The 115,343-nt window shown below is 43.4% G+C and carries 115 protein-coding genes, 1 pseudogene and 2 riboswitches (1 of these 118 running past the window's edge); of the genes and pseudogenes, 86 read left to right on the forward strand and 30 right to left on the reverse strand.

Annotated elements, in window-relative coordinates:
• A partial coding sequence (locus ACH6CZ_RS12565; protein WP_374097814.1) for an SPFH domain-containing protein occupies positions 1-882 on the forward strand: 882 nt, incomplete at its 5' end.
• Between the two features lie 92 nt (positions 883-974).
• On the opposite strand, the gene ACH6CZ_RS12570 is transcribed toward ACH6CZ_RS12565, so the two are convergent.
• Complete coding sequence (locus tag ACH6CZ_RS12570) at positions 975-2,102, reverse strand: NADH-dependent flavin oxidoreductase (protein ID WP_374097815.1); 1,128 nt, start codon at positions 2,100-2,102, stop codon at positions 975-977.
• Positions 2,103-2,203: 101 nt separating this feature from the next.
• A complete protein-coding gene (locus tag ACH6CZ_RS12575; RefSeq protein ID WP_374097816.1) occupies positions 2,204-3,148 on the reverse strand; it encodes a M23 family metallopeptidase in 945 nt (314 codons plus the stop codon).
• 705 nt (positions 3,149-3,853) lie between these two features.
• On the opposite strand from ACH6CZ_RS12575, the gene desA reads away from it, so the two are divergent.
• From desA to ACH6CZ_RS12605, 6 genes are all read left to right on the forward strand, one after another.
• Positions 3,854-4,897 (forward strand): Delta(5) desaturase DesA, encoded by a 1,044-nt coding sequence (desA, locus tag ACH6CZ_RS12580; protein ID WP_374097817.1) that lies wholly within the window; start codon positions 3,854-3,856, stop codon positions 4,895-4,897.
• A gap of 106 nt (positions 4,898-5,003) precedes the next feature.
• Positions 5,004-6,137, forward strand: coding sequence for a sensor histidine kinase (locus ACH6CZ_RS12585; RefSeq protein WP_374097818.1), 1,134 nt, complete (start codon positions 5,004-5,006; stop codon positions 6,135-6,137).
• The gene (locus tag ACH6CZ_RS12590) at positions 6,134-6,733 is read left to right on the forward strand and encodes a response regulator (protein WP_374097819.1); all 600 of its coding nucleotides are present in this window, start codon (positions 6,134-6,136) and stop codon (positions 6,731-6,733) included. The genes ACH6CZ_RS12585 and ACH6CZ_RS12590 overlap by 4 nt, the downstream gene beginning before the upstream one ends.
• A 330-nt stretch (positions 6,734-7,063) precedes the next feature.
• Positions 7,064-8,785 carry a thiol reductant ABC exporter subunit CydD gene (gene cydD / locus ACH6CZ_RS12595; RefSeq protein ID WP_374097820.1) on the forward strand — a complete coding sequence of 574 codons (1,722 nt, stop codon included), beginning with the start codon at positions 7,064-7,066 and terminating at the stop codon, positions 8,783-8,785.
• A complete protein-coding gene (gene cydC / locus ACH6CZ_RS12600; RefSeq protein ID WP_374097821.1) occupies positions 8,778-10,490 on the forward strand; it encodes a thiol reductant ABC exporter subunit CydC in 1,713 nt (570 codons plus the stop codon). Before cydD ends, cydC begins: the two co-directional genes overlap by 8 nt.
• A 257-nt stretch (positions 10,491-10,747) precedes the next feature.
• Positions 10,748-12,901: an ATP-dependent helicase gene (locus ACH6CZ_RS12605; protein WP_374097822.1), complete on the forward strand. Its 2,154-nt coding sequence runs from the start codon at positions 10,748-10,750 to the stop codon at positions 12,899-12,901.
• A gap of 333 nt (positions 12,902-13,234) precedes the next feature.
• On the opposite strand, the gene ACH6CZ_RS12610 is transcribed toward ACH6CZ_RS12605, so the two are convergent.
• On the reverse strand, positions 13,235-14,659 hold the full coding sequence (locus ACH6CZ_RS12610) for an NAD-dependent succinate-semialdehyde dehydrogenase (protein WP_374097823.1): 1,425 nt from the start codon (positions 14,657-14,659) through the stop codon (positions 13,235-13,237).
• 120 nt (positions 14,660-14,779) lie between these two features.
• Here ACH6CZ_RS12610 and ACH6CZ_RS12615 point away from each other — a divergent pair, with 120 nt between their 5' ends.
• The 5 genes from ACH6CZ_RS12615 (at position 14,780) to ACH6CZ_RS12635 (ending at position 20,738) form a co-directional block, all read left to right on the forward strand.
• Positions 14,780-15,424: an MOSC domain-containing protein gene (locus ACH6CZ_RS12615; RefSeq protein ID WP_374097824.1), complete on the forward strand. Its 645-nt coding sequence runs from the start codon at positions 14,780-14,782 to the stop codon at positions 15,422-15,424.
• A 15-nt stretch (positions 15,425-15,439) separates the two neighbouring features.
• Positions 15,440-16,354, forward strand: coding sequence for a DMT family transporter (locus ACH6CZ_RS12620; protein ID WP_374097825.1), 915 nt, complete (start codon positions 15,440-15,442; stop codon positions 16,352-16,354).
• A 127-nt stretch (positions 16,355-16,481) separates the two neighbouring features.
• Positions 16,482-18,344 carry an LTA synthase family protein gene (locus ACH6CZ_RS12625; RefSeq protein WP_374097826.1) on the forward strand — a complete coding sequence of 621 codons (1,863 nt, stop codon included), beginning with the start codon at positions 16,482-16,484 and terminating at the stop codon, positions 18,342-18,344.
• 16 nt (positions 18,345-18,360) lie between these two features.
• Positions 18,361-19,203, forward strand: coding sequence for a DUF1206 domain-containing protein (locus tag ACH6CZ_RS12630; RefSeq protein WP_374097827.1), 843 nt, complete (start codon positions 18,361-18,363; stop codon positions 19,201-19,203).
• 155 nt (positions 19,204-19,358) lie between these two features.
• Positions 19,359-20,738: a Glu/Leu/Phe/Val family dehydrogenase gene (locus ACH6CZ_RS12635; protein ID WP_374097828.1), complete on the forward strand. Its 1,380-nt coding sequence runs from the start codon at positions 19,359-19,361 to the stop codon at positions 20,736-20,738.
• 256 nt (positions 20,739-20,994) lie between these two features.
• Here ACH6CZ_RS12635 and ACH6CZ_RS12640 read toward each other — a convergent pair whose 3' ends face one another.
• Complete coding sequence (locus ACH6CZ_RS12640) at positions 20,995-22,260, reverse strand: S8 family peptidase (protein ID WP_374097829.1); 1,266 nt, start codon at positions 22,258-22,260, stop codon at positions 20,995-20,997.
• Positions 22,261-22,644: 384 nt separating this feature from the next.
• Between ACH6CZ_RS12640 and ACH6CZ_RS12645 the strand changes: the two genes are divergently transcribed.
• Positions 22,645-23,145, forward strand: a complete 501-nt coding sequence (locus tag ACH6CZ_RS12645) for a DUF1648 domain-containing protein (protein WP_374097830.1) — start codon at positions 22,645-22,647, stop codon at positions 23,143-23,145.
• Positions 23,146-23,406: 261 nt separating this feature from the next.
• Here ACH6CZ_RS12645 and ACH6CZ_RS12650 read toward each other — a convergent pair whose 3' ends face one another.
• Positions 23,407-23,841, reverse strand: coding sequence for a peptidylprolyl isomerase (locus tag ACH6CZ_RS12650; protein WP_374097831.1), 435 nt, complete (start codon positions 23,839-23,841; stop codon positions 23,407-23,409).
• A 136-nt stretch (positions 23,842-23,977) separates the two neighbouring features.
• Here ACH6CZ_RS12650 and ACH6CZ_RS12655 point away from each other — a divergent pair, with 136 nt between their 5' ends.
• The 4 genes from ACH6CZ_RS12655 (at position 23,978) to ACH6CZ_RS12670 (ending at position 27,051) form a co-directional block, all read left to right on the forward strand.
• Positions 23,978-24,901, forward strand: coding sequence for a proline dehydrogenase family protein (locus tag ACH6CZ_RS12655; protein WP_374097832.1), 924 nt, complete (start codon positions 23,978-23,980; stop codon positions 24,899-24,901).
• 56 nt (positions 24,902-24,957) lie between these two features.
• Positions 24,958-25,506 (forward strand): superoxide dismutase family protein, encoded by a 549-nt coding sequence (locus ACH6CZ_RS12660; protein ID WP_374097833.1) that lies wholly within the window; start codon positions 24,958-24,960, stop codon positions 25,504-25,506.
• A gap of 102 nt (positions 25,507-25,608) precedes the next feature.
• Complete coding sequence (locus ACH6CZ_RS12665; RefSeq protein WP_374097834.1) at positions 25,609-26,055, forward strand: DUF4385 domain-containing protein; 447 nt, start codon at positions 25,609-25,611, stop codon at positions 26,053-26,055.
• Positions 26,056-26,178: 123 nt separating this feature from the next.
• A complete protein-coding gene (locus tag ACH6CZ_RS12670) occupies positions 26,179-27,051 on the forward strand; it encodes an EAL domain-containing protein (protein WP_374097835.1) in 873 nt (290 codons plus the stop codon).
• Positions 27,052-27,096: 45 nt separating this feature from the next.
• On the opposite strand, the gene ACH6CZ_RS12675 is transcribed toward ACH6CZ_RS12670, so the two are convergent.
• Entirely contained in the window at positions 27,097-27,441 is a 345-nt protein-coding gene (locus tag ACH6CZ_RS12675; RefSeq protein WP_374097836.1) for a DUF3307 domain-containing protein, read from the reverse strand.
• Positions 27,442-27,545: 104 nt separating this feature from the next.
• Here ACH6CZ_RS12675 and ACH6CZ_RS12680 point away from each other — a divergent pair, with 104 nt between their 5' ends.
• The 7 genes from ACH6CZ_RS12680 (at position 27,546) to ACH6CZ_RS12710 (ending at position 36,549) form a co-directional block, all read left to right on the forward strand.
• Positions 27,546-28,676 (forward strand): HD domain-containing phosphohydrolase, encoded by a 1,131-nt coding sequence (locus tag ACH6CZ_RS12680; RefSeq protein ID WP_374097837.1) that lies wholly within the window; start codon positions 27,546-27,548, stop codon positions 28,674-28,676.
• Positions 28,677-28,688: 12 nt separating this feature from the next.
• The gene (locus ACH6CZ_RS12685; protein ID WP_374097838.1) at positions 28,689-30,539 is read left to right on the forward strand and encodes an adenylate/guanylate cyclase domain-containing protein; all 1,851 of its coding nucleotides are present in this window, start codon (positions 28,689-28,691) and stop codon (positions 30,537-30,539) included.
• Positions 30,536-30,904 (forward strand): response regulator transcription factor, encoded by a 369-nt coding sequence (locus ACH6CZ_RS12690; RefSeq protein ID WP_374097839.1) that lies wholly within the window; start codon positions 30,536-30,538, stop codon positions 30,902-30,904. The genes ACH6CZ_RS12685 and ACH6CZ_RS12690 overlap by 4 nt, the downstream gene beginning before the upstream one ends.
• Positions 30,897-33,668 (forward strand): ATP-binding protein, encoded by a 2,772-nt coding sequence (locus ACH6CZ_RS12695; RefSeq protein ID WP_374097840.1) that lies wholly within the window; start codon positions 30,897-30,899, stop codon positions 33,666-33,668. The genes ACH6CZ_RS12690 and ACH6CZ_RS12695 overlap by 8 nt, the downstream gene beginning before the upstream one ends.
• A 134-nt stretch (positions 33,669-33,802) precedes the next feature.
• The gene (locus ACH6CZ_RS12700; protein ID WP_374097841.1) at positions 33,803-34,765 is read left to right on the forward strand and encodes an acetamidase/formamidase family protein; all 963 of its coding nucleotides are present in this window, start codon (positions 33,803-33,805) and stop codon (positions 34,763-34,765) included.
• A gap of 40 nt (positions 34,766-34,805) precedes the next feature.
• The gene (locus tag ACH6CZ_RS12705; protein ID WP_374097842.1) at positions 34,806-35,603 is read left to right on the forward strand and encodes a GNAT family N-acetyltransferase; all 798 of its coding nucleotides are present in this window, start codon (positions 34,806-34,808) and stop codon (positions 35,601-35,603) included.
• The gene (locus ACH6CZ_RS12710) at positions 35,596-36,549 is read left to right on the forward strand and encodes a Gfo/Idh/MocA family protein (protein WP_374097843.1); all 954 of its coding nucleotides are present in this window, start codon (positions 35,596-35,598) and stop codon (positions 36,547-36,549) included. Before ACH6CZ_RS12705 ends, ACH6CZ_RS12710 begins: the two co-directional genes overlap by 8 nt.
• A gap of 20 nt (positions 36,550-36,569) precedes the next feature.
• Here ACH6CZ_RS12710 and ACH6CZ_RS12715 read toward each other — a convergent pair whose 3' ends face one another.
• Both ACH6CZ_RS12715 and ACH6CZ_RS12720 read right to left on the reverse strand, forming a co-directional pair.
• A complete protein-coding gene (locus ACH6CZ_RS12715; RefSeq protein WP_374097844.1) occupies positions 36,570-37,439 on the reverse strand; it encodes an EamA family transporter in 870 nt (289 codons plus the stop codon).
• A gap of 131 nt (positions 37,440-37,570) precedes the next feature.
• On the reverse strand, positions 37,571-37,945 hold the full coding sequence (locus ACH6CZ_RS12720) for a hypothetical protein (RefSeq protein WP_374097845.1): 375 nt from the start codon (positions 37,943-37,945) through the stop codon (positions 37,571-37,573).
• Between the two features lie 130 nt (positions 37,946-38,075).
• Here ACH6CZ_RS12720 and ACH6CZ_RS12725 point away from each other — a divergent pair, with 130 nt between their 5' ends.
• Positions 38,076-38,447 carry a sulfurtransferase gene (locus ACH6CZ_RS12725; RefSeq protein ID WP_374097846.1) on the forward strand — a complete coding sequence of 124 codons (372 nt, stop codon included), beginning with the start codon at positions 38,076-38,078 and terminating at the stop codon, positions 38,445-38,447.
• 1 nt (position 38,448) lies between these two features.
• Positions 38,449-38,745, forward strand: a complete 297-nt coding sequence (locus ACH6CZ_RS12730; RefSeq protein ID WP_374097847.1) for a rhodanese-like domain-containing protein — start codon at positions 38,449-38,451, stop codon at positions 38,743-38,745.
• A 200-nt stretch (positions 38,746-38,945) separates the two neighbouring features.
• On the opposite strand, the gene ACH6CZ_RS12735 is transcribed toward ACH6CZ_RS12730, so the two are convergent.
• Positions 38,946-39,902, reverse strand: coding sequence for a D-2-hydroxyacid dehydrogenase (locus tag ACH6CZ_RS12735; protein ID WP_374097848.1), 957 nt, complete (start codon positions 39,900-39,902; stop codon positions 38,946-38,948).
• Between the two features lie 11 nt (positions 39,903-39,913).
• Entirely contained in the window at positions 39,914-40,411 is a 498-nt protein-coding gene (locus ACH6CZ_RS12740; protein ID WP_374097849.1) for a metallophosphoesterase family protein, read from the reverse strand.
• An 82-nt stretch (positions 40,412-40,493) separates the two neighbouring features.
• On the opposite strand from ACH6CZ_RS12740, the gene ACH6CZ_RS12745 reads away from it, so the two are divergent.
• Together ACH6CZ_RS12745 and ACH6CZ_RS12750 are read left to right on the forward strand one after the other, a co-directional pair.
• Positions 40,494-41,213: a GNAT family N-acetyltransferase gene (locus ACH6CZ_RS12745; protein WP_374097850.1), complete on the forward strand. Its 720-nt coding sequence runs from the start codon at positions 40,494-40,496 to the stop codon at positions 41,211-41,213.
• Positions 41,214-41,282: 69 nt separating this feature from the next.
• On the forward strand, positions 41,283-41,831 hold the full coding sequence (locus ACH6CZ_RS12750; RefSeq protein ID WP_374097851.1) for a YtxH domain-containing protein: 549 nt from the start codon (positions 41,283-41,285) through the stop codon (positions 41,829-41,831).
• 89 nt (positions 41,832-41,920) lie between these two features.
• Here the strand turns inward: ACH6CZ_RS12750 and chrA are convergent, their stop codons facing one another.
• From chrA to ACH6CZ_RS12765, 3 genes are all read right to left on the reverse strand, one after another.
• Positions 41,921-43,090 (reverse strand): chromate efflux transporter, encoded by a 1,170-nt coding sequence (gene chrA / locus ACH6CZ_RS12755; RefSeq protein ID WP_374097852.1) that lies wholly within the window; start codon positions 43,088-43,090, stop codon positions 41,921-41,923.
• 13 nt (positions 43,091-43,103) lie between these two features.
• A complete protein-coding gene (locus ACH6CZ_RS12760; RefSeq protein WP_374097853.1) occupies positions 43,104-43,412 on the reverse strand; it encodes a PadR family transcriptional regulator in 309 nt (102 codons plus the stop codon).
• A gap of 222 nt (positions 43,413-43,634) precedes the next feature.
• Positions 43,635-43,946: a DUF3243 domain-containing protein gene (locus ACH6CZ_RS12765; protein WP_374097854.1), complete on the reverse strand. Its 312-nt coding sequence runs from the start codon at positions 43,944-43,946 to the stop codon at positions 43,635-43,637.
• 186 nt (positions 43,947-44,132) lie between these two features.
• On the opposite strand from ACH6CZ_RS12765, the gene ACH6CZ_RS12770 reads away from it, so the two are divergent.
• Entirely contained in the window at positions 44,133-45,155 is a 1,023-nt protein-coding gene (locus ACH6CZ_RS12770) for a MoeB/ThiF family adenylyltransferase (RefSeq protein WP_374097855.1), read from the forward strand.
• A 218-nt stretch (positions 45,156-45,373) separates the two neighbouring features.
• Positions 45,374-46,501: an MFS transporter gene (locus ACH6CZ_RS12775; RefSeq protein ID WP_374097856.1), complete on the forward strand. Its 1,128-nt coding sequence runs from the start codon at positions 45,374-45,376 to the stop codon at positions 46,499-46,501.
• Here the strand turns inward: ACH6CZ_RS12775 and moaC are convergent.
• The gene (gene moaC / locus ACH6CZ_RS12780) at positions 46,498-46,998 is read right to left on the reverse strand and encodes a cyclic pyranopterin monophosphate synthase MoaC (RefSeq protein WP_374097857.1); all 501 of its coding nucleotides are present in this window, start codon (positions 46,996-46,998) and stop codon (positions 46,498-46,500) included. The two genes, ACH6CZ_RS12775 and moaC, sit on opposite strands and share 4 nt — an antisense overlap.
• A gap of 60 nt (positions 46,999-47,058) precedes the next feature.
• Here moaC and ACH6CZ_RS12785 point away from each other — a divergent pair, with 60 nt between their 5' ends.
• The 11 genes and pseudogenes from ACH6CZ_RS12785 (at position 47,059) to fdhD (ending at position 57,813) form a co-directional block, all read left to right on the forward strand.
• Complete coding sequence (locus tag ACH6CZ_RS12785) at positions 47,059-48,315, forward strand: molybdopterin molybdotransferase MoeA (RefSeq protein ID WP_374097858.1); 1,257 nt, start codon at positions 47,059-47,061, stop codon at positions 48,313-48,315.
• Positions 48,309-48,812, forward strand: coding sequence for a molybdopterin-guanine dinucleotide biosynthesis protein B (gene mobB / locus ACH6CZ_RS12790; RefSeq protein ID WP_374097859.1), 504 nt, complete (start codon positions 48,309-48,311; stop codon positions 48,810-48,812). Before ACH6CZ_RS12785 ends, mobB begins: the two co-directional genes overlap by 7 nt.
• 5 nt (positions 48,813-48,817) lie before the next feature.
• On the forward strand, positions 48,818-49,267 hold the full coding sequence (locus ACH6CZ_RS12795; protein ID WP_374097860.1) for a molybdenum cofactor biosynthesis protein MoaE: 450 nt from the start codon (positions 48,818-48,820) through the stop codon (positions 49,265-49,267).
• Complete coding sequence (locus ACH6CZ_RS12800) at positions 49,264-49,494, forward strand: MoaD/ThiS family protein (protein WP_374097861.1); 231 nt, start codon at positions 49,264-49,266, stop codon at positions 49,492-49,494. The genes ACH6CZ_RS12795 and ACH6CZ_RS12800 overlap by 4 nt, the downstream gene beginning before the upstream one ends.
• Positions 49,491-50,111: a molybdenum cofactor guanylyltransferase gene (mobA, locus tag ACH6CZ_RS12805; RefSeq protein ID WP_374097862.1), complete on the forward strand. Its 621-nt coding sequence runs from the start codon at positions 49,491-49,493 to the stop codon at positions 50,109-50,111. Before ACH6CZ_RS12800 ends, mobA begins: the two co-directional genes overlap by 4 nt.
• A complete protein-coding gene (gene moaA / locus ACH6CZ_RS12810; RefSeq protein ID WP_374097863.1) occupies positions 50,098-51,105 on the forward strand; it encodes a GTP 3',8-cyclase MoaA in 1,008 nt (335 codons plus the stop codon). The genes mobA and moaA overlap by 14 nt, the downstream gene beginning before the upstream one ends.
• Positions 51,106-51,114: 9 nt before the next feature.
• The gene (locus ACH6CZ_RS12815; RefSeq protein ID WP_374098003.1) at positions 51,115-51,627 is read left to right on the forward strand and encodes a MogA/MoaB family molybdenum cofactor biosynthesis protein; all 513 of its coding nucleotides are present in this window, start codon (positions 51,115-51,117) and stop codon (positions 51,625-51,627) included.
• A gap of 327 nt (positions 51,628-51,954) precedes the next feature.
• The gene (gene fdhF / locus ACH6CZ_RS12820; RefSeq protein WP_374097864.1) at positions 51,955-54,918 is read left to right on the forward strand and encodes a formate dehydrogenase subunit alpha; all 2,964 of its coding nucleotides are present in this window, start codon (positions 51,955-51,957) and stop codon (positions 54,916-54,918) included.
• Positions 54,911-55,447: pseudogene (locus ACH6CZ_RS12825) on the forward strand (helical membrane plugin domain-containing protein); the annotation flags it as partial. The gene fdhF and the pseudogene ACH6CZ_RS12825, both read left to right, overlap by 8 nt.
• Before the next feature lie 219 nt (positions 55,448-55,666).
• Positions 55,667-56,941 (forward strand): L-lactate MFS transporter, encoded by a 1,275-nt coding sequence (locus tag ACH6CZ_RS12830; protein ID WP_374097865.1) that lies wholly within the window; start codon positions 55,667-55,669, stop codon positions 56,939-56,941.
• A 59-nt stretch (positions 56,942-57,000) separates the two neighbouring features.
• Positions 57,001-57,813: a formate dehydrogenase accessory sulfurtransferase FdhD gene (gene fdhD, locus ACH6CZ_RS12835; protein WP_374097866.1), complete on the forward strand. Its 813-nt coding sequence runs from the start codon at positions 57,001-57,003 to the stop codon at positions 57,811-57,813.
• 118 nt (positions 57,814-57,931) lie between these two features.
• On the opposite strand, the gene ACH6CZ_RS12840 is transcribed toward fdhD, so the two are convergent.
• Together ACH6CZ_RS12840 and ACH6CZ_RS12845 are read right to left on the reverse strand one after the other, a co-directional pair.
• Positions 57,932-58,318, reverse strand: coding sequence for a sporulation protein (locus ACH6CZ_RS12840; RefSeq protein WP_374097867.1), 387 nt, complete (start codon positions 58,316-58,318; stop codon positions 57,932-57,934).
• Positions 58,319-58,365: 47 nt separating this feature from the next.
• Positions 58,366-59,583, reverse strand: a complete 1,218-nt coding sequence (locus ACH6CZ_RS12845) for an MFS transporter (protein ID WP_374097868.1) — start codon at positions 59,581-59,583, stop codon at positions 58,366-58,368.
• Positions 59,584-59,730: 147 nt separating this feature from the next.
• Here ACH6CZ_RS12845 and ACH6CZ_RS12850 point away from each other — a divergent pair, with 147 nt between their 5' ends.
• The 9 genes from ACH6CZ_RS12850 to ACH6CZ_RS12890 all read left to right on the forward strand — a co-directional run bounded on the left by ACH6CZ_RS12850 (position 59,731) and on the right by ACH6CZ_RS12890 (position 67,865).
• Positions 59,731-60,543, forward strand: coding sequence for an STAS domain-containing protein (locus tag ACH6CZ_RS12850; protein WP_374097869.1), 813 nt, complete (start codon positions 59,731-59,733; stop codon positions 60,541-60,543).
• Between the two features lie 180 nt (positions 60,544-60,723).
• Complete coding sequence (locus tag ACH6CZ_RS12855) at positions 60,724-60,987, forward strand: metal-sensitive transcriptional regulator (protein ID WP_374097870.1); 264 nt, start codon at positions 60,724-60,726, stop codon at positions 60,985-60,987.
• A gap of 57 nt (positions 60,988-61,044) precedes the next feature.
• Positions 61,045-61,521 carry a DsrE/DsrF/DrsH-like family protein gene (locus ACH6CZ_RS12860; RefSeq protein WP_374097871.1) on the forward strand — a complete coding sequence of 159 codons (477 nt, stop codon included), beginning with the start codon at positions 61,045-61,047 and terminating at the stop codon, positions 61,519-61,521.
• A gap of 30 nt (positions 61,522-61,551) precedes the next feature.
• Positions 61,552-62,331 (forward strand): sulfite exporter TauE/SafE family protein, encoded by a 780-nt coding sequence (locus ACH6CZ_RS12865; RefSeq protein ID WP_374097872.1) that lies wholly within the window; start codon positions 61,552-61,554, stop codon positions 62,329-62,331.
• A gap of 482 nt (positions 62,332-62,813) precedes the next feature.
• Positions 62,814-64,376 (forward strand): ribosomal protection-like ABC-F family protein, encoded by a 1,563-nt coding sequence (gene abc-f / locus ACH6CZ_RS12870; RefSeq protein ID WP_374097873.1) that lies wholly within the window; start codon positions 62,814-62,816, stop codon positions 64,374-64,376.
• A gap of 61 nt (positions 64,377-64,437) precedes the next feature.
• Positions 64,438-64,821: a DUF302 domain-containing protein gene (locus ACH6CZ_RS12875; protein WP_374097874.1), complete on the forward strand. Its 384-nt coding sequence runs from the start codon at positions 64,438-64,440 to the stop codon at positions 64,819-64,821.
• Between the two features lie 61 nt (positions 64,822-64,882).
• On the forward strand, positions 64,883-65,710 hold the full coding sequence (locus tag ACH6CZ_RS12880; protein WP_374097875.1) for a GNAT family N-acetyltransferase: 828 nt from the start codon (positions 64,883-64,885) through the stop codon (positions 65,708-65,710).
• Positions 65,711-65,813: 103 nt separating this feature from the next.
• Positions 65,814-67,649, forward strand: a complete 1,836-nt coding sequence (gene asnB / locus ACH6CZ_RS12885) for an asparagine synthase (glutamine-hydrolyzing) (RefSeq protein ID WP_374097876.1) — start codon at positions 65,814-65,816, stop codon at positions 67,647-67,649.
• A gap of 84 nt (positions 67,650-67,733) precedes the next feature.
• Entirely contained in the window at positions 67,734-67,865 is a 132-nt protein-coding gene (locus ACH6CZ_RS12890) for a hypothetical protein (RefSeq protein WP_374097877.1), read from the forward strand.
• A gap of 73 nt (positions 67,866-67,938) precedes the next feature.
• On the opposite strand, the gene ACH6CZ_RS12895 is transcribed toward ACH6CZ_RS12890, so the two are convergent.
• Positions 67,939-68,430 carry a GNAT family N-acetyltransferase gene (locus ACH6CZ_RS12895; protein ID WP_374097878.1) on the reverse strand — a complete coding sequence of 164 codons (492 nt, stop codon included), beginning with the start codon at positions 68,428-68,430 and terminating at the stop codon, positions 67,939-67,941.
• A gap of 124 nt (positions 68,431-68,554) precedes the next feature.
• Here ACH6CZ_RS12895 and ACH6CZ_RS12900 point away from each other — a divergent pair, with 124 nt between their 5' ends.
• The 3 genes from ACH6CZ_RS12900 (at position 68,555) to ACH6CZ_RS12910 (ending at position 71,286) form a co-directional block, all read left to right on the forward strand.
• On the forward strand, positions 68,555-68,920 hold the full coding sequence (locus tag ACH6CZ_RS12900; RefSeq protein WP_374097879.1) for a VOC family protein: 366 nt from the start codon (positions 68,555-68,557) through the stop codon (positions 68,918-68,920).
• 112 nt (positions 68,921-69,032) lie between these two features.
• Complete coding sequence (locus ACH6CZ_RS12905; protein ID WP_374097880.1) at positions 69,033-70,547, forward strand: UDP-N-acetylmuramoyl-L-alanyl-D-glutamate--2,6-diaminopimelate ligase; 1,515 nt, start codon at positions 69,033-69,035, stop codon at positions 70,545-70,547.
• 109 nt (positions 70,548-70,656) lie between these two features.
• Positions 70,657-71,286, forward strand: a complete 630-nt coding sequence (locus ACH6CZ_RS12910) for an HAD family hydrolase (protein WP_374097881.1) — start codon at positions 70,657-70,659, stop codon at positions 71,284-71,286.
• 210 nt (positions 71,287-71,496) lie between these two features.
• Here the strand turns inward: ACH6CZ_RS12910 and ACH6CZ_RS12915 are convergent, their stop codons facing one another.
• The 3 genes from ACH6CZ_RS12915 to ACH6CZ_RS12925 are packed head-to-tail and all read right to left on the reverse strand — an operon-like array spanning position 71,497 to position 73,376.
• Entirely contained in the window at positions 71,497-72,036 is a 540-nt protein-coding gene (locus ACH6CZ_RS12915; RefSeq protein WP_374097882.1) for a M15 family metallopeptidase, read from the reverse strand.
• Positions 72,033-72,866 (reverse strand): endonuclease VIII, encoded by an 834-nt coding sequence (gene nei, locus ACH6CZ_RS12920; RefSeq protein ID WP_374097883.1) that lies wholly within the window; start codon positions 72,864-72,866, stop codon positions 72,033-72,035. The genes ACH6CZ_RS12915 and nei overlap by 4 nt, the downstream gene beginning before the upstream one ends.
• 30 nt (positions 72,867-72,896) lie before the next feature.
• Positions 72,897-73,376 (reverse strand): RIP metalloprotease, encoded by a 480-nt coding sequence (locus ACH6CZ_RS12925; RefSeq protein ID WP_374097884.1) that lies wholly within the window; start codon positions 73,374-73,376, stop codon positions 72,897-72,899.
• A 149-nt stretch (positions 73,377-73,525) separates the two neighbouring features.
• On the opposite strand from ACH6CZ_RS12925, the gene ACH6CZ_RS12930 reads away from it, so the two are divergent.
• From ACH6CZ_RS12930 to ACH6CZ_RS12960, 7 genes are all read left to right on the forward strand, one after another.
• Positions 73,526-74,452, forward strand: coding sequence for an AEC family transporter (locus tag ACH6CZ_RS12930; protein WP_374097885.1), 927 nt, complete (start codon positions 73,526-73,528; stop codon positions 74,450-74,452).
• Positions 74,453-74,511: 59 nt separating this feature from the next.
• Positions 74,512-75,543, forward strand: a complete 1,032-nt coding sequence (locus ACH6CZ_RS12935) for a lactonase family protein (RefSeq protein WP_374097886.1) — start codon at positions 74,512-74,514, stop codon at positions 75,541-75,543.
• Between the two features lie 392 nt (positions 75,544-75,935).
• Positions 75,936-76,316, forward strand: a complete 381-nt coding sequence (locus tag ACH6CZ_RS12940) for a hypothetical protein (RefSeq protein WP_374097887.1) — start codon at positions 75,936-75,938, stop codon at positions 76,314-76,316.
• Between the two features lie 163 nt (positions 76,317-76,479).
• On the forward strand, positions 76,480-77,415 hold the full coding sequence (locus tag ACH6CZ_RS12945; protein WP_374097888.1) for a manganese-dependent inorganic pyrophosphatase: 936 nt from the start codon (positions 76,480-76,482) through the stop codon (positions 77,413-77,415).
• Positions 77,416-77,674: 259 nt separating this feature from the next.
• Positions 77,675-78,331 carry a uracil-DNA glycosylase gene (locus ACH6CZ_RS12950; RefSeq protein ID WP_374097889.1) on the forward strand — a complete coding sequence of 219 codons (657 nt, stop codon included), beginning with the start codon at positions 77,675-77,677 and terminating at the stop codon, positions 78,329-78,331.
• Positions 78,328-78,771 (forward strand): hypothetical protein, encoded by a 444-nt coding sequence (locus tag ACH6CZ_RS12955; RefSeq protein WP_374097890.1) that lies wholly within the window; start codon positions 78,328-78,330, stop codon positions 78,769-78,771. The genes ACH6CZ_RS12950 and ACH6CZ_RS12955 overlap by 4 nt, the downstream gene beginning before the upstream one ends.
• Before the next feature lie 226 nt (positions 78,772-78,997).
• Positions 78,998-79,996 carry a sodium:calcium antiporter gene (locus tag ACH6CZ_RS12960; RefSeq protein WP_374097891.1) on the forward strand — a complete coding sequence of 333 codons (999 nt, stop codon included), beginning with the start codon at positions 78,998-79,000 and terminating at the stop codon, positions 79,994-79,996.
• A gap of 40 nt (positions 79,997-80,036) precedes the next feature.
• Here ACH6CZ_RS12960 and ACH6CZ_RS12965 read toward each other — a convergent pair whose 3' ends face one another.
• The 3 genes from ACH6CZ_RS12965 to ACH6CZ_RS12975 all read right to left on the reverse strand — a co-directional run bounded on the left by ACH6CZ_RS12965 (position 80,037) and on the right by ACH6CZ_RS12975 (position 83,017).
• Complete coding sequence (locus ACH6CZ_RS12965; RefSeq protein WP_374097892.1) at positions 80,037-80,714, reverse strand: amino acid ABC transporter permease; 678 nt, start codon at positions 80,712-80,714, stop codon at positions 80,037-80,039.
• A gap of 25 nt (positions 80,715-80,739) precedes the next feature.
• Entirely contained in the window at positions 80,740-81,579 is an 840-nt protein-coding gene (locus tag ACH6CZ_RS12970; protein ID WP_374098004.1) for a transporter substrate-binding domain-containing protein, read from the reverse strand.
• A 454-nt stretch (positions 81,580-82,033) separates the two neighbouring features.
• Positions 82,034-83,017 carry a Gfo/Idh/MocA family protein gene (locus ACH6CZ_RS12975; protein WP_374097893.1) on the reverse strand — a complete coding sequence of 328 codons (984 nt, stop codon included), beginning with the start codon at positions 83,015-83,017 and terminating at the stop codon, positions 82,034-82,036.
• A gap of 194 nt (positions 83,018-83,211) precedes the next feature.
• Here ACH6CZ_RS12975 and ACH6CZ_RS12980 point away from each other — a divergent pair, with 194 nt between their 5' ends.
• The 14 genes from ACH6CZ_RS12980 to ACH6CZ_RS13045 all read left to right on the forward strand — a co-directional run bounded on the left by ACH6CZ_RS12980 (position 83,212) and on the right by ACH6CZ_RS13045 (position 97,310).
• Positions 83,212-83,844 (forward strand): FusB/FusC family EF-G-binding protein, encoded by a 633-nt coding sequence (locus tag ACH6CZ_RS12980; protein WP_374097894.1) that lies wholly within the window; start codon positions 83,212-83,214, stop codon positions 83,842-83,844.
• Between the two features lie 40 nt (positions 83,845-83,884).
• Positions 83,885-84,874, forward strand: a complete 990-nt coding sequence (locus ACH6CZ_RS12985; RefSeq protein ID WP_374097895.1) for a DUF4003 family protein — start codon at positions 83,885-83,887, stop codon at positions 84,872-84,874.
• Between the two features lie 31 nt (positions 84,875-84,905).
• Complete coding sequence (locus tag ACH6CZ_RS12990; RefSeq protein WP_374097896.1) at positions 84,906-85,610, forward strand: type 1 glutamine amidotransferase; 705 nt, start codon at positions 84,906-84,908, stop codon at positions 85,608-85,610.
• Positions 85,611-86,036: 426 nt separating this feature from the next.
• A riboswitch (SAM riboswitch) is annotated at positions 86,037-86,134 on the forward strand.
• 77 nt (positions 86,135-86,211) lie between these two features.
• Positions 86,212-87,327, forward strand: a complete 1,116-nt coding sequence (locus ACH6CZ_RS12995) for a methionine biosynthesis PLP-dependent protein (protein ID WP_374098005.1) — start codon at positions 86,212-86,214, stop codon at positions 87,325-87,327.
• A complete protein-coding gene (gene metC / locus ACH6CZ_RS13000; RefSeq protein WP_374097897.1) occupies positions 87,324-88,493 on the forward strand; it encodes a cystathionine beta-lyase in 1,170 nt (389 codons plus the stop codon). Before ACH6CZ_RS12995 ends, metC begins: the two co-directional genes overlap by 4 nt.
• 95 nt (positions 88,494-88,588) lie before the next feature.
• The gene (locus tag ACH6CZ_RS13005) at positions 88,589-89,386 is read left to right on the forward strand and encodes an SDR family NAD(P)-dependent oxidoreductase (protein ID WP_374097898.1); all 798 of its coding nucleotides are present in this window, start codon (positions 88,589-88,591) and stop codon (positions 89,384-89,386) included.
• 13 nt (positions 89,387-89,399) lie between these two features.
• Positions 89,400-90,587: a cation:proton antiporter gene (locus tag ACH6CZ_RS13010; RefSeq protein WP_374097899.1), complete on the forward strand. Its 1,188-nt coding sequence runs from the start codon at positions 89,400-89,402 to the stop codon at positions 90,585-90,587.
• A 299-nt stretch (positions 90,588-90,886) separates the two neighbouring features.
• Positions 90,887-91,273, forward strand: a complete 387-nt coding sequence (locus tag ACH6CZ_RS13015) for a GntR family transcriptional regulator (protein ID WP_322422325.1) — start codon at positions 90,887-90,889, stop codon at positions 91,271-91,273.
• Positions 91,270-92,175 carry an ATP-binding cassette domain-containing protein gene (locus ACH6CZ_RS13020; RefSeq protein ID WP_374097900.1) on the forward strand — a complete coding sequence of 302 codons (906 nt, stop codon included), beginning with the start codon at positions 91,270-91,272 and terminating at the stop codon, positions 92,173-92,175. The genes ACH6CZ_RS13015 and ACH6CZ_RS13020 overlap by 4 nt, the downstream gene beginning before the upstream one ends.
• Positions 92,147-92,887, forward strand: coding sequence for a hypothetical protein (locus ACH6CZ_RS13025; protein WP_374097901.1), 741 nt, complete (start codon positions 92,147-92,149; stop codon positions 92,885-92,887). The genes ACH6CZ_RS13020 and ACH6CZ_RS13025 overlap by 29 nt, the downstream gene beginning before the upstream one ends.
• The gene (locus ACH6CZ_RS13030; protein ID WP_374097902.1) at positions 92,884-93,603 is read left to right on the forward strand and encodes a hypothetical protein; all 720 of its coding nucleotides are present in this window, start codon (positions 92,884-92,886) and stop codon (positions 93,601-93,603) included. The genes ACH6CZ_RS13025 and ACH6CZ_RS13030 overlap by 4 nt, the downstream gene beginning before the upstream one ends.
• A gap of 92 nt (positions 93,604-93,695) precedes the next feature.
• A riboswitch (SAM riboswitch) is annotated at positions 93,696-93,813 on the forward strand.
• Between the two features lie 115 nt (positions 93,814-93,928).
• Positions 93,929-95,230, forward strand: a complete 1,302-nt coding sequence (locus ACH6CZ_RS13035) for an O-acetylhomoserine aminocarboxypropyltransferase/cysteine synthase family protein (RefSeq protein WP_374097903.1) — start codon at positions 93,929-93,931, stop codon at positions 95,228-95,230.
• A gap of 13 nt (positions 95,231-95,243) precedes the next feature.
• Entirely contained in the window at positions 95,244-96,308 is a 1,065-nt protein-coding gene (gene metX / locus ACH6CZ_RS13040) for a homoserine O-acetyltransferase MetX (protein WP_374097904.1), read from the forward strand.
• 144 nt (positions 96,309-96,452) lie between these two features.
• The gene (locus tag ACH6CZ_RS13045) at positions 96,453-97,310 is read left to right on the forward strand and encodes a dimethylarginine dimethylaminohydrolase family protein (RefSeq protein ID WP_374097905.1); all 858 of its coding nucleotides are present in this window, start codon (positions 96,453-96,455) and stop codon (positions 97,308-97,310) included.
• A gap of 209 nt (positions 97,311-97,519) precedes the next feature.
• Here the strand turns inward: ACH6CZ_RS13045 and ACH6CZ_RS13050 are convergent, their stop codons facing one another.
• Entirely contained in the window at positions 97,520-97,654 is a 135-nt protein-coding gene (locus ACH6CZ_RS13050) for a hypothetical protein (protein ID WP_374097906.1), read from the reverse strand.
• A 361-nt stretch (positions 97,655-98,015) separates the two neighbouring features.
• Here ACH6CZ_RS13050 and ACH6CZ_RS13055 point away from each other — a divergent pair, with 361 nt between their 5' ends.
• A complete protein-coding gene (locus ACH6CZ_RS13055; RefSeq protein ID WP_374097907.1) occupies positions 98,016-99,599 on the forward strand; it encodes a long-chain-fatty-acid--CoA ligase in 1,584 nt (527 codons plus the stop codon).
• Positions 99,600-99,716: 117 nt separating this feature from the next.
• Here the strand turns inward: ACH6CZ_RS13055 and ACH6CZ_RS13060 are convergent, their stop codons facing one another.
• Positions 99,717-100,256: a YceI family protein gene (locus ACH6CZ_RS13060; RefSeq protein ID WP_374097908.1), complete on the reverse strand. Its 540-nt coding sequence runs from the start codon at positions 100,254-100,256 to the stop codon at positions 99,717-99,719.
• Positions 100,257-100,500: 244 nt separating this feature from the next.
• Between ACH6CZ_RS13060 and ACH6CZ_RS13065 the strand changes: the two genes are divergently transcribed.
• Positions 100,501-101,607, forward strand: coding sequence for an FxLYD domain-containing protein (locus ACH6CZ_RS13065; RefSeq protein WP_374097909.1), 1,107 nt, complete (start codon positions 100,501-100,503; stop codon positions 101,605-101,607).
• Between the two features lie 9 nt (positions 101,608-101,616).
• On the forward strand, positions 101,617-102,765 hold the full coding sequence (locus ACH6CZ_RS13070) for a S1C family serine protease (protein ID WP_374097910.1): 1,149 nt from the start codon (positions 101,617-101,619) through the stop codon (positions 102,763-102,765).
• 316 nt (positions 102,766-103,081) lie between these two features.
• Here the strand turns inward: ACH6CZ_RS13070 and ACH6CZ_RS13075 are convergent, their stop codons facing one another.
• Both ACH6CZ_RS13075 and ACH6CZ_RS13080 read right to left on the reverse strand, forming a co-directional pair.
• Entirely contained in the window at positions 103,082-103,396 is a 315-nt protein-coding gene (locus ACH6CZ_RS13075; protein ID WP_374097911.1) for a winged helix-turn-helix transcriptional regulator, read from the reverse strand.
• 66 nt (positions 103,397-103,462) lie between these two features.
• Positions 103,463-104,377, reverse strand: a complete 915-nt coding sequence (locus ACH6CZ_RS13080) for a ketopantoate reductase family protein (RefSeq protein ID WP_374097912.1) — start codon at positions 104,375-104,377, stop codon at positions 103,463-103,465.
• Between the two features lie 166 nt (positions 104,378-104,543).
• Between ACH6CZ_RS13080 and ACH6CZ_RS13085 the strand changes: the two genes are divergently transcribed.
• The 7 genes from ACH6CZ_RS13085 (at position 104,544) to ACH6CZ_RS13115 (ending at position 113,155) form a co-directional block, all read left to right on the forward strand.
• Positions 104,544-106,043: a methyl-accepting chemotaxis protein gene (locus tag ACH6CZ_RS13085; protein ID WP_374097913.1), complete on the forward strand. Its 1,500-nt coding sequence runs from the start codon at positions 104,544-104,546 to the stop codon at positions 106,041-106,043.
• An 81-nt stretch (positions 106,044-106,124) separates the two neighbouring features.
• The gene (locus tag ACH6CZ_RS13090; RefSeq protein WP_374097914.1) at positions 106,125-107,060 is read left to right on the forward strand and encodes a DUF1002 domain-containing protein; all 936 of its coding nucleotides are present in this window, start codon (positions 106,125-106,127) and stop codon (positions 107,058-107,060) included.
• Between the two features lie 381 nt (positions 107,061-107,441).
• Positions 107,442-108,461, forward strand: coding sequence for an ABC transporter ATP-binding protein (locus tag ACH6CZ_RS13095; RefSeq protein ID WP_374097915.1), 1,020 nt, complete (start codon positions 107,442-107,444; stop codon positions 108,459-108,461).
• On the forward strand, positions 108,433-109,461 hold the full coding sequence (locus ACH6CZ_RS13100) for an ABC transporter ATP-binding protein (RefSeq protein ID WP_374097916.1): 1,029 nt from the start codon (positions 108,433-108,435) through the stop codon (positions 109,459-109,461). Before ACH6CZ_RS13095 ends, ACH6CZ_RS13100 begins: the two co-directional genes overlap by 29 nt.
• On the forward strand, positions 109,454-111,097 hold the full coding sequence (locus ACH6CZ_RS13105; protein ID WP_374097917.1) for an ABC transporter substrate-binding protein: 1,644 nt from the start codon (positions 109,454-109,456) through the stop codon (positions 111,095-111,097). Before ACH6CZ_RS13100 ends, ACH6CZ_RS13105 begins: the two co-directional genes overlap by 8 nt.
• A 125-nt stretch (positions 111,098-111,222) precedes the next feature.
• Positions 111,223-112,227, forward strand: coding sequence for an ABC transporter permease (locus ACH6CZ_RS13110; protein ID WP_374097918.1), 1,005 nt, complete (start codon positions 111,223-111,225; stop codon positions 112,225-112,227).
• A 31-nt stretch (positions 112,228-112,258) separates the two neighbouring features.
• Complete coding sequence (locus ACH6CZ_RS13115; protein WP_374097919.1) at positions 112,259-113,155, forward strand: ABC transporter permease; 897 nt, start codon at positions 112,259-112,261, stop codon at positions 113,153-113,155.
• A gap of 33 nt (positions 113,156-113,188) precedes the next feature.
• Here ACH6CZ_RS13115 and mscL read toward each other — a convergent pair whose 3' ends face one another.
• The 3 genes from mscL to ACH6CZ_RS13130 all read right to left on the reverse strand — a co-directional run bounded on the left by mscL (position 113,189) and on the right by ACH6CZ_RS13130 (position 114,867).
• The gene (gene mscL / locus ACH6CZ_RS13120) at positions 113,189-113,569 is read right to left on the reverse strand and encodes a large-conductance mechanosensitive channel protein MscL (protein WP_374098006.1); all 381 of its coding nucleotides are present in this window, start codon (positions 113,567-113,569) and stop codon (positions 113,189-113,191) included.
• A gap of 91 nt (positions 113,570-113,660) precedes the next feature.
• Positions 113,661-114,455 carry an alpha/beta fold hydrolase gene (locus ACH6CZ_RS13125; protein ID WP_374097920.1) on the reverse strand — a complete coding sequence of 265 codons (795 nt, stop codon included), beginning with the start codon at positions 114,453-114,455 and terminating at the stop codon, positions 113,661-113,663.
• Between the two features lie 67 nt (positions 114,456-114,522).
• Positions 114,523-114,867, reverse strand: coding sequence for a CHY zinc finger protein (locus ACH6CZ_RS13130; protein WP_374097921.1), 345 nt, complete (start codon positions 114,865-114,867; stop codon positions 114,523-114,525).
• Between the two features lie 72 nt (positions 114,868-114,939).
• On the opposite strand from ACH6CZ_RS13130, the gene ACH6CZ_RS13135 reads away from it, so the two are divergent.
• Entirely contained in the window at positions 114,940-115,107 is a 168-nt protein-coding gene (locus ACH6CZ_RS13135; RefSeq protein WP_374097922.1) for a hypothetical protein, read from the forward strand.
• Positions 115,108-115,232: 125 nt separating this feature from the next.
• Positions 115,233-115,343: the 5' portion of a LytS/YhcK type 5TM receptor domain-containing protein gene (locus ACH6CZ_RS13140; RefSeq protein ID WP_374097923.1), read on the forward strand. Its footprint extends 1,650 nt past the window's final position; only the first 111 of its 1,761 coding nucleotides appear in the window; the start codon lies at positions 115,233-115,235; its stop codon lies beyond the right edge, outside the window.

Here is a 115,343-nt window from a genome sequence, read left to right on the forward strand (position 1 = left end):
GAAAGTGCAGAAGTAATGGCGGATGCTTCAAACGATGTGAACACAGATGTAGTGGTAAACGAAGATGAAGTAGCAGCTAATGCAGACGCACAGACAGACGCATCACTTGGTCTAAAAGCTGAGGGTGAGGAAGAAAGTGCAGAAGTAATGGCGGAGGCTTCAAACGATGTGAACACAGACGTAGTCGTAAACGAAGATGAAGTAAAAGCTAATGCAGATGCACAAACAGACGCATCACTTGGTCTAAAAGCTGAGGGTGAGGAAGAAAGTGCAGAAGTAATGGCGGACGCTTCAAATGATCTGAATTCAGATTTCGTTGTGAATGAAGATGAAGTAAAAGCAAATGTCTCTAACGATACAACTGCAGGTTTTGGTGTGAAAGCTGAAGATGAAGAAAGCAGCTCTTTCCTTGGCGGAGAACTTTTCAACAACCTTGATGGTGCTTTTGAGTCAAATGACGATATGACATCAGGTTCATTAGATGCTGTAACTGGTGGTACGATTGGTTCAGGATTTGAAGATGAAGATTCAAAAACTGGACTAAATGGTATCCTGGTTAACGATCTGTCAGGTTCTTTTGTAAGTCAAGAGGATGAAGATTTCATGTCTTCTCTTTCAAATGACACAAACCTTGGTCTAAATCTTTCTAACGAAGATGAAGAAGATCGTTCTTCACTATTTGCTGACGTAACAAATGCATTTGATCTTGGTCTTTCTGAAGATGAGTTTGGCGTTGCTACTGATCTTGGTGTAGCATCAGGACTTTCATCTGAAGAAGATGACAATTCATTTGCATCAAATCTTGACCTGGGCCTTGGAATTAACCTGATGCTTGTTGATGAAGAGAACAAGCATAACGGTTCATTTCTGAGCCTTCAATAATTAGCAGATTACTGGACCGGGCTTTCTTTTTGGAAGTCCGGTTTTTTGATGTGCATACAAAAAACCCGGGCATTAGCGCCCGGGTATGTCCATTATGCGTTCTGGTGTTCCTTCACAGGGAACCAGCCCTTTGTATTCACAATCGCCTGCCATAGCGGTTCAGGTACTGTCAGTGTTTCACGGTCATCAACTGACAGCGACGTTCTGATCTCACTTTCACGACCTGCTTCAACCTTCTGAATCCACTCAGGTTCCACAATGATTTCGCGGCCAAGTGCCATCAATGGTACGCCGCCTTCCATTGCTTTTTCAACGTCATCAGGGGTGTGGAGTGAACCGACACCAATAATCGGCAGCTTATCGCCAATCTGATCCTGAATCAGCTGAACGCGTGATGCTGTATCAGCTTCATCGCGCATTGATCCCTGATGGAAGTCCATCACAGATACGTGCAGGTAATGAAGGTCTTCCTGAGCAAGTCGAGCTGTAAATGTCAGCGTGTCTTCCATTGTAATGCCAGGTTCTTCACGCTCTTCAGGTGACAGACGATAGCCAACGATAAATGACTCATCTCCGAATTCTTTTACCGTCTTATTTACCTCGTTAATCACTGCAAGTGGGAATGTCATGCGTTTTTCAACAGATCCGCCCCATTTATCTTCACGTCTGTTTGAGTGGGGAGAGAAGAACTGCTGGATCAGATACGTGTTCGCCCCATGAATTTCCACTCCATCAAACCCCGCTTCAATCGCACGGCGTGTTGCATCACCAAATGCCTTGATAATATTTTCAATTTCATCATTTGTCAGTTCACGCGGTGTCATTGCCCCTTCACGTACCGGTGCAACTGCACTCGCACTGACTGTCTGATTGTCAGGCAGCAGTTCAGGCGGAGCCATTCTGCCTGCGTGGAAGATTTGTAAAATCGCTTTTGCGCCTTCACCTTTAATTGTGTCAGCAAGCTTTTTCAGACTTGGTACCAGGTCGTCGCGGTGTGCGCCGATTTCCCCTTGGAACCCTTTGCCGTCATCGGTTACATTGGCTACTGCAGTAAGAACTGCCCCAACGCCGCCTGAGCGGACGCGGTAGTATGCAAGCTCCTCATCTGTTACTTCACCGTTATCTTTTGAAGAAAAGTTCGTCATTGGTGCCATCAGCACTCTATTTTTAAGTGTTACGCCATTTTTTAATGTAAATGACTCTAAGAATTTTTTAGTCATTATGATCTTCCTCCTTCAAAAATCAAAAATGTAATCTCACAGACATCATTATAATGGCTCTTTCGGGTAACTAAAAGAAACCTGCTCATTGAATGTGCAGGTCAGCTTGATTCCCATTTTCTTAATGAAGGATAAGGGTCATATGCCCATTGGTTTTTTCCGTTATCAATATACATGCCGTAGTGGAGGTGGGGAGGGAACTTTCCGCTTGTCCCTTCTTTACCATATCCGGAGCTTCCAACATATCCTATCAGATCACCGGCTTTAACAATATCACCCTGCTTCAGCCCCTTTTTAAAACTGGAAAGGTGTGCGTAATAATGATAAACGTTATGGATATCCCTGAGACCCACGCGCCATCCGCCATAATCATTCCAGCCGAGCGCTTCAATCTTTCCGTAAGTCGTAGCAAGCACAGGAGTCCCGTAACCAGCGAAAAGGTCAGTCCCTTCATGCATCCGCCGGCCACCCCAGCCCCGCTTACCGCCCCATGTACTGCGGTAACTGTATAAATAATCTTTTTGCAGCGGAAATACATGTGTGTATAGATCAAGCGTATTAAACTGCTGGTATAACTCAGCGATCGTCATGATCTGACTGACGGACTCTTTTCTATCGTAGTAGGCTTTTACCGCATCTTTAAAGGAATCGTAACTGTTAATATAGTCTGCCATTGAGCCGAAAATATCCTCCGGATCATTTGGATCAGCCTTGCCATCCCCATTCGCATCCTGTCCAATCCCGCCAAAAAACTCAATAAAATATGGAGAGAGGTTTGACTGATCCGGGTGAAGCGGACCAAACCAGCGCTCTTCAGAGATTGTCAGTGCAAGCGGCCCTTCTTTCTTTTCGATATCCTGGCGGAGCGGCTGAATATTCCGCTCGAACTGATCGATGGCTGCAAGGTAATACCATGGCACACCCTGATGGTGATAAGCAGTGTAATAAGTCAAACGTTCGTTTAAAAGCGTCTTACGGTCTTCAACAGCAGCTGCAGTTGAAAAAATGAGCAGAAAGCTGACAGTCGCAGCTAAGAAAGTTTTCATATTGTTCACCTCGGGAGTAGTATGTGTAAGTGAGATGATTTCAAGCGTTATTTTAGAGTTTTTGGATTTGGAGTGTTGCGGTGTGCGGAGCGCGGAGCGGATGTCGTTGTTTTGGGCAGAGTTGTAGCAATCTGGCCCGGAGTTGTAGTGATACGCCCGGGAAGATGTAGTGATTCGTGCCAGAGATGTAGCAATTTCTCACTTTTGATGTGTTATCCCACAGCAGCGTCGTAGCACATTCGCTCTTGATGCTTTTGAGAAACAAAAGACAGTTTCCGAAGTGCATGCAGGGCTGGGGTGGCGGATGTCGTTGTTTTGGGGGAAGTTGTAGTAATTCTGGGTGGAGTTGTAGCAATCTGGCCCAGAGTTTGTAGCGATACGCCCGGGAAGTTGTAGCAATTCCACCGCAGTTTGTAGCAATCAGCTGCATTGTCCGCGTCTTATGCCCGTCAGAGCTGACCAAGCACCTTCCGCTTTTCGAGGTGTCCAGCTCCAGCAGGCAGGCCCTCGAGTCATAAGCCACACTGAGAAAATGGGAAAGATCACCCATTTCTCTCAGTGCGTCTTATGCTTGTCGGACCTAAACGCCTGCTTCCGCTTTTCGGGATATGACAAGTGTCACATCTTTTTCCTTACACTCATGACTTATTTTATTTCGGGGAAAGCTTTATGATGAGGTCATAAGAGTTACAGAAGGAGGAAAACATGAGTAAACAAAAAACAGCAGAGTTGCGCAAAAGTGTCTCTCCTTATGAAAAAGCTGATATGAAAGCAAGTATCAGACAAATGATTAATACCATACCACCATTTTTTATTTTATGGTTTTTAGCGTATCAGAGTCTTGAGATTTCGTATTTATTAACACTGGGTCTTGGGGTCATTGCGGCAGGGTTTGTCGTACGGATCTTTATTATTTTCCATGATTGCTGTCACGGATCATTTTTCAAAAACAAAAAGCTGAATAACCTGGTTGGCACATTAACCGGAATTGTGACGATGTTCCCTTATGAAAAGTGGAAGCGTGAGCATTCGATTCACCATGCGACGAGTGGTAATCTTGATAAGCGCGGAACAGGCGATATCTGGATTATGACAGTGGAAGAGTATAAGAAGGCTTCATGGAAAGAAAGACTTTCTTACAGAATGTACCGCAATCCGCTTGTGATGTTTGGACTTGGACCGCTTTATCTGTTCCTTGTCACAAACCGTATGAATAGAAAAGACGCACGTAAAAAAGAGCGTAAAAACACGTATATCACGAATGCTTCAATCGTTGTTTTATACACAGGCATGATCTTATGGCTCGGTTGGGAAGCGTTCCTGCTTGTCCATGGACCGATTATGTTTATCTCAGGTTTCCTTGGGATCTGGCTGTTTTATGTGCAGCATCAGTTTGAGGATTCCTATTTCGAGGATGAATCTGAATGGGATTATGTAAAGGCTGCTGTAGATGGAAGTTCATTTTATAAGCTGCCAAGAGTGCTTCAGTGGGTAACAGGTAATATCGGTTATCATCATGTTCACCATTTAAGCCCTAGAGTGCCGAACTATCATCTTGAAAAAGCGCATGAATCCACTCCGCCGCTTCACAAGGCGACTACGATTACGATGCGTTCAAGTCTTGAATCAATCAAATTCCGATTGTACGACGAATCACGTAAAACATTTGTCAGCTTCAATGAAGTCAAGAGACAGATTAAAAAAGAAAAAATGTCAATTGAACTTCGTCGGATGCAGACGAGATCTTAATTTAAAGCGCCTGAAGGGTATAAAGACCTTTCGGGCGTTTTTTTGCGGACCTTCTGAACACTCTTTCATCCGTGCTATACTGATACATGAGAAAGGCGGAATGCTTGTGCAAAAATGGTATAACATTTTTCCGAAAAACACAGGATTGAATATATATATTTGGATTATCTTTTGTATGCTGCCTTTTTATTTTATTTTAAGATCATCCGGCTGGGTTGAAATTTCAACCGGGGTAGCGATGATTCTGGTATTTTTTGCAGCTTACCGGCTGACCTATCTGACAAAAGGCTGGGTGAACTATGTCTGGGTAGGCATTGCCATCGCGATTAGTATTGCCATGACGATTTTATTTGGATTCGTTTATTTTGCGATCTTTCTTTCATTTATGATTGCAAGTGTTCAGCATAAAGTAGGGTTTTTTACGCTATACGGAATCCTGGTTGGCTCTACAATCATCACAGTCAATATTGCATTTTTCACACAGGACCAGCTGTTTTTTACACAGTTCCCGTTCGTATTAGTCAGCGTGATTGGTGTGATTTTACTACCGCTTAATTCATACAACAGAATGAAGCGTGAAAAGCTTGAAGGACAGCTTGAATATGCACAAAAGCGTATTTCAGATCTGATGGTCATGGAAGAACGTCAGCGGATTGCACGGGACCTGCACGATACGCTTGGTCAAAAGCTTTCATTAATTGGTTTAAAAAGTGATCTTGCTGCAAAGCTGGTCACTGCAAACCCCGAAAATGCCAAAAGTGAATTGAATGATATAAACCAGACTGCACGCACAGCACTGAAAGAAGTGAGAGAGCTTGTATCAGATATGCGCGGGACAAAGCTTGATGAAGAAATCATGCATATCCGTGAGCTGCTTCACGTGGCACAGATTAGGCCTGAAGTAAAAGGAAATCCGATACTTGAGAATGTTCCGCTTTTAGTAGAAAATGTGGTCAGCATGTGCCTGAAAGAAGCTGTCACCAATGTTGTAAAACACAGCAGTGCCACGCATTGTAAGGTGGTAATTGAACAGCTTCCTAAAGAATTAAAAGTGACAGTTGAAGATAACGGGAAGGGATTCGCGATCGACCGTTCAATAGAAGGAAACGGGTTGAGAGGCATGAGAGAGCGCCTGGAGTTTGTAAATGGCACGCTTGATGTAGAAAGCGGACTCGGTACGAACATTACGATTTGTGTACCGACCGTACTGAAGCAGGTCTCTAAGGAGGAAGCGCAATGATAAAAATCGTGTTAGCTGAAGATCAGACAATGCTGCTCGGAGCGCTTGGCTCCCTGCTTGATCTTGAAGATGATATGGAAGTTATAGGCAAAGCAAAAAACGGGGAAGAAGCCGTTGAAATGGTGAAATCCCTTCAACCTGATATTTGTATTATGGACATTGAAATGCCGTTGAAAACTGGTCTTGATGCTGCAGAAGAATTAAAAGATGAACCGGCGAAAATCATTATCCTGACGACATTCGCAAGACCTGGGTACTTCGAAAGAGCCAGAAAGGCCGGAGTCAGCGGTTACTTATTAAAAGACAGCCCGAGTGAAGAACTTGCACGCTCAATCCGTACCATCATGGAAGGACGCAGAATCTATGCCCCTGAACTCGTCGATATGGCTCTGACAGAAGCAAACCCGCTGACAGAGCGTGAGCGTGAAGTGATGGAACTGATTGCAGAAGGTAAAACAACAAAAGAAATCGCCGGCACACTCTTCATCACAAACGGCACAGTCCGAAACTATATCTCAGTCATACTAGACAAACTCGAAGTCTCAAACCGAATAGAAGCCATCTCCCGCTTCAGAGAGAAGGGCTGGTTTAAATAAAGTTAGGTTGATTTGATCTTGTATTACCCTCATTTCATATTTGTGTTTCTGAGGTGAACGGAGCGTAAGGCGGCGACTCCAGCAGGAGAAGCCGGACAGGTAAAACCCCGCAGCGCGAAGCGCGAGGAGGCTCACCGCCGGCCCTGCGGAAAGCGTCCGCCTGAAGCGCAGAGAACCGGTTATTAAGTATTCTTCAATTCCTACATACAAATGTGCTCAAACAATCCTATCCCATGAAAAATCACGTATAATCATATATAATAACAATATACACACATGTGAATTTATTCACAATATCGTCAATAATTAACGATCGGAGAGATTTGATCTATGAATCAACTTTCGCAATATGCGAAGCAATATAAAGGCACGCGCTTATTAATGATTATAGTCGCTCTGTTAACAGGGGCAAGTATCATTGCGCAGGCCTATTTTATCGTCAAAATTGTAGACGAAGTATTTTTAAAAGGAGCAGCCCTCTCAGATGTTGTTCCGCTCTTCGGGTGGCTTGCGCTGGCACTGATTGCCCGTGCAGCATTGACCTATGCGAGCGGACGCACGGGAGCCTGGCTTTCTGCAAAAGTGAAGCAGACCATTCGTGAAAAGCTGCTTGAAAAATATGCAGGAAATCCTGTTCAGGCTTCACTGCAGGGACAGTCCGGACGCAAAGTTAGTGTGCTGATGGATGCGGTAGATGAGGTGGACAGTTATTTCAGTAAGTATATTCCCCAGCTCACTTTAACTGCATTTATCCCTCTGATGATCATTGTAACTGCGTTTTGGCAGGACTGGATTACGGGAACGGTTCTACTTGTTTCAGCTCCGTTTATCCCGCTGTTTTTTATCATCATCGGGATCAAAACGCAAAAGAAATCTGAAGAACAGTTAGAGCAGCTTTCTGCTTTTTCAGGAACATTTTTAGATACGCTTCAGGGGCTGACAACGCTGAAGTTATTCGGTCAGGCAAAAAAGCAGCGGGATACGATTGAAGACAGCAGCCTGAAGTTCAGGGATGCTACATTGGAAGTGCTCAAGATCGCTTTCATCTCTTCACTGGCACTTGAGTATATCTCGATGCTTGGTGTTGGACTTGTCGCACTTGAGCTTGGACTGAGACTGATTTATTTTGAGAGTGTCACATTCTTCACAGCATTTTTCATGCTGGTGTTGGCACCTGAATTTTACGTGGCGATCAGAGAGCTTGGAAACGCCTTTCATACAGGAAGAGGCAGTATCGGTGCTGCCAAGTTAATTGATGAAGAGCTTTCAAAAGAAGAAGATCGTGTGAACTGGGGAAGTGAACAGCTTTCATCAGACAAGCCGCCGCACATTCAGTTTGACCAGACTGTCTTTCAGTATGGGAAAGAGGGCTTTGGCCTTGGACCGTTAGAGGCGGATATTAAACCTTATGAAAATATTGCGTTGATTGGAAAAAGTGGATCAGGAAAGTCAACTGCATTAAATTTGCTTAGTGGACTGATTGCTCCTACATCAGGTGCAATTACAGTGAATGGTAAAAATCTATCCCATTACGAAGAAAAAAGCTGGTTTGATCAGCTCAGCTATATCTCTCAGCAGCCGTTTATTTTCTCTGGAACGCTCGCTGATAACATTGCAATCGGAAGTAAAAAGGAAGCAACGCGCAGCGAAATTGAATCAGCCGCTGACAAAGCAGGTTTAACACCGCTGATTGAAACGCTTCAAAAGGGACTTGATACGCCTGTTGGAGAAGGTGGGCGAGGCCTTTCAGGAGGCGAGAGGCAGCGTCTGGCACTTGCAAGGGCGTTCCTGAAAAAACCTTCTATCATTCTGTTCGATGAGCCGACAACAGGGCTTGATCTGAAAACAGAACAAATTCTGACGGCGTCAATGGAGGAGCTCTCAAAACGTGCAACAGTCATTACCGTTGCACACAGACTTTATACGATTAGAAATGCTGATCAGATTCTGATGCTTGAAGACGGATCATTGAAAACAAGGGGTAAGCATCAGGATTTATTAAAAGAGCCCGCCTATCAGGAAATGATACAGGGAGGTGGAGCAAGTGCGTGAGCTTAGTATTGTATTAAGGCAAATTGCAGCAGAGAAGAAAAACGTCTGGTACTCCGTTCTGTTCGGCTATATCGGCGGCGTCACGGCAGCAGGTCTGTTTGCAGCAAGCGGATATCTGATTTCAAAAGCCGCACTGCTGCCGCCTGTCTACACGCTTACACTGCTCATTGCTTTTATTAAAGTGTTCGGTCTGGTGAAAGCCGGGTCAAAATATGGGGAGCGGATGGTATCGCACCGTGCAACCTTCAATATTTTAGCGGGGATCCGCGTCCGTTTCTTTGAAAAGCTTGAGCCACTGGCACCGGGTATTTTTCAGAAATTCAGAAGCGGTGATCTGCTGGCGCGGATTACAGGGGACGTTGAAAGTCTGCAAAATTTCTTTTTACGCGTCTATTATCCGCCAATCGTGCTTGTATTTGTATTCTTAAGTGCGATGATTTTTACCACGTTCTATTCTTTCTGGTTCCCGCTGATTTTTGCATCAGGATTGCTATTAACCGGGCTCTTGATCCCGGCACTGTTTGCACTGCGCAGACAGAAGATTGAAGAAAAGGTCCGCGAGTCACGTGCTGACCTTTCAACAGATACAGCTGAAGTGCTTTATGGATTCCGTGATTTGAAAATCTATCAGCAGCTGGATGAAAAGGAAGCGTCACTTCACCAGTCATCAGCTGCTTATATCGCAAATCAGGAAAAGAGCAGCAGTCAGAGTATGTTCAACCAGTCTGTCAATCAGGCAGCAGGGCTGTTAGTCTCATGGCTGGTGTTGGCAGCTGGCGTATACCTTGTGCAGCAGGATCAGCTTGACGGCGTATTTCTCGCGATGCTTGTCATGCTGTCACTGAATATATTTGAAAATGCAGCGCCAATGGCTGTGCTGCCGCCACATTTAGAAGAGAGCAGAAAAGCTTCTTCACGCTTGAATGAAGTCACTGATATTGAATCCGTCACGGCGGTCGAACCTTACGAAACGCTGACGGACGAAGCACCGGCCATTGCGTTTCAATCGGTTTCCTATACCCATGAAGGAGAAGAAAGGTCGGCTGTTGATTACACTTCATTTTCAATCGATCCAGGCTCTAAAACGGCGATCGTCGGGGCGAGTGGCTCCGGTAAATCAACGATCTTTCAGCTGCTGCTTGGCGTGCTCAGAACAAGTGATGGTGAGATCACCCTTCAGGATAAACCGATCCGTCATATTCAATCTGAGGATATCTGGGAAAAAGCCAATGTTGTCATGCAGGAAAACCACTTTTTCTATGGCACGATCAGAGATAATCTTTGTATCGCAAGGGACGGTCTGACGGATGAAGAAATGCTGTGGATGCTTGAAAAAGTAAGACTTGCAAGGTTCACGCTGAATGATGCTGTTCTTGAAAAGGGAGAGAATCTGTCAGGCGGAGAGCGTCAGCGGCTTGCCATTGCGCGGGCACTGCTCAGGAAACGGAGCTTGTGGCTGCTGGATGAGCCGCTCAGCTCAATTGATAATGTGACGTCAGCTGAGATTATGCGCTACCTTGAAGAGCGTACAGAAGATGCAACAGTCTGCCTGATCAGCCACCAGCTGAATGGTCTTGAGAAAATGGATCAGATCATCGTCATGGATGGCGGCCGGATTGTGGAAAAAGGGTCATACGAAGAATTGATGGCTGCCCGCGGTATGTTTTATGAGATGAAGAAGATTGAGCAGGAGATATTAGTTTGAGGAAAACCGCTGATGAGGCGGTTTTTCTTTTTGGTGGGTAGATGGTGCGGTTGTCGTTGTTTCAGCTGAAGTTGTAGCAATCCGGCTTCAGGTTGTAGCGATCCACCCGGAAACTTGTCGTGGTCCGGGCCGGAGTTGTAGCGATCCACGCCGAACTTGTAGCAATCCAGCCTCCCGAATGACGGATCTCCCCCCTGCTCAAAAACCAAAATCAATGGTACGATAACCGTAGAATATTTTACAGGAGACGAACGGATATGGCAGATTATTTTACAAGAAAACAGCGCGAAATAGGCGTCAATCTGAATGAAGTGCAGAAGCAGGCTGTTCTCCATGGAGATGGTCCGCTTCTATTGCTTGCTTCACCTGGTTCAGGGAAGACGACGACCATTATGATGCGGATTGGACACCTGATTGAAGAGCGCGGCGTGGACCCGGCGCGTATTAAAGGGGTCACCTTCAGTAAAGCGGCGGCGGATGATATGAAGCAGCGCTATCAAAGAATGTTTCCGGTGCTGCCTGAAGTCGATTTTTCAACGATTCATAGCCTGGCCTTTGCAGTAGTCCGTGATTATCTGAGAAAAGAAAATAAAGCGTGGCAGCTGATTGAAGGACCTGTTGAGGATCCGTCTGACTATACGGCGAATAAAAAACTGCTGCTGCGGACACTGTTTCAGCGCTTTAACAAAGAAGCCATGACAGATGATCAGCTTGAGGAAATGTCCAACTATATCAGCCTTATTAAAAACAAGCTTCTCCCAAGAAAAAAGTGGAGTACGGTAAAGTGTGAAGTAACAAATGCTGAGCAGATCGCAGCTGAATATGAAGCGGTCAAACGGAAGGATCCTGAGAAGCTGTTGCTTGATTATGATGATATGCTGACGCTGGCACTCGAGGCTTTTGAAAATGATAAAAAGCTTTTAAAAAAGTTTCAGCAGCGCTATGATCACCTTCTGACAGATGAAAGTCAGGATACATCACTTGTTCAGCATGCCATTGTGGAAAAACTGGTCGAACCGCATCAAAATCTGTGTGTGGTAGCGGATGATGATCAGTCGATCTACACGTGGCGGGCTGCTGAACCGCAGTATCTGCTTGATTTTAAAAAGGTGTATCCGAAAGCAGATATCTTAATGATGGAGCAGAATTACCGCTCAACTCCACAAATTGTGAATGCAGCGAATGAATTTATTAAGCGTAATAAAAACCGCTATGAAAAGAATATGTTTACTGAAAATGAAGAAGGAGATCCTGTCAGCATCAAGGTGTTTCCAGATTATGAAGACCAGGCTGCCTACCTCGCACAAGAGCTTGCGAAACTTGATAATTACAGGAATGCTGCAGTGTTATACAGAACAAACAGCTCCTCAATTCTGATCATGAATGAGCTTGAACGCGCACGGATTCCGTTTTATATGAAAGATTCTGACGTGCGATTTTTCAGTCACTGGATTGTGGAGGATATTCTTAACTTTATGCGGCTCACTTTTAACAACAGCCGGACAGACCTTTTTGAAAAAATTTCAATGAAATGTCTTGGGTATGTGACGCGCCAGCAGCTGTTTGAGTTGAAAAAACAGCCGGAGGAAGGCAGCGTCTTTGACCGGCTGCTCAAGTTGAACTCACTCAAGGATTATCAGCGAAAACAGATCAATGGATTGAAGAGGGCTTTTGAAAGAATGGAAGGCGGTGAACCTTACCGCGTGATCCGTCTGATCAGAGAGCAGGCCGGCTATGACCGCGCGCTTGAAAAAATGAGTGAGAACCTGGGGTTTTCTATTGAATATTTACACGACGTGCTTTCAACGCTTGAACAGATTGCGCAGAAGGAAACAGGGATGGTCGCTTTTGCGAATCGCTTGAAGCAGCTTGAGTCGCTGCTGAAAACGTCGAAGTTCAATAAGCACGAAAATGCGGTCACACTGTCAACGCTTCACAGTTCTAAAGGACTTGAGTTCAAAAAAGTGTATATGCTTGATCTGATTGCAGACATCATCCCTTCAAAAAATGATGTGAAGGAGCAGGATAAAGGGAATAAGGATCCAATGGAAGAAGCGGCACGCCTGTTCTACGTTGGCATGACGCGTGCTGAACAGGAGCTTGAACTGCTTTCATACAGAAACAGGGCCGGCAGTAAAACGAATCCTTCGCCGTTTCTACTGAGAGTCAATAAGATTATCAACCCTCCTGAAGCACAGCAGGTGGATGAAAGCAGAGTTCCACAGAACCCGAATGCGATCAGAAGGGTATCTGACCTTGAAGTCGGGCGCAAAGTGAAGCACCGCGTATTCGGAACAGGACGTATCGAAGGCTTTTCTGAAGATGGACTTGAAATTAAATTCCCTAAAGGAACAAAGCGCCTGGCACTGGACCTGTGCCTGACAATGGGACTGCTGGAGCCGGTTGAATAGATATCTTTGAACCAAATAGCACTTTAAATAACAGCTGGAAAATTAATAAAGTTATCATAGTGAAGCGCAGCGAAACGATTTAGTTGACCAAAAACCACAGCAGCTTAATGAAAATAGAAGGGAAGAGGCGGGACTATGCGTGAAGTTGTCGGGAAATGCATTAGATGTGGAAAAACAGTCTATTGCGTAGATGGCTTCCTGGACGGTGTCTATCATGAAAAAGATTTATATTGTCACCCGTGCCGGGAAGAAATAAATGATGAAGACAGCTGAACATTCAGCAAAGGAGATCATAAAAAAGGTGAGACGACATTCGTCCCACCTTTATATCTTTTACTCATCCAGTCCAACTGAGATAAACTTCGTCTCAAGAAATTCCTCAATCCCCTGATGACCACCCTCGCGGCCAAGACCACTCTGCTTAAAGCCGCCAAATGGTGCCTCCGGAGCGGACGGCAGGCCATCGTTCAATCCTACAATTCCGTATTCAAGCTGTTCACAAATCCGAATGCCTTTTGAAATGTTTTCAGTAAATACATAGGCTGCGAGTCCGTAAATGGAATCATTTGCACGTTCAATCGCTTCATCCTCAGTCTTGAACGTAGTGATCGGTGCAACCGGTCCAAAGGTTTCTTCATTCATACACAGCATGTCATCCGTTACCCCGGAAAGAACCGTCTGTTTGAAGAATAGACCATCACGCAGCTCACCGCCGGTTTCAACTGTTGCACCTTTTTCTTTTGCATCCTCAATATGCTTCTGCACCTTTTCAATCGCATCTTCATCGATCAGTGGTCCAAGGTCAACGCCTTCTTCAAGTCCGTCTCCAAGTCTTAAGTCCTCAACTTTTTCAGTGAAGCGCTTTGTAAATGCTTCTGCGATCTCTTCATGCACATAAATCCGGTTCGCACAGACACATGTCTGACCGGCGTTTCTGAACTTCGTCGCAATCACACCGTCTACTGCTTTTTCCAGGTCCGCATCATCCATGACAATGGCAGGTGCATGTCCTCCGAGCTCCAGCGAAATTTTCTTCATCGTATCAGCTGCACCTTTCATCAGTGACTTGCCGACTTCAGTTGAGCCTGTAAATGTCAGCTTTCTGACGCGTGAATCGCCAAGCCATGCTTCACTGATATCTGATGATTTACCGGTTACCACGTTTAGCACGCCATCCGGAATCCCTGCTTCTTTTGCCAGCTGAACAAGGCGTAACGCTGTCAGCGGTGTAGCAGTAGCAGGTTTAATCACAGCCGTACAGCCCGTCGCAAGAGCTGGTGCGACTTTACGTGTGATCATCGCTGCCGGGAAGTTCCATGGTGTAATCACAGCTGTCACACCGACCGGCTGCTTATGAACGAAAAGACGTCTGTCACCTTTTGAAGATGGAATCGTCTCACCATACACGCGCTTTCCTTCTTCAGCAAACCATTTGATAAAACCGTTCGCATACGAGATTTCGCCGGCAGCTTCCTTTAGCGGTTTACCCTGTTCAATCGTCATTAAGCGGGCGAGTTCGTCTGTATGTTCATCAATCAAATCAGCCCACTTCATTAATAGAGCGCTGCGCTCATACGTATTTCTTTTCGACCAGTCTTTAAATGCGTGATGTGCTGCATCAACTGCTTTTACGGCTTCTTCTTTTCCGCCTTTAGGCACCGTTGCGATGGTTTCAGTTGTAGCGGGATTAATGACCTCAATTGTCTCAAGATCCTGACCTGTTTCTTCACCATTAATAATAAGGTTATATGTATCCAAATGTATCACTCCTGATTTTTGATTTACTCTATCTCTACCCTGTTCATTTTCAGTTCAATCTAAAAGTAGGGTATACTATAATTATTTACTGGGTTAGCGCATCAAAGTAAGGAGGACACAATGACAACATTTCGTGTGCGTGCGATACATACTGCAAGAGTAACAGAGCTGACATTTGGCAAAAAAACATTTCCGAGTGCGCTGTTAAAGCAGCCGATCCAAAAGGAAATGTATTTAACTTATACGGGTCTCGCTGAAGATGAACAGACGCCTGAACATCACGGCGGTACTGAAAAAGCGCTTTGTCTCTATCCTTATGATCATTATTCTTTCTGGGATGGCTGGATGGAGATGCATGATGGAGCGGCTCTTTTTGGTGAGAACATCACAACTGAAGGTCTCAATGAACGAAACACTCATATTGGGGACAGATTTGAGTTTGGTGAGGCGATCATTGAAGTGACTGAACCAAGGCAGCCGTGTTTTAAGATCGCTGCAAAATACAATAAACCTGAACTGATCGTCCGCATGAGGGAGTCAGGGTTTACAGGTTTTTATTTCCGGGTGGTAAAAGAAGGGACGGTCCGCCCAGGTGATGGGTTAACCTTACTTGAGCGTGATCCTGCAGGGGTAAGTGTACAGGAAGTAAACGAGCTTTTATTTTCTTCTACTCCGACAAGCGTTCAATATGACCACGTACTTAAAGCAAAGGCGCTTTCAAAAACATTAAGACCAACATTAATGGCAAAACGTAATCAATTGTAGAAATTAGGTGAAATTGTGACACAATCCAACGCTTATATATGGCTCGTGTCAATTATGGTGGCATGGGGACTGAATGTCGTTGCACTGAAGGTGTTAGTAGATGAATTCTCTCCGGTTGCCATGACATCGATGAGAATCTTAACTGCCGGTGCTGTCGTACTCTCAGTGCTGGCACTGCAAAAGAAGCAGATCATGCCCGGTGTCAGAAATATTAGTGTGATTTTACTGATCAACCTGTTTAATATCGTCGGTCATCACTACTTTTTATCGATCGGACTAAAAGGGACGACTGCAGTAAATACAGGACTCATTTTAGGACTTATTCCGATTCTGACAGCGATTGCTGCCGTCATATTTTTAAAGGCACGGCTGACACTTCTTAAATTTGTCGGTATTATCATCGGCTTTGCCGGTGTGTTTCTCGTCATGGCAGCGGGCGGCAGTGGGAATATACAGGTGGCAGCGGGAGACTGGTATATTTTAATGGCTGCAGTAACTCAGGCAATCAGTTTTGTTCTGATCAAAAAGATCTCCACGGATTTAAACGTGTTTGTGCTGACCGGCTGGATGATGATATTTGGAGCGGTGCTGCTTGGTGTAGTCAGTCTGCTGACAGAGCCCGGCGGTTATCAGACGCTGCTGTCTGGAGAAAGTTATCATTATGTCATCTTTTTCAGTTCGGCATTCATCGCAACCGGAGTAGGACATATGATTTACAATAATGCAATACGTTTAATTGGACCAAGTGAGTCAGCCGTTTTTACTAACTTGAACTTACTTTTCTCAATTACAGGAGCTGCCCTGCTTCTTGGTGAACCGGTCTTTCTCGGTCAGATTGCAGGTTTTGCATTAATTGTGGCAGGCGTACTTGGCGGGAGTGGTGCTGTAGATCACTGGATTCATAGAAGAAAGTCTGCTGTTAAAGCGTAATCGCAATTTTAAAAAAGTGATCAGTCTTTATAGGACTGGTCATTTTTTATATGATAAATTCCGTGTTTCATACAGGTTACAACGTGTTTTCACAGGGTAAAGGGTTAACACGGGAGGAGGTTTGCAATTGAAAAAGATATGGCTGATGTATGGAGACTATCTTGTTTTTGTACTTATCTTACTTATTAAATTAATCATCGTGGGTCCTGCAACGGATACTTATTTTGGCGTTAACTTGTTTTTTGTCAGTCTTGGCTCACTGATACTGATTTCTTTCTGGTCTTTGTGGATCAGTCCCCGCGTCAGGCGGTGGATCTTGTTTTACCTGAGTATCATACTGACTGTCTTGATCGCGTCTAATATCTGGTATTACCGTTATTTTGCAGACTTACTGTCCGTCGCTTTACTGATACAGATTCCTCAGATGGGAGCAGTTGGCGGAGGTTTGGAAGATCTGATTTATCCGGTGGACTTTTTATTATTTGCAGACACGTTTATATGGGCGGTGTTGTTATTAAAAGACCGGAAAAGAAGTTTTGCAGATTACCCGGCAAAGAGACGCTCAAAAGCTGCCTTCATCGCAGCCGGAACAGGTCTGGTTTTATTCATTACTCCACTGGCAGTAAATGCTGCTGACCGGGATGAATGGCTCGTACAGGATTCCTTAACGAATATGCGCAACTATTTCAAACTTGGCATGTTTGGACATCATATTCTGGATATCGGCAGAGAACTTGATGACCAGTTTATTGAGGACAAAAAGCTGACTTCTGCTCAGTTAAGTGAAATGCAGAGATTCTTTGACAGTAACAGGGCATCACCGGGTGATGAGACAGTTAAGGGAAAACCGAATGTGATTGTCATTCAGCTTGAGTCATTCCAGAACTCTGTACTTGATCAGGAAATTGATGGTCAGGAGATTACTCCTTTCTTAAATGAATATAAGAATGAGGTAATGTATTTCCCGAACTTTTATCATCAGACCCATCAGGGAAGAACATCTGATGCGGAATTTATGTTAAACACTTCTTTTTATCCGATGAAAGCGGGGTCGGTATACACCAGGTATCCTGATCATTCATATGATTCGCTTCCTGAAAAAATGGAGGCTGCAGGGTATGAAACAGCGGCATTTCATGCGTTTGAAAGAACGTTTTGGAACCGAGATGAAGTATACGATAACTTTGGTTTTGATAACTTTTACAGCATTAAAGACTTTCCTGAAGGAGATGTCATTGGTCTTACGTTAAATGATAAAGACTTTTTCTTATCATCAGTCGATCGAATGCTTGAAATGAATGATCCATTTTATGCGTTCATGGTGGCGTTAACAAGTCATACACCCTATGATTTTCCGGAAGAGAAGAAAGAACTGAACCTTGAAAGTCTGGAAGAAGAAATTATTCAGAATTACTATCACAATATTCATTTTGTTGATCAGGCTTTCGGTGCGCTGGTGCAGCGATTAAAGGAAGAAGGAATCTGGGATGATGCACTTGTCGTCGCTTATGGTGACCATGATAGCGGTTTACAGGAGCCAAACAGAGAGATGGCTGAAATGGCAGAAGTTGAAACATCAGTTGATTATCTTAAACTCGCCCGTGAAGTTCCACTATTTATGAAGCTTCCTGGAATGAAAGAGGGGAGTGTGATGGAACAGACAGGAGGACAGGTGGATATCGCACCAACGATCCTGTCGTTACTCGGTATTGATAAAGGATATATGATGGGGAAATCACTCTTGAGCGATGATCCAAGGTTGACTGTATTCAGAGATGGTTCATTTGTCTATGACGGCTATTATTATGAAGCTGATCTGACGAGTGAACGTGAAAATGGAAAGTGTTATGACGTTGAAAGTGAAGAAGAAACAGCCAAAGAAAACTGTGCACAGATGCTGTATGAAGCAGGCTCTCATTTAAGAATGTCTGACACAATTATTAAGAAAAACGGTGTTGGTCAGCTTCAGGGGCGGACCATAGAAAATTAGTAGGAGGGGAAGTACGGTGAGTCAATCAACAGCAAAATCCAACGACACTTCAGAAGAAGTAAAACCCTGGGTACGCCGGATGGGCCGCTTTGGTTATATGTCTAAAGGGGCTGTCTATGGCATAGTTGGTGTTCTGGCGTTACTGGCTGCTCTTGGTGTTGGCGGCGGAGAAACAACGGATACGTCTGGCGCACTGCAGCAGGTGGCGACACTTCCGTTTGGAGAAATTTTATTATGGATTGTCGGCATTGGGTTGTTTTTTTATGTCATATGGGAACTTATACGTGCAATCCTTGATCCTCAGCATAAAGGGACAGATGCAAAAGGGATCGCAACGAGGTTGGCATATGTAATAAGTGGTGTGATATACGGAGGACTCGCAATTTCAGCGATTCAGATTGCTATGAATGCTGGTAGCGGTGGCGGGAATTCTGAGCAGACTATTTCGGCTATGCTGCTTGGTCAGCCTTATGGCAGGTGGCTAATCGGTATTTTAGGTGCCGGGGTCATCATATACGGTCTCTATAATATTCTTCAGGGATATAAAGAAAAATTTATGAGGAAATTCATTATTAATGATATGAGCGAAAAAGAGAAAAGCCTGGCGAGAAAATCTGGTAAAATCGGATTGATTGCAAGAGGCATTGTTCTTTCAATGGTCGGCTTTTTCTTTATTCAGACTGCGATCACAGCCAATCCGGAACAATCCAAAGGCCTGGATGGCGCGCTTGGAGAAATCGCATCACAGCCGTATGGACAAGTTCTCCTCGGCTTAACAGCAGCAGGACTCGTCCTATACGCCATCTACGAAATCATCCGCGGAAGGTATGCAAGAATGAACTTTGGAAAAGATGAATAGAAAAGCCTAAGGCGCTTGATCAGCTCCGACATACAAAAGGCTGCGAGTACATTTCGGGAGGAGGGGGTAACCTTCCTCCCGAATTACTTTACAGGGATAGGTCTATTAGGGTACCGTCATAGTAAGGCTAATTACATTTCAAGGGGGAATGGACAATGCAATATCAGACAAGATCAATCGTACAGGAATCTTTAGATGCATTAATGGATGACGAGATGTTTCTGCCGGACCTGAAAGAAGCGCCAAGAAAGAAAGCGTTCTCATCTTTGGGTGCAGTTCTCTCAACACCGAATAAGATACATAAATCCTTTCTCAGAATCGTTCTTGAAAAAGGGGAGATCGTCAGAATACCGGCTTTCAGAGTACAGCATAATAATGCAATGGGACCTTATAAAGGTGGAATTCGTTTTCATGAATCTGTAAATGAAGATGAAGTCATTAACCTGGCTTTTCTAATGACACTAAAAAATTCATTACACGATGTTCCATTTGGGGGAGGAAAAGGCGGGGTAGTCGTAAATCCGCGTGAATTCACGCCGAAAGAACTGAACCTGATCTCTAAGAAATATGTTCAGTACTTTGCAGATATTATTGGTCCGGATAAAGATATTCCTGCCCCTGATATGGGAAGTGGAGAGCGTGAAATGGACTGGATGATGGGTGAGTATAAAAATATCAAACCCGGTCAGCCTTACCGTGGAAGTTTTACGGGTAAAAGCGTCATCAATGGTGGGTCGCTTGGCAGACGTGAAGCGACAGGGAAAGGTGTATACTTCACCTTCCGTTATCTGATGTCAGATTTTATAGACAAGCAGCAGTCATGGCTCGAAAAAACAGGCAGTCATTATGCAAAAACTGCATTAGATCTTTATAAAAAGCCACTAAAAGTTGCTGTTCAGGGCTTTGGTAATGTTGGTTCCGTTACAGCACTTGAAGCTCATCAATGCCAGCACCTTCAAAACAAAGTGATTGCAGTCAGTGACCGGAACTGTACGCTTTTTAATGAAGATGGCTTGGATATTCCTTCTCTTGTTTCCTACACGGCTTCTAACCAGGGAGACCTTCCGCATACAGAAGAGCAGCTTAAGGAAAGTGGAGTGAGAGCGGAGATTCTTCACCGGGATGATGTGCTGACAATGGATGTGGATGTGCTGATGCTTGCGGCGCTTGAAGAACAGATCCATAACGGAAATAAAGATAAAATTAAAGCAAAAGTCATTGTTGAAGGTGCGAACGCGCCTGTAACAGCTGAAGCAGATGAATATCTGAACGAAAAAGGTGTCATCATAATTCCTGATATCCTTGCCAATGCCGGCGGAGTAATTGTGTCTTATTTTGAATGGCTGCAGGGAAGAGAAACGCAGTTTTATTCTGAAGAACAGATCTTCAAAAAACTTTTTGATAAAATGCAGGGTACAATGGAGACGATCTTACCTAAATACTTTGGAGATCCGCATTCCCTTCGTCAAAACTGCTACATCCATTCAGTCATGAAACTTTCAACAATTCTTTATAAGCAAGGGAAATTATATTAAAAAACTATGCTGAGGTTCATTGTTGTTTTAGCACAGCTGGTGATTGTAGCGGAAAGCGTCCCCCTGGAGCGGAAATCAACAGCCAAGTTTATCAAAGCTATTAAAAAAAAGGCTGTCCGGAAGGAGCATCTATGCTCCCTTACAGACAGCCTTTAAAGTATGTGTAAAGGGGGTAAAATTAGATTGTTGCTATGCTGAATTTGGCAATTGCGAGGGGCAACCCGCTGCATGCCTCTTAGCCTTGAAAAATAATCAATTAGTTTACTTTTGCAAATCCGAATCCTGAAGCGTAATCATCACCGTATCCAGCGCCGTATCCGCCAAGAATGTCGTTAGCTTTTGCACGGTTTTGAAGAACTGTGCGAAGCTGAGTATGAGAATAACCAGGGTTAGCAGCCCATACTTTTGCAGCAAGACCAGCTACGTGTGGTGAAGCCATAGATGTACCGCTGATTGTGTTATAGCCGCCACCAGGCCATGTTGAGTAAATAGAAGCCCCTGGTGCTGAGATTTCAACATCACCCTGCTGGATGAAATAGTCTCCATCAGTTTGAGAATATCCGCGAGATGAGAAGTCTGCTACACGGTATGTACCGTTTTGCTGACGATTTTCAAGAGCAGCTACTGCGATTGCATTTGTCAGTGCACCAGGGTATCCAATAGAGCCCTGATATGGACCTTCGTTACCAGCAGCGGCAACAACTAATACACCTTTGCTGTATGCATAGTTTACTGCATTTGTGATGAGTGAATCCTGACCTGCAGAGCCTAGAGACATGTTAATTACAGTTTTTGTTCCAGTAGCCGTTGCCTGATCAGCTGCATGACGAATTGCTGCTGCGATGTCATCAGAGTACCCTGAACCGTTATCACCTAATACTTTATAAGCCCATAGGTCAGCATCTGGTGCGACGCCGTAGATACCTGCTTTATCACTGCCACCATCCGCAAGTGCAGAACCTGCGACATGTGTACCGTGACCATTTACATCGTTACAAGTGCCATTAACAAGCGGTGTAGACTGTGTAAAATCTTTACACTGTTCAACAGTATTTACAAGATCATAGTGGCTTGTGTATACACCAGTATCAAGTACGGCGATATTAACACCTGCACCACCTGAAGTACTTGTCTGATTAGGGTTGTTATAGATTGCCTTAATTCCCCAAGGTGTTTGCTGAGTCGGGTATTCCCCGGCCATTGTTTCATATTCACTTGCGCGAACGTCCGTTTCAAGATGAACTTCCTGAACCTTCGTTACTTTTATATTTTTATTCTTCTGAAGTGCGTTAAACTGCTTTTCGTTCATTTCTGTTGAAAAGCCGTTTTCACTTAATTCCCAGCGTGGTTCATACTGATCTTTCAGAGATTGTTTAGCGCTCTTTGCAGAAGCACCCATTGTTTCGACATAGACTCTGAATGTTTCCTGACCGCGTTCCTGATCAGGTGCAGCTCCTGCAACTGAAGGAATTGACAAGCTTGCTGCAAGTAATAGACTCATAAGCATACTTCTTTTTTTCATTTTCCCGACTCCTTTTTTCGAAATATTTTGTGAACAACTTCATCCTATCAGAGGATTCCGAGTTTGTTTATCGGGAAAATTTTCTCGCATTCTTACAAATTTTAATTCTTAGTCTGATATAGAGATTGAACATATTGCACTATTTTTATGTAATTTTAACCATATTTTAAAAAATCTAATGTCTTTACAGATCAGAATTTACAGTAAATATCCTTTATCTTTTGGGAAAATGTCGAAAAAAGAGTCCGAAGTGAACAATTTCTAGTTATAAAATAATCGGGTTTCGAAGGATTATAGCTGAAAAGAAATCTTTTTGAGCTTTTGGAAACGTTTATGCTTGGCAATCGTATAATAGATTAAAAGACTTCAAGGGGGAGGATTCACTTGTTCCATTCAGACAGACCGCTGATCAAAGTAGAAAAGCCGCTATGGGCAAAAGTCTTCAGTTGGATCTCACTGGTATTACTGATAGCCGCTTCGGTTTACCTGGCCTTATCCTGGGAAGACCTTTCAGGTGTGATTCCGATACATTTTAACGCTTCGGGTGAAGCAGATGGCTTTGGTGGTAAATGGAGTGCAATCATGCTGCCGGTGATCGGCTTCGTGATGTGGGGAGGCTTAACGGCGCTTGAAAAAGTACCGCATATTTATAACTACCTGGGGAAAATCACAGAAGAAAATGCTGAAAAACAGTACTTAAATGGTGTATTGATGATGAATGTCATTAAGAACCTTTGCGTTTTATTATTTGCTTATATTACATATGAAATTACATTGATCGGGGCAGGAGGGAGTACGAGCTTAACATCTGGTGTCATGCCTGTTTTTTTAATCTTGCTATTCGGTTCAATCGGATGGTTTATTTACCGGTCAATTAAGTTGTAAGGAGGGGGATCATTTGCTATTCAGTTTTTTTGGCGGAAGCTATGTGCCTGACGGGTTTTATATCGTAGCCGGTATCCTGATGATTCTCTTTATGATCCTGGTTTACTGGTGGACAGACACGGATGATTGAAGAAAGTAAAAAGGGTTATATCGATTTATAAAGGTTTTTTATAAAGCAATTTTTCATTTGAAATTTAAGTGAAGCGCAGCGAAACGAATAAAAAAGCTGAAACAATATACAAATTGTCCCAGCTTTTTTTATTATCCGTTCACACGGATTTCGTTGATGCCTGCGCCCTGTTCCATGCCTTGTGCATGCTCAAGACCTTCTGTTACTTTACCGAACACTGTGTGCACGCCGTCTAAGTGAGGCTGAGCTTCGTGTACGATGAAGAATTGGCTGCCGCCAGTATCTTTACCAGCATGCGCCATTGATAAAGATCCAGGCTGGTGACGGTGAGGATTGCCTTCTGTTTCACACTTAATTGTGTAACCAGGACCGCCTGTACCGTTTTTATTTGGGCATCCGCCTTGACTTACGAAACCAGGAATGACGCGGTGGAAGTTAAGACCATCGTAAAAGCCTTCGTTTGCAAGCTTTTCGAAGTTTTCAACTGTACCTGGCGCTTCTTCCGGATAAAGTTCAAAAGAAATTTTATGTCCGTTTGTTAAATCAATGTAACCTGTCTTTGCCATATTTAGCACTCCTTTAATGTTTAGTCCAATCCTTATTTTATCACGCGCTCCTTTTAAAAGAAAATTTCTGACCATTTGTTTTTTTAAATGGTATTGGGGGAATTAGTAAGGACTGAAAGATTTAAGGAGGGTTTTGATGATCGTAGCATCAGTGTCAAATCAGTTTTTTACTACCTTGGCTTACAACCAGTTGTTTATAGATATTTCAAGACGGATCGGTATGGATCTTGGCGGCTCACATTTCGTCGGCGGTGAAAAAACAGATGATATGGTCAAACAGGTAAAGAAGTTAAACAGCAATGGCATCGGCGCTACCATTGACTGCCTGGGTGAGTTCGTAAAAAACGAAGAAGATACGAAGAAATATGTTGATAATTGTTATAAAGCCATTCATGCGATCAGAGATGAGAAACTGAATGCACAGATCTCTCTCAAGCTTTTTAGTGTCGGAATTGAAGTGGGACAGGAGACGGCAATCAGGAATATGAACGACATTTTGCAGGAAGCAAAGAAATATGATGTGTTTGTCACGATTAATATGGAAGAGTACAAAAACTGTGAAGGGATTATTTCTGCATTTGAAGCACTGAGGGAAAAGTACGACAATCTCGGTATTGCACTTCAGGCAAATCTCTATAGAACAGAAACGGATGTTGAGCGGCTTGACCGCTTTTCACCGGCGATCCGTTTTGTAAAAGGTGCTTATATCGAGTCGGGTGATGTGGATATCAACAATAAATCACACGTAGACGAAAATTATAAAAAACTTGTCAAATCGCATTTGCTAAAAGGGAATTACACGCAGGTTGCGACGCATGATAATGACATGATCGATTTTGTGAAAAAGCTTGTGAATGAGTATGACATTCCAAAAGATCAGTTTGAATTTCAAATGCTTCAGGGGATGAGGGAAGAGAAGCAGAGAGAACTTGCTGAAGATGGGTGGAATATGGTTGTGTATGTGCCATTCGGTAAAGACTGGTATACCTACTTCATGAAACGGCTGGCAGAACGTCCGGCGAATATTGGATTTACATTTATGTCGATGGCAAGAAGATAGTTTAATTCTGGTTAAAATGGGACAGCCTATTGATTAAGAATAGGAGGTCCTTTTTTATGAAAATGTATAAGATTGGTCTTATCATCAGTTTTTTTGCGGCTGCGCTGGCCGGGTGTCAGATGCTTCAGGAGAGTACAGTGCCTGCAACTGCAGTGCCTGCAATTGAGTCAAAAATGATTAATAGTGAAGGGGAAGATATCGGATCAGCGGTTCTGAAAGAAACTGAAGAGGGCGTATTAATACAGATATCGGTTAAAGGATTGGAACCAGGTGAAAAAGCAGTCCACATTCACGAAACCGGTGCATGTACACCACCCGACTTTAAATCTGCCGGTGGTCATTTTAACCCTGCAGGAAAGCAGCACGGCTTTCAAAATCCTAAAGGCTACCATGCCGGTGACCTGCCAAATCTGAAGGTTGATGAAGACGGAACAATCAATCTTGAATTAACAGTGAAGGAACTGACGCTTGAAAAAGGCAGTGAGTATTCTTTATTAGATGAGGATGGAAGTGCAATTGTGATTCATGAAGGTCCTGATGACTACAAAACGGATCCTGCAGGAAACTCCGGTGCGCGGATTGCGTGCGGGGAAATAAAGGGATGACCCTGAAAGAAGATGACATGTTGGCGTCATCTTCTTTTTCTTATGAACATTTTGTTATCTGTCCCGCCAGCCGGGTATGGTGTACAAAGGAGGTTGATCAGTATGGCATTTGATTATGACCTAGATTTTGATGAAATAGATTTCAGGGAACAGCCTGAATTATACAGAGTAGGTCGTGGGGAGCAGGGTGTTCTCCTTGTAGAACCCTATAAAAGTGAAATTCTACCTCATTGGCGCTTTAAAACGCCGGAGATTGCGAGAGAATCTTCAGAAAAAATCTATGAATTATATCTTGATTATAAGGAGAAGGAAGACTTTGTAGGAATGGATATGGCCCGTAAATTTCTGCAGATGGGTTATACACGTTCAAGGCGATATGCAAATTATAAAGGTGGAAAGAAGTATGATAAAAGCGGAAAGATCAATGATCGTAATATTGATGAGGAGAAAGCGGAGTCTGCATCAATCTTTGAAAAGAAGTGGATTCAGGTACGGGAAGACGAAGAATATCTGGTAATGAAGAAAAAACATCAGAAAAAGTTCGGATAGGAAATAGACAGGTGAAGAAAGACCTGTTTAATATTATTAAAAAATTCTGAAAAATAGTATGAAATAATTAGTAAATGCGTTATAATGAATGTAAATAGTCAGAGTGATGAAAGGGTGTTATATGTGACTGTCTCTTATTTTGCACCAAGGTTCACTCCCGAAAAAGCACCAAAGAGAATGCCATTTTCACAAGATCGTAGAACATACGTGAGTTCATCTGCATCGCTTCATTCAATTAAAAAGGGATTTAGTGATGAGATCAAGCGTGCAATGAGAGCAAATGAGTTTAAATTGTATTATCAACCTCAGATTGATATCACAACCGGCCAAGTAGTTGGAGCTGAAGCGTTGATCAGATGGCAGCACCCGGAAAGAGGACTATTGCTTCCTGAAAGTTTTATCCCCCAGGCAGAGTACTCAGGTCAAATTATAGATATTGAAAGGTGGACACTTAATCGTCTTTTCAGTCAACAGGCTGAATGGCAGGAACAGGGAAGAAAATTGATGAATATTGCACTGAATATATCAGGTAATCATTTCCTTCAAGGATCTTTAGTAACGGAGACTGCCCATTTATTACACAGCTATCAAGTAAATGCGGATTACATTACATTAGAACTGACAGAAAGGATTACTACAGATATCGAAGTGTGGGTGTCTCAGGTTAGTATGCTTCAGGATATAGGGGTTAAAATATCAATTGATGATTTTGGATCAGGTTTTAATACGATTGCTCACCTTTTAGATCTTGAAGTGAATTTTTTGAAGATTGATCAATCCTTTGTTGAAAAGATGAGTATGAAAAACAGAGCTTTCAAGGTTGTGAAATCACTTGTGAACATGGCTGAAATGCTCGGCGCAATTCCAATTGCGCAGGGAATAGACTCTGATGAGAAACTCAAGCTATATCAAGAGGCTGGTGGACAGATCGTTCAGGGGTACCACTATAGTGAAGTTATACCGGCAGATAAATTTTCGAATAAATATCTGACATAAAAAACGTTTCTGCCTCCTTTGCAGAAACGTTTTTTAATTCTTTTTTTACATGAATAGTGAAATGGCCAGAACAATTAAATGAAAAATCTGATCTACAACAATTGTCAGCCATTTCTTTTCACTTGGTGGAGGGTTCATGATATGGGTGATCCACCATTGTACAATAAGTTGTTTATCAATAAGGACATGGGTGAAGAAGACAAATAAAATCGCAATGATCGACAGACCGCCAAATGTAAAAAAAGCAATTACCGCAACGGTTAATGTATATACAAAACAGTGCGTAAGCAAAGCTGTCCAATTATCTTTTTTCCGCCCGGCCATCCAACTTGTCTGAAACAAATAGTCTCCAATGAAATGGGAAAGAAATAAATAAGAAAATGGTGTCATTTTTCACCTCTTATGGTTCTTTAGTTCTATTCTTTGGTTTGATATAATTAATATATCATAGAATAAAAAAAGAATATGATAAATCGTTGTAAGGGGATAGAGGTATGAAAAAAAATTCTGGGTCATCAGTTGATATCCCTGCAGAAGAACTGCTGAAAATTATTTTTGAATTTGCTTCTAAGCTTGCGCATGAGAATGACCTTGATCAGCTTCATTTATTAATGGCTGAGATGGGAAGAAGTTTAACGCTTGCGGATCGCTGTACACTTTGGATTGCTGATCCTGCAGAGCAAACACTCTGGACTAAAATTGCACATGGCATGAATAGAATTGCGATTCCGATAGATTCCGGCCTAGTGGGAGCTGCGTACCGTTCAGGGGAAGCAATTTCAATTGATGATGCTTATAAAGACAGCCGGTTTAATCCTGCAGTTGATCAAAAAACCGGGTATCGTACCTACTCAATTTTATGTATTCCAATTCGCAATGCTGAACAGGAGATTGTAGGTGTTTACCAGGCAGTCAATAAACAGGCTAATCCTTCACATTTTACTGAAAAAGATATCACTTATTTATCCCTCGCCGCCACTTATACAGGACAATCCATGGAGAAAGCCATTCTTTATTCTGAACTGATTGAATCACAAAAAGAAATCATCATGACAATGGGTAATATCGGAGAAAGCCGGTCTCGAGAAACTGGTCAGCACGTGAAAAGAGTAGCTGCTTATTCTTATCTGATCGCAAAAGGCAGCGGCCTTTCAGAAGAGGAAGCCCGGCTGATTGAGCTTGCCAGTCCGATGCATGATATAGGAAAAGTTGCAGTGCCGGATGCAATACTGAATAAGCCGGGGAAATTAACCGATATAGAATTTGACACGATGAAAACCCATGCTGAAATTGGATATAGTATCTTTAAAAAATCAAAAAGAAGAATTCTTCAGGCTGCCGCCCTGATTGCAAGGGACCATCATGAGAAGTGGGACGGGTCAGGATATCCCGCAGGCCGCAGTGGGGATGATATTCATCTCTATGGAAGAATTGTTGCAATTGCAGATGTGTTTGATGCACTTTGTTCTAAAAGACCTTATAAAGAGGCATGGCCACTTGAAAAGATTCTCCAACTCATTCAAAGCGAAAGAGGAAAGCATTTTGACCCTGTGCTTGTAGATGTGTTTTTTAATCATCTGGATGAAATTCAAGCCATAAAAGGTCAGTATGCTGACAAAAACTGAGGAGGGCATTCGATGAAAGAAAAACGGTACATCTTTAAAAGAGAGTACCCGATTCCACGGCAAAAAGCATGGGAACTCTTAGCTGATACTGAACACCTGAACCGTGTTTCGGGGTTATTTCCAGTAGATTTTTCAGAGCCTGCTTTACAAGAACGACAGCTGTTTAGATACGCAAACGCGAAAGCGCTCGGGTTTGTTCCGTTAAAATGGCGTGAATATCCATTTGAATGGGTAAAAGAGGAAGTCTATTCTGTTGAACGTCGTTATGAAAGCGGGCCAATTAAACTTTTATTGTGGGAAGTAGCGATGAAAGATTCAGAGCTGCAGCTTGCTGATGGTACTTACGGTACAGAGATAACCGGTACAGCCAGGTTCACACCGGCTAATGTAATTGGTCAGGCAGCAATTCCTCTGGTAGGATTAAAATCAATTAAAGAGATTATGAAATACATTGATAAATATATCGAGGCCAATCAGCATGTAGACTATGAGGCTTTGCCCGTGAAAAAAGTGCCCGTAATTGATATAAACCGTCTGAATAATCGATCTGACAAACTCTCATCACTGCACCCAGATGCTGAGCATGTAAAAAGGTTGCGCCATCATCTTCAAACAGCCGGGGATGATGAAGTCCTTCATATGAAGCCTTACGTATTAGCAGATCAATGGCAGTTTTCGCGAAAGGAAATACTCTCCCTTTTTCTTCACGCTGTAAAAGAGGGGTTACTAATACAGGAATGGCACCTCATGTGTCCGAACTGCCGCGTCTCTAAAACGACTGCATTATCAATGAAAGAGATAAAAGATCAGGTGCACTGTGAATTGTGTGGCGTGAATTATGAAATGAGCTTTGATCAATATATTGAAATGCAATTCTCCGTACACCCGTCGGTTCGTATTGCGGCTGACCAGACTTATTGTCTGACGGGACCTGCTAAGTCATCACATGTGCTGGCACAAAGAAGAATTTCACCCGGGGAAGAAGTTGATCTGCAATACCCTCCTGCTCAAGCAAAAACCCGGATCAGAGTATTAAGGCATAATACAACCATGTTGCAGGATCCGGCTGCTGTCAGTCAGACGTATTGTTTTGACGGTAAAAGCTGGAGCAGTCAAACAGCAGCACTCAGTTCATCCGGAGGAGTGCTGACGATCGTGAATGAATCTGAGGAGGAAATGATCGTCGTTTATGAAACAACAGATTGGAATGACCAGGCTGTTACAGCAGCTGAAATCACATCGTTGCAGTTGTACAGAGACCTGTTTTCCTCAGAGGTCCTTTCACCTGATCAGCAGATTGGTGTGCAATCAATGACAATTCTCTTTAGTGACTTAAAAGCTTCGACTGCATTATATGAAAAGCAGGGAGATGCAACTGCATTTCATCAGGTGAGTGAACATTTCAGGTACTTAAAGTCAAAGGTACAAAAACATCATGGAACCATTGTTAAAACAATCGGTGATGCAGTAATGGCTGTATTTTACCGGGATGAAGATGCTTTGTCTGCGGCACTTGATATACAGGAGGAGATTGATCAGTTCAACCGGGAACAGCAGATGCAGCTTTCAGTTAAGCTTGGACTGAATTCAGGCCCGGTTATTGCAGTAAATGCGAATGATCTGCTCGATTATTTCGGGAAGACGGTTAATCTGGCCGCCAGAATACAACAGAAAAGTACTGGTAATGATATTGTGATGCAACGTGATGAATTTGAAAGAATCAAAGAGAAAGTGGAAGGGAATTATCACTATGAGGTTCATCAGGAGACTGCAGAGCTGGCAGGAACAGTCAGCCGGCACGATCTTGTGCGTCTCAGCAGTATCAGTAAACAAACGATTCAGGAAGAGGGGGCAATCAGTTGAATAAATTACTAATAGCAGATGACGAAGACATTTTGAGAATGTTGATTGAAGATACACTCGAAGATCTTGAGATTGAAATTGAAACTGCAGTAGATGGAAATGAAGCCTACGAAAAACTGAGCAGCGGCGAGTTTGATTTTGTAATCTTAGATTACATGATGCCTGGTCTGTCAGGACGTGATGTGCTTGAAAAGTTAACCCAGGAAATTAAAGATGACTTGCAGATACTCATGCTGACAGCAAAGACGCAAAAGGAAGATCAGGAAGCATTAAAAGCTGCCGGAGCTGACCACTTTATGGCGAAGCCCTTCAGTCCAATGGAGCTTTATGAATTTGTAGAAAACATGATGATTACCCATGAGTAAAATGATGAATACGATGCGGAATAAGTATTTACTGTTAGCAGGAGCGGTTATTGGAGTTATTGCTGTGATTTATTTAGCATTATTTATTATTAATGAGAATCAGCAGCAAGAATTAATTGAAAAGCAGCGTGAAAGCTTCGTTAAACAGGTTGCAGCTTCTGAGCTCGCAGATGATTTAAATAATGTATTCTTTCGTGCAAGAGGCGTATATGCCTTTCAGGCTGAATTAGAATATCAATGGTTAGATGAAGCTTTGCAGAATTATAATGAATCATTTGAACGCTTTACAGCATTAGACCTTTCAAATGAAGAAAGACAGCTCGCAGAGGATCTTCTGTCTTTTATGGAGCAGTATGAAAGTGAAATTCTGCCGACAGCTCTTGCTTTTGCTGAGTCAGGTGACTATGAGGCATTGCAGGAATATTCAAGCTCTGGAATTAATACAACTGTAAATGATTTTTTAACTTTTACAAAGGGAATAGAGCTGGAATCTGAAACCTTCAGGGACGAAACGTTCAATAGCTCGATAGATGAAATTTCGGATGCACTGACTGTCTCGGGTATTGTTACGTTTTTTTTAATTGCTATTTTAATGCTGTTTTTATGGAGATTGATTGATTCTATTCTCAAACCTATAGAAGAGCTTCATGAAGCGGCTGTTGAAATTCAGAGCGGAAGAGCACCAAATATTAAAAATTCAACACGGACAGATGAACTGGGAACTTTAACTGCAAGTTTTATTAACATGACTACTTATTTACAGAGAAACGAAGAAGAGTTACAGGCACAAAATGAAGAACTGGTGGCGCAACAGGAAGCGATGCATGAACAGCAGGATCAGCTCGCTGCAACCCTGATTGAGACCCAGGAAACAAAAGAGCGGCTTGAACTGTTCAACGATTTGAATAAGGTGTTATCAAGTACTTCGAACAGATATAAATTTTTGGATGATATGGTGCAATACATGAACGGGCTATATGCCTTTGATCAGGTGATCATGTACATGGCAGATCGTTCTGCCTATTCAGCACTTCATGTTTCGGCAGAAAAAATAAAACAAATTCTGAACGCCCCTGTTGATGATGGTGAAGGTGGACTGAGAGTGCGGAAGAGGCTGGCAAAACCTGAGGAAGATGGTCTTCATACAAAAAAAAGCTATGTATATGATCTAACTGCAGAAATTACAGGCGCTTCAGGAGAATTAATTGGCGTATTCAGAGCAAATCGGTTTGGCAGACCTTTTGAAGTAGATGAATGTGAAGAGATCGAGGGACTTGTTCAGCGTATGTCAATTGCATTTGAAAGGCTTCTTGCTTTTGATGAGATTAAATATTCTAAAGAACTGACACAGGATATGCTTGATAATATGACAGAAGGACTGCAGTTAGTAAATCCAAAGGGATGTCTTATTCAGCACAATGAGGCGCTGTGTAAATTACTTGAAGTCGAACCATCCGAAGATGAGAACGTTGAATGTGATGAATGGCTTATGAAAATGATTGCGCGGGTCAATGAAGAAGAGCAATTGCACGCATTCTTTGAAGATGCAATCAACTCATCGTTTGAAGGAACTCGTTCGATCAGGTATACACTTAAAACTGAAGATAATGCTTTGAAGGTATTTGATGTCTATGGGATGTCTGTTTTCCGTGCGCGAAAATGGACTGGAACGGTTTTTGTCCACCGTGACATTACAAAAGATTATGAGATTGACAAAATGAAATCAGAGCTTGTCAGCACTGTCAGTCATGAATTAAGAACACCGCTTTCAAGTGTCCTTGGATTTGCAGAGCTTCTTTTATCGAAAGAAATGAAGCCTGAAAAACAAAAAAGATACATTGCAACAATTCACAAAGAAGCTAAAAGGCTGACTAATCTGATTAATGACTTTTTAGACCTTCAGCGGATGGAGTCTGGTCGACAGGAATACCATATGCATGAAATCAAGCTTAATGAATTGGTGATGGAAGTGCTTGAGAAGTTAAGTTTACCATCAACTCATGCTTTGATTGTCAGAGATGAAATGGAAAATAGTCTGATTAAAGGTGATAGAGATAGACTTACGCAGGTTTTAACCAATCTATTAAATAATGCGATTAAGTTCTCGCCTCAGGGTGGGGATATTACCGTGAAGCTTTCTGATAATCAGGGCAAAGCGTCAATTATTGTAGAAGACCAGGGGATTGGTATACCATCTGAAGAAGTCGCTAAGCTGTTCCAAAAATTTAAGCGGATTGATAATGGTGAAAGTCGAAAAATTGGCGGAACCGGTCTCGGGCTAGCAATTTGTAAAGAGATTGTGGACAAGCATATGGGCGATATTTATGTTAAAAGTGAGGAAAATAAAGGTTCGGAATTTCATGTCGAATTACCATTGATAAACGAGAATCAAAGTCATACCATAGACTCTGGAAAGACGATCCTTGTACTTGAAGATGATCCGAGTCTAGCGCTTTTAATTGCGGACGAATTAAAATCCAATGGGTTTTCGGTTGTGCATCATTTCCAGGCAGAACGAGCAATTGAAGCAGTGGCAAATCAGGATTTAACAGGTGTAGTGATAGATATTATGCTTGGAGAGAACCTGAGCGGCTGGGATGTAATTGAACAAATCCGCAAACAACCGGGGAAAGAAAACCTGGTCATTGTTGTTTCATCTGCATTGGATGAAGACCTGGAAAAAGTTCAGCGCTATCAGGTTGCAAAATACCTGACAAAACCATATCCACCGGAGAATCTTACAGAAATTTTTAAGAAAGTTTAATACCAGGGAATAAGCCGGCTTTCAGGAGAGCCGGCTTATTTCTCAGTTAATATAGAAAGAATATTCAGTATACCTTTTTCATTTCTATATGATTTCACGTACAATGAAGGAAATACATAGCTGGAGGGACTTACATGGCAACACATCATATAGAAGCATCAGATAAAGTACTCCACGGGTCGTTCAGCCCTGACCACAAGCCAATTTTGACAATTCAAAACGGGGACAGTGTTACGCTGAATACGATTGGGCTTGAGTGGGGACTTAAAAGTAAAGATGGCAGTTCAATGACATTCCGGTCTCATACGAAAGAAAAGAAGCCGGGGCATCCGCTCATTGGACCTATTTACATCAATGGAGCGAAACCCGGTATGATGATTGCAGTCAGAATAAACAAAATTGTTCCCGGCTGGTATGGCTGGAACGTTGGAGGCGGGGTTGACTCCTGGCAAAATCAGCAGGCAGGTATTTCGACTGAAGAAAAAACAACTTTAAATTGGGAGCTGGATGCTGAAGCAATGGCAGGTAAGACGAAGATTGGCACAAGAGAATTTCAGGTACCGCTGTCTCCTTTCATGGGTGTAATGGCAACTGCACCTGCTGAAAAAGGGGTTCATTCAACGATCCCACCACGTTACTGTGGCGGGAATATTGACTGCAAAGAGCTGGTTGCAGGAAGCACGATTTACCTGCCGGTTGCAGTAGACGGTGCACTCTTTTCAACTGGAGATGGTCATGCAGCACAGGGTGACGGAGAAATATCAGGTACGGCAATCGAATGTCCGATGGATGAAGTCAGCCTGACATTCACGTTATTTGAAAACCAGACGATCAGCGGTCCTCGCGCTGACACACCATCAGGCTGGCTGACATTTGGGTTTGATGAGGACTTAAATAAAGCAGCGGGCATGGCGCTGAAAGAAATGATTGATCTGATGCAGGAGCGCTTTCAGGTAAGCAGGGAAGAAGCGATTGCGCTTGGCAGTACAGTGGTGGATCTAAGGATTACCCAGGTGGTCAATCAGGTGAAAGGTGTACATGCAGTGCTGCCGCACGGGGTGCTGGAAGTCCAGGTAAGTGACCAGGCGGTGAAGTGATCTTTGATAAGAAAGGGGAATGACATTGCAGGTCAGACAAATGAAACAGAATGAACATGAGTTTTTTCTGAAGATGTTGTATGAGTCGATTCATATCACTGAGAATAAACCATCACAGGATGCGCTGTTATCAACAGATGAAATGAAGAAATATCATGAAGGTTGGGGCCGCGCAGGAGATGAGGTGCTGGTTGCTGAAGAGAACGGGGAATTGATCGGCGCAGTCTGGTACCGTCAGTTCACGAATGAAAATCAGGGCTACGGTTTTGTAGGTCCTGATGTACCTGAAATTGGCATGGCTGTGAAGTCAGAACAAAGAGGGCTTGGGGTTGGCAGAAAGCTGCTTGAAGAAGTGATTTCGCATGCAATGATTCAAGGGTATGAGTCCTTATCACTGAGTGTAGACCCTCATAACCATCAGGCTATTAAGCTTTATAAAGATTTCGGGTTTGAAAAAGTCGGAACCGTAGGAACATCGATTACGATGCAGGTATTCCTGACTGAAGCTGACCAGAGGATTAGAAATCTGCAGCGTACCGGATCAGCTTTCCAATCAAAAACAACCATTGATCAGCAGTCAAGAAGAAATCAACTTATCATTGGTGGAGTTACTTTATTATCAGGCATTTTGTTATTGATCGGGTCCTGGATTGCATCAGCGATTTATGCAGCAAGTCTGGATTCCTGGGACACAAGGTCCGGTAAGTTTTTTACCGCTATGCAGGAAACGAGTATTTTCCCACTGATACTCAGTGCGATTCTTTTGTTTACAGGCATCACATTTATTTTAAGAGAGTTTAATTATTCAATTATTAAGGGGGACACTTCACGTGATTAAAGTAGCGATGTTAAGCCGCTGGCACGTTCATGCGGATGATTACATAAAGGAAGCTTTGAGCAATCCGGATATTGAAGTAGCTGCAATATGGGATGAGGATGTTGAAAGAGGGGAAGCCTGGGCAAAAGAGCAGGGTATCCCATTTATAAAAGAACTGGATGATGTATTGTCTGACAGTGAAATTGATGGTGTCATTGTTGACACGCCGACCATGATGCACAGGGAAATCATTGTTAAAGCAGCCGCAAGCGGAAAACATATTTTTTCTGAAAAGGTACTTGGACTGACCGAGCAGGAATGTGAAGAGATCTTTAACGCTGCAGATGAATCAGGCGTCCACCTCATGCTTTCACTGCCAAGGCTGTCAGCGGATTATTACCTTTTTGGACAGCAGCTTGCTGATGAAGGGCAGCTTGGAAAAATTTCGTCTGTCAGATGCCGTGTTGCGCATGATGGAGCCGTTCCAAAAGGCGGAGGACAAGGGTGGCTGCCGCCTCACTTTTTAAAACAAGCTGGTACAGCAGGTGGATCACTGATTGATCTCGGTGCCCACCCGATTTACCTTGCGAACCGCCTGTGTGGTGAGCCTGTTGAAGTCAAATCAATGTTTCAGCACGTATACGGACATGAAGTAGACGATCAGTCAGCGGTGCTTGTGAAATATGAGAGCGGTCAGATGGCGATCCTTGAAACAGGGTTTGTCACAAGTGGTCTTTTCCAGCTTGAAATCCATGGGTCTGAGGGTGTGTATCTGGTTGAAGACAAGAACGCACGTTACAAAAACCTTTCAACTGATGGTGAATGGAAAGAAGCAGTATTGCCTGAGGGGCTTCCAAGTGCGATGGAGCAATGGATAGCTCAGATTGAAAAGGGACAAATTCCTTTTATTACAAGACAGGATATGCGCAGATTGACAAAGGTAAATGAGCTTGCCTATCAGCAATAATGAAACAGAAGCAGGGCTGATCAAATCCCTGCTTCTGTTTTTCGCTTGAAAGACAGGATAACGATCGACATCATGAGCAATAAAATGCCTGTCCAGGAGAGCAGTGACAGTGTTTCTCCGACAAGCATGACGCCTAATAAAGCTGCAGTCATCGGTTCTGCAAGTGATAGCGTCACTGCAGTAGACGATTTGATATCAGTCAGGCCCCTTGCAAACAGAAGATAGGCGATTGCCGTTGCGATTACTCCGATATAAAGCCCTGAACCGATGCCTTCAGGTGTTGCAATCCAGCTAAGGTCAAAGAACAGAAGGACAGGGGCGAGTATCATTGCAGCGAATGTGAAGACAACTGCTGTGACAGTGTCTGGAGAGTGTATAGTCAATAACTCTTTGCTGACAATTGTATAGGTCGCAAAAGCTGTTCCGGCTCCGAGTGCAAGCAGCATTCCGACCGGATCAACTGTAATCGCCTCCGGATTTGCAAATAAGAATACACAGCCGGTGATCGCAGTAAAGGTCGCGAGCCACCATGTGCGGGAAGGTATTCTTTTATATAAAAGAAATTCAAGCAGTCCCGCAATCACCGGAGCAGAGCCGATTGCAGTTACGGTTCCGACCGCAACCCCTGTTATCAGCACCGCTGAAAAGAAGAAAGGCTGATAAAACGCCATACATAATGCAGCAGCAAGTAGCGATTGCCGCGGCCAGCCTGAAAAAGAAAAATTCTTCTGCAGAATTGAAAATAATAGCAGCGCGCCGCCGCCAATACATAACCTGAAAGCGCCAAATGCGACCGGATGGGTATCATCAGGCGCAAAAGATTGTGCGGTCCCGGTCGTTCCCCAAAGGACAGCCGCACATAAAACGAAAAGAATAGAAGCAGATTTCATTAAACTCACCTGGTTTTCCTTTTCTTTTCAGTATAATAGGTAATGATTATTTCTGTAAAAGGAGATTAAATAAAAATGGTCAATGGACAGATCATCTAATATATGTCACATATGCAGAATGAAAAAAGCGCCTACGCGGCGCTTTTTTCTCTGTCTTTCTTGTTCTTTCTCGTTCGTTTAATATCAAGCCAGATTCCGAGTGCAATCGCGATCCATAAAAAAGGCTGATGAATGCTGAGCGGGGTATCAGTTTCTCCGCCGATCAGCTGCAGAAATACGACCAGTACTGAAAAGTAAATCGTCACCGGCAGACCGACCAGTTCGTCGCGCTTTGAAGCTTTCGGATCAAAGGTTACAATAGACACGGCTAAAAAAATGAAGAACGAAATAAAAAGTAGTCCCGTTGTCAGAAATGGTGTCACATCCGGAAAGAAAAATCGCACAAAAACCATTGAAAGCGAAGCAAGTGCGAGAAGTGAGCTAATTCGGTTTATCCATAATTTCATTGTTCATCCTCCTGAACTTTCTGCTTTAAGTATAGAAGAAAAAAGGGCAAATAAGCAAAAACTTTTCTCTTGACTATATGCCCCTAGGGGTATAATATAATCAATGTAATCATAAAGAGGTGGTGTTGAAGTGGAGTTTTTACTCGTTGCAGCAATCGTCATTGCATTCATTTCTATGTATAAGCGCTATGCACCTGTAAACGGTGTAGAGTGTGTACCTGAAGATCAGATGAATCAGTCAAAGATGGTTGTTGACTTAAGACCATATAATGACTCAACCGTAAACAGATATTCACCGTTTCAGCATATTCCATATGCCTATCTGAAACGATTTTATAAAGAACTGCCAAAAGAAAATATTCATGTCATTGCATCAGATCACGTAGACCTGAAGCTTGGCATCCGGTTTTTGAAAAGTAAAGGCTACAAGGTAGACAAAATGACTTTATTGAAACAGTCTCAGGCTAGAATGTTCAAATTAAAAAAATGTGGAGGTTTTTAACATGAAATCAATTATGCCAACAGAAGTAGAACAGAAGTTGAATGCAAATGAAGAACTGAATATCCTTGATGTAAGAGAAGCTGAAGAAGTACAGGGCGGCAAGATTCCTGGCGCGGTTAATATTCCGCTTGGTCTTCTTGAATTCCGTAAACAGGAGCTTGATAAATCCAAGGATTATATCGTTGTCTGTGCATCAGGCGGCCGCAGCACAATGGGCACACAGTACCTTGAAGGGCAGGGGTATAACGTAACGAATATGTCAGGCGGCATGATGAACTGGCAGGGGAAGACTGAATAACATTTTAGTAAGAGCCTGAGACAAGTCCCAGGCTCTTAGATCATATTGTAGGTTGTTGCATTGTTGTCAGAACTTGTCGCGATCGTCCTGAGAGTTGTAGTGATACACCCGGGAAGTTGTAGTAATCTCCTCTGGACTTGTAGCAATCAACGCTAAACCTGTAGCAATCCCTCATTTCTGATGAGGATAGGCTCATGAGATTAGTATCCCTTCTGATAGTCCACTACATTCACACTCAACTGTTCATCATCTACATAAGACTTCAGGTTAGGAACTAGGATATCTTTAATCACGCGGTCATTATAATATTCCGTTGATCCTGCAGTGTGCGGTGTGATGATGACATTCTCCATTTCCCAAAGCGGGCTGTCTTCAGGCAGTGGTTCAGTTGCAAATACGTCAAGACCGGCTCCGGCAATTTTGCCGTCTTTTAGTGCCTGGATCATGGCTTCCTCATCAATAATTTCCCCGCGGCCAATATTCACAAGAAAGCTTCCCTGCTTCATTTTGTTAAATGTTTCTGCAGTAAAGAGCCCGTGTGTTTCCTTAGTCAGCGGCAGCGTAATGACAATGTAATCGCAATCAGGCAGAATCTCATGCAGCTGATCCAACTTATACATGTCGTCAAAATGCTCTTCCTTTCCACCACTTCTTCGGAAGCCTGCAACTTCCATACCGAATGCTTTTGCAATTTTAGCGGTTTCTTTACCAATTGCCCCCGCACCTAAAAGGGCAAGTTTTTTTCCATGCAATTCAAGCTTTAACCCTGCATGGTGCCACTTTTTCTCCTGCTGCTGGCGGGTATATGTATGAATGTGTCTTGTCCAGCCGAGCATCATCGAAAAAATGGTTTCAGCGATCGGAAATGCATGGACACCATTGGCACTTGTCAGTTTCATATTGTGTTTTTCAAATTCCTCTAAAGGATGACTGTCGATTCCTGCACTCCATGACTGTACCCATTCAAGGTTTTCAGCCTGGTCAAGGTAAGGTGTCATTGCTTTTTTCCAGCCTGCTACTATGTCTGCATCCTTCAAGTGAGGACCCCACTGTTCTTCATCTTTTCCTGTCACAATTGTCCAATCAGGGGCGACTTTCTTCACTGCGCTCACCAGTTCTTCTTCAAGGTCATGTGCAAGAATTATTTTTTTTGGCATATTCATTCCTCCTATAATTTTCTATCATAATAGACAAATTCCACATTTAACGTATCTTCAACCGTCAATTTGACAAAAGAAAATTGTTTCTGCCTTCTTTTATCAGTCGCGGAGCCCGGGTTCAGCACCTGAAGACCATCGATCATTTTAAATGAAGGGATGTGGGAGTGACCATAGATCAGCATGTCAATCTGCTCGCCTGAAAAAGTTTCCAGCACTCTTTTTTCAGTTGTTTTCCCTTTCCCGTGACCATGAACAAGCCCAATCCTAAATGGACCTGCTTCAACAATCTGCTTTTCAGGCAGGCGGCTCGTGATGTTCTGATCATCTGCGTTCCCGTAAACACCGATTACCGGCGCAAACTCTTCAAGTGCATGAATGACCTTCACTGTGTTAAAGTCACCCGCATGAAGAATCAGTTCTGCATCCGTTAATTCCTCTATCAGTCGGGGTGGAAGTGCCTTAGCCATTCTTGGCATATGTGTATCTGACAATACAATGATTTTCAAATCTTTCACACCTTTGATTTTTACGTGTTAAACTAACATTAATTATCAATCAATTCAGATGGAACGTAAAGGAGATCAACTTATGGAGTTATATCAGGGAGAAGCTGTCAGAAAGTCAGACAGTGAAAAAATACAATATGTAATCCGGCAAATGACAGAAAATCAATTTGATGAATTTAAATCTTTTCAATATAGCATTGTATCAGCGCTTGAAGATCAGACAACACTTCAGCCACTGACAGATGAAGAAATTCAATATGTACAGGGAGAGGGAGGCATCCTTCTTGGCGTATATGCAGAAGAACAGCTGATTGCAGTGCGTGCACTATTATTTCCAGGCGAGCATGAGGACAATCTGGGCAGAGACCTCGGCCTGTCTTATGAAGAGCAGATGAGAGTCGTGCATCAGGAAATTTCACTGGTAGATCCGGACTATCGCGGGAATGGTCTTCAGCAGACCATGGCGAAAGTGATCATGCAGGAATTGAAATTTACCAACCCGTACTTTGAACATGTTTGCTGTACCGTATCACCTGCAAATCTGCCGAGTATGCGCGATAAGTTCAAGCAGGAAATGATTGTAGTCGACGTAAAAGACAAGTATGGCAGCATGCCGCGTTATATTTTTTATAAACCGCTCAAACAAAAGCTTTTTGTCGATAAAGATTCTTATATTTTTGTCAGAACTGATAAAACAGGCCGTCAGAGAGACTTCATGGCTTCAGGGTACGTTGGTGTTGGGATCAGTAACACAGCCCTCGGCACATGGCTTGCCATGGCACGGTTAAAAGAATCAGTCTGAATGTTTAAATGAAAAAGAGAAGGGTAGAATCCTATATAAATACAAACATACAACAGGAGGCTATTTACCATGGCGCAAAACTATAACACTAAAAGTGATGGCAGCAGCAAACTATTAACGGGTGTACTTGTTGGAGCGGCAGTTGGAGCTGCGATTGCACTTCTTGACAGCAACACAAGAGAACAGGTGAAAACTGGAAGTAGAAACGTTGGATCTTCTACAAGCGGATTTGTACGTAACGTAAAAGAAAATCCAGGTGAATTTAAAAATGACCTTTCAGGACGTTTCCAGTCAGCTGTCTCAACGTTGAAAAATGCGATGAACGAAGCACAATCACTTTATGAAAAAGTAAACGAAGACGTCGTTCCACAGGTTGAAGCAATCCGCGAAAGCGCTTCTGAAATTGCTGATACAGCAAAAGAAGCAACTGAAGACGCAAAAGGTATCGGCAGTCAGGTTGCAGATGCAGGATCTGAAGTGAAAGAAGGCGTTTCTTCTTCAGCAGGATCAACAAACTCTTCCAATGACTCAGTTGTTCAACTGAACAAAAAAAGCCAAAACACAGTAGATGCAACACCGCAGGGAGACATTCCAGGCGATGTTGGCCGTGATAAATAATTGATGAGAAAAAAGGAATCGCCTGGGGCGATTCCTTTTTTTAGGAGACTCGCTGGGTCGGGGTTCAGTATGCCGCTTGAAACCTTCACTTATAAAAATAACAACCCTGCAACTGCACCAGTCAACACGACAAGCCATGGTGGCAGTTTCCAGAATACGAGCATGCTGAATAGAAAAGCAGCTAATACAAAGTGGATCGGTTCTATGATTGAGCTTGTCCAGATCGGGAAGTAGAAGGCTGAGATCAGAATGCCGACTACTGCTGCGTTGACGCCCATGAAGGCTGCTTTCATTTTTGGGTTTGTTCTAAGTGAATTCCAGAATGGCAGTGCACCTAGAATTAATAGAAATGCAGGCAGGAAGATCGCTGCAGTAGCAAGCAGTCCGCCCTGCCAGCCGCCAATTACTGCGCCGATATAGGCTGCAAATGTGAATAGTGGTCCTGGGACTGCCTGTGCAGCACCATAGCCTGCAAGAAATTCTTCTTCAGTCAGCCAGCCTGTTGGAACAAATTCACGTTCCAATAGTGGAAGAACGACGTGTCCGCCTCCGAATACAAGTGAACCTGAACGGTAAAAACTGTCGAACATTGCAATCCAGTTTGCTGTCGTTATTTCCCGAGCAATTGGTAAAATGGCAAGCAGTGCAAAGAACAACGTCAATAGTGCTGCGCCTGTCATTTTTGAAACCGGAAATTTAAATTCAGGATTCTCGTCAGATGTATCACCTTTAAAAAGAAAGAATCCTGCGATACCGGCAATGACAATGGCAACAACCTGACTGATTGTTGTTTGCCACAGCAGCGTGACAGACAGTGCCAGCAGGGCCATTGCTTTTCGCTTTAGATCAGGCGTAAGATTCTTTGCCATTCCCATGATGGCATGGGCAACGACTGCGACAGCTACAATTTTTAGTCCCTGAAGCCAGCCTGCATTTGAAACGTCAAAGCTTGAGACGATCATTGCAAAGATGATTAGCGCAATGACAGAAGGCATGGTGAAGCCGATAAAGGATACAATTCCACCGAGTATGCCGCCGCGCATAACGCCGATTCCGATTCCTACCTGAGAACTTGCAGGTCCCGGCAGGAACTGACTGAGTGCGACCAGATCAGCGTAGGTTTTGTCAGTCACCCATTTTCTTCTCTCAATATATTCATCTCTGAAGTAACCGAGGTGGGCGATCGGTCCGCCAAATGAGGTTAATCCGAGACGGAGCGATACAAGTAAAATTTCAAGTAGTGAGCCTTGTCTTTTCATATGAATCTCCCTTCTAGTCCTTGATTTCCCTAAAGAGTTCGTATGCTTTGCTGCGGGCTTCCTTTAGCACTTCTTCACCGCGTGCAGTGGCCGTATAGTATTTTCTGATATGACCCTCTACTTTTCGGTCTTCTTTTAACAAAAGTCCGTCTGCCTCCATTGAATGAAGAATAGGATAGAGTGTGCCTGCACTGATTTCGTAGCCGTGTTCACGTAATTCCTCTGTCATCCAGGCGCCGTAGACCGGGTGCTCTGAAGCGTGGTGAAGAATATGGATCTGGATAAATCCAAGGAACAGTTTTCGCAGTATTTTATCATCCATACACATATCTCCTTTCTTTAATGAAATCGTTATTCGATATCGGAAATCGATATTAGAATTTTATCAGGGCTTTAAGCTGTTGTGAAGGGAAGGATATGGATCTTAACATTAAATTTACATGGTCATATTGATGAGGTAAGGAGGAGGTATTGAATGGCATCTGCCAGCCGCGCATATATTGGCAAATAAAAAGCCCCCGCATTGATTGCGGAGGCGTATCATTTATGAGTTTGTTGATTGTGCAAGTCTTACAAGCATGTGTGCGAGCTGGTGACGCTGATCTTTATCGCCAAGCTTCCATAGTTCCTGAAGAAGCTTTTCTTCACGGTTACGGGGTTCTTCATTTTTAGCCAGGTAATCTCCGACTCTTTCAGCGCCTTTTGCAAGTGCCTCTTCACCAAGTCCGAGTTTTTCACCTTTAGATACCTGATCGCCTAAGTAATCTTTAAAGCGATCAAAGCTCTGTAAGATTTCTTCTTTCTTTTCCGGCTCTGTCTGACGTGCTTCTTTTTCTACTTTGTTTTGGATATCCATGATCAAACCTCCAGTAATATTTTTCTTGTTTTGCTATATTGGATACTTTCCCGGGTGACATTATTTTAAACATCATCACAACCGGTCAAAAAATAAGAATTGTATGAATGTTTAAGCTGTAACCTTGTCGGGACATGCAATAACTGCTATCTTTATAAAAAACTATTTTAAAAGGGGGCGGATCAGTTGCAGCAGGACCGATACTCACGACAGGAGCTTTTTAAGCCGATCGGGTCTACGGGGCAGGAAGCGCTAAGCGGGAAGCACGTACTCATCATCGGCGCTGGTGCGCTCGGAACAGGGGCCTCTGAAGCGCTGGTAAGGGCCGGAATAGGAAAAGTGACGATTATTGACCGGGACTACGTTGAATGGAGTAATCTGCAGCGTCAGTCTTTATATAGTGAAGAAGATGCACGTAAAAAAATGCCTAAGGCGATCGCGGCCAAATATAGACTTGAGCAGGTTAACAGTTACGTGGAGATTCAGGCAGTTGTAGCGGATATCACGTATAAAGATTTGCTGAAGCATGCGGAGAAAAGCGATTTAATTATCGATGCGACTGATAATTTTGAGACAAGGTTTGTTATCAATGATGTAGCGCAGAAATTAGAGCTGCCGTGGATTTACGGAGCGTGTGTCGGCGGTACTGGTATGAGCTTTACGGTTGTGCCGGGTGTCACACCATGCTTTAACTGTCTTTGGGAAACAACGCCGCCGACAGGTCAAACGTGTGATACTGCAGGTATTATCAGTCCGGCAGTTATGATGGTGACGGCTCATCAGACAGCAGATGCACTGAAAATACTGACAGGAAACAGCGATGCGCTAAGCGGAAAACTGGTGACATTTGATGTCTGGCAGAACGATTACCAGTCGATTGGCGTGTCGAGGCTGAAGAAAGCAGAGTGTCCTTCATGTGGGGAGGAGCCGACTTATCCATATTTATCAATGGAAACAGCAATGAAAACAGCTGTTTTATGCGGGCGGGATACCGTACAAATCCGGCCTGCTGAGAAAAAAAGCGTGGACCTCGGTGATTTACATACAATCTTCTCAACACAGGGACTTCCTGTTCAGTACAACCAGTTTCTCATCAGTATCACATTTGATCCATACAGAATGGTGATCTTCAAAGATGGCCGTGTACTGATTCACGGAACCAGTGATAAAAAAGAAGCAAAAAAGGTGTACCATAAAGTATTTAATTGATAAAAGCGGGCTCCCACATTCAGCTTCAGAAGGGGACCCGCTTTTTTAATCGTTGAAAAGTGCTGTGTTTTCACAAATCAATTAAGGGAATGGTAAGATTAATTAAAGTATAGAGGACATCACTTTACCAAGATCCATTAATATATCTGCACAGCTGATGATTCTCGCTGCAATCATCAGCCAACTTTAATGACGTTAAGCGGAAAGAAGATATGACGATGACCAAGATCATTTATTTTATCATTATCGTGACATTTATCGATACATTCATTCAGCTTCCGGTGATGACACCTTACGCAATCAGCCTTGGTGCGACAGAAACAATGGCCGGCTTGATTATTGCCGTTTATTCAGCGCTGAATATGGTTGGGAATATAGCGGGCGGATACGCAGTGGACCGATACGGAAGAAAGCCGGTTCTGGTGATCGGAACAGTTCTTTCTGCTGCAGTTCTTTTATTTTATCCGCTTGCACAGGATGCAGGGCAATTGCTTGTAGTCAGAGCGGTTCATGGTGTTGTGAGCGGTCTTTTAATCCCATGTGTGTTTGCGATCGCCGGTGACGATGCAGCGAAAAGAAGCACGAAACCGATGGCCTATATTGGTGCCGGGATCGGGAGTGCCGCGATTTTAGGACCGGCAGCAGGCGGTATTCTTGCAGCTAATGGGTTAACGGATGCTGTGTTTTATTCTGTGGCCGCGCTGTTTACGATTTGTATCTGGCTGACAGTGAAGTGTGTATCTGAGTCATTTAGAGAAAGAGAAAGAAAAGCAATTGTAGGGGCACCAATCATGGAACTGTTAAAGCACAAAAAGCTCCAGCAGGCATCACTCGCCGCTTTTGCGCTGATGGTCAGTAATGGAACGCTTGCATTCGCCCTTCCGTTAAAAGCGGAGGATCTCGGATTAACTCAGGCGTCTGCAGGAATCTGGCTAAGCATATTCGGTGTCACAGCTGTCATTATTTTTATGTCAAAACTGAACAAAGTATATGACGTATTCACCGCTGAGAAACTGACGGCGACAGGGCTGATCACGATTGGGCTCATTCTTGGGCTGATTCAGTGGATTGCGCTGCCGGCAGTGATTCCGGTGCTGATGTTTATTTACGGGATCGGATTTGCGCTTATCTTCCCATCTATGAATCAGATGGTGACTGATATGTCTAATAAAGCCACAAGAGGGAAGGCTTTCGGCATTTTTTATTCCTTCTTCTCTGCAGGTGTTGTAGCAGGATCAAGCTTAGCGGGGGTTGTCAGTGAAAAAGCAGGCCTGCCTTTTACCGGCGGCGCTGCTTTGATACTGACGGTCAGTCTACTTTTTATTGCAATTGGAAAGCGGCGTTAAAGCTTCATCTCGGGGCTTCTGTCACGCGTGAAGTCACCGTTCTTCCCGCCTGTTTTTTCAGCGAGGAAGGTCGGTCCGATCACCATTCCTTTGTCAGAAGCCTTGCACATATCATAAATGGTGAGCGCGCACACTGAAGCAGCGGTGAGGGCTTCCATTTCAACGCCTGTACTGCCTTTTGTCTTGACTGAAGCTGAAATGTTCAGTTCATAGCGGGAAGTAAGGTCCCACTCAAAGGACAGGTCAATTCCGCTTAAAGAGAGCGGGTGGCACATTGGGATAATCGTTGAAGTCTGTTTGGCTGCCATGATGCCCGCAACCTGTGCAACAGCCAGCACATCACCTTTTTTAGACGTACCGTTTTGAATGTGCTGATAGATTTCTTCATTGACGACAATACTTGAATGCGCAACCGCAATTCTCACTGTCTGCTGCTTATCAGAAATATCAACCATTCTGGCGCGGCCCTGTTCATTAAAATGCGTTAAATCCGACACATAGATCACCTCATTACATTAATACAACCATTGTAGCACGATCAGAAAGGAGCAGATGACATGATTGAACAACGTAAGCCGATTCCTGTTGCAGAGGCTGTTCAAAAAATCATTGCAAAAAACATAACGTCTAAAACAGAAAACGTACATATACAGCAGGCACTTGGAAGAACACTTGCAGAAGATCTGGTTGCAACTCATCCCGTGCCGCCTTTTGACCGGTCTCCCTATGACGGATTTGCTGTCCGTTCAGCAGATACTGAAAATGCTTCACGGGAGAACCCGCTGGACTTTAAGGTAACTGAAACAATTGGTGCGGGTTCTGTTCAAAGTATGCCGGTCGGGAAGTTTCAGGCTGCACGCATTATGACAGGTGCGATGATGCCTGCAGAGTGTGATGCGGTTGTGATGCTTGAATTAACGTCAGAGCCGGAGCCGGGTGTGATGCGACTCAAGCGTTCGTTTAATAAAGGGGATAACATTTCTTTTCAGGGTGAAGATGCTGCAGAGGGGACGGTGCTTGTGGAAAATGGAGCACTCATCAACCCCGGTACGATTGCTCTTCTTGCGACCTTTGGCTATGAATACATAACTGTAGCTGCTAAGCCGGTTGTAGGCGTACTTGCGACTGGATCTGAGCTGCTGGAAGTAGATGAGCCGCTAGAGCCAGGTAAAATCAGAAATAGTAATGCACTGATGGCAGCCGCTCAAATTGAAAGAGCGGGAGCAGAAGTCAAGATGCTCGGCAAGCTGTCTGATGACCTTGAAGCATGCTATGAATCTGTAAAACGTGCAATGAAAGAGGTAGATATCCTCATTACCACTGGCGGTGTCTCAGTCGGTGATTTCGACTTTTTGCCTGAAGTATATAAGCGCCTTGAAGCAGAAGTGTTATTCAATAAAGTTGCCATGCGGCCTGGAAGCGTGACGACTGTTGCGCATAAAGACGGTCAGTTTCTTTTTGGACTGTCAGGTAATCCGTCTGCGTGCTATGTCGGTTTTGAACTGTTCACAAGACCGGTGATTCAGCAGATGCTTGGAAATCCAAAGCCTCATCTGCCGCTCGAGGATGCAGTGCTTGGTGCGGATTTTACAAAGCCCAACCCGTTTACCCGATTTGTCAGAGGTAAGCTGACCATCAAAAATGGCAGGCTTGAAGCAAGTCCGTCAGGGTTTAATAAATCAAGTGCTGTCAGTTCACTCGCAGCAACAAATTGTCTGATTGTATTGCCTGGAGGCACAAGAGGATTTACAGCAGGTGACCAGGTGAGGGTTGCGCTGCTTGAAACGGCTGAAGGAAGCGAAATGCCATGGTAGTGCCGGTTCTTCAAGTGATCGGCTATCAAAACAGCGGGAAAACGACTGTCATGGGTCATTTGCTGAAAAAAGCCGCCGCGCATGGAATAAAAGCTGGAACAATCAAGCATCATGGTCACGGAGGTGCGCCTGATTATGCTGATTCCGAAAAAGATAGCAGCCGTCACTTTCAGGCAGGAGCTACAATCAGTACAGTGGAGGGTGAAGGGGCCGTCATCATAGAATCAGAGAGCGGATTGACAGATTTAGAGAATCTGCTCACTTTTTACAGGACCCTCCCCCTTCATGTTATCCTTGTAGAAGGGTATAAAAAGGAATCATACAGTAAAATCGTTGTGATTCGTCAGCAGGAAGATACCGCACTGCTCGATCAGTGTACACATATAAAAGCCGTGATTTCAGCGGTGCCAATTGACCGTCCGGATCTTGCAGTATTTGATTATCAGGACGTAACAGCATACACAGAATGGTTTAGAAACTGGTTAAAGGAGGCTTAACTGCTATGTTTGAAGTCACATCTGAGCCGCTTTCAATTGAAGCGATCTCACAAAAAGTTGTACGCCCTGAAGCAGGGGCAGTCGTTACTTTTACAGGAACGGTCAGGGAATTCACAAAAGGAAAACGAACGCTTTACTTAACATATGAAGCTTATGCCTCTATGGCTGAAAAGCAGCTTAAAAGAATCGGAGATGAAATTGCCACGCGCTGGCCTGACGCTGTGACGGCAATCTCTCATCGAACGGGGAAACTTGAAATCTCAGATATTGCAGTTGTCATTGCGGTATCAACCCCTCATAGAAAAGACGCATATGAAGCAAACGAATATGCCATTGAACGGATCAAACAGATCGTACCTATCTGGAAAAAAGAGAAATGGGAAGACGGGGAAGAGTGGATCGGTGATCAGCTTGAAACAAATGCCGGTGTTCCTGAAAAGGAGGAAATAAGATGATCAGAGTGAATTGTTTTGCTCACCTGAAGGAGCTTGCAGGTGGACATCATATTGAGATTGACCGCAAAGAAATGTCAGTGAAAGAGCTGCTTGAAGATGTACAGAATCGCTATCACATTCAGACGGATTCAGTCCTCGTTGCGATTAATGAGGAGTATGCGCTCCCTGGTGATCAGGTAACTGAACATGACACAGTTGCCCTGATTCCGCCGGTGAGCGGGGGATGAATATTACAGGAGCTGTCATGGCAGGCGGGGAGTCACGGCGCTTTGGCCGCCCGAAAGCTTTTGCTGTCTTAGAAGGCAGTCGCTTTTACGAAAGGTCAGTACATACACTGGCTTCTGTATGCAATGAAGTCGTGTTATCAGTCAGGGAAGACCAGCTGAATGATTTTCCTGACTTTCCGGGGAAGCTTGTGACAGATGTTGCGCCTTATAAATCGTGTGGACCGCTTGGCGGATTATTCGCACTGATGACCAAGGTGGATGCTGAAGTGATCGTTACACTGCCATGTGATATGCCGCTGTTTGAACAAGAAGATGCTGAAAAACTGTTGAACGATTTTAGTAATCGTAAGGGTTTACAGGCACTAGTTCCTTCGGTAGACGGGAAGCTGCAGCCGCTATCAGCTGTCTATTCACGAAGCTGTCTGCCGGTGATTCAAGCTCAGCTTGAAAAAGGAAATTACCGTATGAGAAGCTTCTTTGACGAGATCAGCTGGGTGGAAGTGCCGCATACTGACCTTGGAATCAATGAAGAAGCCTTTAGTAATATCAATGACCAGGAGGCATATGGGCAATTATTGCGAGATGCACAGAGGAGGATGACGGATGGAACCGATTAAAGATTTTTACCAGCGACCGCTGCATGATATTCGAATTTCCGTTACCGATCAGTGTAACTTCCGGTGCGGATACTGCATGCCCGCAGAAATTTTCGGACCGGATTTTGCTTTTATGCCAAAAGAGCAGTATCTGACTTTTGATGAAATTGAAAAGCTTGTCAGCGCAATGAGTGAAATGGGCGTTGAAAAAGTCAGGCTGACAGGCGGGGAACCGCTTCTCAGAAAAGACCTGCATGAATTAATTGCAAAACTGACAAAAATTGAAGGAATTAAAGATATTGCCTTAACAACAAACGCTATGATGCTGCCGAAGTTTGCAGGGAAACTGAAAGCTGCGGGTCTGCAGCGTGTGAATATCAGTATGGATGCCATTGAAGAGGAAGTATTTAAAAAAATGAACGGCCGGAATGTCAGCACAAAGCCGGTCATTAAAGGGATAGATGCCGCACTTGACGCAGGACTTGAAGTGAAAATCAATATGGTTGTGCAAAAAGGTGTAAATGACGATCAGATCTTGCCAATGGCACGCTATTTTAAAGAGCGCGGTGTGATGCTCAGGTTTATTGAATTCATGGATGTCGGCAGCACAAATGGCTGGAAAATGTCCTCTGTCGTCACCAAAAAAGAAATCATTGATCTGCTGAATGAAGAATTTGAAGTGGAGCCTGCTGATCCGAATTATTACGGTGAAGTGGCAGACCGCTATATTTATAAAGGAACAGATACTGAAGTCGGTGTAATCTCATCTGTCTCAGATTCATTCTGTTCAACCTGTACACGCGCAAGGCTGTCAGCAGACGGTAAAATGTATACATGCCTTTTTGCAACAGAAGGGCACGACCTGAAAGAAGCAGTTCAAACGAAAAATCACAGTGAGCTTGTTGAAGCAGTATCTTCAATCTGGCGCGTGAGAAAAGATCGTTACTCTGATGAAAGAACAGAAGAAACAGCGAAGAACCGCCCTAAGATTGAGATGTCTTATATCGGCGGATAGAGGAGCTGAATTCATTTGCATGAAGAACATAAAAAGCAGGCCCCAAGCTCAGTCGCCTGCAAAGTGATAACAGTGAGTGATACAAGAACAGAAGAAACCGACAAAAGCGGCCGGCAGATGAAAGAGATGCTTCAGGCTTCCGGTCATGAAGTAGCTGCTTATGAAATCGTAACGGATGAAATCATTCTGATTCAGCAGGCGGTGAAAGCCGGTCTGATGGATGACGGGATTCAGGCGGTGCTCGTCAACGGCGGCACCGGATTAGCGATGCGGGATATAACGATTGAAGCCGTTACACCGCTTTTTGATAAAGAGATCCCTGGGTTTGGTGAACTGTTCCGGTACTTAAGCTACACAGAGGATATCGGGTCAGCAGCCATGATGTCCCGTGCAGTTGCGGGAACTGCAGGCAGAACAGCTGTGTTTTCAACACCCGGATCAACAGGGGCAGTGAAGCTTGCAATGGAGAAATTGATTCTGCCTGAGCTTGGACATGTGATACGGGAATTGAATAAAGACTGACCGTAAGCCGCGGCCCTTCTGGGGGTCGCGGCTTTTTTGGGGTTTGTTGCTGTTTTGGCTGGAGATGTAGCAATCTGTGTCAGAGTTGTAGCGATACACCCGGGAACTTGTAGCAATCAGCGCCGAACTTGTAGCAATCCACCCCAAAACCTGTACCATTCCTAATCAGACCTCTTCCTTAAAAAAATTGTCGAAAATATGTCTTTTTTCAGAGAATCTAGTTTCACGAAACATGTCTCAGGGTATTTATGACCAGGTGCGAAAACTAAATATTTTTAAAAACAGCTGTTTTTTTCAGCGGAAATCCATTACGGGGGAGAGATCAATGTGTCAGGTCAAATTAACGTAACGATTAACGGTAAACCGGCTGTAATCAGCGAACATCTATCTGCAATGCAGGCATTAGAAGACCACCAGACAGAAGTTCCATCTGTTTGTTATCACCCGAGTCTCGGTGCAATTGAGACATGTGATACGTGTATTGTAAAAGTGAACGGAGAGTTTGTACGTTCATGTTCTACACAGTTAAAAGAAGGCGACGCGATTGATGGCGTCTCAGCAGATGTAAAAGAAGCTCAGGTCGTCGGAATGGACCGGATTCTGAGAAATCACGAACTATACTGTACAGTGTGTGATTACAACAACGGCACGTGCGAAATACATAACACCGTCAAGGACATGAAAGTTAATCACCAGAGTATGCCCTTTGAAGAAAAGCCTTATGAAGTCGATGATTCAAACCCATTTTACCGCTATGACCCGGACCAGTGTATTCTATGCGGTCGCTGTGTTGAAGCCTGTCAGGACGTTCAGGTAACAGAAACACTGACGATTGACTGGACGCTGAAAAAGCCCCGTGTCATCTGGGATAAAAACTCAAAAATCAATGAATCATCATGTGTATCATGTGGTCACTGTTCAACAGTCTGCCCTTGTAATGCAATGATGGAAAAAGGGATGGAAGGCGAAGCAGGATTCCTGACGGGTCTTGCGAAAAACACCCTCCGCCCGATGATTGAAATTACGAAAAATGTTGAAACAGGCTATGGTTCAATTCTTGCCATTTCAGATGCGGAATCTGCAATGCGTGAAGACCGTATTAAAAAGACAAAGACAGTCTGCACATACTGTGGTGTCGGCTGCAGCTTTGATATTTGGACGAAGGACCGCAAAATTCTTAAGGTGGAGCCTTCTATTGATGCGCCTGCAAACGGAATCTCCACTTGTGTGAAAGGTAAATTCGGCTGGGATTTCGTCAACAGCGAATCAAGAATTACAAAGCCTTTAATCCGTGAAGGTGATGCATTCCGTGAAGCTGAGTGGGATGAAGCGCTGAACCTTGTTGCTTCAAAAATGAAGGAGCATAAAGAAAACAGCGGTGCTGATTCAATGGCTTTTATCAGTTCTTCAAAATGTACAAATGAAGAATCGTATGTCATGCAGAAGCTTGCGCGCGGTGTCATCGGGACAAATAACGTGGATAACTGCTCACGCTACTGTCAGACACCTGCAACAATGGGTCTTTTCCGAACAGTCGGTCACGGTGGTGACTCAGGCTCGATCACTGATATCGCACAGGCAGGACTGGTGCTGATTGTCGGCTCTAACACAGCTGAATCCCACCCGGTACTTGCTACACGTGTCAAACGTGCGCATAAGCTTCACGGCCAGCGTTTACTCGTGTCAGATATCAGAAAGCACGAAATGGCCGATAGAGCGGACCTGTTTTTCCAGCCAAAGCCTGGATCTGATCTTGTCTGGCTTTCAGCTGTCACGAAATATATCGTTGACCAGGGCTGGGCGGATGAGTCATTCCTGAATAACCGTGTAAATGGACTTCAGGAATATGTCGACAGTCTTGAGAAATTCACATTGGACTATGCGTCAAAAGCAACTGGTCTTTCAAAAGAGACGCTGATTCAGATTGCTGAAGAAGTTCACAATGCGAAAACGACATCAGTTCTCTGGGCAATGGGTGTGACGCAGCACTCAGGCGGAAGTGACACAAGTACAGCCATTTCAAACCTTCTACTAATCACTGGTAACTATGGTAAGCCTGGCGCGGGAAGCTATCCGCTGCGCGGTCATAATAACGTTCAGGGTGCAAGTGATTTCGGCAGTATGCCTGACCGTTTCCCAGGTTACGAAAAAGTGGCTGATGATGAAGTCAGAGCGAAATACGAAAAAGCATGGAATTCAACAATCCCTGCTGAACCTGGCTTGAACAATCACGAAATGATTGATGCAATCCATGACGGCAACCTGAAAATGATGTATCTGAAGGGTGAAGACATGGGAATTGTTGATTCTAATATCAACTATGTGCACGAAGCATTTGAAAAGCTTGATTTCTTCGTCGTACAGGATATCTTCCTCTCAAAAACGGCTGAATTTGCAGATGTTGTCCTTCCTGCAAGTCCGAGTCTTGAGAAAGATGGCACATTTACAAATACTGAAAGACGTGTCCAGCGACTCTACCAGGCACTTGAACCGCTTGGTGATTCAAGACCTGACTGGGAGATTATTCAGGATCTTGCAAACCGTCTTGGTGCAGGTTGGAACTATACGCACCCAAGTGAAATCATGGAAGAAGCAGCATCACTTGCACCGCTATATGCCGGCGTAACGTATGAACGTCTTGAAGGATATAAGAGCCTTCAGTGGCCAGTTGCAGCAGATGGAACTGATTCACCGCTTCTGTTCCTTGAGGACTTCCCGTTCCCTGATGGAAAAGCAAGACTCTTCCCGGTGGACTGGACGAAGCCGCTTGAGTTTGACGAAGAATATGACATTCACGTCAATAACGGTCGTCTGCTTGAGCATTTCCATGAAGGAAACATGACGTATAAGTCTAAAGGAATTAAATCGAAAACACCTAATGTATTCCTTGAAGTGTCTGAAGAACTTGCAAAAGACAGAGGGCTTGAAGATGGAACACTTGTCAGACTGACTTCTCCATATGGTGCGCTCAAGGTTGAATGCCTCGTCACGGACCGGGTGAAGGGTAAAGAAGTGTATCTGCCAATGAATGATAACGGTGAAGGTGCGATCAACTATTTGACCAGCTCACAGGCTGATAAAGACACAGATACACCGGCCTATAAAGAAATCAGCGCGAAGATGGAAGTGCTGAAGCCTAAAGGTGAAAGACCGATTCCAAGAACGAATCACCGGAATGGTAACCCGCAGCCGCAGCTTGGTGTCAGAGTCGATAAAAAATGGGCGCGTAAAGATTACGTATTCCCTGGAGACCTTGTGAAACTTCGAAAGGAGGCGTCTAAGCGTGGCTAAAGCAACTAAAGTGATACATCGCATGGAGTTCAGTGAGGAAGAGATCCGGCAGCGTGACTTTGAGGAGCTGAAGACCAGACTCCTTGAAAATAAAGAAGCAATCCATGAGCTCTTTGACATGATTGAACATATGCAAAAAAGAGGTGTGCTCGATATGGGCACTTCTCTATTTGCTGAAGGTGACAAAGTCCTTGATGTCATTGTAAAGACACTGGATTCTGAAGAAACCACCAACAGTCTTAAAAACCTTCTGCTCATGGTCGGCACACTTGGTACGCTGAACGTGCAGCAGCTTGAACCGCTGATTTTAAAAGTAAATGCGGGTATTGCACGTGTAGCGGAGCTGGATGAAAAAAACGAACAGGGTGGATATTTCACCCTTCTGCGCTCCTTAAATGATCCGGAAGTGAAACGCGCAATGGCAGTAGGTGCTGCATTTCTAAAAGGGCTTGGCGTCAAGCAGGATGATTATGAAAGAACGACTCAAAGCTCTGCAGATCAGAAGATGGAAGAAAGTCATGACCAAAAAGAAAATGAAGACTGGAACGGTGATATCTTTACGACTGAATATCACACGATGAATAACAATCAGGCGCCGGTCAGAAATGACTCCGGTTCCTCCAGTAAAAGCAGCTGGCTGTTGCCGGCAGGAATTGCACTCGCTGCAATTCCACTGTATTTCCTGAAGAAAAAATAAGTGTGAAGATCCCGGGCGCTAAGCCCGGGGAAAACTGAAGGGGGAACAATCATGGCCGAAAAAAAGCTTAAAAACCGCTGGCTGATTGCTGCGTCAGCGGTAGGTATTCATATTTCAATCGGATCTGTTTATTCATGGAGTGTATTTTCCAATCCTTTGAATGAAAAACATGGATGGGAATCGAGTGACATCGCGCTGATTTTTAGTATCGCAATCTTATTTTTAGGTCTTTCAGCCGCTTTCATGGGACATTTTGTTGAAAAACACGGTCCGAGAAAATCCGGAATGATTGCAGCGGTCAGTTTTGGAATTGGGATGATCGGTTCCGGCTTTGCAGATGGAATCGGGAACTTATATCTGCTGTATTTCTTTTATGGTGTATTAGGTGGTATCGGGCTTGGTATCGGTTATATTACGCCGGTTTCAACACTTGTTAAGTGGTTCCCGGACAGACGGGGTCTTGCAACCGGGCTTGCGATTATGGGATTCGGTTTTGCTTCAATGATTGCCAGTCCGGTCATGGAAGCTCTAATCAATAGTATTGGCATTTCAGGAACATTTTACTTACTTGGAGCAATTTATTTTGTCTTAATGTTCAGCTCTTCTCTTTACCTGGAAAAGCCGCCTGAAGATTATGTTCCTGAAGGTATGACGCAGGAAGAAAAGAAAGAAAAACAGGAGAACAAAGACACAGGGGATCTTGCCCAATTAACAGCCAATGAAGCCGTTAAAACTGTTCGCTTCTGGGCGCTTTGGATCATGCTATTCATTAACGTAACCTGCGGAATTGCAATCATTTCAGTAGCATCGCCAATGGCACAGTCCATTGCAGGAATGACAGCAGGTGCTGCGGCACTTATGGTAGGAATTATGGGTGTATTCAACGGCCTTGGCCGACTTGGATGGGCTTCTGCCTCGGATTACATTGGCCGTCCGAATACGTATACCACCTTCTTTGTGCTTCAGATCGCTGCTTTTATAATGTTACCAAACGTAACGAATGCACTGATTTTCCAAATTCTGATTTTTGTTATCCTATCATGTTACGGTGGAGGGTTTGCCTCAATCCCGGCCTTTATCGGTGATCTTTTTGGTACAAAACAGCTTGGTGCAATCCACGGTTACATCTTAACAGCATGGGCAGCGGCGGGACTTGTAGGTCCAAGTGTTGTAACGAGAATTGAAGAGGCGACAAACAGCTATGCATTGACAATGTATATTTTTACAGGGGCATTTGTTGTAGCACTTGTCGTATCTCTGTTAATTCGTGTTAATATTAAGAAAATACGTGAAGAAAATGCTGCAACGGCTGAAGCAACAAGCTGATGCTGTCAGTCCGGGCTTACCTTAGCCCGGACTTTTCTAACTTGAAAGGAGGGACCCCGATGAGCGCTGATTCCGTTAAACGCAGAAATATTCTGCGAGTAACTGATGGCGAAGGTGAATGGGTTGAAGATTCAATCGTTACTGAACAGGTGTTAACCATTAAGCTCAATGGAGAAGAGTTTGTGACAGTGGTCTGCTCGCCTGAATACATGGAAGATCTGGCTGTCGGTTATCTTGCATCAGAGGGTGTGATCCGTTCTGAAAAAGATATCAGTTCAGTTAGACTGGATGCAAAAGGCGGATTTATTCATGTAAAAGCTGAACATCTTAACCCGCTCTATGGTTCACTGCAGAATAAGCGCTATATTACGTCATGCTGCGGAGGGAGCCGTCAGGGATTCGTCTTTGCCAGTGATGCGATGACGGCAAAAACAATGACAGAACTCAGCGTGAAGCTTCATCCTGACCAGTGTTTCCAGCTGATGCAAAAGCTTCAGTATTCCGCCGAGACTTTTAGACAAACAGGTGGCGTGCATAATGCGGCATTGTGCACTGAAGATGATATTGTTCTCAGCCGTATGGATATCGGCCGGCACAATGCATTGGATAAAATATACGGACACTGTCTGCGCAATGATATTTCTGTTAAAAACAAAGTCATTGTGTTCAGCGGCAGGCTGTCTTCTGAAATCCTCCTCAAGGTTGCAAAAATCGGCTGTGAAATGGTCATCTCAAAATCAGCACCAACCGAACGCGCACTGGACCTGGCCGAAGAACTGAATATGACAACAGTCGGCTTTGTAAGAGGGAATTCTTTTAACGTCTACACCTGCCCTGAAAGAATCCGCTTGAAAGAAGCACCTGTGTATTAAAATTAGCATCAAATAAACAGTCCATATGTAAAAATGATACAAGAATCGCATGAAAAATCTAGTGAAGCGCAGCGGAACGACTAAAGGGTGAGACATTATTGTCCCACCCTTTTTCCTGTTATTTAGCTTTTAGTTCATCATGATCAATATACTGTACCTGATCTTCAAAAATTAACTTCGTTCTGAATCGGTAGCGGCACTGATCACTTTTATTTTTTAAATGCTCAGGGATCGTATAGCTAAAAGGAATTTCTCTATGGAAATTTTCGTCAATTTCTTTTGACATATAGATCGTTGTCGCAATTTCAACAGGCTTTTCATCAAGGTGTTTTGGATCAAAAGCCATAAGGTCGCATTCAAGACGGGACACCTTCTTTTTTTTCTTTGGTCCCTGTAAATAGAATGTACCGGTAATTTGTGAGCCGGGAATTAGAACATTTTGATCCAATACTAAATCAACTTTTCCCTTCCCAGGAGATAATAGATTCGTCAGCTTTTTAAACATGATGTCACATCCTTTAAATACGATACGAATAAACTGCCTCTTTGGTTTCACTTAATCATACCACCAGGTGTTGCTGCAAGTTTCTCACTGTTTTGCAGTCTGACAAACCTGATATAAAATATCCCGGTCATGAGCAGTGAGAATACCCCGAATACAATCACCATATAAGCAAGTCCGATTAAATCGAGAAATAGCCCTGTCATTAAAAGGACCACTTGAAAGACAATCCGGTCAAGCATATTTCTGAATGAAAAAAATCTGCCGTGAAACTCTTTTGGGATTCTGGTCTGAAAAATTGTAGCAGCTGTTGGAAAAAAACAGCCTACAGCAAAACCGAATATAATAAATGCGAGAATCGTCAGGAATGGAATATCCGCGAAAAATAAAATCAGCTGGGACACTCCAATGACAAAAGAGAAAGTGAACAAAATCGTGTAAGGAGAAAAAGCTTCTCCCAGCTTTTTGATCACGAATGCACCAACCATAAAAGCGATCCCCTCAGCAGTATAAATCCATCCCTTAATGGCTGAACTGTCCTGAATTTCACTGATATTAATGACAACAAGATTAAACCCGCCGATAAAAAGCAGTGGTACGAGTGTTAAAATGAGTGTTATCATCACAATCGGTAACCCCTTTATAATAGGGAATACTTCTTTAAATCCTGCACTGCGCTTACCTTCAGAAGGGAGCTCGGCAGGCTTGTGTTCTTCAATCGAAAGCAGCCACGTTAATCCAAACAAAACAAGATAGGATACGAGCGATAAGATATAGACGGTTGATAATGGCAGCTGAGCGACAAGAACACCTGCAGCTGCTGTACCGAGTACTCTTGATAGTGTAGCTACGTTCATATGAATACCGTTCAGCTGCAGTAAATCACGTTCTGCTACTACAAGCGGCAGTGCAGCCTGAAGTGCCGGGAAATAAAACGCTGCGGCTACCTGTATAAAAATCAGGAAAACAATCATCCATATGATAGAGTCCTGCTGTATGGCGATCAGCATAAAAATGACGCTGAAAGCTCTGACAAAACCTGAAGCGAGCATGACCGTTTTCTTGTGTAACTGGTCAGTCAATTTACCGGCAAGCGGTCCAATCAGAATACTTGCCAGAAGTCCTGCACCCAAAATAAGTGATTTTACAAAATCAGACGGAACCTTTTCCTGCATAAATTCCAGGTTTCCGATAATACCGAGCCATAAACCCACCCCGGCGATAAATTCACCTGCGAGAAGTATCCAGACATTACGATTACGAAGCATAACGAACCTTCTTTCTAATATGTACCTATGTGAAAAAGTATGGAGTAAACTATTTCGTTTGTCTATATAATAATTTGCATTTACTTTTTAGTTAAAATAAGAGAACATTATATGTAAAGATTCGACAACACCAGGGGGGAATAGTGAATGAAAGCTCATGATCAACTTGGTTCGTACATACTTGAAAACAGGCACGAATTAGCATTAAAGCTTGATGGGGGAAGCCCTGAATTGTCACTGTCGAAGAAAGATGAAATGAAACTGATTGACCTTCAAAGTGACCTGATCTCCTATATTGGTACAGCCATAAAGCAAAATGAAACCTCAGGCCTTGAGGAACAGGTCATTGACTGGGCCAGAAAAACAGGTGAGTCAGCAGTTCAAAGAGGTATTGAGCTTGATGACGGTCTCGGTATCCTTTCCCAGCTGAGAATGTTGATATGGAAACTGATGTCTGAGAAACAAAGCGAGTGGAACTTTACAGCTGAAGAAATTACAGCGATTAACTATAATATTGAACCCGTCATTAATAAAGCGGGACGCGAATTCTGTATGGCTTATGTTGAAGATTACCGCCAGTACATGAAAAAAGCACAAAGCAGTGTAATGGAATACTCAGTTCCGGTTGTAGGGTTAAATGATGATGTTGCAATCCTCCCGTTGATCGGTGAGCTTGATGATGACCGTGCAAAAATATTAAAAGAAGTCGCACTTCATAAATGTATTGAACTGCGCAACTCAACTTTAATTCTGGACTTGTCAGGTGTGCCGACAGTAGATACGATGGTGGCCAATGAATTATCTCAAGTTATTGATTCACTCAAACTGATCGGTGTAAAAACCATTCTGACCGGACTACGCCCTGAAATCGCCCAGGCTGTCGTGGAAATCGGTATTAAATTCGAGGGTATGACAATCCGTAAAAACTTAAAAACGGCGATAGAAGGATTATCGATTTAACTTGTGAAGGGCTTGAGACATTTTGTCTTGGGCTCTTTATTCGTTGCGCTGCGCCTGAATCGTAAATTACCAGCCAATTTTAATAAAGAAAAAATACAATCACACCCCTTGACTTTATACCCCGTTGGGTATATTATAAGTCTTGTAATCAATCATGAACAAGCAAGGGAGGTTCACTTCATGGATTACTCAAAACAGTCTATTCACCGGTTAAAAAGAGTAGAAGGTCAGCTCCGCGGGGTACTTGCAATGATGGAAGAAGAAAAAGATTGTAAGGATGTCGTTACACAGCTGTCAGCCATTCGTACAGCGATTGACCGGACAATCGGATTAGTCGTAAGTGAAAATCTGGTATCGTGTGTAAGAGAAGCGAGAGAAGACGATGATCGCGAACCGGATGATGTAATCAAGGAAGCGGTGAACCTGCTTGTGAAGAGCAGGTAATTTTTTTGAAGAATATAATACCCTTGGGGGTAATTAATTTTAGGAGGATTTTTATTCATGGAAAAGAAAAGAACAACGATTGTATTATTCAGCGGTGACTACGACAAAGCGATGGCTGCTTATATTATTGCAAACGGAGCAGCAGCTTATGATCATGAAGTAACCATTTTTCATACATTCTGGGGACTGAACGCGCTTCGTAAAGACGGAGATGTTGAAGTTAAGAAGAGCGGCATGGAAAAAATGTTTGGCAACATGATGCCTAAGGGTGCAGATAAAATGGGTCTATCAAAAATGAACTTTGGTGGTCTTGGACAGAAAATGATTAAAAGTGTCATGAAAAAGCACAATGCAATGGAACTGCCGAACCTGATTGAAATGGCGCAGGAACAGGATGTTAAGCTTGTTGCATGTACAATGACAATGGATCTTTTAGGTCTTCATAAGGAAGAACTGCTTGAAGAAATTGAATATGCAGGCGTTGCAGCCTACCTGGCAGATGCAGAAGACGGAAATGTAAATCTGTTTATCTAATCTTAAAAGAGCAGCCGGGAGGTGTAAGATTTGAGTATTGAATTATTTATCGTATTATTTTTAATTGGATTTGCAGGATCATATATTTCAGGAATGCTTGGCATTGGCGGCTCGATTATTAAATATCCGATGCTGCTTTATATTCCACCGTTATTCGGACTTGCAGCATTTTCAGCTCATGAAGTTGCCGGGATCTCTGCAGTACAGGTGTTCTTTGCTACCATTGGTGGTGTATGGGCATACCGTAAAGGTGGTTATTTAAATAAAACGCTAATTGTGTATATGGGTGTCAGCGTCCTGATCGGGAGTCTGATTGGCGGTGTCGGTTCGGATGCGATGTCTGAAGCAGCCATTAATACTGTGTATGGCGTACTTGCGCTGATTGCAGCCATCATGATGTTTGTTCCTAAAAAAGGTCGCGAGGATACGCCTTTTGATCAGATTACCTTTAATAAATGGCTTGCAGCAATTTTAGCATTTGTTGTCGGGATCAGTGCCGGGATTGTAGGTGCAGCAGGTGCGTTCCTGCTTGTTCCAATTATGCTGGTTGTCCTGAAGATTCCAACACGCGTGACGATTGCGTCTTCACTTGCCATTACATTTATCGCGTCGATCGGAACAACGATTGGAAAAGTAACCACCGGACAGGTAGATTATGTGCCTGCACTGGTCATGGTGGTAGCCAGCCTGATTGCAGCGCCTCTTGGTGCTAAATTAGGTAAGAAAATGAATACAAAAATATTGCAGATTTTACTGGCGCTGATTATTTTAGCGACTGCCATTAAAATCTGGCTGGATATTATATTGTAAACGGTCTGGTGATCCTGGAAACTTATTGTTCCGGGTGATCCGGATTTTTTTGTGGGAAATGTTGCAGGTCAAATGGCACGATCTCCTGAACGGTCGGGTTAATCTCATGATCCTGCGAATAAATCTCCTGAACATACCCTGAATTGTCCTGAAACCGCTTTCCTGCTTCCTAAAATTTCTTGACAGAAAATAACTATGTGCCATAAGATAGTGCTAACAAATAACGGAAGGGTGACCCGGGAGAATGTGGAACTAATTCTATTTTTGAAAACAAAGATGAATGTAGTGATGAAAGGCAAACGCAACCAGTCTGTCTTCATACAAATCATCCGTTTTCCAAATAGGATTAGGCTTTTCACACCGGGTACATACGTTTCACGGCAACTGTCGTGGTCTATTTGCGTACGCCCATGCCTCCTATTCGTTAAGCGGATAGGGGGCATTTTTTGTCCCCGACATAATGAAAAACAGGGGATGATTTTTTGACAATATTATGCGCAATCAAAGACGTCAGCTATTCAGTCAGAGAAAGACAGCTTTTTGAGATAAAAGAACTTGAAATCAGAAAGGGAGACCGGATCGGGCTAGTTGGAAAAAATGGGTCAGGGAAATCCACACTTTTACATCTGATCAGCGGACAGCTGAAGCCGGACGCAGGAGAGATATTCAGAAACGGGCATATTACACTCCTTCCGCAGCTGAAAAATACGGATACGGTTCAAAGTGGAGGAGAGGTCACGCAGGCTTATATTAATCAGGCATTTGCAGAAGATCCTGAATTATTGCTTGCTGACGAACCAACTACAAACCTTGATGTGGAGCGCGTGCGCACACTCGAACAGCATTTGAAACGTTTTAAAGGCTCAATGGTGCTTGTTTCACATGACCGGACATTTCTGGACCTGCTTTGTACGAGGATCTGGGAAATCAGTGATGGCGGTCTGAAAGAATATAAAGGCAATTATCAGGATTATGCTGATCAGAAGCAGCTTGAAGTGCGACAGGTAGAAGCAGCGCATGAACAGTATGAGCGGCAGAAAAAACAGCTTGAGGCTGCCATCGAAGAAAAAGAAAAGCGTGCTAAGCGGGCGACAAAAAGACCGACTGATGGAACAGCATCTGAGCATAAAAACGCAAAACCATACTTTGCAAAGAAGCAAAAAAAGCTGAGGCAGACCGCAAAAGCACTTGAAACCAGACTCGGACAAATGGAAAAAGTCGAGCGTCCAAAAGAAGCACCGCCGATTAAGATGACGCTGCCGAATGAATCTGATATGAAGGGCAGACCGATTATCAGATTCGAAGAACAGACGATCAAAGCAGGCAGCAAAACACTATTTGATCTTCAGCCTTTTTATTTGAAGGGCGGTCAGAAAACAGCGCTGATTGGTGGTAATGGAACCGGTAAAACCACTCTGATCAGATCAATTCTTGCCAAACGTGAAGGGATCACGGTGTCACCTGCAGTGAAGTTTGGTTACTTCAGCCAGAACCTTGATATCCTGAAGCCTGATAAAACCATCCTTGAAAATGTGATGGAGGATGCCATTCAGACAGAAGACATTGTTAGAACGATTCTGGCGCGTCTCCACTTCTACAGGGATGATGTATTCAAACCGGTGCATGTTTTGTCAGGCGGAGAAAGAGTAAAGGTTGCTTTTGCTAAAATCTTTGTCAGTGATTTGAATGTATTGGTTATGGATGAGCCGACCAACTTCCTGGATATTGATGCAGTGGAAGCGCTGGAAGGGCTGCTGAAGGAATACCGGGGAACTGTATTATTCATTTCCCATGATCGGAAAATGGTCTCTAAGCTTGCGGAAAGAGTGCTGGAAATTAAAAATGGGAAGCTGACTATTTTTGACGGGAATTTGCAGGAGTATTCGCAGCATGAACCGAAAGAACAGGATGATACCTCAGATGAGTTATTGAAAGTTGAAACGAAAATCACTGAAGTGTTAAGCCGCCTCAGCATGGATCCAAGTGAAGAGCTGGATCGTGAGTTTCAACAGCTCCTCAGAAAAAAAACGAACACTGATTTCTGATTAAACGATACGTATCAGGGTATTGTAAGGGTGTGACTTTAAATCAGAAAGGGGTATCAGGATGTTTCATTACACAGTAGAAACAACGCAGTCAGTTGAAGAGGCAATGACAACACTTGAAAACAATCTGAAAGAGGAACAATTCGGTGTTCTATGGCAGTTTGATATTAGAAACAAGCTGCAGGAAAAAGGACTGGACTTTGATCAGACATTCCATGTGCTTGAAGTATGTAACCCGAAAGAAGCGAAAAATGTACTGGAAAAGAACTTACTTGCAGGCTATTTCCTGCCGTGCAAGATGGTTGTATATGATGAAAATGGCACGACAAAAATAGGGATGCCAAAGCCGACTTCTCTGATCCAGATGGTAGAGGATGAAGAGATTAAAAAACTTGCAGCGGATATTGAAGAAAGACTGATCGGCTGTATGGATAAAAGTGTGTAAAAAAGAACAAAGGGACGGCAGCGCTCTTTTGCGCTGTCTATTTTAATGGAGGAAATATTGAATGGAACAATCAATCAGATTAGTAAAAGCAGACGAATCAATGGTAAAGGAGCTTACGGCATTATCATCAGAAGTTTTTAATCGGGAAGCAGCAAGATGGCTTACTGACGGCGAAGAAGATGCAAATATACAGCCGCCAGGATATGATTCAGAAGATATGATGACCTACATGATCACACACCTTGATACATATGGCATATATGAAGACGAGGTTTTAGTCGGCGGGGCGGTGTTAACCATTCCTGCTTCCGGCTATGCCAGGATTGATCGTATTTTTATAGACCCTGAGCTGCAGGGGAAGGGGATTGGAAAAGAAGCAATCCGTTTAATAGAAAACAACTATTCTAAAGTAACGCGTTGGCAGCTTGAAACGTCAGCAAAGCAGACCGGCAACCGGTATTTTTACGAATCTGTTGGTTATGAATGTGTATGGGAAACAGAAGAGCTCATGTTTGAGAAAAAGTCCTCAGTGTCTGATACGTATGTAAAGAACGATATGCAGAGACAGGATCAGGATTATACCGGTGCAGAATTAATATCGATACAAGCAACGGACGTGAAAGTGACAGATGCAAACATCAGGTCATTAAATATTTCAAATGCAGCGATGCAACAGACAAAACTGCAAAACGTTAATTTATCTGACAGCATTATTGCGGATTCTACTGTTCAAAATGCTACGTTCTGGTTCGCTGATCTCAGCAGATCTGTCTTCAAAACATCAGATATGTCAGGTGTGGCGCTTGAAAACTGCAATATATCCGGAATGACAATTGACGGAATCTCCATTGAAGAACTAATCAAGGCATATAAAAATGAGAATGATTAAATGAGTGCCCGCCTCTATGAATGATGGTGAAAAGGTCGCCCGCTATACGTTCTAATCATTTTTTTCCGCGCATATAATGCCTGGTGAAAGGCGGTGGCGGTATATGTGTGGAATTACGGGCTGGATCAGCTGGAAGCGTCCGCTGACAAGTGAATGGCAAACAATCGAAAAAATGGTCAGTACACTTGATAAAAGAGGGCCTGATGCATTTGGAATCAAAGCAATGCATCATGCATTGTTCGGGCACACGCGTCTGACGGTCATAGACCCGGCAGGTGGCGCGCAGCCGATGAATATCAGAACCGGTGCAGGAGAGTATACATTAATTTATAACGGTGAATTATACAATACCGATGAGATCAGAGATGAACTGGAAAGAAAAGGCCATTCATTTACCTCAAGATCCGATACAGAAGTTGTCCTGAGGTCCTATATTGAATGGCGGGAGGAATGTCCGGAACGATTTAACGGTATATTTGCATTTGCGGTTTGGGATCACAAGCGTGAAGAGTGCTTCGGGGCACGTGACAGACTTGGGGTGAAGCCGTTTTTTTATGTAGAAAAAGAAGGGGAGCTGATCTTTGGCTCCGAGTTAAAAGCGATTCTGGCACACCCTGATCAGCAGGCGCGGATTACACTTGAGGGGATGCAGGAATTATTAAGTATGGGCCCGTCGCGCAAGCCGGGAAGTGGCGTATTTAAAGAGATAGATGAGCTCAGACCTGCTCATGCTTTCAAATACACAAGGACAGGTTTGAAAAAGTGGCGGTACTGGAATGTGAAAAGTATGAATCATCAGCATACAGAGCAGGAAACAGCTGTTTACTTGCGGGAGCTGTTTGAGGATACAGTCAGCAGACAGCTGGTTTCTGATAAACCGATCTGCACGTTCTTATCAGGCGGAGTAGATTCGAGTGCTATCAGTGCCGCAGCTGCTTTACAGTTGAATGAAAAGCTTCATACGTGCTCAATCAGCTATGAAGAAAACGACCTGCATTACCAGCCTGACCTCTTCAAGCCGAGTGATGACGGACCATGGATTCAAAAAATGTCAGCACACCTTTCTTCTATTCATCATGATCAGGTCATCTCCCAGACTGACCTTGCAGCACGACTGAAGGATGCTGTGCGTGCGCGTGATCTGCCCGGGATGGCTGATATTGATTCTTCTTTATTATGGTTTTGTGAGCAGATTAAAAAGGATTTCACCGTCGCGCTCAGCGGTGAATGTGCAGATGAAATCTTTGGGGGTTATCCGTGGTTTCAGCAGGAAAAACTGCTGACGCAGGAAGGGTTCCCATGGATTACTTCCGTAAAAGAAAGAGAAGCCTTCATGCTCACGGAGTGGCATAAAAAGCTTGAACTCGATCAATATCTTCTCGAACAAAGCCGGGCAATCAGAGCGGAAACGCCGCAGCAGGACGGAGAAGTTGCCCTGACACAAAAGCGCAGAGAAATGGCATACCTGAACATGATCAGCTTTATGACCACGCTGTTAGACCGCAAAGACCGCATGAGTATGGCAGCGGGACTTGAAGTACGTGTCCCGTTTGCAGATCACAGAATCGTTGAATATGCGTGGAACATACCGTGGCAGATGAAGCAGCTTGGCGGGAAGGAAAAAGGTATACTGCGTAAAGCACTTGAAGGGCTGCTGCCTAATGAGGTGCTCTATCGCAAGAAAAGTCCTTATCCAAAAACGTATCACCCGGCTTATACAGATGCGGTTAAGCAAATGCTCAGCGACCGTATTGCAAAAAGCAGCTCGGTTCTGCCAGTGCTGTTCGATCGCAGTAAACTTGAGGAGCTGATCCGGACAGATGGTGCTTCATTTAAAGTGCCATGGTTCGGTCAGCTGATGAAAGGACCTCAGCTGATTGCGTACCTGGTCCAGGTGGATGAATGGTTTGAGATGTATGGCGTGAAAATGGATATGTAGACATGTAAAAAGCGGAAGCGCTGTGCTTCCGCTTTTATATGTGGATAGGAGTGTCAGTGTCATAGCACTCCGTGGCTGAATCATGTGAACGGTGATGGAATAAAGGCGATTGGTGATAGAATGATGTGGATTGGTGACGTAATCATCGTCTGCAGACCGGGCGCAATGCGAATTCACCTGAAAGATGACGCAATCATCACCGGAGCCGATAGATAAAATTCAAAAGATGATCGAATCCACCGGCCCTCCTCGGTTTCTGCCCAACGTTATACCGCAGTCCTGTCAAATCTCACTTCAAAATCAACTGATAAAAATGCACATCCTGCCATTCCCCAAACTTATAACCAACCTCTTTGAAATTCCCTACAAATTCAAATCCGAACCGCTTGTGCAGGCGAACGCTTACTTCATTCCCGCCTGTGATACTGCTGATAATCGTATGGAAACCGCGCTTTTTCGCATCCTCAATCAATACATTCATCATTTTTTTACCTAACCCGTTCCCCTGAAAACTTGGAGACAGATAAATTGAGAGCTCTACAGTATCTATAAATGCTTCTTTATCACGAAATGAACTCAGGCTGCCATAACCTGCAACCTCTCCATTTATCTCTGCAACAAAAAGCGGATAGCGGTCCTGATAACGGCTGAACCAGTCTGACCGCTGTTCGATCGTATGTGGATTCAAATCAAATGTTGCAACGGTTTCAAGCACCGCCTGATTGTAAATGTCGTTCATCGCCGGAATATCGGCTTCACTTGCTTTTCTGATAACTGTCATAATACCCTCCGGAATTTCACTTTTTTATCTATCTTAAAACACTTCCCTGAAATTGAACAGATGTGCAGGAAAATCAGGTGTTTGTAAGGAAATGGGTATCAACGAACTTTGAGGAGGGATTTAAATGAATCACCCTATTCAGCCTAAGATTGGCGCTACATTTATTCCGGTAAAAGACGTTGAGGCAGCAAGAGACTGGTATTGCGGACTATTGAATATTAAGCCAACTGAAGAAATCGTCAACGGTCATCTATATGTACTGAGGCTGCAGGACGGTCATAATATTGTGCTTGACCAGAAAATTTATAAAAAATACCGCAAGCATCGCGCACCATTATTTCACTTTAATACTACTGACATTCAGGAGAGCTATGCGTATGTACAGGACTTTGAGGCAAATAATATAGGGGAGGTTGAATTTGGGGAGTTTTTCACGTTTGAAGATCCCGATGGAAATGTACTGATGGTATGCGAATGTGATAATCGTTAAGCGCGTTTTTTAATAATCTTCGTATCCATTAAATTAAATATAAGCAAACATGCATTTTCTGTCGAAATTAGGGGAAAGGATATGTATCAGAAAAAGAGACAGGGGATGAAACATGCTTATTCATTTAAATGAATTAATGTTTATAACTGCTTATTATAATGATCCGGTAAAGCAGGTCACACATATTAGTTACGATTCCAGGCAAGCTGCGAAGGACAGTGTATTTTTTTGTATGAAGGGTGAAAATACCAATGGCCATGATCACTTAGAAGAAGCAATCGCAAACGGCGCATCAGTCATTATTGGAACAGAAGAAGATGTGATTAAAAGTGCTGCGGCCCGTTTTCAGGATCGCTCATTTGCAATCGTTACTGATGACCGTGAAGCACTGGCCAGGTTTGCGATTCATTTTTATCAGCAGCCTGACCATAAAATTAAAACGATTGGTGTTACAGGGACAAATGGTAAAACAACTGTAGCTGCATTTGTGAAATCATTGCTGACACAATGCGGGATCAGGACCGGTTCAATCGGGACGAACGGTATTTTTTCTTCTCAGGAAGAGATTGTGTATAAGAAAAGCACGCCGACTACACCTGAAGCATCAGACCTGCACGCGATTTTTCATGAGCTGGTTAAAAGACAGGATGAAGCGGTTGTCATGGAAGTTTCATCTATTGCGATAGATCAGAAAAGGGTAGCGGGCATCAGCTTTGACACAGCGATTCACACGAACATATCTGCTGAACATCTTGAATATCACAAAACGTTTGCCCACTACAAAGAAGCGAAAATGAAGCTTTTTGATCAGGCTGACACTGCTGTTGTGAATATAGATGATGAAATGGGCAGAGAGCTGACAGAGCGATTTGAAGGTGACCTTATCACGTACAGTCTGGACCGACATTCCGGAGCGGATCTGATTGCTGATAATTGTCATGTGGCTGAAGAAGGTACAATGTTTGAGTTGATTGTAAATGGTCAGTCCTACCTTGTGAATTCATCCGTCTATGGGAACTACAATGTGCATAACCTGTTAAGTGCAATTGGTACAGCGCTTCACCACGGTTTACAGCTTGACCAGGTGATTCCTGTATTAAAAAGTATTGAAAATCCCAAGGGTCGTTTTCAGGTCATTGAGAAATACGGAGGGCGCAAAATTATCATTGACTATGCCCACACACCTGTTGCGCTGAATAGCCTCCTGAATGAAGCGAAAAAGCTTCCTCACAATAAGTGTATTGCAATGATCGCAGGAATCGGTATCCGCGATTTTAATAAGATGCCGAAAATGGCTGAAACAGCTGAAGGGCATGCAGACAATATTGTTGTAACGGTTGATCATCCGGGAGACCACGATCCGCAAAAGGTAGTAGATCAGGTGATGACCGGCTTTAATAATCCTTATCACAAGTCTATTTCCACTTCCCTGACCAGAAAAGAGGGCGTATTAAAAGCGCTCGCGCAGTCAGAAGAAGGGGATATCATTTTATTAACAAGCGGATGCATTAACGGTGCACAAATCATAAAAGGTGAATATATCCCTCATTCAGATGAAGAGATCATCAAAGATTATTTTAAACGGCTGCAAAAGACCGAAAGTCATGGGATCGAGCAATGTAAATAAGTCCGTTCATCAGAATCGGAAAGTATTGTGAACATTCGATCATTTTTTTCCTTCTCAGCAAAAGTATGCAATAATAATAAATAAATGAATCAAACAGGAGGATAAAAATGTGGCACTGATATTATTTGATCTTGATGGCACCATCATCGATTCCACTGACTATTTACTTCAGGCTCTGCATCTGGCAGTAGAGGATATGCCGCATATTCAGGAGCCGGCAAAAGAAACACTTCAGTCGGCATACGGCTTAACCGGTAATGACTTTTGGGCAAAGGTTGTACCTGACGCTTCTCCACAGGAGATCACGATTATCAGACGGCGGAGAAGCGAATTTCTTGATCAGCTGGTGAAGGGTAAAGATCTCCTTTTTCCAGGTGTAAAAGAAACCTTACAGCAGTTAAAGCAGGACGGACATACATTATCGACTGCTTCAAACTGTGGGACACATTATCTTGATATGATTCTAGATACGCAGGAAATCAGACGGTATTTTTCAGAACCGCTGTGCCTTGGCACAATTCACGGTGAGAAAAAAGGTGACGTACTGGCTGCGCATTTTGAAAAGTTTGGGAAAACAGAAGCGTATCTTGTTGGGGATCGTTATTCTGATATAGAAGCTGCAAAAGAGCACGACATTCCTGTGATTTACTGTACATATGGGTTTGGCACAGATGAGGAAGCCGCTCAGGCAGATTATCGTATCGGCAGCATTGACGAAGTACGTTCGATTATAAGTTGAGAAAAGAACAAAGCGGTCATTCCGGATGGGTGAATGACCGCTTTTAACATGTTGAGGTTACCGGCAGCGGGAGAGTGGACGGCGGATTTAAAAGGGGCAACTGGTTAATTCTATTACCAATTCGGTTTTATCTATCACCTGTTGGATTTATTTGTCATATTTTTACTTATTCAATCAGCACCTCGCAACGCTGAATCCACCATTACACCTTCAATAAACTACAGGCCCTCCACCAGGTCGCTCCCCACGTTTCAACTCACGAATAGATAATCCGAACCTCATTTCAAAATGCGGATAATCTTTAAACCCTCTGAAATCGCCGCCCCATGCAAAGCCGAGGTCTTTCGCAATATCCACAACTTCCATCCAGTCTGACTCACCGTTTTCATTGCCATCATACCCAAGATCCCAAATGACATCATCTTCTGTCTGAAGGGCAAAATCAATGGCCAAACCATAATTATGAAAGGACTCTCCGCCTTTCGCGTTAGAGACAACATTACCTTCACGTGTTCTGCCCTGAGCGTAGATTGCATCTTGTTCCTCGAAAGATCTGAATCCGTCTGTAATGATAATTTCAATACCCTCATCAGAAGCCCTTCGAATTAATTCATCTCTTTTTTCTTCTACGACGGGATGTAATCCCTGGGGCAGAGGGCGGTTTCGTAATTCCTCGCGGTGCTCGAGCTCTTTAAAGATCAGCCATCCGCCGCCCCCTGCAATTAATAATATTATGATCAGTTTTTTCAATGTAAATCCTCAATCCCTTGGCAGGTTGGACAGAAATAAAGTCGTCTTGAAGCAGCCACAATTTTTTCAATCGGGGTACCATCAATCCGGCACGACTGCCCTGCGCGGTTAAATACCCAGTGTCTGTACTGCGGACGCTTTTTTCCCTCCGCTTTAAGGCGGTTTGCAAGCTCAATGTCATTGGTAATGCCGCCTGTCTCGTAGGATTGCACAGACAGCTGAATAATGGCTTCAGCCGCCGCTTGTATTTGTTCCTCTGTACAGTCTTTCGGACGGAGTGATGGGTGGATTCCTGCTTTAAATAAAATTTCGCTGCGCAGATAATTCCCATTCCCTGCGACAAATCCCTGATCGAGTAAAAGGGCTGTCCATCTTCTTCCGCTGAATTTTTTACTATTGATGCGTTCAATCAGCTGCGCAGACGTCACTGAATCGTTCAACACATCGGGACCTGCACGCTGAATAAACGGATGAAGGTGCACTTCCTCATCACGCATCACTTCTATATCTGATGAACTGTATAACAGCGCTGATTTCTTTTCATTATGCACAGCAAATCTAAGCTGTCTGTTTGTTTTTGGGTAGTTGTATGCATTTCTGATCACCCATTTGCCATACAGCTGATTATGACTATATACGGTATAGCCATTTGAAAAGCGGATCAGCATTGCTTTCCCGACTGTATCCACCCTTAATACATCAGCTCCTGCAAAGAAATCTTCATAATCTTTCAGATGATCAAAAGCAAAGTGAACTTCCATGATTTTTCTGCCCGTTAACGCTTTTTCAACCTGATCGGCTGCACGTCTGATTTCAGGACCTTCCGGCATAGTGCATCTTCCTTTTTAAAAGTTGATTCGTTAATTCTCCAGCTGCAATTCTTCCCCGTACCTCATAATTCGGTAAGCGGCATAGCCATCACTATACTTTCCGTTGCCAAAGTTGACTGGTAGCAATGAAAAGGCAGCGAAGTATAACGAGAAATAAGAGTATTGATAAAAGAATATATCAGGTCCAATGATGTCCTGCATAATTGATAAGTTGATCAGGAATATAGAACCGAAATTAAAAATGACGCCTCCAAGATGTACAAGGGTATTAGTCATGCGGTTGTTGTATTTCAAAGACGTATATTTACAGAAGGAGTCAAGAAAATAAATACTGTGGATACTGATTCCACCGAATTTAATCAGACACTTGCCTCTTCCTAATGCGAAATTGGAAGTACCTCCAAAAATTCTTGCGAAAAACGCATGACCCAGCTGGTGAACGAGTGACACGGTTGGAAACACAATGAGAAATGACCATAAAAAAGTCCATATATCTTTGAGTTGAAACATATTAGCACCTCTAACATTATTTTTCATGTATCGTCTAGACATGTTTCCCGCGATTTGCTTCACTAAACCTAAATGGGTTGAATCAATTGGACATAAGGAAAGCAGTAGCGTACGATTGAAAAAATTACATGTTAAAGGAAGATTAAGGAATGGACATACAAACAGTCGTATCAACGATCATTGTTATGGGTCTGATGATTGCCACCGGTTCATTATTTGCACTCCGGGTCAATGTGACAGGCGAAGTGAAATCGGTACTCATATTATTAATTTTAAATATTGCAGTTCCCGCTGTCATTTTAAATGGTGTTTTCAGTGTGGATCTGACAGGTGATGCATTAACAGAAGCAGGTTTAATCTTTGGGATCTCAATTGTCTATCATGCGGGTGCACTGATGTTTGTAAAATTACTGACTGTACTTTTGAAAATCCGTTCGATGTTTGGTAAGAAGATGGTGATTCTCGGAGCACTTGGTAACACTGGATTCCTCGGTATTCCGCTTGCTGCAACAATTTTTGGTCCTGCAGGCGGATTTCTTGCAGCAATCTTTGATGCGGGTCTGAGCCTGACTGTGTATACAGTTGTGATTTATCTGCTGCAGGCAGAAGGAAAGTTTCATATCAGACAACTGAAAGCTGTTTTGAATATGCCGGTGCTCTCTATTGTCGTTGGGATCATCGTGGCGCTCAGTGGTTTTAATCCGCCTGGTATGATGGTTCAGTTTGTTGAGATGCTTGCAGCACTTGCAGCACCTATGGCCATGCTTTATGTAGGTATGCTGCTGCCGCCATTAGTTAAGAGAGGCAGACAGGTGCTTTTCCCGATGCTCTGGTTCCCGGTTACGGTCAGGCTGCTAGTCATTCCGCTTATTGTGATGTTCGTTTTATCTCTGTTCTCATTTACAGGATGGACAGCGCAATTAATTGTACTGCAGACCGCGATGCCGACAGCAATGATTACAGCGGTATTGTTTTCAAAATTCACAAGTGAAGAGGAAACAGCAATAGTCACCATTTTTGCTTCTACACTGCTGAGTTTGATCACAATTCCCCTTATCGCGTGGCTGTTAATTTGATTTTTCGGTTTCTCTCCCTGAAAATAAGGAAAGATACTATTATGAGAGGAGCGATCATGATGACAAAATATAAAGGTTTTATTGGTACATATACCAAAAAGTCCAGTAAGGGCGTATACGAAATTGAACTTGATACAGAAAAAGAAGAGCTGACGGTTAAAGGGGTGGCAGCTGAAGGGAAGAACCCCACCTATGTCAATATGGATGCAGATCAGGAGTACCTTTACTCAGTTGCATCAGGCGGCATGGCTACCTATAAAATAGGAGAGTCTTTATCCTTTTTAGCTCATGTGGATGAAAAAGACGGGTCGCCTTGTCACGTCAGTGTGAGCCCTGATGGTAAATATGCAGCTTCAGCTACTTATCTTGACGGCACCATTGCATTATATAGCCGTGATAAAGAGACTGGAAAGGTTACTGAACAGCTATCAGTCATTCAGCATGAAGGCGGTGGTCCTCATGAAAGACAGGACGCAGCTCATGCACATTTCAGCGGCTTTACTCCGGATGGTAAGTATATGACAGCTGTTGACCTTGGAACCGATGAAATCATTAGCTATCACTATCAGAGTGGAGAACTGAAGCAGGCATCAGTATTTAAAGCTGAGCCGGGAGCGGGGCCGAGACACCTGACATTTCATCCGGAAAAACCACTCGCTTATGTGATGACGGAGCTGAGTAATGAAGTGCTGGTTCTTGCCTACGACAGCTCTGACGGATCTTTCAGACAGCTGCAGTCAATTCCTGCGATCCCTGGTGACTTTAACGAAAATAGTCAGGGAAGTGCGATTCACATTTCTTCTGATGGACGTTTTGTATATGCGGGGAACCGTGGGCACAACTCCATTGCAGTATACGCAGCAGATGAAAACAGCGGAGAGCTGACACATATTGAATACGTAGAAACTGAAGGGAACTGGCCAAGGGACTTTGTACTGGATCCTTCTGAATCTTTCGTTGTGGCAGCTAACCAGGAAAGTGATACGCTTGTATTGTTCAAGCGTGACCGTGAAACAGGCCGCCTGACAAGTACAGGAACTAAAGTGGAAGTGCCTGAACCGGTCTGTGTAAAATTCAGATCAAAATCATGACCCGGTTTGTAGAATTAACTGCAGTTGAACGATCAGCTGCAGTTTTTCTTATGGGTAAAACATTTATCTAATTCATGATTTTCACATACCTTTAAAGAAGTATGAATCATATCCCTTTCTATATATGTCTAAAATTAAAGTATTTTTAGAAAAATATTCGATACTCGAAGAAAAGATTGAAAAATTAAAAAAAATATATATATAATAAAATCCTATTAGATTAAGGAATCCTGACAATTTTGGAGTATGTGGATAAAATTTCTAATTGACAAAATAGGTAGTCTATCCATTATACTGAAAAAGTCCTCTGAACTTTTCATTTTATTGGTAATGAAATGGGCTGAGTAGAAAAAATATACATATAGAAGAAGAGAGAGAGGGTCTGCAAAAGAATGAGGATTACAATTGACCTTAAAGTAGTGCATGTTAAACCCCGGGTTAAGTCACATTTGTCTAACGTGGTTCATTTCGTTGATTCTGCTAATAACCGATTTATCTGGACGACTGCCGTTGATAAAGGGCTGTCAGCAGGTGAAAAAGTAAAAGCGCAGATTAGTGTAAATGAAGAATTGTATGATGAAGAAGGTAAATACGTGAGAATTAGTCATGTAGCGATATTGGATACGATTTCTGACCTTAGCGCAACTACCTACACCAAGAAACCTTTCAGTATCATGGATCGCCCTGCTAAAAAAGAAGAAAAAAAAAGGGAACCTGATCAGGAACTGCTAAATAATATTGAGAAGACACTAGAGCTGCTAAGAAAAAAATAACAGCTATTTTTTGTTATTGCATTTAGCTACTCGAAGAAAAGGGCGCCAGTGCGCTCTTTTTTGCGTTGGTTCACGTTAGATCCTGAATAATACTTCAATACTGAAAGTAAAATTGGTAGAATAGAAGAGGCGTTTAAAATCATTTAATTAAAGGAGTTATCTTATGACAAAAGCATTGGTTTTTGGACATAAAAGTCCTGATACAGATACAATTACAGCAGCAATTGCCTATGCGCATTTGAAAAATGAAATCGGGATGGAAGCAGAAGCGGTACGTCTTGGTGAAATCAATGGGGAAACGGCTTATGCACTTGAGCAGTTCAATGCAGAAGCACCCCGTCTGATTGAAAAAGTGGCAGGAGAAACTGACCGTGTGATTCTTGTTGACCATAATGAACGTCAGCAGAGTGTCGATGATATTGATGATGTAAGAGTGATTGAAGTCATTGACCACCACAGAATCGCAAACTTTGAAACAAGTGATCCTGTATACTTCCGTGCTGAGCCGGTTGGCTGTACAGCTACAATTTTACTGAAGCTTTATAAAGAGCACGGTGTTGAGATTCCTAAAAACATTGCCGGTTTAATGCTTTCTGCAATCATCTCAGATTCACTTCTGTTCAAATCACCAACCTGCACAGAAGAAGATATAAAGGCAGCAAAAGAACTTGAATCAATTGCAGGAGTAAATGCTGAGGAATATGGTCTTGAAATGCTTAAAGCAGGGGCAGATCTAAGCGGTAAAACAGCAGAAGAGCTGATTGCACTCGATGCAAAAGTGTTTGAAATGGGCGGTCAGTATGTGAAAATTGCACAGGTCAATGCTGTTGATCCACAGGATATCCTGAACCGTCAGGAAGAAATCGAAAAAGCGACTGAGACTGCAATCGAAGAAGAGAAGCTTGCATTATTTATAGTAGCAGTTACTGATATTCTCAACAGCAACTCTACAATCATCGTGAAAGGTTCACACGTTTCACTTGCAGAAAAAGCATTTAACGTAACCTTTTCAAACCATACCGCACTGCTTGAAGGTGTTGTGTCACGTAAAAAACAAATCGTTCCCGTCCTGACAGAGACATTTAACGAAGAAGTATAATTTTTTAATAACCTGGGACGAAATGTCTCAGGTTTTTAATAATCGTTTCAATTAGTATAATATGTTTACAAAACCTTGTAGAGCAGTTTCATCTTATAAATATGAAATATCTATTCATCATTGGTAATTTAGCCGGTCCTTTTCGTGCAGGACGTAGACTCCTGCGGAAAAACGATCGGCGGTCATTATACATGCATCATTTGCATTGGTTATAGTGAAAGGCACTCTGGGGAATGCAAAAGAATGGAGGTGCTTTTTGATGAGAATTCCTGAATCCCTCGCAAAGCAGGGGAAAGAACGCATAAAGGATTATCCGGTAGAGGGCTTTGTCTACGGAGAAGGACCTGACACACCAGTGCTCATGCTGGTCGGTGAAGCTCCCGGTGAAACTGAAATACATAACGGCATCCCATTTAGCGGAAGGGCCGGGAAAGAGCTGATGCAGTCGCTTGAATTCCTGGGACTGACAAGGGACGATGTCTATATTACAAGTGCCGTCAGAAGCCGTCCGTATAAATGGGGGCAAAAGAAGGACCGCAGCAGTGGTGAAATGATTGACCGGAAATATAATCGTGCACCGACTGCCGGTGAAATGAAAGCCCATGCACCAATACTTGATTATGAAGTCAAACATGTTAACGCCCCATTGATTGTGACGCTTGGTAATATTGGACTTCAGAGGCTTGCCGGTAAGGATAAAAAGGTGACGCAGGTCCATGGTCAGCTGTTGAAACAGCCGGTTCAGTTTTTAGAGAGTCCGGATGACAGACAATATAAATGGACGGAAGAAACCTATGAAATTTTTCCGACTTTCCATCCCGCGGCTATTTTTTACAATCGGAGTATTGAAGAGAAGCTGAAAGAAGATTTGAAGAAACTGAAAAAAATGATTGCAGAACGGGGACTGAAAAAATGAATCAGGAAGATCATAAGAAAGTAGCTGTAGAATGTTTTAATAAAACTTGGGATTTGATCGATAAAGAAGATAGAACCATAGATGAAACGCTTGAAATGATCAGGCTTGCTCAAACATCGCGTTATCACTGGGGGATCGCGGGTGATTATGTGAATTGGTCGCGTGGAGACTGGCAGATTGCTCATGCATATGCAAAAGCAGGTAATGGAGAGCAGTCACTTATCTATGCTCAATCAAATGAAAGAATTCATCAGCAGTATGGGCTGACAGGATTTGACGAAGTATTTGTATATGAAGCGTTAGGGAGAGCATACAAACTCCTCGGTGATGAGGTTCAGGTTGAACAGGCACTTGTAAAAGCGAAAGCATTAACTGAAAAACTTGAGAATGAGAAAGACCGTTCTTATCTGGGGAGTCAGTTAAAAGAATTAGCTAAATAGGTTTTAAAAATCGCAGGCTATGGTATATTAGTAGAAACGAATAAGTCCCTAAAAAGGGGAGTAGCGACCTTAACCGGTCAATGAATCGTCATTACGGCAGTTTTTCTGCTCGGTTCATTGAGCTCTGTGACAGACAGAGTACGCAAGACCTTTTTATGAGCGCTCAGCAGAATGAGAACTCATAAAAGGGTCTTTTTTCGTTAACAGTATTTGAGGAGGAATCTCTTTGGTTTTTGTATGGTTTTTATTAGCTGCAGTTGTGACAGTATACGCAGCAATTAAATTATCAACTTATGCAGATGTCATCAGTACAAAGACAGCGATGGGCGGCATGCTTGTCGGAACGCTGCTTTTAGCCGGTGCGACATCATTGCCGGAAGTGACAACAAGTTTATCAGCTGTCATCATTGATAATCCGGATATCGCAATCGGAAATATGCTTGGTTCAAATTTGTTTAACTTATTTATTCTTGCCGGATTTGATTTGTTTTTCCGCAAGAAGCGTTTATTTTTAGGTGCGAGTAACAGTCATTTGCATACAGCAAGCCTTGGTCTGCTGCTGACTGTATTGACGCTCGTTGCACTTTATTTAAAAATTGATACAACCTTCCTTGGAATCGGGCTTGACGCATTTATTATTGCGGGGGCTTATATTATCGGTATGACTATCATCAGTAAGATGCCTGAGCATACAGGTGTTGAGTCAACGATTGCTCCGGAAGAGGACAAAGAGGTAGCAGCAAGTTTTTCAATGAGTGTGAAGCATGCTGTCATCGGCTTTATCATTGCTGCACTCGTGATTATGGGAGCAGGTACAGTATTATCGATCATGGGTGATGAAATTGCTGTGGTCACAGGACTTGGTTCAAGCTTTGTCGGAAGTTTTCTGATTGCAGCGACTACGTCACTGCCGGAAGCGGTTGCTGTGTTTGTTGCGCTGCGTCTGAAAAATGTGAACCTGGCGCTTGGTTCTATTCTCGGAAGTAATATCTTCAACATGCTGATTATTGCAGGTTCGGATGTTTTCTACCGCGGCGGATCAATTTTATCAGCCGTTTCAGATTCACATATTTTCACCGCAATCGGTGTGACGATTCTATCGATCATTGTCATGTTCTCGGTTGTTAAGAAGAAGGCGAGCTCTACATTTACGTATATTCTGCCTTCACTGTTAATTGTCATTGGATACTTTGTTGTATCTTATCTGATTTTTACCGGATCATAATAAAAAGCTCGCCGGGACTTGATTGCCCGGCGAGCTCTTTTTATAGGTACTCTTCATATCTTTTCTCTAAATAGTTCTGGAAAACGGTCATCAGTGAACAGATGCCCCAATAGATCAGTGCAACGAGAATATACATCGTCATAAAATCAAATTCCCGGCCGCCAACAATTCTGGCACGTTGAAAAATATCAGGTACCGTAATAATGGCTGCGAGAGAAGTTGCTTTGATAATATCCAAATACACATTGCCAAGTGGCGGTATGGCAATTCTGACTGACTGGGGCAGCACAACGCCATACATGGTTTGCCAGTAAGTAAGTCCCAAAGCTTTTGAAGATTCCCACTGACCTTTATCAACAGATGACAGAGCTGACCTGATGATCTCAGCGATATAAGCGGCACTGTTAATACTGAAAGCAATTAATGCTGCATTGAGTGCAGGAACCTGTACGCCAATCACCGGCATCCCGAAATATAAAAGAAACAGGATAACAAGAATCGGTACACCGCGCATAAATGAAATGTATGTGCGGGCGGGCCAGCTCAAAATACTGAACTTTGACGTTCTGGCAAGCGCAATAAAAAAACCAAGAACCAGACCGGCCGCCATACTGACAATAGAAATCAGCAGTGTGTAACCAATACCCGACATGACGAAGGGAAGTGATTCCCAGGCAAGTTCGGGGTTAAACAGTAAGTCCCAGCGGATTCCGTCCATAGCGACCGCTCCTTTCTATTAATGACTATTCTTCAAAATCAATATCCGGTTTTTGTGTAACATCCTGACCAGCGAAGAATTGACCTGAGATTTCAGCGATTGTGCCGTCTTCAAGCATTTCTTCAAGTGTTGTGTTCACCTGTTCAACAAGCTCTTCATTTTCGTTGCTCATCACAAGTCCGACTTCAGAAGGGCTGTACTGAAGATCAGGGTGAATCGTGATACCTAAGTCAGGAAACGCTTGAAGTGCAAGTGTCTGCAGGTAGTAATCATTTAAGATTACGTCTGTGTTTCCAACAGATACGTCACGAAGATATTGTTCGTTTGTCGCATTATCGTAGATGACTTCTTCAGCACCGTATTCACGTGCAAGATCCATGTAGACTGAAGTCGCAGCACCAGCCGCGCGTTTACCTTCAAGGTCTTCGAATGTCTCAATTCCTGAAAGGTCGTCCTCACGAACAATCGCTGTACCATATGAGTACTTAATTGGAGTAGAAAAAGCGAACTTCTCTGCTCTTTCTTCAGTGATTTCAATATCGTTTGATGCTAAATCAACCTGACCTGTGTTAACAGCTGTCAGCATGCCATCAAAACCGATTTCTTCCCATTCAACTTCAAGGTCCAGACGGTTTGCAAGCTCTTTTACAACCTCAACTTCAAAGCCAGTCAGCTCATCAGTTTCTTCGCTGTAAAACGAAGTCGGATAAAGTGTTCCTGAAGTAGCAACCTTCAGCACGCCTTCCTCTTGAATGTCATCCCACGCAGTTGTTTCTTCTGACGCTGAATCATCAGATCCACAACCTGCAAGAACTGCTGCAGCTAAAAGACCGGCAGAAACGGTACGGATATTTAACTTCTTTATATTCACTTTGAAAATCCTCCTTAAAATTAATCCTTTAAAAACATAGCATTTTAACAAATATGACACAAGGGTTAAATCGGCAGGGAATATTCGGATAACGCTTACACGCCGGGGGTATATGGAATGGCGGAGTATGAAGGTGGGAAAGATTGTTGATATTGTTACGGGATCATTGCATGACTGGGCGGCATGAGCTGATTTGAAAAAGCGGCGGAATTCCCGGATAGGTGATAGAAAAAAGCTGACAGGAGATGGAATGAAAAAAGGGGTGTAAGATAAATACCCGTCTCTTAGAAGGGTGATTGAAATAGATAGAATAGGTGATCGAATAATCTGCAGTGATGGTCGAATAAACCCGATCAACGGTAGAATCCAAAAACCTCCTCCCCCGTCTCCGGCGCAATCTGAAAAAGCAATGAACGTCTCCGCTCATTGCTCCTTAATCACCCAAACTTTATGATTCACTATCAATCGGATAAACGATGCCCTGCTGCTTTCTGATCTGTTCCATTAATTCAACTGTTTTCAATGAGATCTCGTGTGTATTGATGCGTGATTCAATCTCACCGGCATTAGCTGTTTTGATAAACTCTTCAATTTCATAAGACATTGGTGGCTTTGACTGTTCCACGGAATGGTCCTCTGCGCCATCTCTTGTGATGAGTGTCACCTTACCCGGGGAACTGATGTGATCAATATGAATGGCACCTTTTTCACCTGCAATTTCACTCGGAAGGTAACTGTCAGCAATTTTTGAATAGCTTGCTGTCGCATTCATGCCTTCGTATGACAACAGCACTGCGCCCTGGCCGTCCACACCTGTATGAAGTACCGTGCTGTCTGATTGAACAGCATCAGGTGTACCAAACAGTGAAACGATCGGGTAAAGCGTATAGACGCCAAGGTCCATCAGAGAACCATTTGCCAGATCAGGTTTAAAGGCATTTAAGATTTCACCGGCTTTAAATTTGTCATAGCGGGAGGAATATTGCCCATATTGAAAACGTACTTGTCTGATGGGTCCGATCTCAGGCAGCAGTTCTTTCACACGCTGGAAGTTCGGCATAGCTGAGGATTTCATCGCTTCCATCAGCAGGACCTGATGCGTGTTAGACGCTTCAATCATTTTTTCGGCCAGCGCTTTTGTTGCTGTCAGCGGCTTCTCACAAAGCACAGGAATCCCTTTTTCAAGACAGATTAATACCTGTTCATGGTGCACTGCATTTGGTGTGGCGAGGTACACTGCATCAATCTCTCCACTTTCACACATTTCATCAAGTGAAGTATATGTATAAGTCAGCTGATGCTTTTCTGCATATGATCGCGCCGTTTCTTCTTTTCGTGAACATACAGCCGTTATGCTCGCGTCATCTGCTGCATGTGCGGCCTCTATAAAAGTATCAGTAATCCAATTTGTTCCTACTACGCCAAATCTCATTTACAATCCATCCTTTACAATTCATTTGTTATCAGTGTACAGATAACGAATGAAATGCGCCAGTACGCAAAGAATGCGTCAAAATGTTCAAAATGGGGTATATGCATAAAGAAGTGCAGGATTCGTGAAACTATTCAGTAATCAATGCAGTATATAAAGGTATCAGTTCAAATGAAGTAAAGGGGCTTTTTTATATGGAGCAGTTTATCTCTAATGAACAATTTAATGTGATAAAATCTCAAATTATCGGTATGCAGAGACAGGCGAACGTGACCTCGGATGAAGGTGTGAAAACGGCAGTGAAAGAAGCAGCGGAGGCAAAAGTGCATGACTCATTTGAGCAGTTAACACCAGATCAGGAGCAGCTGATCTCAGGCGTTGCAGCGCTTGAAACAGAAGAGGAACGCACAAAATTCCTGATGGATCTGACGCCTTACAGAAAATCTTTCCCTGAGGTTACCCCGGCGGATTTACGCGGGCTTTTCCCAAAGGTGAAAAAGCTTCATATCCCTGATCTTGAATCGGTGGATTTCAGAGCGCTGACTTACCTGGGGTGGAAGGATATCGGGCAGAGTAAACAATATTTCGTTTATATGAAAAATGGTGAGTTAAAAGGTGTTCAGGGCAGATATGTCATCTCAGCAAGAAAAGGGATATGCAGTTTGTGTAACCGATATGGTGATGTGGCACTTACGAGCATCCAGAATAAACCGCGGGAGTCAGAAGGGCTGAAATCCTACGGGCAGTATATCTGTTATGACAGCAAAGAATGCAACCAGTCAATTCAGGACTCATCTCAGCTCGAAGCATTCCTTGGGCAGGTTTAATGCACGGTTAGATCTACAATAAGTCAAAAGGGTGATTCAAATGGACGTAAACGAGAACATACAACAATATCTCTCAATTTATGAACAACTCAGAAAAAAATACCGCTGGCGTGTAAGCAGTACATCGCTGATGATGCTGGCCGGGCAGCTTGTGACAGCAGAAAAACCGTTTGATTTGAACAAGCTGATTTCTCTAAATGAAAACATTAAACGGGAATCCAGTCAGTTTGCCTATATTCAGTCAGCAGACTTACGCCTGATGCTGACGGGTCTGCTGGTTTCAAATTTTGACAATCCAAAAAAGTCTTTTGAAGAGATGATGCTGGTCTATGAAAAACTGATCGATTCAGGTTTTTCTAGAAGTCCGCATGCTTACATTGCAGCATACGCGCTCTATGTCTCGCTTGAAACCGGTACAGAAGAAGAAATGGATGACCACGTAAAACGTGCAAAAAGCATGTACAGCGGTATGAAGAAACAGCATTTCTTTTTAACCTCACATGAAGATTACCCGCTATCTGTCCTGCTTGCGGAAGAAGAAGGAGAAGAGGAAGAGCTGCTTGATGATATGGCTTACTATTATGATCAGCTTCATATCGTTTTGGCAAAAGGAAACAACCGCCAGTTTTTATCTCAAATCCTTACATACGGGCGTCAGGATAATAGACAGCTGCTCGTACAAAATACGGTTACATGGCTGGACGATCTGAAGACAAATAAAATCAAACTGCGCGGCAATCATCTTCCGATTGTCGGGGTACTGGCGCTTGCGGGGACACCTTCGGCCCTTCTTCATGAAGTGAAAGCAACGTATGATCAGCTCATTCAAATTAAAAGCTTTAAGTGGCATAAGGACCTTTGTTTTATGACCGCTGTAAGGTTTGTCCTGCAAAAAAAAGTAGAAGAAAATAATGTACTTGATGTCGGACTTGCCTCAACCATTGAATCGATTCTGCAGGCACAGCAGGCGGCTGTTCTTGCGGCGGTTTCAGCAGGTGCAGCTGCATCGGCAAGCTCATCAAACAATTAATGACCGAGGTCAAGGGAAAGAGGAATGTGTCATGAGGTTCATTTGTCTGCAGCATGTCTGGTATGACAATGCGGGATACCTTGAAGAGTGGTCGAAAGCCTGGGGGAGCGAGCTCCATTATATCGATGCCAAAAAACCGGATGATTATCCTCTGATGAAAGATAATGATGTTCTGGTGATCCTTGGCGGACCGATGAGTGTGCAGGAACTCCCTGAAACAGACTGGATGCAAAGGGAAGTTGATTATATCGAAAAAGCAATGAATGAGAAGAGAAAAATCATGGGTATTTGTCTCGGTTCTCAATTGATTGCACATATTCTCGGCACGGAGGTATCCTCCCTGCCACAATATGAAATGGGCTGGGCGGAACTGAATTGGCATACTTCTTTCCTCGAAGATTTTGACGTTGATCAGCTTAGCATCCCGATGTTCCACTGGCACAGTGATATTTATGATCTGCCGAAAGGAACGAAGCCAATCGGGAAATCCGAGTTAACGCCGGTACAGGGATTCTATACTGATCATATACTGGCATTTCAATTTCATCCCGAGATGACAGTTGAAGGCATTCAGAATCTGATTGATCACGATGATCAGGAGATTGAGAAGCGTGATAAAACAGTGGACATGGAAGGACCGAGAGCTGATCCGGGGTATGTAGAACAAAGTCACAATCGCTTTCAGCCGATCATTGAAAAGTTTTTAAATGTACATGGCGAAAAAAAGATTGATTAAACACTGGACAAAGTTTTGAATTGTGTATACAATAATAATGAGATTCATTCTCAATTAAAAAATAAAACGTCGCACTTACTATATATGCCTGTAAACAGTCGTTTCGCACCGGCTTTTTATACTGAAGGCACCCAAGAAAGCGACGCCCCCTCCCTTAACCGCACGCTGCCTGACACCAGCGTGCGGTTTTATTTTTCAGCTTTATTAAAATGTTGAAGACCAATGTTGTATAACACAGCTGGTGAGTGTAGCGTAAGGGGGGCGACTCCAGCAGGAGAAGCGCGAGAGGTGAGAACTGCGGAAAGCGTACCCCGGGAGCTACAATCACAAGCCAAATTCAACAGAGACATTTTTTGTGAAAAATCTTGCACATTCTCATAATATGATGTAGTCTATACAACAACTATTATTTTCAGACAATTTAATAACTTATCTAGAGAGGTGGAGGGACTGGCCCTTTGAAACCTCAGCAACCGGCAGTGCACGGTGCTAATTCCAGCAGGCGATCAGCCTGAAGATAAGAGGAACGCTCACAAAGACCTTCTCTTATCAGAAGGTCTTTTCCTGTATATACAGAACGATTTGAAGGAGTTGCTTTATGATGACGTCAATTGAAACAATCCTTGCCCAGCTTGGGAACAGAAGTGAAGATGCAACCGGAACTGTCAATCCGCCAATCTATTTATCAACAGCCTACCGCCACGAAGGACTGGAACGATCCACGGGCTATGACTATACAAGAACAAAAAACCCGACAAGAACGATTCTGGAAGAAGGGATTGCGGTGCTTGAGGGAGCAGATCAGGGATTTGCCACAAGCTCTGGAATGGCAGCGGTCCAATTGGTACTCTCGCTATACAAACCGGGGGATGTGATTTTAGCCTCTCATGATTTGTACGGCGGCACATACCGTCTGTTTAATCATTACAGCGAGCATTATGGCATAGATTTTCTTTATGTTAATACAAACAACGCAGAAGCACTGCAGCAGGCCTGTACGAAGCGGGTAAAGGCAGTCTTTGTCGAGACGCCGACGAACCCGCTGATGAAAATAACGGACATTAGACAGGTCGCTGATTTCGCATATAACAAGGGTATCCATCTAATTGTTGATAATACGTTTTTAACGCCTTATCTGCAGCGGCCGATTGAGCTTGGCGCAGATATTGTCATTCACAGCGCAACAAAATATCTTGGCGGTCATAACGATGTGCTCGCAGGTCTTGTTGCAGCAAAAGGTGAACAGATTTGTGAAAAGCTTTTTGCACTCCATAACGGGGCAGGAGCGGTTCTTTCTCCAATGGATTCATGGTTATTAATCCGCGGCATGAAGACCCTTGCGCTCAGAATGGACCGTCATCAAACGAATGCGGCTTCAGTTGCAGCATTTCTTGAAACGCAGCCACAGGTTGCAGAGGTCATCTATCCCGGTATCGGGGGGATGGTTTCATTCAGGCTCGAACAGTCAGAGTGGATTGATCCATTTCTAAGATCGATCAATGTCATTTCATTTGCTGAAAGTCTTGGGGGCGTGGAAAGTTTTATCACCTATCCTGCCACTCAGACGCATGCTGATATTCCAGAAGCGGAACGTGAAGCAAAAGGTATCTGCAGCAGGTTATTACGTTTTTCTGTTGGTATCGAACAGCCGGAGGATTTAATCACTGATCTGAAACAGGCGCTTGAAGCAGCCGGAAGAGGAGGACATCACTTATGACACATCATTTTGATACGAAATTACTGCATCAACCGTCATATATTGATAAGCAGACAGGGGCTGTGAATGTACCCTTACACTATTCATCCACTTATCATCAGCAGTCAATTGATGAGTTCGGTCCTTACGATTATAGCCGTTCAGGGAACCCGACGCGTGAAGCACTTGAAGAAACCATTGCGGACCTTGAAAATGGTCACTCAGGCTTTGCTTTCGCATCAGGAATGGCTGCGATTTCTTCAGCCTTCATGCTGCTGTCAGCAGGAGATCACGTACTTGTTTCAAAGGATGTATACGGCGGGACGTACCGGATGATTACAGAGGTGCTCACGCGCTTTAATATTGATCATTCATTTATCGATATGACAGACCTTAATGAAACGGCGCGTAATGTCCAGCCGAATACAAAAGTGATCTACGTGGAGACGCCATCCAACCCAACGCTCAATATTACTGATATTGAAGGCGTGGCAAAAGTGGCAAAAGCACACGGCTGTCTGACATTTGTGGATAATACGTTCATGACTCCGCTTTATCAAAAGCCGCTTGATCTCGGAGCAGATGTCGTACTGCACAGTGCAACCAAGTTTCTCTCCGGCCACAGCGATGTTGTTGCAGGTCTTGCCGCTGTAAAAGATGAAGAGATTGCTGCACAGCTGAAGTTTATCCAGAATTCATTCGGCTCTATTCTTGGTGTACAGGACAGCTGGTTACTATTGCGCGGCTTAAAAACGCTCAGCGTCAGACTGAAGCAGTCATCTGATTCTGCAAGAAAGATTGCACAATTTCTTCATCACCACCCGTTGATTGACGAAGTGTATTACCCTGGATTTTCATTTCATGCAGGCTACCACATTCACCAGAGACAGTCGACTGGCGCAGGAGCTGTGCTTTCATTCAGGCTGCCTGATAAAAAGAGTGCAGGGGTTCTAGTTGAAGCAATGAAAATTCCAGTGTTCGCAGTCAGTCTTGGCGCTGTAGAATCAATCCTGTCCTACCCCGCAACCATGAGCCACGCTGCAATGCCGCCGTCAGAACGTGAATTACGCGGTATCACATCAGGACTCCTGCGCCTGTCAGTCGGTCTTGAAGACACTGAAGACCTGATTACAGATTTGCGCCAGGCGCTTGATAAAGTCGGCGCGTATCAGACGCTGCAGGTTTGAAAAATTTAACTGCATCCTTTAATCAGGGTGCAGTTTTTGTTTGCTATTAAAAATCAGTGGTAAAGACTTCTAAATACTTTTTAGGAGGATGACCAATGATATTTGCACATGATGGTTTGAAAGATCACCACATTATAGTGACAGGTGCAACCGGTGGGATCGGCTGGCACACTGTTCTGGAAGCACTTAAAACAGGCGCTTCTGTCACAGCTGCCGGGCGTAATGAAGATAAACTGAATGACCTGAAAGCGGCATGTAGAGAAGCTGGTGTTGATGCAAAACTGCTGGTCGTTTCAGCAGATCTGAACGAGTTTGAAGACAGGGAGGAACTGATTCAAAAAGCACAGGAGCATGCAGGGCCTGTAACCGGACTCGTGAATTCAGCCGGCGTTTCAGGAGGAGATACAGTTGAAGAGCTGTCTGAGGAAGATATGCGGAAGGTAATGGAGCTGAACTATTTTTCAACCGTATCACTCACCCAGCTTGTCTACCCCGGTATGAAAGAGGCGCAAGCGGGAGCAGTCGTTAATGTATCCTCACTGTCCGGTCTGAGAGCTACGCATGGAAATACAGCATATGCTGCCTCTAAATTCGCTGTTATTGCTTTTACACAGGCATTTGCACACGAAGCAGCAGAGTACGGAGTCAGAGTCAATGCAGTCTGTCCGGGTTTTGTTGATACAGAAATGGGACGTAATGCGATCAGTAAAAAAGGAGAGCGCGCGGGACGTTCATTTGAAGAACAGCTGAAAATCGTTGAAGAAGGCCTGCCTTCAGGACGCATTACACAGCCTGAAGAAGTCGCAAGAACCATTTTATTTTTATTGTCTGATGCTGCTGAAAATATCATTGGTGAATCAGTTAAAATCTCAGGCGGTGCCGTCATGAGATAAGGAGGTGCAGGAGATGGAGCCGGTTCAGATTGTTGCGCTGTTGTTGATCGGCTATATCGTTTTCACAATTGATAAGCGGACGCAGGTATTTCCTAGACCGCCTGTTTTGGTGGTAATCGGAATCCTGCTCTACTTTATTCCGTTTTTTAACGGCATTCAATTGTCGGAAAAAGCACTTTATGAAATCATATTGCCGGCGCTGTTATTTATTTCAGCATACAAGTTCTCGGTGGGTGCCCTGAAGGCAAACAGTTGGGCCATCTCAATCTTGAGTACGCTCGGCCTGATCCTGACGGTGCTTGGGCTTGGCGGTGCCGTTTATTTGATCGCAGGGTTATTTGTTCCGCTTGATTTCACAGAAGCATTGCTGATAGCGGCTGTTCTCACACCTACTGACCCGGTTTCGGTCACATCGATTTTACATAAATCTCTCGATAATGAAAAAGTGGGTGACATTGTCGAAGGAGAATCGCTGATCAATGACGGTACAAGTTATGTGATTTTCGCTACGCTTCTGTCAATTCATCAGGGGCACGAAAGCTTTTCGTTTTTCTCATTTATGGGAGAGTTCCTGTACGTTGCGATTGGCGGCGCAATGATTGGAATTGTATTCGGCTGGCTCGTCAGTCGGGCGGTACATTTTACACATCATCAGGAGTACCAGGTGATGCTGAGTATCGTAATGGCTTACGGATTGTTTTTACTGGCAGAGTCATTTGGTATTTCAGGCGTGCTCGCAACAGTTGCAGCAGGACTGATGCTATCCTGGGAGTTTGACCGGATTAATAGAGAGGATCACTACAGAGAATCACTCGATCACTTCTGGGATGTAGTCGAGCCTACCCTTCTATCGCTGGTCTTTTTACTGATCGGCTTTACAGCTGTCGACTATTTGAAATGGGAGTGGTTCGGCTTGGCTGCGCTGGTATTTGTTTTGTCACTTATCATCAGAACGCTGATTGTTGTCCTGACAGTTCAGAGCGTGCCACCAATCAGAAAGACGCTTTCCTGGAAAGAGTCGCTGCTGATCTCATTCGGCGGTGTAAAAGGAACAATGTCAGTCGTGCTGCTGTTATTGCTTGAGGCATCAGGTACAGAAGGAACGGGGACCGTAATGACTGTTTCATTTATTGCTGTACTGCTATCTTTATTTATACAGAGTATAGGGGTTCATCCACTAGCGGAGCTGTTAAAATCATAGCGTGTTGAAAACTGCACAGAAAATGTGCAGTTTTTTATTGTGGAAAGGATGAGACTTTAGTCCTGAAGCTGAGAACCACTGATGTTTTTCTAAGAACCAGCCCTTGTATTCTAAGAACAAGAGCTGCTTATCTATGAACATGCCCCTGTTTTCTACGAACACGCCTCATCTTTCTACGAACGCCGCCCACCCACCTCCCCCATCAAAAATTTCCCCAACACCTATTGCCAAAGATTAGAAAATACTATATAGTACATTACAACAGTAATGCACTATATCAGATAAAGGAGGTGACTGAGCTGATGCTGAATGCAGACAGTACGAAACCGATTTACATACAGATTGCAGAATGGCTTGAAACAGAAATTTTACATGAACGATTTAAAGCACATGAAAAAATGTTTTCACAGTACCAGCTGGCGGATCAGTTCAATATTAATCCGGCGACAGCGGCAAAGGGGCTGACGATACTTGCAGATGCAGGGATTTTATATAAGAAAAGGGGACTTGGGATGTTTGTGACAGAAGAGGCGGCTGAGCAGATCCGCCACAGGAGAATTAACGAGACGCTGGCAGCGCTTGTTTCGGATGTAGTAGCGGAAGCAGAGCATCTGAACGTGAAAGAAACCGATTTGATTCACATGATTCAGCTGGAGCAAAGTCGCCGGAAAGGAGAAACATCATGACCGTTATTGAATGCAGTCATCTGGAGAAGAGGTTTAAAAACGGAGCAGGTGTAAAAGACGCGCATTTTACAATTCAGGAAAATACAATTACCGGTATTGTCGGCCGGAATGGGTCCGGGAAAACGACTTTGATGAAAACCATTGCCGGGTATTTAAAGAAGACCGGTGGAGATATCAGCGTATTTGATGAACAGCCTTTTAACAGTCTGAAGGTTTCAGCTAACAGTATGTATCTCGATGAATATACGATGTTCTCCAATGCACTGACAACGAAGGATATTCTTCACCATCACAGCCGCTTTTACCCGAATTGGGATGCAGTGCTTGCGCAGCGTCTTGCTGATTATTTCAGCATTCCGATGAAGGTTGGTACGGATTATTTGTCAAAGGGTCAGAAAAATACGTTCTACGGCATTCTGGGGCTTGCTGCAAGGTGTCCGCTTACGATGTTTGATGAACCGACAACGGGGATGGATGCATCAGTCAGAAAAGATTTCTACCGGGCACTGCTGAAGGATTACCTGGCACATCCGCGCACAATTCTTATCTCAAGTCATCACCTTGATGAAATCGATGAACTGATAGAGGATCTGCTGCTGATTGATGGGGGACGTTCCATTTTGCACCTGCCGATTGAAGAAGTGAAAGAATATGCGATGGCGGTTTCAGGGCCTGCTGTACAGGTTAAAAACTGGTCCGATCAGCAGGAGGTCATTGCGAAGCTCGAAGATAAGGGTGGACTTTCCACAGTGATTGTGAAAAATCATTTTACAGCAACTGAAAAGGCAGCAGCACGCGATCTTAGATTCGCACCTGTATCTGCGAGTGATCTATGTGTGTACCTGACGAGAAGAAACATAGGGGGAATTGATGATGTCTTTAGCAACAGTCAGCACGGGTAATATCATCCGTCAGCAGGTCATCTACAAATGCTATGCAATGGCGGATTTATGGAGAAGTCTGGTTGTGATTCAGTTAATTGCAATCTTTTTCTCTGCGCTGGGGTCCGGGGGAATGGGCACCTCAGATGATATATTCTCATTAAGCGTTTCCACATTCTCTAATGACATCGTCTTTTTCTTTACTGTTTTTTGGATGTTAGTTGCATCTGCACTGATCACATCGAAGAGTTACCGCTATGAAGATTTTTCATATGTGACAACGAGATTGATCAGCCAGGTGTCAAATGGTATTTTGCTGCTTGTTACGGTCTTGACAGCATCACTTTTTACGATTCTGAGTAATTATGTCATTTATCTGTCGATTTTTTTGTTCAGGAATGACGAGTTTTACCCTGGGCTAGCGACAGTCGGTGCTCCAGGTGAATTACTGCTGACTTTTTCAGCGATGTTCGGCTACCTGCTGATTGCATCCGCTGTCGGGTATTTTTTCGGGGTACTGATTCAGTTCAGTAAGTTTTTTATTGCCATTATTCCTCTCGTTCTGTTTGGACCCACCATGGTAAGGTCATTATTTATCTTTGAATTTGGTTATTATTTTTATGCACAGGAATCGTCAATCATCTTATTTATGACGAAAACAATCATCACCGCGCTCCTGTTATATGCTGCGAGCATCCTGGTCATGAATAGAAAAGAGGTGAGGGAAGTATGATGGTGCTATTACAGATTCTGCCGATTGCGTTAATGCTGCTGATTGCATTTTCATTTCTTATCTTGAGAAACAAAAAGATTGCTGTGAAACCTAAAAAGCCGCGCAGAAAAATGGTGCGGGAAATTTTCATTGGGTATACTGCTGTACTGATCTTATCAATGGCTGCATATTATGTATTGCCGGTATCGGGGGAAGAAGTGTCTCAAGTCTCTGATCCGCAGCGGGTTTCACAAGATGAGGGATGGTCGATTCATGAAAAAGCAACTCAGAACAGGTTTGATGAAATTGATCCGGCATACCTCATAGAGCAAAAAGAATTTGAGTATTCAAAATTGACTCTGGTAATGCCAGACAACCTTTCAGAGCGTGGAGACCCGGAAATTATCGTGACAGTGGATGGCGCGCTTGATGATCAGATTCTAATGGATGTTTATAAAACACCGTTTACTTTGAATGGCGTAGATATCACAGATGAAGTGGTACGTCCTGACGTAACCATAAAAAGTAACATGGTTTCAATTAGTAATGTATACGGTCAAAATGATTTGCACTATATCCAATTTAATCCTTCATTCGTTACAGAACAGTTTTTTAATGACGAACAAAGGAATCGTTATGGAGGGTTCGGCTATTCTTACGGCGTTCAGGTTGTTCACCTTTACGTGCCTGAAGACGTAACCATCATAGGAGAAGTGCAGCAGTTTCGAGCACAATAAAATAAATATTCAGAAAAAGGTTGACTTCCTTTTTCAGACTCTTTATAATCCTCAACAAGAGCAAAACACAACATGTACTTACAACTTTATAACTCTTATCCAGAGAGGCGGAGGGACTAGGCCCTGCGATGCCCGGCAACCAACGTATCAAATCCTGATACGGAAAGGTGCTAATTCCTACAGATCGTCATGCGGTCTGAAAGATAAGAGGAGGATATATAACCCTCTTCTTATGAAGGGGGTTTTTTTATTTTCCCCTTTCACCTTCACCCGGCACACACTTCACTGAAAAAATCCATCAACCCATTAAAGGAGAGATTCACTCATGACAAACAATCAGCCGCAATACAATATTGAGACGCTTTTACTTCACGGTGCAACAGAATCAGATCCGACAACAAATTCAAGGGCAATCCCAATCTATCAGACAACGTCTTATACGTTTGACAGCGCAGAGCACGCGCAGAACTTATTTGCACTGGCTGAAGAAGGTAACATTTATACGCGTATCGGCAATCCGACTGTCGCTGCATTTGAAAACCGTATCGCACTTTTAGAAGGCGGTGTTGGTGCCGTTGCGACGGCTTCAGGCATGGCGGCAATTACCTATGCAGTGCTGAATCTTGCAGGTGCAGGAGATGAAATTGTGGCAGCAGGAAATCTGTATGGCGGCACGTACAATCTTTTCGCGCAGACACTTCCGAGATACGGTGTGAATGTAAAGTTTGTTGATGGAACTGATCCTGAAAACTTCAGAAAAGCAATCGGACCGAAAACGAAAGCAGTATTTGCTGAAGTGATCGGAAACCCGAGTCTGCATGTGCTTGATACGGAAGCTGTATCGAAAGTCGCTCATGAAGAAGGCGTGCCGCTAATTGTGGACAGCACGTTTGCAACGCCTTATCTGAACAAGCCGATTGAGCACGGCGCAGATATTGTCGTCCACTCAGCAACGAAATGGATTGGCGGACACGGCACGACGATTGGCGGTGTAGTCGTAGATGCAGGCACGTTCAATTATGATAACGGACGCTTCCCGGATTTTACAACGCCTGACCCGAGCTATAATGGCCTGCGATTTGTAGATCTTGAAGCTGCAGCATTTATCGCGAAGCTGCGGGTGAATCTGCTGCGTGACACAGGCGCATGCCTCAGTCCCCAGAATGCATTTTACTTACTGCAGGGGCTTGAAACACTGCATCTCAGAGTAGAGCGCCACGTAGAAAATGCCCTGAAAGTAGCTGAATACCTGGATCAGCATCCTTCAGTTGACTGGGTACAGTATCCGGGTCTTGAAAGCCATTCATCTTATGAAGCAGCGAAAAAGTATCTTCCTAAAGGTGCCGGCTCAATCATCGTATTTGGCATTAAGGGCGGACGTGAAGCGGGCAGAAATGTGATTGATCACACGCAGCTGTGGTCGCATGTTGCAAACGTTGGTGATGCAAAGTCATTAATTATTCATCCGGCTTCCACAACGCATGCCCAGCTGACAGATGAAGACCTGGAGGCAGCAGGCGTTAAGCAGGAACAAATCAGATTATCAGTCGGGATTGAATCTGTTGAAGATTTGATCAACGATTTAAATCAGGCAATTGAAAAAGCGGCAGTACCCGCACATTCGTAAGGGAGGAATCAGCATGGGAGAGACATTAACTGAGAAGGTCATGCATCATGAAGGAACAGTCGATATCGGTTCTTTGATACTTGAATCCGGAAAAGTGATTGATGATGTCTCTCTCCGCTACGAGCGGTCAGGAGATCCTTCATTACCCGTGATCCTGATCTGTCACGCTTTGACCGGGACGCACCAGTCAATCGGGACTGAGCAGAACCCGGGCTGGTGGCGCGGTTTTGCCGGTGAGCATGCCTACATTGATTTAACAAAGTTTCAGGTGATTACGTTTAACGTGCTTGGCGGATGCAGCGGATCAACGGGGCCTGCTTCAGCTAATCAATATGGTGAAAAGTACCGCACAGATTTTCCGTTTATTACGGTAAAAGATATGGTGAACGCGCAGTACAGGGCCTGTCTGAAGCTTGGAATCACAAGTCTGCACGGTGTGATTGGCGGATCACTCGGCGGGATGCAGACGCTTGAATGGTGTATCAGCTACCCGGATTTTATGGATAGAGCAGTTCTGCTTGCAGCGACACCATCACTAAGTGATTACGGAATTGCTTTTAACAGAATCGGGATCCATGCGATTGAAAATGACCCGGCGTGGAATAATGGACAGTATGAAAATCCCTCTGAAGTAAAAGGGTTTGAGGTTGCCAGAATGGTCGGGCTCGTCACTTACAGAAGTCCTTACCTTTTTACAGGCAGGTTCAACAGACAGGAAAAAGAAGTGGCAGAGAAGCAGCCATTTTATCAGGTTGAATCTTATTTGAAATATCAAGGCGAAAAAATTACGAAAAGATTTGATCCGAACAGTTATCTGACCCTTTTATATGCGATGAATCATCACGATATTGGCAGGCATTATGGGGGTGTGGAAGAAGCCGCAGGAAAAATTAAGTCCAAACTTCTTGGCATCGGATTTAAAGGGGATTTACTATATCCACCGAATGAAATTAAGCAGTTTACCAGCTATATACCTGAAGCAGACTTTCATGAAGTTGATACAGATTTCGGTCATGACGGATTTCTTGTTGAATTTGAAAAATGGGGACAGCTTGTTAAGCAGCATTTTGAAGCATAACAGATATAAAATTTTTTTGCAGAATCTGCACCGGCAAATCGGGCTTTTACATGCGTCAATATAATCATTTCATTAATTTCTCCGTTTAATATTGCTGTAAAAAAGGAATAACATACAAAAAGAGTAAAAACGGAGGACTGGAGCATGTTAATGGAACGAAAAGAAAATCATAACCAGGCCGGCTGTCAAAATGAATTTGGCGCACTTAAACGTGTACTTGTCTGTCCGCCTGCCTTTATGAAAATTGAAGAGGCAATCAATGAAACACAAAAACATTTTTTAGAAGACAACATAGACCGTGAAAAAGCAATGGAGCAGCATCGTGACTTCATCCAATTGCTTCATGAACACGGTGCAGATGTCGTTCAGCTTCCACCGCTTGCTGTGTATCCTGAACAGGTTTTCACCCGCGATATCGGATTTACAATCGGAGACACCGTATTTATCTCTACAATGGGAACTGAGATGAGAAGCGGAGAAGATAAAATTTTGAAGGAATGGCTTCAGGAATCAAAGGTGAAATTTGAAAAAATAGACGCTCCTTCCATTGAAGGGGGAGATGTGATTACAGATGGACATAAAATCTGGATCGGGATCAGCAGCAGAACAACTGAGGCTGCCGTTGAACAACTTCGAAAAAAACTTCCTGAGTATGACATCACTGCAGTTCCATTTGATTCTCAGTATCTGCACCTTGACTGTCTGTTTAACATCATTTCTTCTGAAGAAGCGCTTATCTACAGACCTGCTTTTTCTGATGAAATGATTGAAAGCTTTGCTGAACACTATGAATTAATTGATGTAACAGATGACGAACAATTCACAATGGGACCGAACGTCCTGAGTATAGGTCACGAAAAAATCATCAGTCTGCCTATGAACAAGGACATTAATAAAAAATTGAGAAGAGCAGGCTATGATGTCATTGAATGTGATATATCAGAAATTATCAAATCAGGCGGCTCTTTCAGATGCTGTACACTGCCTGTGAATCGAAGCTAAAAAAAGCCTGAGACATAAAATTGTCTCAGGCTTTTGAACGTTTCGCTGCGCTTCAGGCGGACGCTTTCCAGACGGAGGTTGCTGAGCCTCCTCACCTTCGGTTGCGGGGTCTCAGCTTCCCTCTAAACGTCCCGGAGTCGCCGCCTTACACTCCGCTGCACTTAGATGCCAATAAAAAGGAGTTTTATACATCAAAATACTCCTAAATATTAATTCTTATCTTCTTCGTTTTTGTCTTCATCATCTTTCTTACGGTCTACTGTACCTTCTTCAAACATATCCTGCATTTTTTCTTCTGCATCATTCTTATTATTTTGTTCTTTCTTATTATCTTTATCTGCCATCTCTATCATCTCCTTAAATCTGTATAGTATGTATTCTTCCCGCCTGACAATGAATTAATCATTTTAGTAAGAGGATTTTATTTTCGGAGAATGCTTTTCTATTACTAGCTTAACTGATGATTGGAGGGGAGAGCGGAGATTCCCGGCCCAGGAAGGGACAGGTGAGACCCTGCAGGCGAAGCCGAGGAGGCTCACCGCCCGGGGGCAGGAAAGCGCAGCACTCCCCGGAAATCATCAGCGAATATTTAAGGTCATACTGTACTAATCAAAAATACCTGAAAGTTCTGTCAATAATTGATTTACCTTTTGAAAACGTATACAATACATCCATATTTAAGTACAAACAAAGGGGATGTAAGGGATGCATGTACCATTAATTTTGACAGACTTTCTGGATCGGGCAGTTACGCTTTACGGGGACAAAACAGCTGTAATTGATGGAGAAAGAGAACTTACTTATAAAGAAGTTGAGAAAAGAGTAAACAGACTTTCACGCGGTTTAAGAAGTTTCGATATTAAAAAAGGGGAAAAAGTCGCTTATTTAACACCAAACTCTCTTGAAATGTACGAAGGTTTTTATGGCATTTATCAGACAGGGGCCATTATGACCTCGTTAAATACACGTCTCAGACCGGATGATTATCTTTTTATTTTGAATCACAGTGAAAGTAAAGTATTGTTTGCAGACGCAGAGTTGTACAAGCTGGTAGAACCAATCCGGGATAAACTCGAGAGTGTTCACACGATTGTCGTACAGGGAGGGGCTGCTGAAGGGTGTATTGACTATGAGGAGTGGCTGATGACATTTTCAGACGAACCTTTTGACAGGGAGCCGCTTGAAGAGAATGATATCGCCTCGCTTTTATATACTAGTGGAACTACCGGGGATCCAAAAGGTGTTTTATTATCACACCGCTCAAATTATCTGCATGCTTTGTCTACCATGCATCACTTGCGTGTGAGTGACCGTGATACGCTGCTGCATGTGCTGCCGATGTTTCATGTGAACGGCTGGGGATCGCCTTTTTACTATACGGCAAATGGTGCAACACAGGTCATGCAGCGCAAAGTTGATCCGAAGCAAATGCTTGAACGCATTCAAAAGCATAAAGTGACAATTATGCATATGGCACCAACTGTTCTGAATATGGTGCTGCAGGAATCGCAGCATACTAAATCCATATTTGATCACCCGCTCAGAATCGTGATTGCCGGTTCAGCTCCGCCGCCTGCATTTATCAGAAAGGTGGAAGAAGAACTTGGCTGGGAGTTCATTCATGTGTATGGGATGACAGAAATCTCTCCACTTGTGACAACCTCGCAGCCGCGCGTTAATACACCAGTGGAGGATGAAAGTGCTTATGCAAGACTGAAAGCCAAAACGGGGTATGAGCTGATTGGCACAAAGGTCCGTGTGTTTGATGAGAATGGTGATGAAGTCGCACATGACGGGAAAACCATTGGGGAAATTGCCGTCCGTTCAAATAATGTGATGGAAGGCTATTATAAAAATTCCGAGGCGACATCAGCTACGATTCGTGATGGCTGGCTGTATACAGGTGATATGGCTGTGATTGATGAACAGGGCTATATGGAAATTGTGGATCGTAAGAAAGATGTAATTATCAGCGGCGGAGAGAATATTTCTTCCATCGAAGTTGAAGCTGCACTATATGATCATCCCGATATTATGGAAGCGGCAGTCATTGCCGTTCCGCATGAAAAATGGGGTGAAGTGCCACACGCGGTGGTGGTGAAGCGGCCGGGTACTGAACTGACTGAAGAAGACATTGTGGCATTTGCCAATGAAAAGCTTGCCCGATTTAAGATTCCTAAGAGCTTCAGCTTTGCAGATGAGCTGCCAAAGACCGCTTCGGGTAAAATTCAGAAGGTGGTGCTGAGGAAGGAGTTTTGGAAGGGGAAGGAAGGGAAGATGATTAATTAATGAGAACCCCCGCTGAGCTAGGCCTCAGCGGGGGTTCTGCATCTATACTCTGTCCAGCTCCAGCAGGCAGGTCCTCGAGTCATAAGCCACGGAGCTGACCAAGCGCCTTTCGCTTTTCTATGCTTCTTGAGCCTGAATCTGCAGATTGATTTTAATATCTTCCCCAACAAGAACCCCGCCAGTTTCAAGTGTCTGGTTCCATGTGAGGCCGTAGTTTTTGCGGTTGATTTTGCCGTCTGCTGTGAAGCCGACTTTTTGGTTGCCCCATGGATCCTGACCTGAACCTTCGTATTCTACTTTGAAAGTTTCCTGACGTGTCACGTCTTTGATTGTTACGTCACCAGTCATTTCATACTCATCTTCGCCGACCTTTTTCACATCAGTAGAACGGAATGTGATTTCAGGGTATGTTTCAACTTCGAAGAAATCCGCCGAGCGTAAGTGGTTGTCACGGTCCTGGCTGCGTGTATCAATGCTGTTTACTTTGATTGAAAAGCTTACGTCTGCACCAGTCAGGTCCTGTGGATCAGCTGAAACTTCTGCACCGAATTCATGGAAAGTTCCTTTTACCTTAGAAATCATCATGTGCTTAACTGAAAAGTCCACGCTTGAGTGCGCTGTATCGACTGCCCATTTTTTTGCTGTTGTGTTTGTCATAATAAAATTCCTCCTTATTTAGAGTTACTTTTTGTAACTCGGTTGTTATTTGTAATTAGTTTATCTTGAATTCGAGATAAAGTCAACAATTTATTTTTTATTTTTTTCAACTTTTATTTTATTGGAAAAAGGGCGGTAAACAGCATGATCTGAAAAATTTGAAGAATTTTAGCAAATTGTCTCATTTAGAGTGAAATTAAGGAAAAAAGGGTAGTACAATAGATAAGGAAAGGGGAATGCATCGATGAAAAAAGATCAATCTGAAAACAAACCATCGTCCAACTCTCCTTCTAAAGACTTTAGCGAAAGAAAAAAGGTTTTAACCCCATTCAGGTTCCTGCTGATCGTTGCGATGGTCAGTGTATTATCTTTAGGAACCGTATATGGTTATGAGACGTGGACTAATAACAGTGTAACAGAGTGGAAATCGGCAGGAGAAAACGCTGCTTTTTATAAAAACTGGAATGAAGCTGAGCAGAAGTTGGCAAGAGCAGCCAATGCACGTCCTGAATATCAATCTTTACGAGATAGCTTGAGAGCAGTCAGACAGGCGGAAGCTTTTCACAAGCAGGTAACAAAGCTTGAGCAGCAGGTCGAAAATGGAGAATACAGTCAGGTTCAGGAAGAAATAGAAAACCTGGCGTTAAAAATGAAAGAAGAAAACAATGAGCTGCTATTTGCTGAACAGCAGCGCCTGATTGATATAAAAGAAAAAGCATTATTACTTTCAATAAAAGAAGACTTAAATGAGCAGTTGTCAATACAATCACTGGCAGGTAAGCTGCTTGAAGTAAGTGAAATTGATGAGCCGGGAGCGTCAGATCTTGAAGCAAAAATTACCGATCAGATCGCTTCTTTGACGATGAAGGATGCTGCTGCAGAGTTAGAGCTGTATCACTTTTCTGAAGCGTTAAATATCATTGAAATCGGACTTGGTTATGCACCGGAAAATAAGCAGCTGCAATCATTTGAAGAAGAAATTAAGGCACAGAGAAATGCTTATCAGGAAGAGGAGTATAACAGGCTTGCTGAAGCGATGGAAGAAGCTAAAAGGCAGGATCAATTTAACCGGACTGAAGCTGTCAGTGTTGAAGACTGGGAAGTAACAACAGATGAGTTTACGATCAAGTTGACAGGTGAAGTGAAAAATAACGGCTCACGCCCGATCAGCTGGATTGAAATTTCCTGGAGCGTCTTTGATGAAGATGGGAATACAGTGGCTGAAAGTCTCACCGTTGCAGACCCTGAATATCTGCTGCCTGAGGGCACTGGTGTTTTTAAAGATGAAATTGAAGTAAGTGAATCCTATGAAAAAATAGAAATCGAGTCCATTACATGGTATTTGGAATAGGGGTGAACGATGAATAAAAAATGGACTGCAAGCCTTTTAGCGTCAGTCATAATCATTGGATTGACGCTATGGGGCGGAGTAGTGATTAAACAATATATAGCTGATTCTCTTCCTCAGGAGCCTTCTTATCTGCAAACCGGTACGTTAAATGAAGATGAAGAAGCGTTTCTCAGTGATCTTTCAATGACCAGGGAAGAAGCGCTTTTTGAAGCGCAGCAAAAAGTCATTCAGATTGAAACGCCAATTGGCTCGATCGGTTCAGGTTTTATCTATAATACTGAAGGTGCAATTGTAACCAATGCCCATGTTGTAGCGAACGCATCTGAAGTAACAGTTATTACTGCGGACTCAGCCCGTTATACAGGGTATGTCACAGGCATCAGTGAAACGGTTGATGTAGCACTTATTCAGGTCGATGAGCTTGCAGGCAGAGAACCGATGGAACTTGAAACAGAAAAAGAAGCGAGATTGCTTGATCAGGTGCTCGCACTTGGAAGTCCGCTTGGTTTTCAGAATACAGTCACGTCAGGTGTCATTGATGGGACGGACCGCTCATTTGTGATTGAGCCGTTTAAATATGAAAACATTGATCAGTTCACTGCAGCCATTTCTCCGGGAAATAGCGGGGGACCACTGTTGAATGCAGACTCCATGAAAGTCATCGGTTTGAATTCTGCAGAAGAGCCTGATCAGAATCTCGGATACAGCATTCCGATAGCAGATGTGACGGATCTGATTGAAGGGTGGATTGCAGAGCCGATGGAAGAGTTGCCGTCTTTTGAACAATATGCGGACCAGCCTGCTGATGCAGTCACACCTACGATGGAAGAACAGGCGTTGTATATTGCGCAGTACTACTTATCAAGTATTGAGTTCGGTGATTTTGTAACAGCATATTCTCTATTAAGTGTATCCGTTCAGGAAGAATATACATTTGCAGAATTTAAGGATCAATTTCAAAACCTGTTGTCTATTTCTTTAAAGTCATCAGAGGCTTTTGTCGTGTCAGGTGATGTGGAGGTAAGGGCTTCAGTTGAAAAGGAAGAGTTAGTCAATAACAAGCCTGAATCTACACTATTTGACTATCGTTTTCTAATTACAGAGGAAAATGGAGAATTTAAAATCAAGAGGCTGGAATCATCTGAGGAAGCATCTTAAAGATCCCGAGCAAAAAGCCGGAACAATTAGACTTGTCCCGGCTTTTTCCTATGGTTGTTTTCCTATTATGTCCAACTCCAGCGCCTAGACCCTCGAGTCATAAGTCAATCTGAGAAAATGGGTAAGGTCGCCCATTTCTCTCAAGTCGCCTTATGCTTGTCGGGTCTGAACAAGGTGCTTCCGCTTTTCTATTTTGTCCAGCTCCAGGCGCTAGCTCCTCGGATCATAAGCCACGTATCGGTAAACGGGGAAAACCACCCGTTTTCCGATACGCGTCTTATGTCTGTCGGAGCTGATCAAGCGCCTTCCGCTTTTCCTATTTCGCCATCCACTCATCAGCCCAGTTCTGTATCTGATCTAAAATCGGGGTAAGTGACTCACCCTTTTCCGATAATCTATATTCAATCCGTACAGGTGTCTCGGGATATACTTCCCTAACAACCAGCCCGTGTTCTTCAAGTTCCTTCAGACGTTCAGTTAAGATCTTGTTGCTGATATGAGGGATCGGCTCTGCAATTTCCGAAAAGCGTTTCGGACCATCAGCAAGCACGCGTATGATCACGCCATTCCAGCGTTTGCCCAAAATCTGAAAAGCCTGTTCGAACTTCGGGCATAATGACATCGCAGCCATTTGTTTCCCTCCTTTGTATTTGATAGTCTGTCCATTATACAGCAGGATAGAGGCAGGCGTCACCTGTCATGATTGTAGAGACTCATAGATCAACACGTGTGCAAAAGCCGCTTCAAGGATAGGCGTATCCACTCCGTGGTCTTTTGCTTTCTCAAGCAGCCAGCCCTGCAAGTGGGTGGTTTCGGTCTCCAGCCCTTTTTCCATATCGCGGAGCATAGATGATTTCATTTCTTCTTTCATCTCAAGCATTTTTTGCATCTGCATATCAGGAAGCCCGTCAGCAATGGGAGCGTCAATCGCTTTCATCACTGATGAAATTTCGTTTAATAACCTTTCGAGGGTCTGTTTTGCTGCCGGTATATTCACTGTAGGACCAACTGGTGATCTCATCAGTGAGGTGATTCCGGACATTGCAGTAATGAAGGAATATTTATGCCACATATCCTGCATGATTTTTTCACTGAGTGTAAATCCGGCGTTAGCCCCTTCAAACACACTGTTAAGCTTCATGATCCGGTCAGATATTGAGCCATCTCTTTCTCCGTATACAAGATCATGAATGGGACTTGACTGAATCACATGTCCTTCTTCGTTTAAAGTTGTTTCAATGAAGCAGAGTCCACCGATGACGCGGTCACCAAACACCGCAATCAGCGGTTCCATATGAGCGATTCCATTTAAAAGAGGAAGAATGAAAGTGGATTCATCAGCAAATGGCTGAATATCTTTTATCACTTCTTCAAGGTGGTAAGCCTTTGTGGTGATGATAATGGCATCATAAGTCTGGTCACGATCCTCTTTTGTCATCAGCCGGGGACTCCCTTTATAGTTCCCGTGAGGGCTTTCAATTACAAGACCAGTCTTTTCGAGCTGCTGCTTTCTTTTCTCCCGTACTAAAAATGTAACGTCCTGACCTTTTTCCATCAGTCTTCCACCGAAATAACCGCCGATACCGCCAGCGCCTGCAATTAAAACGTTCATTATGTATGCCTCCTTTAATCATTATTTCTCTAGCATACTCTATTTTGAAACCGTTTTCTAAAACGTGCGCTCATTTTACTGAATATTGTAAAAAGTTTCTTTTCAATTAGGAGTTTACTCACTATAATAATGTTGTCGGCTTTTATACATATGGGGGGATTACAGAATGAATGGGGAAGGGAAAGGATTTAAGACGGAGAAAAAACTTTCAGGACTATTAAGCAGGATATTTTTAGTATCAGCTGGATTGATGCTGATTAATATGGCCGCACAGGTTCTGATGTATGGGGTGCCGGAACTGACACTGATGAATGTCCTGTATAACACACAATTTTTACTGCTGGTGATACCGGCTGTGTATTACAGACTGTCAGATGAAGCAAAGTATTTTAAAGATTTGTCTGTGTTGGCAACTTTACTGCTGGCATTTATCTTTTATGCGAATGCATGGGTAAATGTACCGTATTTCTGGTTTGTACCACTTGGTATTGCAGCAGTATATGCTGATGCATTGCTCATGAAGCGGTCACTGATTGCAACTGCTTTTATGCTTGCAATTGCCCAATTTGTTCATCTTTATTTTGCAGAGCCAATGGTTGTGGAAACTTCTATGGAATATGCGATTCTGACAGGTGCTTATCACATTGTCCAATATGTACCAATCGCGGTTATCTTATTATATGCTGTAAAAAGAGCCAGTATAAAAAATGAGCAGAGTGTTGAGCTTCAGGATCAGTTAAAGTCTGTATTAGTGAATGTTGAAACCACGGCAGATCGCCTGGATCAAATGGTCAAGCAGCTGACCACACAACTTGCCGACTCTACAGGATCTGTTACGGCAGTCAGTAGACAGCTTGAAATGATGGAAGAAGCATCATCAAAATATAAACAATCATCTGCAGCGGCAGAAGAAAACGTATCAGGAATTGTTACACAGGTAGCGGATGTTTCCAGCAGATCTGAAGAAATGAATAAACTGACGGATGAAGTGATCCTTGCTGCAGAGGAAAATAAAGAGAATTTAAAGTCAACGATCAGGCAGATGGAACAGGTGCATCAGCAGTCAAGTCACTCAGCTGAGACGGTACAGATCCTGGATGAAAAAACAAATGAAATTGATGCAGCGTTGAACCAGATTACCGGGATTGCTGAACAGACAAATTTACTTGCTTTGAATGCTTCGATTGAAGCTGCAAGAGCAGGAGAGCATGGAAAAGGGTTTGCAATTGTAGCGGAAGAGGTCAGAAAGCTTGCCGAGCAATCTGCTTCAGTTTCAGTTAATATTCGTGATGTTGTGAGTGAAATTTCATCAGCAAAAGAAGAAGTTGCTGCTTCACTTGAAGAAACCAGAAGTAAAATGGATGGAAGTATGCATGCAATCAACCAGACATCTGAGGTTTTTGAAGTATTAATCAAAAAGCAGGAAGAATTAAAACAACAGTTCAGACTGATTCTTGAAGCAGCAAGGCTGTCGTCTGAGGGTGGCACAGCTGTACAGGAGAAGATGGAAATGATGCAGCAGCACGCAGCAGATAATGATCATGGCATTGAAGATATTGTACACGCAGTCCATGAGCTCGAAACCACATTTGACGAAATTGCCCAATTTGCCTATGCGGTAAAAGACCAGGCCGGGCACCTGACTGAAGACCTGAAAAAAACATGATGAAACCTTTTGGAGATTTTTACGTCTATTAGATGCAGAGGGAATTTCTGCTGAACTGAAAACAAAAGGAGAATGTAGATGATGAAACAGTTTATAACTGTACTACTCGCGATACTATTAATCATACCGGCATTTGGAACGGCAAGTGCTTCAGATCATAATACAGATGAAGGAATCGATGAACGATTCGGCCTTCCAATTCTTGTGCTTGGAGGAAATTTGGATGACAATCAAAAGCAGGAAGTAAGAGATATGCTTGGGGTAACGGATCCTGAATCTGTAGAAGAAGTGGTTGTCACTGGTGAAGACCTTGTTAGATATATTGATGGTGAAGACAGCAGAGCACGTATGTTTTCTTCAGCAAAAATTACGCGTGAAGATGAAGGACACGGGCTGATCATCGAAAGAGTAAACCCTGAAAATATCACCCAGGTGACAGACACGATGTATGCGAACGCATTACTGACAGCCGGAATTGAAAATGCAACGGTTGAAATTGCGTCACCTGTAAAAGTTAGTGGGCACTCTGCGCTTACGGGAATTTATAAAGCGTATGAAGTAAGCGGTGAGCAGCTTGACACAGCACGTCTTGAAGTGGCAAATGATGAATTGAACCTGGCAACTGACCTGGCAGAAGAGGAAGGCATTGACCAGGAAAAAGTAAGTGAACTGCTTGCTGAAATTAAAAAGGCAATCTCAGAGCAGAATCCTGCAACACGTGAAGATGTTGAGCAGATTATTAATGAACAGCTTTCAAATCTGGAAATAAATCTGAGTGAAGAAGATCGTCAGCGACTGACAGATCTGTTCAATCAGATGAGGGATTTAAATATTAACTTTGATAATGTTTCCGAACAGCTGAATGACCTCTCAACAGCGATTCAGGACCGCCTGAGCGACGTCGTAAATGATGAAGGGTTTTGGCAGAGTGTCAGAGACTTTTTCCAGGGATTAATTGATGCGATTTCCGATCTGTTTGGTGGAGGAAATGACAGCGAACCAATTGATGAATCTTAATAAAGAACAAAAACTGCCGGAGCGATCTGGCAGTTTTTTCGTTGTACAGACAGATGCTGGTAATAATTATTCGATATTATAAATAAATATAAAATTATTTGAATAAAACAAATTTTTTAGATTTAAATATTTCATATGTGTAAAATGAGATCGTGAACGTTATAAAATCAATTAAAACAGCGTTTTATCACAATCCTGATAAAGTGGATATGAATTAAAAAATATCAATTAATTTAATGCAAATTTATTCAATTTGACGAAAAAGTGACGAATAGGTATTGAAATCTTGCTGTAACATCGTATAATAAGTCTTATCAAAATTCAGAAAACTAAATATATTAGAAAAATAAAAGATCGTGTAATTTTTTGAGGGGGATCACAATGAAGACACAGGAGAAGGTACTGGATGTAAAAGGTCTCCGCGTTTCGTTTTTTACAGACGAGGGAGAAGTACCTGCAGTCGATGATATAGACTTTTACGTCCGGGAAGGTGAAGTGCTTGGCATTGTAGGAGAGTCGGGCTGCGGGAAGAGTGTTACTTCACTTTCGGTAATGGGACTGATTCCAAATCCGCCGGGGAAAATTATCGGTGGTGAAATTAAATTAAATGGTGAAGAGCTGACAACAGCTTCAAAAAAAAGAATGCGACAGATTAGAGGAAATGATGTTGCAATGATTTTTCAGGAGCCAATGACCTCTCTGAATCCGCTATTTACAATCGGCAACCAGCTGATGGATGCGATGCGTATACATAAAATGGGAAATAAGCAACAGGCAAAACAGCGTTCAATTGAAATGCTTAAACTTGTTGGACTGCCAAGAGCAGAAGAACTGATGAATGATTACCCTCACCAGTTATCAGGAGGGATGCGTCAGCGTGTCATGATTGCAATGGCGATGGTCTGTAACCCTAGGCTGCTGATTGCCGATGAGCCTACAACCGCGCTTGATGTAACCATTCAGGCTCAGATTCTGAAACTGATGAAGGATCTGAACGAAAAAATGAATACAGCAATAATGATGATTACGCATGATCTTGGCGTTGTTGCTGAGACGTGTGAAAGGATCGTCGTGATGTATGCCGGCAAGGTAGTAGAAACCGGTCCTGCAGTCGAAATTTTTAAAGATCCGCAGCATCCTTATACAAGAGGACTGATACAGTCAGTGCCTGATATGCGCTATAAGAAGCAGCGCCTGTATTCAATTCCGGGTAATGTACCAAAACCGGGATCGATCAAACAGGGATGCCGCTTTGCAGATCGCTGTGAATTCGCATTTGACCGCTGCAGACAGGAAGATCCTCCTTTATACAATACAGCAGAGGGACATTCGACAAGATGTTTCCTATTTGATGAAAAGGAGGAAGTCGTTCATGACAACAGAAACACTATTAAAAGTTGAAAATCTTAAAAAACATTTTCCGATCCGGGGCGGCGTCCTTGGAAAAGAAATCGGGTCTGTAAAAGCCGTAGAGGGTGTCTCCTTTGAAGTGAAAAAAGGAGAGACGCTCGGAATTGTTGGCGAATCCGGCTGCGGTAAATCGACAACCGGCCGTATGCTGCTGAGACTGATTGAACCAACTGACGGCAAAGTTTACTTTGAAGGGCAGGATGTGACAAAGCTCAGCACTGGAGACATGAGAAAGCTGAGAAGAGATATGCAAATGGTTTTTCAGGATCCTTTTGCATCATTAAATCCGCGTCATACGGTTGAAAAAATTCTTGAAGAGCCACTTAAGGTTCATGGAATTGGCACGCCAAAAGAACGCAAACAGAAAGTGCGTGAACTTTTGGAGATTGTCGGACTGAGCAGTTATCATGCAAAGCGTTATCCACACCAATTCAGTGGCGGTCAACGCCAAAGAATCGGGATTGCGCGTGCATTAATGACCCAGCCTAAGTTAATTATCGCAGATGAACCAGTATCAGCACTTGATGTATCGATTCAGTCACAAGTACTGAACCTGATGCAGGATCTGCAAAAAGAATTTCAGCTAACGTATATCGTGATCGCTCATGATCTCGGTGTCGTTCGCCATATAAGTGATCGTGTAGGCGTGATGTATCTTGGCCGTATGGCTGAGCTGACAGACAGTGAGAAACTGTATGACAAACCGCTTCACCCATATACACAGGCACTATTATCAGCGGTTCCGATTCCGGATCCTCTGTATGAAAAAGATGCAGTCGTTCTTGAAGGGGACATTCCGAGTCCATCTAATCCACCTTCCGGCTGCGCATTCCACACAAGATGTCCTTTTAAAATGGATGTCTGCTCACAAAAGATCCCTGAACTCAGGGAGCATGAACCTGGACATTACGTTGCCTGCCATTTATATACAGAAGAAGGCAGTGCAGCGGGTCAAAATAAACAATTACTTGAGGAGGGAAAGCATGAATAAGAAAGCTTGGTTATTATTTTTTGTATTATTACTTACAGTATCAACGGCTTTGTTTGGATGCTCGAGCGATGATGGTTCATCGGAAGACGGCGGTTCAGGCAATGATGGCGGCAGCGATGCAGCTGAAGAAACAGATGGGGAAACACAAGACACATTGGTATTTGGACGCGGGGGCGACTCTGTAGCGCTTGATCCGATTACAGTTACTGATGGTGAGTCATTCAAAGTAACAAAGAACATCTTTGAAACACTTGTAGAATTCGGAGAGCAGGACACTGAAATCAATCCTGGTCTTGCTGAAGAGTGGGAAGTTTCTGAAGATGGATTAACTTACACATTTATGCTGCGCGATGGCGTTACATTCCACGATGGAGAAGCATTTAACGCAGATGCAGTTGTAGCAAACTTTGACCGCTGGGCAAATGGTACAGAAGATAAGTTTTACTACTACAAGTCAATGTTCGGTGGATTTGGTGATGAAGAAGGACACGTAATTGATTCAGTAACAGCAGTAGATGAGTCAACTGTTGAAATCACACTGAAGCGTCCACAGGCACCGTTCCTTAAGAACATTGCGATGAGTCCATTCGCAATCGTTTCTCCAAAAGCAATCTCTGAAATGAGTGAAGATGAGCTTGCAGAAAATCCTGTAGGTACAGGACCATTCAAGTTTGTTGAGTGGAGAAGAAATGAGCGTATTGTTCTTGAGAAAAACGAAGACTACTGGAATGCTGAATATCCAAAAGTAAATCAGGTTATTTTCCGTTCAATTCCTGAAAACTCTGCACGTCTTAACGCACTTATGAGCGGTGAGATTGATCTTGCAGACGGTATTAATCCAAGTGATGCGGCACAGATCGAAGGAGATGACAGCCTTCAGCTGTTTGAACGTCCTTCAATGAACGTTGGCTACCTTGGTCTTACATCTACTCGTGAGCCATTTGATGATCCAAAAGTACGTCAGGCGATGAACCACGCAATTGACCGTCAGGCAATTGTTGATGCATTCTTCGAAGGACGCGCTGAAGTAGCGAAAAACCCAATGCCACCGGTAATTGCCGGCTACAATGATGATATCGAAGGTTATGAGTATGATCCTGAAAGAGCAAAAGAGCTTCTTGAAGAAGCAGGACTTGGCGACGGATTTGACATGGAGCTTTGGGCAATGCCTGTTCCACGTCCATATATGCCGGACGGTCAGAAGGTAGCTGAAGCAATTCAGAGTAACCTTGCTGATGTTGGTATCAACGCTGAAATCGTAACGTATGAGTGGGCTACTTATCTTGAGAAAGCTCGTATGGGAGAAGCAGATGCATTCCTACTTGGCTGGACTGGAGATAACGGTGATGCTGATAACTTCCTTTATGTTCTTCTTGATCAGGATAATATCGGAAGCAACAACTACACTTACTACGAAAACCAGGAAGTACACGACCTGTTGATTGAAGCACAGTCTGAAACTGACGAAGAAACTCGTAATCAGCTTTACATGGAAGCACAGGAGCTGATCCATGAGGATGCACCATGGGTACCGCTTGCTCACTCTACGCCTCTAATGGCTGGTAAAGCAAACCTTCAGGGCTTCATGCCTCACCCAACTGGTTCTGACTGGTTACACACTGTTTCATTTGAATAATTAAGCAATACCTTTTTAAGGGGAAGGTGAACATTCGCCTTTCCCTTTTCTTTGTTTTTGTGCAGTATTCAAATTCGCTTTACATACTAAAAAACATCACGTTGAACTTTGAGAGGTGAGTGAATATGCTCCAGTACATTATCAGACGTCTACTGCAGCTAATTCCTGTATTGCTTGGAATGACATTTATCGTCTTCCTGATTATCCGGGCAATTCCCGGAGATCCTGCACTTGTCATTTTGGGACAGCAGGCAACTGAAGATGCCGTAGCGGCACTCAGAGAATCTCTGGGACTGGATAACCCATGGTACGTTCAGTACTTTCAATACCTTGGAAACTTAATGACTGGTGATCTGGGTGAATCCATCCGGACAAGAACACCGGTAAATGAAGAAATCTGGCCTTATCTGGCTACTACTTTTGAGCTTTCAATCTTTGCGATCTTCATTGCCGTGATTGTTGGTGTAAATGCTGGGATTATCTCTGCATGGTTCCAAAATTCATGGTTCGACTACACAGCAATGGTACTGGCACTTGTTGGGGTATCGATGCCAATCTTCTGGCTTGGTCTGATGATGCAGTACCAGTTTTCATTGCAGTGGGACTGGTTCCCGACAACCGGGCGTGAAGATGTTCGTAATCCGGTTAACGCGATCACGAACCTTTATTTAATCGATACATTAATTCAGGGTCGCTTTGATCAATTTGTTGATGTATTGAAACATTTAGTGATGCCTGGGCTTGCACTTGCAACGATCCCGATGGCCATTATTGCCCGCATGACCCGCTCAAGCATGCTTGAAGTCATGAAATCTGATTATATTCGTACAGCGCGTGCGAAGGGTGAGAAAATGTTTTGGGTTGTTTACAAGCACTCTTTAAAAAATGCTGTAATTCCTGTCCTGACAGTTATCGGTTTGCAGACGGGGCTACTACTTGGAGGAGCGATCCTGACTGAAACGATTTTCGGACTACCGGGAGTCGGACGATATATCTACGAAGGAATCTCATCACGTGATTATCCTGTCATTCAGTCCGGTATCTTAATTGTTGCCTTTATCTTCGTCATGATCAATCTGATTGTTGATATTCTTTATTCAATCATTGATCCGCGGATTCGTTATAACTAGAGAATGTTAGACAGGAGAGGAGTGACCGTATATGGGTGAACCGGCACAAAAACTGGAACCGGCTAATAAATCGCCTCAGGAGGAAACGATTTCTCCCTGGAAAGAGGCCTGGAGAAAGTTCAGGAAAAATAAAATTGCACTGGTAGGGACCAGTATTGTTTTTTTCTTTATATTAGTTGCGATCTTTGCACCGCTGATTGCACCGCAGGGTATTAATGAGCAGGACCTGCCAAACAGACTGCAGCCACCTTCCTCAGATTTCTGGTTTGGTACGGATGACTTTGGCCGTGATATCTTTTCGCGTGTGGTATATGGTGCAAGGCTGTCTCTGACAGTAGGATTTCTTGCAGTAGTAGGATCAGCAATTGTCGGCAGTATGCTTGGCATCATTGCAGGCTATTATGGTAAATGGGTAGATACAATTATTTCACGCCTATTTGATATCATGCTTGCATTCCCAAGTATTCTATTAGCGATTGCCGTTGTATCAATTCTTGGACCTTCACTGCGTAACGCTTTAATTGCGATTGCCATTATTAATATCCCGAACTTTGGACGCTTAATCAGGTCCCGTGTATTAAGTGTAAAAGAAGAAGAGTATATTATGGCAGCAAAAGCAATCGGTATGAGTGACCGGCGGATTTTATTTTCACACGTACTGCCTAACTCAATGACACCGATCATTGTTCAGGGCTCACTTGCTGTTGCAACTGCAATACTTGAAGCCGCAGCACTTGGATTCCTGGGGCTTGGTGCACAGATTCCTGAGCCTGAGTGGGGCGCCATGCTTGCCGCATCAAGAGCATTGCTCGTACAGGCACCATGGACACTGTTCTTCCCGGGGCTTGCGATTATGCTTGCAGTACTTGGGTTTAACTTAATGGGAGACGGGTTGCGTGATGCACTCGATCCAAAAATGAAGACATAATAAAATTCCGCCGGAGTCCCCGGCGGAATTTTTTCATACACGCTTATTTTTAAGCAAATCCCTGATTTCAGTCAGCAGTTCTGTCTGTGGATCAACCACTGGTGCAGCTGCTTCTTTAGCCTCTTCTTTACGCTTAAAGCGGTTAATCAGTTTGACGAACAGGAAGATCGCAAAAGCGACAATAATAAAATCAATGACTGCCTGAATAAAGATGCCATAAGTTACCTCGGCATTTCCTACAGTGACGGCAAGTGCTGAAAAGTTAACGCCGCCCAGGATAATTCCAACAATCGGCATAATAATATTCTCTACAAGTGCAGTTACGATTTTTCCGAAAGCGGCGCCGAGTACCACAGCGATCGCAAGTTCAAGTACATTCCCCCGCATGGCAAACTCTCTGAATTCTTTCATCATACTTCGCATATTCTATTCACCTGCCTTTTTCTGCTTATTATATACCAATTGACTAATAGAGTGATAGACAAAGAAAAAACCGGCTGAACAATCAGCCGGTAACAGAAAAGAGTTCTTCCTGTTGTTTAATATATTCAATTGTACGATCATTAAATTCCTGAGGCTGGTCAATATTGCAGACGTGCCCGGACTTGCGGATCGTCACGTAACTTAATGAAGGATCCTTTTTGACAAGCGCTTCAACCGGCGCCCTGAAAAGGTAATCTTCCTGTCCCATCACAAAGAAAGTAGGAACGCCTTTATGATCAAGCTGTAACTTTGCCAGGTAAGGGTTAATCATTTTAGTGAGTGAAAACCACTTGATGAATTCCTTCTGGCACATTTTTTTTGCTGAGTTCACAAAAGCCAGACGTGATTCCTCATGATCTCTGTTCGGCATGATGATCCATGCAAACAGCTTGTAAAGCAGCATATAAGGAATAAAACGCTTTGTCGTACGTCCAACCCACAGCAGGAACTTGGTACGGATATCGAGCTGGATAATCGCACCGCACAACGTCTGGGAGCGTACATACTGCGTATACTCGCTTGTGATTGTCTGAACCACGATTGTTCCAAGTGAAATGCCGATAAAGTGAGAATGCTTAATTCCTTCCTGATCGAGTACATCAATCACTTCTCTGGCAATATCTTTAAAGGTATCTCCTTTTCTCCAGCGGCCGCGCTCAGACTGACCGTGTCCGCGAAGGTCAATAACAAGGACATTAAAATGTTTTCTATATTCTTTAATTTGCTTAAACCATATGCTTGAACTGCCTCCCGCACCGTGAATAAATGTCACCCATGGGAGGGACTGTTGTCTAAAATACGTTCGATAATGAAGCAAAGGGGCAACTCCTTTACAAACTTTTTCTTTTATAATCTAAACACACTATGAGTATCTTAATCAACCATTAAGAGGTTTCAAAATAGTAGTGTTTGTGCAGACTGCACCCCGGATTAAAGGCTGATTCGCAGGAAGGACAGCTTGAATCTGACTCCAGATATTCCTGAATGGTCAGCTCCGTTCCACATTTACCGCATAGAATTGCTTTTTCGCTAAAGTGTTCTGTTGGCCACACCTGTCTATTGCCACAGCCGCTCTCATCGTGACAGTTTACACATGGGAAGTATCTGCCGCAGCAATAAAATTTGATTGCTATAATATCTTTCTCGCTATGATAATGAGCACACCTTGTCTGTGGATCAACGATTGCACCATATACTTTTAGGCCGTGAATAAAATGTGTCGAATTCATGTTTTTCACCTCGATGACTTTAGCTTACCATAAGCCGCGTTTAATTTTTACAGGCTTCATGGAAGTTAGGGAGTGTTTGTCTTTTATAGAGTGACAGAGGACGTGAAGGCATTGCGTTCAGCGTTGATTGAATTGACTGGATGGATGAAGGGAATCTTTATCAAAGTGAAGAAAATAGGCACTGCGGTCCGACTGCTGAAGGAAATAATGTCGATTTTGAAGGAATCAATTCAGGATTGAGTGAATCAGCAGGCGATCTGAGGGTAATTATTCTCAAATTGAAGGGTTTTCTTATGAATATCAACAAAGCCAATTACTCAAAAAGGTGATATGATAGCGTTAACAAAAATTCAGAAGGTGATCTTATGCTTGTACTTGCCATGCTGGAACGTCTGGGGATTATCGTAACGGTTGCTTTTCTGTTGACGAGACTGCCGTTCTTTAGAAGACTATTTGACGCGCAGATGCAGATTAAT

It is taken from the genome of Jeotgalibacillus sp. JSM ZJ347, from assembly GCF_044383825.1.
Lineage (GTDB): Bacteria > Bacillota > Bacilli > Bacillales > Jeotgalibacillaceae > Jeotgalibacillus.

Bases quoted from the DNA above. Each gene is read 5' to 3' on its own strand.
- asnB (WP_374097876.1), top strand. From the start codon at position 65,814: ATGTGTGGAATTACGGGCTGGATCAGCTGGAAGCGTCCGCTGACAAGT.
- ACH6CZ_RS12575 (WP_374097816.1), bottom strand. From the start codon at position 3,148: ATGAAAACTTTCTTAGCTGCGACTGTCAGCTTTCTGCTCATTTTTTCA.
- ACH6CZ_RS12945 (WP_374097888.1), top strand. From the start codon at position 76,480: ATGACAAAAGCATTGGTTTTTGGACATAAAAGTCCTGATACAGATACA.
- ACH6CZ_RS12605 (WP_374097822.1), top strand. From the start codon at position 10,748: ATGGCAGATTATTTTACAAGAAAACAGCGCGAAATAGGCGTCAATCTG.
- ACH6CZ_RS12930 (WP_374097885.1), top strand. From the start codon at position 73,526: ATGGACATACAAACAGTCGTATCAACGATCATTGTTATGGGTCTGATG.
- ACH6CZ_RS13035 (WP_374097903.1), top strand. From the start codon at position 93,929: ATGACAAACAATCAGCCGCAATACAATATTGAGACGCTTTTACTTCAC.
- ACH6CZ_RS12940 (WP_374097887.1), top strand. From the start codon at position 75,936: ATGAGGATTACAATTGACCTTAAAGTAGTGCATGTTAAACCCCGGGTT.
- ACH6CZ_RS12675 (WP_374097836.1), bottom strand. From the start codon at position 27,441: ATGACACCATTTTCTTATTTATTTCTTTCCCATTTCATTGGAGACTAT.
- ACH6CZ_RS12715 (WP_374097844.1), bottom strand. From the start codon at position 37,439: ATGAAATCTGCTTCTATTCTTTTCGTTTTATGTGCGGCTGTCCTTTGG.
- ACH6CZ_RS12985 (WP_374097895.1), top strand. From the start codon at position 83,885: ATGGACGTAAACGAGAACATACAACAATATCTCTCAATTTATGAACAA.
- ACH6CZ_RS13090 (WP_374097914.1), top strand. From the start codon at position 106,125: ATGAAACAGTTTATAACTGTACTACTCGCGATACTATTAATCATACCG.
- ACH6CZ_RS12975 (WP_374097893.1), bottom strand. From the start codon at position 83,017: ATGAGATTTGGCGTAGTAGGAACAAATTGGATTACTGATACTTTTATA.
- mscL (WP_374098006.1), bottom strand. From the start codon at position 113,569: ATGATGAAAGAATTCAGAGAGTTTGCCATGCGGGGGAATGTACTTGAA.
- ACH6CZ_RS12650 (WP_374097831.1), bottom strand. From the start codon at position 23,841: ATGGCAAAGACAGGTTACATTGATTTAACAAACGGACATAAAATTTCT.
- ACH6CZ_RS13075 (WP_374097911.1), bottom strand. From the start codon at position 103,396: ATGGCTGCGATGTCATTATGCCCGAAGTTCGAACAGGCTTTTCAGATT.
- metX (WP_374097904.1), top strand. From the start codon at position 95,244: ATGGGAGAGACATTAACTGAGAAGGTCATGCATCATGAAGGAACAGTC.
- ACH6CZ_RS12900 (WP_374097879.1), top strand. From the start codon at position 68,555: ATGAATCACCCTATTCAGCCTAAGATTGGCGCTACATTTATTCCGGTA.
- ACH6CZ_RS13045 (WP_374097905.1), top strand. From the start codon at position 96,453: ATGTTAATGGAACGAAAAGAAAATCATAACCAGGCCGGCTGTCAAAAT.
- chrA (WP_374097852.1), bottom strand. From the start codon at position 43,090: ATGAAAAGACAAGGCTCACTACTTGAAATTTTACTTGTATCGCTCCGT.
- ACH6CZ_RS12935 (WP_374097886.1), top strand. From the start codon at position 74,512: ATGACAAAATATAAAGGTTTTATTGGTACATATACCAAAAAGTCCAGT.
- ACH6CZ_RS12570 (WP_374097815.1), bottom strand. From the start codon at position 2,102: ATGACTAAAAAATTCTTAGAGTCATTTACATTAAAAAATGGCGTAACA.
- ACH6CZ_RS13065 (WP_374097909.1), top strand. From the start codon at position 100,501: ATGAAAAAAGATCAATCTGAAAACAAACCATCGTCCAACTCTCCTTCT.
- ACH6CZ_RS12640 (WP_374097829.1), bottom strand. From the start codon at position 22,260: ATGAAAAAAAGAAGTATGCTTATGAGTCTATTACTTGCAGCAAGCTTG.
- ACH6CZ_RS12785 (WP_374097858.1), top strand. From the start codon at position 47,059: ATGATTGAACAACGTAAGCCGATTCCTGTTGCAGAGGCTGTTCAAAAA.
- ACH6CZ_RS13050 (WP_374097906.1), bottom strand. From the start codon at position 97,654: ATGGCAGATAAAGATAATAAGAAAGAACAAAATAATAAGAATGATGCA.
- ACH6CZ_RS12895 (WP_374097878.1), bottom strand. From the start codon at position 68,430: ATGACAGTTATCAGAAAAGCAAGTGAAGCCGATATTCCGGCGATGAAC.
- ACH6CZ_RS12830 (WP_374097865.1), top strand. From the start codon at position 55,667: ATGGCCGAAAAAAAGCTTAAAAACCGCTGGCTGATTGCTGCGTCAGCG.
- cydD (WP_374097820.1), top strand. From the start codon at position 7,064: ATGAATCAACTTTCGCAATATGCGAAGCAATATAAAGGCACGCGCTTA.
- ACH6CZ_RS12800 (WP_374097861.1), top strand. From the start codon at position 49,264: ATGATCAGAGTGAATTGTTTTGCTCACCTGAAGGAGCTTGCAGGTGGA.
- ACH6CZ_RS12730 (WP_374097847.1), top strand. From the start codon at position 38,449: ATGAAATCAATTATGCCAACAGAAGTAGAACAGAAGTTGAATGCAAAT.
- ACH6CZ_RS13025 (WP_374097901.1), top strand. From the start codon at position 92,147: ATGTCTTTAGCAACAGTCAGCACGGGTAATATCATCCGTCAGCAGGTC.
- mobB (WP_374097859.1), top strand. From the start codon at position 48,309: ATGGTAGTGCCGGTTCTTCAAGTGATCGGCTATCAAAACAGCGGGAAA.
- ACH6CZ_RS12655 (WP_374097832.1), top strand. From the start codon at position 23,978: ATGATCGTAGCATCAGTGTCAAATCAGTTTTTTACTACCTTGGCTTAC.
- desA (WP_374097817.1), top strand. From the start codon at position 3,854: ATGAGTAAACAAAAAACAGCAGAGTTGCGCAAAAGTGTCTCTCCTTAT.
- ACH6CZ_RS12660 (WP_374097833.1), top strand. From the start codon at position 24,958: ATGAAAATGTATAAGATTGGTCTTATCATCAGTTTTTTTGCGGCTGCG.
- fdhD (WP_374097866.1), top strand. From the start codon at position 57,001: ATGAGCGCTGATTCCGTTAAACGCAGAAATATTCTGCGAGTAACTGAT.
- ACH6CZ_RS12685 (WP_374097838.1), top strand. From the start codon at position 28,689: ATGAAAGAAAAACGGTACATCTTTAAAAGAGAGTACCCGATTCCACGG.
- ACH6CZ_RS12720 (WP_374097845.1), bottom strand. From the start codon at position 37,945: ATGAAATTATGGATAAACCGAATTAGCTCACTTCTCGCACTTGCTTCG.
- ACH6CZ_RS12745 (WP_374097850.1), top strand. From the start codon at position 40,494: ATGGAGTTATATCAGGGAGAAGCTGTCAGAAAGTCAGACAGTGAAAAA.
- ACH6CZ_RS13105 (WP_374097917.1), top strand. From the start codon at position 109,454: ATGAATAAGAAAGCTTGGTTATTATTTTTTGTATTATTACTTACAGTA.
- ACH6CZ_RS13010 (WP_374097899.1), top strand. From the start codon at position 89,400: ATGGAGCCGGTTCAGATTGTTGCGCTGTTGTTGATCGGCTATATCGTT.
- ACH6CZ_RS12590 (WP_374097819.1), top strand. From the start codon at position 6,134: ATGATAAAAATCGTGTTAGCTGAAGATCAGACAATGCTGCTCGGAGCG.
- ACH6CZ_RS12905 (WP_374097880.1), top strand. From the start codon at position 69,033: ATGCTTATTCATTTAAATGAATTAATGTTTATAACTGCTTATTATAAT.
- ACH6CZ_RS13060 (WP_374097908.1), bottom strand. From the start codon at position 100,256: ATGACAAACACAACAGCAAAAAAATGGGCAGTCGATACAGCGCACTCA.
- ACH6CZ_RS12980 (WP_374097894.1), top strand. From the start codon at position 83,212: ATGGAGCAGTTTATCTCTAATGAACAATTTAATGTGATAAAATCTCAA.
- ACH6CZ_RS12615 (WP_374097824.1), top strand. From the start codon at position 14,780: ATGACAACATTTCGTGTGCGTGCGATACATACTGCAAGAGTAACAGAG.
- ACH6CZ_RS13070 (WP_374097910.1), top strand. From the start codon at position 101,617: ATGAATAAAAAATGGACTGCAAGCCTTTTAGCGTCAGTCATAATCATT.
- mobA (WP_374097862.1), top strand. From the start codon at position 49,491: ATGAATATTACAGGAGCTGTCATGGCAGGCGGGGAGTCACGGCGCTTT.
- ACH6CZ_RS12765 (WP_374097854.1), bottom strand. From the start codon at position 43,946: ATGGATATCCAAAACAAAGTAGAAAAAGAAGCACGTCAGACAGAGCCG.
- ACH6CZ_RS12635 (WP_374097828.1), top strand. From the start codon at position 19,359: ATGCAATATCAGACAAGATCAATCGTACAGGAATCTTTAGATGCATTA.
- ACH6CZ_RS12795 (WP_374097860.1), top strand. From the start codon at position 48,818: ATGTTTGAAGTCACATCTGAGCCGCTTTCAATTGAAGCGATCTCACAA.
- ACH6CZ_RS13100 (WP_374097916.1), top strand. From the start codon at position 108,433: ATGACAACAGAAACACTATTAAAAGTTGAAAATCTTAAAAAACATTTT.
- ACH6CZ_RS13030 (WP_374097902.1), top strand. From the start codon at position 92,884: ATGATGGTGCTATTACAGATTCTGCCGATTGCGTTAATGCTGCTGATT.
- ACH6CZ_RS13080 (WP_374097912.1), bottom strand. From the start codon at position 104,377: ATGAACGTTTTAATTGCAGGCGCTGGCGGTATCGGCGGTTATTTCGGT.
- ACH6CZ_RS12695 (WP_374097840.1), top strand. From the start codon at position 30,897: ATGAGTAAAATGATGAATACGATGCGGAATAAGTATTTACTGTTAGCA.
- ACH6CZ_RS13005 (WP_374097898.1), top strand. From the start codon at position 88,589: ATGATATTTGCACATGATGGTTTGAAAGATCACCACATTATAGTGACA.
- metC (WP_374097897.1), top strand. From the start codon at position 87,324: ATGACACATCATTTTGATACGAAATTACTGCATCAACCGTCATATATT.
- ACH6CZ_RS12850 (WP_374097869.1), top strand. From the start codon at position 59,731: ATGAAAGCTCATGATCAACTTGGTTCGTACATACTTGAAAACAGGCAC.
- ACH6CZ_RS12845 (WP_374097868.1), bottom strand. From the start codon at position 59,583: ATGCTTCGTAATCGTAATGTCTGGATACTTCTCGCAGGTGAATTTATC.
- ACH6CZ_RS13020 (WP_374097900.1), top strand. From the start codon at position 91,270: ATGACCGTTATTGAATGCAGTCATCTGGAGAAGAGGTTTAAAAACGGA.
- ACH6CZ_RS13110 (WP_374097918.1), top strand. From the start codon at position 111,223: ATGCTCCAGTACATTATCAGACGTCTACTGCAGCTAATTCCTGTATTG.
- ACH6CZ_RS12995 (WP_374098005.1), top strand. From the start codon at position 86,212: ATGACGTCAATTGAAACAATCCTTGCCCAGCTTGGGAACAGAAGTGAA.
- ACH6CZ_RS12680 (WP_374097837.1), top strand. From the start codon at position 27,546: ATGAAAAAAAATTCTGGGTCATCAGTTGATATCCCTGCAGAAGAACTG.
- ACH6CZ_RS12735 (WP_374097848.1), bottom strand. From the start codon at position 39,902: ATGCCAAAAAAAATAATTCTTGCACATGACCTTGAAGAAGAACTGGTG.
- ACH6CZ_RS13115 (WP_374097919.1), top strand. From the start codon at position 112,259: ATGGGTGAACCGGCACAAAAACTGGAACCGGCTAATAAATCGCCTCAG.
- ACH6CZ_RS12705 (WP_374097842.1), top strand. From the start codon at position 34,806: ATGAAACAGAATGAACATGAGTTTTTTCTGAAGATGTTGTATGAGTCG.
- ACH6CZ_RS13095 (WP_374097915.1), top strand. From the start codon at position 107,442: ATGAAGACACAGGAGAAGGTACTGGATGTAAAAGGTCTCCGCGTTTCG.
- ACH6CZ_RS12840 (WP_374097867.1), bottom strand. From the start codon at position 58,318: ATGTTTAAAAAGCTGACGAATCTATTATCTCCTGGGAAGGGAAAAGTT.
- ACH6CZ_RS12955 (WP_374097890.1), top strand. From the start codon at position 78,328: ATGAATCAGGAAGATCATAAGAAAGTAGCTGTAGAATGTTTTAATAAA.
- ACH6CZ_RS12760 (WP_374097853.1), bottom strand. From the start codon at position 43,412: ATGGATGATAAAATACTGCGAAAACTGTTCCTTGGATTTATCCAGATC.
- ACH6CZ_RS12950 (WP_374097889.1), top strand. From the start codon at position 77,675: ATGAGAATTCCTGAATCCCTCGCAAAGCAGGGGAAAGAACGCATAAAG.
- ACH6CZ_RS13130 (WP_374097921.1), bottom strand. From the start codon at position 114,867: ATGAATTCGACACATTTTATTCACGGCCTAAAAGTATATGGTGCAATC.
- ACH6CZ_RS12775 (WP_374097856.1), top strand. From the start codon at position 45,374: ATGACCAAGATCATTTATTTTATCATTATCGTGACATTTATCGATACA.
- ACH6CZ_RS13055 (WP_374097907.1), top strand. From the start codon at position 98,016: ATGCATGTACCATTAATTTTGACAGACTTTCTGGATCGGGCAGTTACG.
- ACH6CZ_RS12665 (WP_374097834.1), top strand. From the start codon at position 25,609: ATGGCATTTGATTATGACCTAGATTTTGATGAAATAGATTTCAGGGAA.
- ACH6CZ_RS12965 (WP_374097892.1), bottom strand. From the start codon at position 80,714: ATGGACGGAATCCGCTGGGACTTACTGTTTAACCCCGAACTTGCCTGG.
- moaA (WP_374097863.1), top strand. From the start codon at position 50,098: ATGGAACCGATTAAAGATTTTTACCAGCGACCGCTGCATGATATTCGA.
- ACH6CZ_RS12700 (WP_374097841.1), top strand. From the start codon at position 33,803: ATGGCAACACATCATATAGAAGCATCAGATAAAGTACTCCACGGGTCG.
- nei (WP_374097883.1), bottom strand. From the start codon at position 72,866: ATGCCGGAAGGTCCTGAAATCAGACGTGCAGCCGATCAGGTTGAAAAA.
- ACH6CZ_RS12880 (WP_374097875.1), top strand. From the start codon at position 64,883: ATGGAACAATCAATCAGATTAGTAAAAGCAGACGAATCAATGGTAAAG.
- ACH6CZ_RS12925 (WP_374097884.1), bottom strand. From the start codon at position 73,376: ATGTTTCAACTCAAAGATATATGGACTTTTTTATGGTCATTTCTCATT.
- ACH6CZ_RS12860 (WP_374097871.1), top strand. From the start codon at position 61,045: ATGGAAAAGAAAAGAACAACGATTGTATTATTCAGCGGTGACTACGAC.
- ACH6CZ_RS12875 (WP_374097874.1), top strand. From the start codon at position 64,438: ATGTTTCATTACACAGTAGAAACAACGCAGTCAGTTGAAGAGGCAATG.
- ACH6CZ_RS12855 (WP_374097870.1), top strand. From the start codon at position 60,724: ATGGATTACTCAAAACAGTCTATTCACCGGTTAAAAAGAGTAGAAGGT.
- ACH6CZ_RS12750 (WP_374097851.1), top strand. From the start codon at position 41,283: ATGGCGCAAAACTATAACACTAAAAGTGATGGCAGCAGCAAACTATTA.
- ACH6CZ_RS12990 (WP_374097896.1), top strand. From the start codon at position 84,906: ATGAGGTTCATTTGTCTGCAGCATGTCTGGTATGACAATGCGGGATAC.
- ACH6CZ_RS13085 (WP_374097913.1), top strand. From the start codon at position 104,544: ATGAATGGGGAAGGGAAAGGATTTAAGACGGAGAAAAAACTTTCAGGA.